Annotated in this window: 80 protein-coding genes and 3 pseudogenes (1 of these 83 only partly in view); 51 read left to right on the top strand and 32 right to left on the bottom strand. The window is 61.8% G+C overall.

Going from position 1 to position 97906, the window contains the following annotated elements:
- Window positions 1-130: 130 nt before the first annotated feature.
- From infA to trxB, 5 genes are all read right to left on the bottom strand, one after another.
- Window positions 131-349, bottom strand: coding sequence for a translation initiation factor IF-1 (gene infA, locus ACVOKO_RS01125; RefSeq protein ID WP_005409596.1), 219 nt, complete (start codon window positions 347-349; stop codon window positions 131-133).
- 98 nt (window positions 350-447) lie between these two features.
- A complete protein-coding gene (aat, locus tag ACVOKO_RS01120; RefSeq protein ID WP_346496440.1) occupies window positions 448-1182 on the bottom strand; it encodes a leucyl/phenylalanyl-tRNA--protein transferase in 735 nt (244 codons plus the stop codon).
- Window positions 1179-2312, bottom strand: coding sequence for a GNAT family N-acetyltransferase (locus ACVOKO_RS01115; RefSeq protein WP_346496438.1), 1134 nt, complete (start codon window positions 2310-2312; stop codon window positions 1179-1181). Before ACVOKO_RS01115 ends, aat begins: the two co-directional genes overlap by 4 nt.
- Window positions 2313-2344: 32 nt before the next feature.
- Window positions 2345-3196, bottom strand: coding sequence for a hypothetical protein (locus ACVOKO_RS01110; protein ID WP_346496436.1), 852 nt, complete (start codon window positions 3194-3196; stop codon window positions 2345-2347).
- A gap of 32 nt (window positions 3197-3228) precedes the next feature.
- Window positions 3229-4197 carry a thioredoxin-disulfide reductase gene (gene trxB / locus ACVOKO_RS01105; RefSeq protein ID WP_057626373.1) on the bottom strand — a complete coding sequence of 323 codons (969 nt, stop codon included), beginning with the start codon at window positions 4195-4197 and terminating at the stop codon, window positions 3229-3231.
- 288 nt (window positions 4198-4485) lie between these two features.
- Between trxB and ACVOKO_RS01100 the strand changes: the two genes are divergently transcribed.
- The 7 genes from ACVOKO_RS01100 (at window position 4486) to ACVOKO_RS01070 (ending at window position 12323) form a co-directional block, all read left to right on the top strand.
- Complete coding sequence (locus ACVOKO_RS01100; protein WP_346496434.1) at window positions 4486-6852, top strand: DNA translocase FtsK; 2367 nt, start codon at window positions 4486-4488, stop codon at window positions 6850-6852.
- 93 nt (window positions 6853-6945) lie between these two features.
- Entirely contained in the window at window positions 6946-7584 is a 639-nt protein-coding gene (gene lolA, locus ACVOKO_RS01095) for an outer membrane lipoprotein periplasmic chaperone LolA (RefSeq protein WP_346496432.1), read from the top strand.
- A 125-nt stretch (window positions 7585-7709) separates the two neighbouring features.
- Window positions 7710-9005 carry a replication-associated recombination protein A gene (locus ACVOKO_RS01090; protein ID WP_346496430.1) on the top strand — a complete coding sequence of 432 codons (1296 nt, stop codon included), beginning with the start codon at window positions 7710-7712 and terminating at the stop codon, window positions 9003-9005.
- Window positions 9006-9041: 36 nt separating this feature from the next.
- On the top strand, window positions 9042-9428 hold the full coding sequence (gene crcB, locus ACVOKO_RS01085; protein WP_346496428.1) for a fluoride efflux transporter CrcB: 387 nt from the start codon (window positions 9042-9044) through the stop codon (window positions 9426-9428).
- Between the two features lie 89 nt (window positions 9429-9517).
- The gene (locus ACVOKO_RS01080; RefSeq protein ID WP_346496426.1) at window positions 9518-10558 is read left to right on the top strand and encodes a glucokinase; all 1041 of its coding nucleotides are present in this window, start codon (window positions 9518-9520) and stop codon (window positions 10556-10558) included.
- Between the two features lie 23 nt (window positions 10559-10581).
- On the top strand, window positions 10582-11589 hold the full coding sequence (locus ACVOKO_RS01075; protein WP_346496424.1) for a glycosylasparaginase: 1008 nt from the start codon (window positions 10582-10584) through the stop codon (window positions 11587-11589).
- Window positions 11586-12323, top strand: a complete 738-nt coding sequence (locus ACVOKO_RS01070; RefSeq protein ID WP_346496422.1) for a copper homeostasis protein CutC — start codon at window positions 11586-11588, stop codon at window positions 12321-12323. The genes ACVOKO_RS01075 and ACVOKO_RS01070 overlap by 4 nt, the downstream gene beginning before the upstream one ends.
- 137 nt (window positions 12324-12460) lie before the next feature.
- Here the strand turns inward: ACVOKO_RS01070 and ACVOKO_RS01065 are convergent, their stop codons facing one another.
- Window positions 12461-14614, bottom strand: coding sequence for a TonB-dependent siderophore receptor (locus ACVOKO_RS01065; protein WP_346496420.1), 2154 nt, complete (start codon window positions 14612-14614; stop codon window positions 12461-12463).
- Window positions 14615-15424: 810 nt separating this feature from the next.
- On the bottom strand, window positions 15425-15796 hold the full coding sequence (locus ACVOKO_RS01060) for a DUF3693 domain-containing protein (protein WP_346496418.1): 372 nt from the start codon (window positions 15794-15796) through the stop codon (window positions 15425-15427).
- 135 nt (window positions 15797-15931) lie between these two features.
- Here ACVOKO_RS01060 and ACVOKO_RS01055 point away from each other — a divergent pair, with 135 nt between their 5' ends.
- From ACVOKO_RS01055 to ACVOKO_RS01020, 8 genes are all read left to right on the top strand, one after another.
- Window positions 15932-16069, top strand: coding sequence for a hypothetical protein (locus ACVOKO_RS01055; protein ID WP_346496416.1), 138 nt, complete (start codon window positions 15932-15934; stop codon window positions 16067-16069).
- Window positions 16070-16228: 159 nt separating this feature from the next.
- On the top strand, window positions 16229-16426 hold the full coding sequence (locus tag ACVOKO_RS01050) for a hypothetical protein (RefSeq protein ID WP_346496414.1): 198 nt from the start codon (window positions 16229-16231) through the stop codon (window positions 16424-16426).
- 178 nt (window positions 16427-16604) lie between these two features.
- The gene (locus ACVOKO_RS01045) at window positions 16605-17486 is read left to right on the top strand and encodes a rolling circle replication-associated protein (protein ID WP_346496462.1); all 882 of its coding nucleotides are present in this window, start codon (window positions 16605-16607) and stop codon (window positions 17484-17486) included.
- Entirely contained in the window at window positions 17483-17776 is a 294-nt protein-coding gene (locus ACVOKO_RS01040; RefSeq protein WP_346496412.1) for a single-stranded DNA-binding protein, read from the top strand. Before ACVOKO_RS01045 ends, ACVOKO_RS01040 begins: the two co-directional genes overlap by 4 nt.
- A gap of 370 nt (window positions 17777-18146) precedes the next feature.
- The gene (locus tag ACVOKO_RS01035; protein ID WP_346496410.1) at window positions 18147-18398 is read left to right on the top strand and encodes a hypothetical protein; all 252 of its coding nucleotides are present in this window, start codon (window positions 18147-18149) and stop codon (window positions 18396-18398) included.
- Between the two features lie 124 nt (window positions 18399-18522).
- On the top strand, window positions 18523-19902 hold the full coding sequence (locus ACVOKO_RS01030) for a hypothetical protein (protein ID WP_346496408.1): 1380 nt from the start codon (window positions 18523-18525) through the stop codon (window positions 19900-19902).
- On the top strand, window positions 19902-20231 hold the full coding sequence (locus ACVOKO_RS01025; protein ID WP_346496406.1) for a DUF2523 family protein: 330 nt from the start codon (window positions 19902-19904) through the stop codon (window positions 20229-20231). The genes ACVOKO_RS01030 and ACVOKO_RS01025 overlap by 1 nt, the downstream gene beginning before the upstream one ends.
- A gap of 1 nt (window position 20232) precedes the next feature.
- The gene (locus ACVOKO_RS01020; RefSeq protein WP_346496404.1) at window positions 20233-21597 is read left to right on the top strand and encodes a zonular occludens toxin domain-containing protein; all 1365 of its coding nucleotides are present in this window, start codon (window positions 20233-20235) and stop codon (window positions 21595-21597) included.
- Between the two features lie 117 nt (window positions 21598-21714).
- Here the strand turns inward: ACVOKO_RS01020 and ACVOKO_RS01015 are convergent, their stop codons facing one another.
- Window positions 21715-21966: a DUF3653 domain-containing protein gene (locus ACVOKO_RS01015; RefSeq protein WP_346496402.1), complete on the bottom strand. Its 252-nt coding sequence runs from the start codon at window positions 21964-21966 to the stop codon at window positions 21715-21717.
- 854 nt (window positions 21967-22820) lie between these two features.
- The gene (locus ACVOKO_RS01010; protein ID WP_062167490.1) at window positions 22821-23711 is read right to left on the bottom strand and encodes a DNA-binding protein; all 891 of its coding nucleotides are present in this window, start codon (window positions 23709-23711) and stop codon (window positions 22821-22823) included.
- A 104-nt stretch (window positions 23712-23815) separates the two neighbouring features.
- On the opposite strand from ACVOKO_RS01010, the gene ACVOKO_RS01005 reads away from it, so the two are divergent.
- A complete protein-coding gene (locus ACVOKO_RS01005) occupies window positions 23816-24895 on the top strand; it encodes a site-specific integrase (protein WP_346496399.1) in 1080 nt (359 codons plus the stop codon).
- A gap of 96 nt (window positions 24896-24991) precedes the next feature.
- Here ACVOKO_RS01005 and ACVOKO_RS01000 read toward each other — a convergent pair whose 3' ends face one another.
- From ACVOKO_RS01000 to ACVOKO_RS00990, 3 genes are all read right to left on the bottom strand, one after another.
- On the bottom strand, window positions 24992-26836 hold the full coding sequence (locus ACVOKO_RS01000) for a UvrD-helicase domain-containing protein (RefSeq protein WP_346496397.1): 1845 nt from the start codon (window positions 26834-26836) through the stop codon (window positions 24992-24994).
- Window positions 26833-29088 carry an AAA family ATPase gene (locus ACVOKO_RS00995; protein ID WP_346496395.1) on the bottom strand — a complete coding sequence of 752 codons (2256 nt, stop codon included), beginning with the start codon at window positions 29086-29088 and terminating at the stop codon, window positions 26833-26835. Before ACVOKO_RS00995 ends, ACVOKO_RS01000 begins: the two co-directional genes overlap by 4 nt.
- Window positions 29089-29271: 183 nt before the next feature.
- The gene (locus ACVOKO_RS00990; protein ID WP_346496393.1) at window positions 29272-32898 is read right to left on the bottom strand and encodes a class I SAM-dependent DNA methyltransferase; all 3627 of its coding nucleotides are present in this window, start codon (window positions 32896-32898) and stop codon (window positions 29272-29274) included.
- A gap of 152 nt (window positions 32899-33050) precedes the next feature.
- On the opposite strand from ACVOKO_RS00990, the gene ACVOKO_RS00985 reads away from it, so the two are divergent.
- The 6 genes from ACVOKO_RS00985 to ACVOKO_RS00960 all read left to right on the top strand — a co-directional run bounded on the left by ACVOKO_RS00985 (window position 33051) and on the right by ACVOKO_RS00960 (window position 37740).
- Window positions 33051-33389 carry a competence protein CoiA family protein gene (locus ACVOKO_RS00985; protein ID WP_481510353.1) on the top strand — a complete coding sequence of 113 codons (339 nt, stop codon included), beginning with the start codon at window positions 33051-33053 and terminating at the stop codon, window positions 33387-33389.
- A gap of 580 nt (window positions 33390-33969) precedes the next feature.
- On the top strand, window positions 33970-34749 hold the full coding sequence (locus tag ACVOKO_RS00980; protein ID WP_346496389.1) for a hypothetical protein: 780 nt from the start codon (window positions 33970-33972) through the stop codon (window positions 34747-34749).
- A 137-nt stretch (window positions 34750-34886) separates the two neighbouring features.
- Window positions 34887-35060 carry an HNH endonuclease gene (locus tag ACVOKO_RS00975; RefSeq protein WP_346496387.1) on the top strand — a complete coding sequence of 58 codons (174 nt, stop codon included), beginning with the start codon at window positions 34887-34889 and terminating at the stop codon, window positions 35058-35060.
- 87 nt (window positions 35061-35147) lie between these two features.
- Entirely contained in the window at window positions 35148-35357 is a 210-nt protein-coding gene (locus ACVOKO_RS00970) for a hypothetical protein (RefSeq protein WP_346496385.1), read from the top strand.
- 265 nt (window positions 35358-35622) lie between these two features.
- Complete coding sequence (locus ACVOKO_RS00965; protein WP_346496383.1) at window positions 35623-36468, top strand: DUF4238 domain-containing protein; 846 nt, start codon at window positions 35623-35625, stop codon at window positions 36466-36468.
- 627 nt (window positions 36469-37095) lie between these two features.
- Window positions 37096-37740 (top strand): DUF6988 family protein, encoded by a 645-nt coding sequence (locus tag ACVOKO_RS00960; protein ID WP_346496381.1) that lies wholly within the window; start codon window positions 37096-37098, stop codon window positions 37738-37740.
- Window positions 37741-38124: 384 nt separating this feature from the next.
- Here the strand turns inward: ACVOKO_RS00960 and ACVOKO_RS00955 are convergent, their stop codons facing one another.
- Complete coding sequence (locus ACVOKO_RS00955) at window positions 38125-38802, bottom strand: autotransporter outer membrane beta-barrel domain-containing protein (RefSeq protein ID WP_346496460.1); 678 nt, start codon at window positions 38800-38802, stop codon at window positions 38125-38127.
- Between ACVOKO_RS00955 and ACVOKO_RS00950 the strand changes: the two are divergent.
- A pseudogene (locus ACVOKO_RS00950) lies at window positions 38787-38976 on the top strand (integrase core domain-containing protein); the annotation flags it as partial. The gene ACVOKO_RS00955 and the pseudogene ACVOKO_RS00950 sit on opposite strands and share 16 nt — an antisense overlap.
- 73 nt (window positions 38977-39049) lie before the next feature.
- Here ACVOKO_RS00950 and ACVOKO_RS00945 read toward each other — a convergent pair.
- Both ACVOKO_RS00945 and ACVOKO_RS00940 read right to left on the bottom strand, forming a co-directional pair.
- The gene (locus ACVOKO_RS00945) at window positions 39050-40621 is read right to left on the bottom strand and encodes an arylsulfatase (RefSeq protein WP_346496379.1); all 1572 of its coding nucleotides are present in this window, start codon (window positions 40619-40621) and stop codon (window positions 39050-39052) included.
- A 103-nt stretch (window positions 40622-40724) separates the two neighbouring features.
- Entirely contained in the window at window positions 40725-40910 is a 186-nt protein-coding gene (locus ACVOKO_RS00940) for a hypothetical protein (protein WP_346496377.1), read from the bottom strand.
- Between the two features lie 655 nt (window positions 40911-41565).
- Between ACVOKO_RS00940 and ACVOKO_RS00935 the strand changes: the two genes are divergently transcribed.
- The 6 genes from ACVOKO_RS00935 (at window position 41566) to ACVOKO_RS00910 (ending at window position 46540) form a co-directional block, all read left to right on the top strand.
- Window positions 41566-43395, top strand: a complete 1830-nt coding sequence (locus ACVOKO_RS00935; RefSeq protein WP_346496376.1) for a DUF885 domain-containing protein — start codon at window positions 41566-41568, stop codon at window positions 43393-43395.
- Window positions 43396-43550: 155 nt separating this feature from the next.
- A complete protein-coding gene (locus ACVOKO_RS00930) occupies window positions 43551-44330 on the top strand; it encodes a DUF2092 domain-containing protein (protein ID WP_346496374.1) in 780 nt (259 codons plus the stop codon).
- A gap of 452 nt (window positions 44331-44782) precedes the next feature.
- On the top strand, window positions 44783-44920 hold the full coding sequence (locus tag ACVOKO_RS00925; RefSeq protein WP_346496372.1) for a hypothetical protein: 138 nt from the start codon (window positions 44783-44785) through the stop codon (window positions 44918-44920).
- Entirely contained in the window at window positions 44917-45735 is an 819-nt protein-coding gene (locus ACVOKO_RS00920) for a hypothetical protein (protein WP_346496370.1), read from the top strand. Before ACVOKO_RS00925 ends, ACVOKO_RS00920 begins: the two co-directional genes overlap by 4 nt.
- 11 nt (window positions 45736-45746) lie before the next feature.
- Window positions 45747-46343: a lipid-binding SYLF domain-containing protein gene (locus tag ACVOKO_RS00915; protein WP_346496368.1), complete on the top strand. Its 597-nt coding sequence runs from the start codon at window positions 45747-45749 to the stop codon at window positions 46341-46343.
- A gap of 20 nt (window positions 46344-46363) precedes the next feature.
- Window positions 46364-46540 (top strand): hypothetical protein, encoded by a 177-nt coding sequence (locus ACVOKO_RS00910; RefSeq protein WP_167390385.1) that lies wholly within the window; start codon window positions 46364-46366, stop codon window positions 46538-46540.
- Window positions 46541-46616: 76 nt separating this feature from the next.
- Here the strand turns inward: ACVOKO_RS00910 and ACVOKO_RS00905 are convergent, their stop codons facing one another.
- The 10 genes from ACVOKO_RS00905 to ACVOKO_RS00860 all read right to left on the bottom strand — a co-directional run bounded on the left by ACVOKO_RS00905 (window position 46617) and on the right by ACVOKO_RS00860 (window position 55497).
- The gene (locus ACVOKO_RS00905; RefSeq protein ID WP_346496366.1) at window positions 46617-48914 is read right to left on the bottom strand and encodes a patatin-like phospholipase family protein; all 2298 of its coding nucleotides are present in this window, start codon (window positions 48912-48914) and stop codon (window positions 46617-46619) included.
- Window positions 48905-50092, bottom strand: a complete 1188-nt coding sequence (locus ACVOKO_RS00900; RefSeq protein WP_346496364.1) for a BamA/TamA family outer membrane protein — start codon at window positions 50090-50092, stop codon at window positions 48905-48907. The genes ACVOKO_RS00905 and ACVOKO_RS00900 overlap by 10 nt, the downstream gene beginning before the upstream one ends.
- Before the next feature lie 134 nt (window positions 50093-50226).
- Complete coding sequence (locus ACVOKO_RS00895; protein ID WP_346496362.1) at window positions 50227-50775, bottom strand: DUF4136 domain-containing protein; 549 nt, start codon at window positions 50773-50775, stop codon at window positions 50227-50229.
- A gap of 52 nt (window positions 50776-50827) precedes the next feature.
- Complete coding sequence (locus ACVOKO_RS00890) at window positions 50828-51325, bottom strand: hypothetical protein (RefSeq protein WP_346496360.1); 498 nt, start codon at window positions 51323-51325, stop codon at window positions 50828-50830.
- A gap of 1 nt (window position 51326) precedes the next feature.
- Window positions 51327-52142, bottom strand: coding sequence for a DUF2092 domain-containing protein (locus tag ACVOKO_RS00885; protein ID WP_346496358.1), 816 nt, complete (start codon window positions 52140-52142; stop codon window positions 51327-51329).
- A gap of 53 nt (window positions 52143-52195) precedes the next feature.
- On the bottom strand, window positions 52196-53173 hold the full coding sequence (locus tag ACVOKO_RS00880; RefSeq protein ID WP_346496356.1) for a SphA family protein: 978 nt from the start codon (window positions 53171-53173) through the stop codon (window positions 52196-52198).
- 43 nt (window positions 53174-53216) lie between these two features.
- Window positions 53217-53591, bottom strand: coding sequence for a DUF1622 domain-containing protein (locus ACVOKO_RS00875; RefSeq protein ID WP_346496354.1), 375 nt, complete (start codon window positions 53589-53591; stop codon window positions 53217-53219).
- Between the two features lie 42 nt (window positions 53592-53633).
- Window positions 53634-54560 carry a formylglycine-generating enzyme family protein gene (locus ACVOKO_RS00870; RefSeq protein WP_346496352.1) on the bottom strand — a complete coding sequence of 309 codons (927 nt, stop codon included), beginning with the start codon at window positions 54558-54560 and terminating at the stop codon, window positions 53634-53636.
- A complete protein-coding gene (locus tag ACVOKO_RS00865; RefSeq protein ID WP_346496350.1) occupies window positions 54557-55096 on the bottom strand; it encodes a YidH family protein in 540 nt (179 codons plus the stop codon). Before ACVOKO_RS00865 ends, ACVOKO_RS00870 begins: the two co-directional genes overlap by 4 nt.
- The gene (locus tag ACVOKO_RS00860) at window positions 55093-55497 is read right to left on the bottom strand and encodes a hypothetical protein (protein ID WP_346496348.1); all 405 of its coding nucleotides are present in this window, start codon (window positions 55495-55497) and stop codon (window positions 55093-55095) included. The genes ACVOKO_RS00865 and ACVOKO_RS00860 overlap by 4 nt, the downstream gene beginning before the upstream one ends.
- 184 nt (window positions 55498-55681) lie before the next feature.
- Here ACVOKO_RS00860 and ACVOKO_RS00855 point away from each other — a divergent pair, with 184 nt between their 5' ends.
- On the top strand, window positions 55682-56854 hold the full coding sequence (locus ACVOKO_RS00855) for a hypothetical protein (protein WP_346496346.1): 1173 nt from the start codon (window positions 55682-55684) through the stop codon (window positions 56852-56854).
- 12 nt (window positions 56855-56866) lie between these two features.
- Here the strand turns inward: ACVOKO_RS00855 and ACVOKO_RS00850 are convergent, their stop codons facing one another.
- The 3 genes from ACVOKO_RS00850 to ACVOKO_RS00840 all read right to left on the bottom strand — a co-directional run bounded on the left by ACVOKO_RS00850 (window position 56867) and on the right by ACVOKO_RS00840 (window position 59233).
- Window positions 56867-57274, bottom strand: a complete 408-nt coding sequence (locus tag ACVOKO_RS00850; protein ID WP_346496344.1) for a response regulator — start codon at window positions 57272-57274, stop codon at window positions 56867-56869.
- Window positions 57275-57405: 131 nt separating this feature from the next.
- On the bottom strand, window positions 57406-58056 hold the full coding sequence (locus tag ACVOKO_RS00845) for a response regulator (protein WP_346477428.1): 651 nt from the start codon (window positions 58054-58056) through the stop codon (window positions 57406-57408).
- Between the two features lie 205 nt (window positions 58057-58261).
- Complete coding sequence (locus ACVOKO_RS00840; protein WP_346496342.1) at window positions 58262-59233, bottom strand: AraC family transcriptional regulator; 972 nt, start codon at window positions 59231-59233, stop codon at window positions 58262-58264.
- A gap of 403 nt (window positions 59234-59636) precedes the next feature.
- On the opposite strand from ACVOKO_RS00840, the gene ACVOKO_RS00835 reads away from it, so the two are divergent.
- The 9 genes and pseudogenes from ACVOKO_RS00835 (at window position 59637) to ACVOKO_RS00795 (ending at window position 68093) form a co-directional block, all read left to right on the top strand.
- The gene (locus ACVOKO_RS00835; RefSeq protein ID WP_346496340.1) at window positions 59637-61142 is read left to right on the top strand and encodes a sensor histidine kinase; all 1506 of its coding nucleotides are present in this window, start codon (window positions 59637-59639) and stop codon (window positions 61140-61142) included.
- A gap of 88 nt (window positions 61143-61230) precedes the next feature.
- A complete protein-coding gene (locus tag ACVOKO_RS00830; RefSeq protein WP_346496338.1) occupies window positions 61231-62118 on the top strand; it encodes an acid phosphatase in 888 nt (295 codons plus the stop codon).
- A gap of 68 nt (window positions 62119-62186) precedes the next feature.
- A pseudogene (locus ACVOKO_RS00825) lies at window positions 62187-62364 on the top strand (OsmC family protein); the annotation flags it as partial.
- A gap of 460 nt (window positions 62365-62824) precedes the next feature.
- Window positions 62825-64222, top strand: coding sequence for a DUF1254 domain-containing protein (locus tag ACVOKO_RS00820; protein ID WP_346496336.1), 1398 nt, complete (start codon window positions 62825-62827; stop codon window positions 64220-64222).
- 272 nt (window positions 64223-64494) lie between these two features.
- Window positions 64495-65772, top strand: coding sequence for a DUF1254 domain-containing protein (locus tag ACVOKO_RS00815; RefSeq protein ID WP_346496334.1), 1278 nt, complete (start codon window positions 64495-64497; stop codon window positions 65770-65772).
- Window positions 65773-65800: 28 nt separating this feature from the next.
- Window positions 65801-66001, top strand: a complete 201-nt coding sequence (locus tag ACVOKO_RS00810) for a hypothetical protein (RefSeq protein ID WP_346496332.1) — start codon at window positions 65801-65803, stop codon at window positions 65999-66001.
- Between the two features lie 66 nt (window positions 66002-66067).
- A pseudogene (locus ACVOKO_RS00805) lies at window positions 66068-66324 on the top strand (DUF1254 domain-containing protein); the annotation flags it as partial.
- A 15-nt stretch (window positions 66325-66339) separates the two neighbouring features.
- Complete coding sequence (locus ACVOKO_RS00800) at window positions 66340-67233, top strand: DUF1214 domain-containing protein (RefSeq protein ID WP_346496458.1); 894 nt, start codon at window positions 66340-66342, stop codon at window positions 67231-67233.
- A complete protein-coding gene (locus tag ACVOKO_RS00795; protein ID WP_346496330.1) occupies window positions 67230-68093 on the top strand; it encodes a hypothetical protein in 864 nt (287 codons plus the stop codon). Before ACVOKO_RS00800 ends, ACVOKO_RS00795 begins: the two co-directional genes overlap by 4 nt.
- A gap of 404 nt (window positions 68094-68497) precedes the next feature.
- Here the strand turns inward: ACVOKO_RS00795 and ACVOKO_RS00790 are convergent, their stop codons facing one another.
- The 3 genes from ACVOKO_RS00790 to ACVOKO_RS00780 all read right to left on the bottom strand — a co-directional run bounded on the left by ACVOKO_RS00790 (window position 68498) and on the right by ACVOKO_RS00780 (window position 75713).
- Entirely contained in the window at window positions 68498-68896 is a 399-nt protein-coding gene (locus tag ACVOKO_RS00790; RefSeq protein ID WP_346496328.1) for a hypothetical protein, read from the bottom strand.
- Window positions 68897-69223: 327 nt separating this feature from the next.
- A complete protein-coding gene (locus tag ACVOKO_RS00785; protein ID WP_346496326.1) occupies window positions 69224-70660 on the bottom strand; it encodes an IS1182 family transposase in 1437 nt (478 codons plus the stop codon).
- Window positions 70661-71069: 409 nt separating this feature from the next.
- Window positions 71070-75713 carry an autotransporter outer membrane beta-barrel domain-containing protein gene (locus ACVOKO_RS00780; protein ID WP_346496324.1) on the bottom strand — a complete coding sequence of 1548 codons (4644 nt, stop codon included), beginning with the start codon at window positions 75711-75713 and terminating at the stop codon, window positions 71070-71072.
- A 383-nt stretch (window positions 75714-76096) separates the two neighbouring features.
- Here ACVOKO_RS00780 and ACVOKO_RS00775 point away from each other — a divergent pair, with 383 nt between their 5' ends.
- The 12 genes from ACVOKO_RS00775 (at window position 76097) to ACVOKO_RS00720 (ending at window position 92882) form a co-directional block, all read left to right on the top strand.
- On the top strand, window positions 76097-76726 hold the full coding sequence (locus tag ACVOKO_RS00775; RefSeq protein ID WP_346496322.1) for a tyrosine-type recombinase/integrase: 630 nt from the start codon (window positions 76097-76099) through the stop codon (window positions 76724-76726).
- Window positions 76727-77317: 591 nt separating this feature from the next.
- A complete protein-coding gene (locus ACVOKO_RS00770; RefSeq protein ID WP_346496320.1) occupies window positions 77318-80797 on the top strand; it encodes an autotransporter outer membrane beta-barrel domain-containing protein in 3480 nt (1159 codons plus the stop codon).
- A 2111-nt stretch (window positions 80798-82908) separates the two neighbouring features.
- Entirely contained in the window at window positions 82909-84810 is a 1902-nt protein-coding gene (locus ACVOKO_RS00765; protein WP_346496318.1) for a hypothetical protein, read from the top strand.
- The gene (locus ACVOKO_RS00760; protein WP_346496316.1) at window positions 84807-85763 is read left to right on the top strand and encodes a hypothetical protein; all 957 of its coding nucleotides are present in this window, start codon (window positions 84807-84809) and stop codon (window positions 85761-85763) included. Before ACVOKO_RS00765 ends, ACVOKO_RS00760 begins: the two co-directional genes overlap by 4 nt.
- 1495 nt (window positions 85764-87258) lie before the next feature.
- Window positions 87259-87612 (top strand): hypothetical protein, encoded by a 354-nt coding sequence (locus ACVOKO_RS00755; protein WP_346496314.1) that lies wholly within the window; start codon window positions 87259-87261, stop codon window positions 87610-87612.
- 70 nt (window positions 87613-87682) lie between these two features.
- On the top strand, window positions 87683-88087 hold the full coding sequence (locus ACVOKO_RS00750) for a hypothetical protein (RefSeq protein WP_346496312.1): 405 nt from the start codon (window positions 87683-87685) through the stop codon (window positions 88085-88087).
- Between the two features lie 544 nt (window positions 88088-88631).
- Window positions 88632-88892, top strand: a complete 261-nt coding sequence (locus ACVOKO_RS00745) for a hypothetical protein (protein ID WP_346496310.1) — start codon at window positions 88632-88634, stop codon at window positions 88890-88892.
- 432 nt (window positions 88893-89324) lie between these two features.
- On the top strand, window positions 89325-89972 hold the full coding sequence (locus ACVOKO_RS00740; RefSeq protein WP_346496308.1) for a class I SAM-dependent methyltransferase: 648 nt from the start codon (window positions 89325-89327) through the stop codon (window positions 89970-89972).
- The gene (locus tag ACVOKO_RS00735) at window positions 89969-90325 is read left to right on the top strand and encodes a YkgJ family cysteine cluster protein (RefSeq protein WP_346496306.1); all 357 of its coding nucleotides are present in this window, start codon (window positions 89969-89971) and stop codon (window positions 90323-90325) included. The genes ACVOKO_RS00740 and ACVOKO_RS00735 overlap by 4 nt, the downstream gene beginning before the upstream one ends.
- Window positions 90303-90575 (top strand): hypothetical protein, encoded by a 273-nt coding sequence (locus ACVOKO_RS00730; RefSeq protein WP_346496304.1) that lies wholly within the window; start codon window positions 90303-90305, stop codon window positions 90573-90575. Before ACVOKO_RS00735 ends, ACVOKO_RS00730 begins: the two co-directional genes overlap by 23 nt.
- Before the next feature lie 382 nt (window positions 90576-90957).
- The gene (locus ACVOKO_RS00725; protein WP_346496302.1) at window positions 90958-91782 is read left to right on the top strand and encodes an AraC family transcriptional regulator; all 825 of its coding nucleotides are present in this window, start codon (window positions 90958-90960) and stop codon (window positions 91780-91782) included.
- Window positions 91783-91808: 26 nt separating this feature from the next.
- On the top strand, window positions 91809-92882 hold the full coding sequence (locus ACVOKO_RS00720) for an alpha/beta hydrolase family protein (RefSeq protein ID WP_430980683.1): 1074 nt from the start codon (window positions 91809-91811) through the stop codon (window positions 92880-92882).
- A 470-nt stretch (window positions 92883-93352) separates the two neighbouring features.
- Here ACVOKO_RS00720 and ACVOKO_RS00715 read toward each other — a convergent pair whose 3' ends face one another.
- Window positions 93353-97906 carry the 3' portion of a DUF6923 family protein gene (locus ACVOKO_RS00715; protein ID WP_346496300.1) on the bottom strand. The gene runs 687 nt beyond the window's last position, so only the last 4554 of its 5241 coding nucleotides appear in the window; its start codon lies off the right edge, out of view — the gene reads right to left on this strand; the stop codon is at window positions 93353-93355.

Raw genomic sequence — 97906 nt, 5'->3', positions numbered from 1 at the left:
GAGCCATGCTCGGCATTGGCTCTACCGGTAACGCCTCTGCCGAGCATGGCTCGGCACTACAGGTGAAGCTTCGGCCACGCGAAAAAGCCAGCGCGAGGGCTGGCTTTCGGGTAACGCGCTACTTACCGCATTATTTCATGCGGTAGGTGATACGGCCCTTGGTCAGGTCGTACGGCGTCATCTCAACCTTGACGCGGTCACCGGTCAGGATGCGGATGTAGTTCTTGCGCATGCGGCCGGAGATGTGGGCGATGATTTCATGCCCATTTTCCAAGCGAACGCGGAAAGTGGTGTTCGGCAACGTCTCGCTGACGGTGCCTTCGAACTCGATGGAGTCGTCTTTCGACATGTAGTCCTGTGCGGTTCTGCGGACGGCCAATAGGCCTAAGGGCGGGAATTTTACGCCTTTGCGGCGCAGGATGCAAAGTTTGCGTTAAGCACCGGTATTCAGGCGAGCGCGCAGGCCGCCAGCTCGCCAAATCTGCCTGTCCAGCAGCCGACTTCGCCCGGTCGGTGCACCAACTCACGCACGGCAGGAAGAAACTCGGCGCGCGGCAGGTGGTCGGCGCCCATCCGCAGCAGATGCGGGTTCTCAACCTGTGCGTCCAGCAACGGCCAGCCCCAGTCCGCCAAGGTGCGCGTCAGCGCAGCGAGCGCCACCTTGGAACCGCCGCTGCGGCCACTGAACATGCTTTCGCCGAAAAACATCTGACCAATGGCCACGCCGTAAATGCCGCCAACCAGTTCCTCGTCATCAAATACTTCCACCGAGTGCGCGTAACCCAGCTGGTGCAATTGCACGTAGGCGGCAAGCATGGCATCGGTTATCCAGGTGCCGTCCTGGCCGGGCCGTGGTGCCTGCGCGCAGGCCTGCATGACCTCGGCGAAGGCGGTATCGGCGCGGATCTTCCAATCGCTGTTGCGCAGGCTGCGGCGGAACCGCGAGGACAGGTGTACCTGATCGGTGCGGAACACCATGCGCGGGTCCGGCGACCACCACAACAGCGGCTGGCCTTCGGAGAACCAGGGGAAGATGCCGCCGGCATAGGCATTGAGCAGCCGTACCGGGCTCAGGTCGCCGCCGATGGCAAGCAGGCCATCCGGGTCCGTCAGTGCCAGCTCCGCAGGAGGGAAGGGCGCATCGCTGGCGGTATCCAGCAGGAACGGGCCTTTGTTGCTCATTGCGATGGATCTTCCTGTTTGAACGGCGAATGGCGCAGCAGATCGGCTTCGTAGCGGGCAAGATCTTCGCGCTCACGGCGACACCAGTCGCGTGCGGCCTCGCGGAACTGTGGATGCGCAAGCCAATGATGGCTTTGCACCCGGGTTGGCAGGAAGCCGCGCGCCAGTTTGTGCTCACCCTGTGCTCCGGGCTCGAAGCGCTGCAGCCCCTCGCGCAGGCAGTAATCAATGCCCTGGTAGTAACAGGTTTCGAAATGCAGGCCGGGCAGGGCAGTGCCACCCCAATAGCGCCCGTACAGCGTATGGGTGCCGCGCAGGCACAGCGCGCCGGCGATGGGTTCGCCGTCCTGCAGGGCAAGGAAAAGCACCAGCTGGCGCGGCATCTGTGCCGCCAGGTGGCGCAGGAAGGCCAGCGTCAATGCGGGTGCATTGCCATACTCGGCGAAAGTCTGCAGGTAGAAGCCGTGCATTGCCCGCAATTCGTCGGCACTGGCCTCGTCACCGTGACGCGTCACGAAAGTGATGCCGGCCTGCGCGACCTTGCCGCGTTCCTGGCGGATGTTCTTGCGCCGCTTGTGGTCCATTGCGGCAAGAAAATCGTCGAAGTTGTTCCAGCCGGGACGGCGCTGCCACTGGAACTGCACATCGTCGCGTTGCAGCCATTGCGGGCCGAACAGCGGGCTCTCGTCCGCCAGATGGAAGTTGATGTGCGCCGAGGACAGTGTATCGTCCTGCACATGCGCAACGATGGCCTGCAGCAGGGCCTGGCGGTCTGTGTCGCAGCGGGCCAGCAGGCGCGGCCCGGTAACCGGCGAGTAGGGCACGCCGCCCAGCCATTTGGGGAAGTATTCCAGCCCATGGCGCGCGTAGGCATTGGCCCAGGCGTGGTCGAACACGAACTCGCCGTGCGAGTTCTGCTTCAGGTAACCGGGTGCGGCAGCAACAAGCACGTCGTCACGCCACAGGCTGAGGTGCTGGGCCTGCCAGCCCCATTCCGGACGCAGACAGCCATGCTGCTCAAGCCCACTGAGGAAGGCATGGCTGATGAAGGGATTGCTGCCGTCGTGCAGGGCATCCCAGGCGGGTGCACCGACGTCTCGCAGATGGGAAAGGACTCGGAGTTGCGTCATCAATCGAGCCTAGCGTATCCGCCCGGCATCGTTCATTTAGGCGCAGGGCTGGAGGGCGCGTCGGTCCCCCACCTTATGGTGCGCACTTCCTCCTTGATTGCTGCCATATCGCAATTCCAGACGGGTTCCGGCAGTTGCTGCACGCGTGCATTTGCAAACGCCGCGACACGATGGACGCCGCGAGTTTGTCCCGCCGCCGCGGCCACGCTGTTGTTGCAAAAGCGGTACGTCACGGCTGGCTGAGGGACGCCTGCCAATTGCTGAGGCGAGCGCGTGTAATACGACTGGATCGCCGCATTGATGATGCTGTTGGCGGCAATATCCTGCATGGCAAAAAGCCCAATGCCGACGCTGTCCGGAGAGGTGGTATCGAGTGTCTTGCCCGGCAACTGCTGGAAATAAGTTGCTGCCGCACTACCTCCACCTTCCACTTCCTTCAAAAGCGTCAGTGTCATCAACTGCTCGGTGGCGGTGGATTTTCCAGCAATCGAATCTTCCTGCAGCCAGGTCAACGCCAGTTGGCGGCGTTCTGGAGCCATTCGTACGCCAGCAACGAGGCAGCTGGTGAGGGCAGGGGAAAGCGTCTCCCTGCTTTTGACGTCACCCCCAATGGCGGATGCCAGCATTTCGTCGAGTCCCTTACGCAGATTCTGGTCTGCCGACTGCAGGACAAGTTGCATCGTTGCCAGCGAACGCTTGCTGCCGCCGAGATAGGCAAAGGCAGGATCCTGCTTCACCAGCTCCGCAACCATGTCCTGGGACAGGCATAGGTTGCGAACCATGGGATTCATCTCTGAAGGAGCCAGCGACGGCGGAACTGATTCCGCCGCCGCGGCTGCATTTGCAGCCGCCATGGCAGCTGCGATCAAGACGACGCGATACATTCAACAATCCTTGTCAGTTCGCCATCAGGCGCTCAGGCGCCCTTTTCGTCCAGGAAGCGTTCGGCGTCCAGCGCAGCCATGCAGCCGAAGCCGGCCGAGGTGATGGCCTGGCGGTAGTGCTGGTCGGCCACGTCGCCGGCGGCGAATACGCCTTCGACCGAGGTCATGGTGGCGTTGCCGCCCAGGCCGGAGCGGATTTCCAGGTAACCGTTGTTCATGGCCAGCTGACCGGTGAACAGCTCGGTGTTGGGCTGGTGGCCGATGGCGACGAAGAAACCGTGCGCTTCGATATCGCGGGTGCTGCCGTCGAGGGTGGACTTCACGCGCACGCCGGTGACGCCAGCGTCATTGCCCAGCACTTCGTCCACCTGGTGATGCCAGACGGTTTCGATCTTGCCGGCGGCGACCTTGGCGAACAGCTTGTCCTGCATGATCTTTTCCGCCTTCAGCGTGTCGCGGCGGTGGACCAGGTAGACCTTGCGGGCGATGTTGGACAGGTACAGCGCCTCTTCGACCGCGGTATTGCCGCCGCCGACCACGACCACGTCCTGGTCCTTGTAGAAGAAGCCGTCACAGGTGGCGCAGGCCGACACGCCGCGGCCCTTGAAGGCTTCCTCGGACGGAATGCCCAGGTACTTGGCGGTGGCGCCGGTGGCGATGATCAGCGCATCGGCGGTGTACTGGGCACTGTCACCGGTCAGGGTGAACGGGCGCTTGGACAGGTCGGCGGTATGGATATGGTCGAACACCACTTCGGTGTCGAAGCGCTCGGCATGCGCCTGCATGCGCGCCATCAGGTCCGGACCCATCAGGCCGTGGGCATCGCCCGGCCAGTTGTCGACCTCGGTGGTGGTCATCAGCTGGCCGCCCTGCTGCAGGCCGGTCACCACCAGCGGCTTCAGGTTGGCGCGCGCGCCATAGACGGCAGAGGTCCAGCCGGCGGGGCCGGAGCCGAGGATCAACAGGCGGGTGTGCTTGGTCGGGAGGCTGGAAGTGCTCATGTATACTCGCGAAAGTCAGGATTGGTGGCCCGAACGCGACATTCCGCAACTGTCCGGGCAAGCCAATAGAGTGGCGGTCTGACCCCTGTGAATCAAGGCACGTGAATGGAAATGCGCGGCCCGTTGGATACACCTTTGCTGTTTCCTGCATTGCCGCCGCCAGATCTGGCGGCTTTTTGACGTTTTCTGTCTGTCAGCCGTACCGCAATGCGCTGCAAGCGGGTGAAACCCGGCGATCTGTCGTTTAATATCAATCACTAACCGTGCATTTTTAAGGTCTGGTCAAAGGTGGCGAAACAGGTCCCGGAACGCGACAAGAGCCCCAAGGCTGCCGCTGATGCGCGCAAGCAGGCGGCTGCAGCAGACAATCCGCGTCGACAGAAGTTATGGCGTGACCTTGCGTTGATCGCGATCGCGCCGGCCTTGCTGTACCTGCTGGCCAGTCTGTTCACCTATTCCCCCACCGATCCGGGCTGGTCACAGTCGGGCTCGGTGGTTGCGCCCGTGCACAACATGGGCGGCAAGGTTGGCGCGTGGATTGCCGATGTGCTGCGCCAGCTGTTCGGCTATGTGGCCTACCTGATCCCGTTGATGCTGGCGGCGGTGGCGTGGATCGCCATGTTCGGCCTGAAGAAGAATGATGAGCGTGCCCAGGACGATCTGGGCCCGGCGTTGCGCCTGGTCGGCATTGTCGGCTTCCTGATCGGTGCTACCGGTTTCCTCTACCTGCGCCTGCCGCCGGGTGACGTTGCCCGTGCGGGCGGCGGCCTGGGCGTGCTGGTGGGCAAATCGCTGCAGACCGGTTTCGGGCCGGTGGGCAGCAACCTGTTCCTGCTGGTGCTGCTGCTCACCTCGATCACCCTGGCCACCGGCCTGTCGTGGTTTACGGTGATGGAGAAGATCGGCAAGTGGGTGCTGGCACTGGGCCCGGTGCTCAACAAGAAGAAAGAGCAGGCCAACGAGTGGCAGCAGACCCGGGTGCTGCGCGAGGAGCGCGAGGAAGTGCGCAAGGTGGACGCCGAGGTACGCGCCAAGCGCGAGCCGGTGAAGATCGAGCCACGCCCGGCACCGGTGATAGAGAAGAGCGACCGCGCCAAGCGCGAGACCCAGATCCCGATGTTCCAGGGCGTCAATGGCGACGGCTCGGACATCCCGCCGCTGGCGCTGCTGGACGATCCCAAGCCGCAGCCCAAGGGCTATGACGAACAGACGCTGGAAACGCTGTCGCGGCAGATCGAGTTCAAGCTCAAGGATTTCCGCATCGATGCGCAGGTTGTCGGCGCGTATCCGGGCCCGGTGATCACCCGTTTCGAAATCGAGCCGGCGCCGGGCATCAAGGTCAGCCAGATCAGTTCGCTGGACAAGGACATCGCGCGCGGCCTGTCGGTCAAATCGGTGCGTGTGGTGGACGTGATTCCGGGCAAGTCGGTAATCGGCCTGGAAATCCCCAACGTCACCCGCGAAATGATTTTCCTGTCCGAGCTGCTGCGCTCCAAGGAATACGACAAGTCCACCAGCCCGCTGACGCTGGCGCTGGGCAAGGACATTGCCGGCCGCCCGACCGTGGCCGATCTGGCACGCATGCCGCACTTGCTGGTTGCCGGTACCACCGGTTCGGGCAAGTCCGTCGCGGTCAACGCGATGGTGCTGAGCCTGCTGTACAAGGCCAGCCCGAAAGACCTGCGCATGCTGATGATCGACCCGAAGATGCTGGAACTCAGTGTCTACCAGGGCATTCCGCATCTGCTGGCGCCGGTGGTCACCGACATGAAGGAGGCCGGCAACGGCCTGCGTTGGTGCGTGGCCGAAATGGAACGCCGCTACAAGCTGATGAGCGCGGTGGGCGTGCGCAACCTGGCCGGCTTCAACAAGAAGGTGAAGGACGCGATCGACGCCGGCCAGCCGCTGATGGACCCGTTGTTCAAGCCCAACCCGGAAATGGGCGAGGCGCCGCGTCCGCTGGAACCGCTGCCCTTCATCGTCATCTTCATCGACGAATTCGCCGACATGATGATGATCGTCGGCAAGAAGGTCGAAGAGTTGATTGCGCGCCTGGCGCAGAAGGCACGCGCGGCCGGCATCCATCTGATCCTGGCCACGCAGCGACCGTCGGTGGACGTGATCACCGGCCTGATCAAGGCCAATATCCCTACCCGTATCGCCTTCCAGGTGAGTTCCAAGATCGATTCGCGCACCATCCTTGACCAGTCCGGTGCCGAAGCGCTGCTCGGCAACGGCGACATGTTGTACCTGCCGCCGGGCACGGCCATGCCGGACCGTGTGCACGGCGCCTTTGTCTCCGATGAAGAAGTGCATCGCGTGGTTGAGCATCTGAAAGCCAGTGGCCCCACCGACTACATTTCCGGCGTACTGGACGAAGTGCAGACCATGGGCGACGGCATCGTGGTCGGCGCCAACGGCCTGCCGGAAAGCAGTGCCAGTGCTGGCGACGAATCCGATCCGCTGTACGACGAAGCGCTGCGCATCGTCACCGAAACCCGCCGTGCCTCCATCTCCGGTGTGCAGCGCCGCCTGAAGATCGGCTACAACCGCGCCGCCCGCCTGATCGAAGCAATGGAAGCGGCCGGTGTGGTCACCGCGCCGGAACACAATGGCGACCGCACCGTCCTGGCACCGCCGCCGCCAAAGCACTGAACGGAAGGGCGGCATTCAGCGAGTGATTGCCGCCCATTCAGTTTGAAAGAGGCAGACTCTGCCTCACCACCGACACAACTATTTCAAGCCGCCATGACTGCATTCCTGCGCCATACCGTTCTTGTTGCTGCCTTGGCTTGCGCCGGCCTTGCGGCGGACGCCCATGCCGGCGCCCGCGACGATCTGAAGGCCTTCACCAACGGCCTGCGCGGCCTCGATGGCCAGTTCGCGCAGCAGGTGGTGGATTCGCGCGGCCGGGTCAAGGAGTCGTCCAGTGGCCGCGTTGCGCTGTCGGCGCCGCGCCAGTTCCGTTGGGAATACACCCGCCCGCATCCGCAGCTGATCATCGCTGACGGCAGCAAGTTGTGGGTGTACGAGCCGGACCTGGAACAAGCCCGGGTCAGCCCGCAGGGCGACGAGGAGCAGAACAATCCGCTCACCGCGCTGATCAACCCGGCGCTGCTGGAACAGCAATACGACATCAGCGAAGAAGCCGCGCCGCGTGATGGCATGCAGTGGCTCTCGCTCACCCCCAAGCGTGATACCCAGGCCAGCTTTGATGTGGCGGCGCTGGGCTTTTCCGGCGGTGGCCTGTCGCGGATGGAACTGGTGGATGCCGTTGGCCAGCGCACCATCATCACCTTCAGCGGCTGGAAGAAGAACCCCAGCTTCGCTGCCGGCACCTTCCGTTTCGTGCCGGGCAAGGACGTCGACGTGGTCGGCGAACGCTGAACCCAAGCCCGGCTGCCGAGGCCGGGGCAGGGCGGCCACGCTGTTAGAATGCAGGCGTGGCCAGATCCCGAAATATCTTTCTCGATGAAGCTCCCGCCGACCTGCTGACAGCGGACAGGGACAGCATGCGTCCGCTCGCCGAGCGCATGCGCCCGCGTACGCTGGACGAAATGGTCGGCCAGAAGCGTCTGCTGGCACCCAACACGGCGCTGCGCCGCGCGGTTGAATCCGGGCGTGTGCATTCGATGATCCTGTGGGGCCCGCCCGGCTGTGGCAAGACCACGCTGGCCTTGCTGCTGGCGCAGTACGCCGATGCCGAGTTCAAGGCGATATCTGCGGTGCTGTCCGGCCTGCCGGACGTGCGCCAGGTGCTGGCCGAAGCCGCGCATCGCTTCGCCGACGGCCGCCGTACGGTGTTGTTCGTGGACGAAGTGCACCGTTTCAACAAGGCGCAGCAGGATGCCTTCCTGCCGCATATCGAGCGCGGCACGATCATCTTTGTCGGCGCCACCACCGAGAACCCCTCGTTCGAGCTGAACTCGGCACTGCTGTCGCGCTGCCGCGTGCACGTGCTGGAATCGGTCTCGCCCGAAGATGTGGTCGAAGCGCTGCAGCGTGCATTGGCCGACAAAGAGCGCGGCCTGGGCGAACAGGAAATTACTGTCTCGCCCGAGTCGCTGCTGGAAATCGCCCGCGCCGCCGATGGCGACGTGCGCCGCGCATTGACCCTGCTGGAAATCGCCGCCGAACTGGCAGCGGGCGAGGGCGGTGAAATCACCCCGGAAACACTGCTGCAGGTACTGGCCGACCGCACCCGTCGTTTCGACAAGAACGGTGAACAGTTCTACGACCAGATCTCGGCGCTGCACAAATCGGTGCGCAGCTCCAACCCGGACGGTGCCATCTACTGGCTGGCCCGCATGCTCGATGGCGGCTGCGATCCGTCCTATCTGCTGCGCCGGCTGACCATCATGGCGGTGGAAGACGTTGGCCTGGCCGACCCGCGTGCGCTGGAAATGGCGATCAATGTCTGGAACGCCTACGACCGCATCGGCGCCCCGGAAGGCGATATCGCGTTGTCCAACCTCGTTGTGTATCTGGCCAGCACCGCCAAGTCCAATGCGGCGTATATGTCCCTGCATGCGGCGCGTGCCGATATCGCCAAGTACGGCACCCAGCCGGTTCCAATGCATCTGCGCAATGCACCCACGCGCCTGATGAAAACGCTGGGTTACGGCCAAGGCTACCAGTACGACCACGATGTCGAAGGCGGTATCGCACTGGAGCAGACCGCGTTCCCCGATGACATGGGCGAACAGGTCTATTACAAGCCTGTGGATCGCGGCCTGGAAATCAAGCTCAAAGACAAGCTCGACCGCCTGCGCGCCGCCCGCGAACAGGCACGCGCGCAACGCAAATGACCGCCACGGCCCAATCTGCAACTGGAGCTTGAACCCATGTGGCTTTCCTTCCTGGCCATCGGCGTTGGCGCAGCTCTCGGTGCCTGGTTGCGGTACGGATTGAGCCTTTGGTTGAACCCGCTGCACAACAGCGTGCCGCTGGGCACACTCACCGCCAATCTGCTGGGCGGTTACGTGATTGGCCTGGCGCTGGCTTTTTTTGCCAGCCGGCCGGAGTTGTCACCGCAATGGCGGCTGTTTGTGGTCACCGGACTGCTGGGTGGCCTGACCACGTTTTCGACGTTCTCCGCTGAAGTGGTGTACCTGCTGCAGCGCCAACAGCTTGGCTGGGGCCTGCTGACCATTGGCCTGCACCTGGCCGGTTCGCTGTCGATGACCGCCTTTGGCTGGTGGACGTGGCGTGTGCTGCGACACCTGACTTGAAGCCGCTTTCAATGCCACGTTTGATCCCGCATCATGCGCCCACCACAAATCGAGCGTTCCCCGGATATGCAGCAGAAGCGGGCAAAAAAATGAGTACCCCGGCGTCGTCAGACGCAGTCCGCACCGATGCAGTCGCAGGTTCGCTCCCCACAAGCACCATCATCGGCGCCGATGTCGGCGGCACTTACGCTCGCCTGGGTTGGACCCGGCTCCTGCCCGATGGCAGTGTGAGCGTCAACGGTTTCCGCAAATACGCCTGTGCCGAGCATCCAAGCCTCGCCGCGATTCTGCGTGACTATGCCGATTGGCTGGCGCGCGAAACGGACGCGCCGCCGATTGCACACGCGGTGGTGGCAATTGCAGGCGTGATGGATGGCGACAACCTGCTCAATACCAATCTCGCCTGGCCGGTATCGCTGGCGGCAACCCAACGTGATTCGGGGCTGCAGTCGTTGGAGCTGATCAACGACTTCGTCGCCGTTGCCCAGGCCATGGCACATGCTGAGGCCGACTCGCTGCACCTGATCTGTGGCGAGCCCGGGCGGGAAGCTGCCGGACCGGCCGTAGTGCTGGGGCCGGGCACCGGTTTGGGTGTTGCGGTTTACCTGCCGGGCGGTAGCCCGTCCGTGCTGCCCAGCGAAGCCGGGCACGCGGCATTGGCCGGCTCCAACGCCTTGGAGCACGATGTATTGCGGTTGCTGTCGCAGCGTTACGAACACATCGACAACGAACGGGTTCTATCCGGCCCCGGTCTGATCACGCTGTACAGCGCATTGTGCGAGCTGCGCGGCAGCACGCCACAGTGGCAAACACCAGCCGAACTGGTGGATGCGGCGCGCAGCGGCAGCGACGTGCTTGCGACCCAAAGCGTGGATGTCTTCTGCGCCTGGCTGGGCAGCCTGGCCGGTGATCTGGCCCTAACCTTTGGCGCGCGTGCTGTGTATCTGACCGGCGGCATCACCGGCCATTTGAGCGGGCCGCTGCACGCAGGCGGCTTCCAGCAACGCTTCCTTGCCAAAGGCCGCCTGTCGGCAGCACTCAGACATGTTCCCGTCTGGCGCGTTGAGCATGGCGAGCTGGGAGTATTGGGTGCCCTGGCCTGGCACGTGGACAAGCGCACAACGCGCTGAGCGCAACCAAGGAGATTCCAGCGATGACGACCCGCCGACAGTTCCTGCAGACCTCCGCCTTGCTTGGCGCATTGGGTACGACGGCGCCCGGGTTGCTCGCATCACCCGCTGCACCCAACGGCGCGCGCGTGGCGTCTACCTGGGATTTCGGCGTGGGTGCCAACCAGGCGGCGTGGAAAGTACTGGCCGCAGGCGGCAGTGCACTGGATGCGGTGGAAGCCGGCGCACGCTGGGCCGAGAGCGAGCTGTGCAATTCCACGGTTGGCCATTGCGGCAATCCTGACCGCGACGGCGTGCTGAGCCTGGATGCCAGCATCATGTCGGGAGATGGCCGCTGCGGCTCGGTTGCGGCAATCGTCGACATCCTGCATCCCATCAGCGTCGCCCGCGCGGTGATGGAGAAAACGCCGCACGTCATGCTGGTAGGCGAGGGCGCGCAGCAGTTCGCGATACAGCAGGGCCATGAGCGGCAGAAACTGCTGACGCCGGCAGCTGAAAAAGCCTGGCGCGAGTGGCTGAAGACCGAGCACTACGCACCGCAGATCAATGCCGAACGCCGTGGTATTCCCGGCGACAAGGACAACCACGACACGCTGGGCATGATCGCCATCGATGGCAAGGGCGAAATGGCCGGTGCCTGCACCACCAGTGGCATGGCCTTCAAGATGCACGGCCGCGTCGGCGACAGCCCGATCATCGGTGCCGGCCTGTACGTGGACAACGAAGTAGGTGCCGCCACCGCATCCGGCATGGGCGAAGAGATGATGCGCAACGCGGCGTCATTCCTGGTGGTTGAACTGATGCGGCAAGGCCGCTCACCGGCTGAAGCCTGCCGCGAAGCCATCCAGCGCGTGGTTCGCAAGCGACCCGAGGCCAGCCGCACCCTGCAGGTCTGCTTCCTGGCAATGAACCGCAATGGCGAAGTTGGCGCCTATGCGCTGCATCGCGGCTTTGTGTACGCGGTATGCGACACCAGCAAACAGGATGCCTTGCTTGAATCAGCCTCCGTGTACACGAGCACGCAGGCATGAGTTCGCCGTATCTGCTGGAAATCGCCTGCAATTCGGCGATGTCCGCGCTGGCCGCGCAACAAGGTGGCGCCAACCGCATTGAGCTGTTCGAGAACCTTGAGCAGGGTGGAACCACGCCTTCGTCCGGCAGCATTGCGGTGGCGCGCGAGCACCTGCAGATTCCGCTCTACGTATTGATACGCCCACGTCCGGGCGACTTCCATTACGGGCCGGTGGAAACGGAGATCATGCTGCGCGACATTACCCATTGCCGGCAGTTGGGCTGCGACGGTGTGGTCATAGGAGCATTGACTGCAGATGGCGAGATCGACGTAGCGCTGTGCCGCGAACTGGTGCGTGTTGCCGGGCCACTGGACATTACCTTCCATCGCGCCTTCGACGCCGCACGCGACCTGCCTGCAGCGCTGGAGCAGATAGCCGACCTGGGCATCAAACGCATCCTCAGCTCCGGCGGCCACGCCAGCGCCGCCGAAGGCAGCGCAACGCTTGCCAACCTGGTCAAACAAGCCGGACCACGCCTGCAACTGATGGCCGGGGCAGGGTTGAACGCGCAGAACATCGCCGGCGTCGCCCTCCAGACAGGCTGCCTGCAACTGCATGCCTCGGCCAAGGCGCGGCAACGGTCCGCCATGCGTTACCAGAACCCTGCCTTGCAGGGACTGGACAACGATTGGAGTCAAACCGAAAGCGCCCAGGTCAGCGCATTGCGCCAAGCCTTGGATCAACTGCGCTGAGCTTGGCTTTCTTTATCTCTCGCCAATTAAAGTGACGAGACACTTTAGTCGGCGAGGACAGGCGCCATAGGCGGCAAACCGCCGCTGTAAGCGGACAATACCGGAAGCCCGGACAAACCCAGGCTTTGAGTCCTGGGCTACCAGTTGATGCGCAGACCCAACGATGCGTTCCGTGCCTCGCCGAGCATGTCCAGGTTCCAATATCTACGATTGAATACGTTGTTGAGATTGCCCGTGAGCGTGGCATCGCGGCCGGCGAGCGTGGTGCGGTACTGGAAGCCGAGGTCGGTGATTGTGCGCCCTGGTATCAGGATGCGGTTGGCATCTTCGTAATACTGCTCCCCGGAATACCGGACCGTGCCATGCAGGCTGAAGCCTGGCAGCGGGGCAGGGCGGTACTCGAAGTTGCCGACGTAGTTTCGCGGCGCGGAACCTGCCGGGCGATTGCCGCGCAGCGCGGTGTTCTCCGGCGAGAGATCCTCCAGGCTGGCATCCAACCACAAGCCACCCAAGCCGATATCCAGACTCTCCGTTACGCCATAGCTGGCAATCGCTTCAACACCGCGATACAGAGTGAGGCCGTCCTGCACCCGGTAGCGTTGGCCGTCACGCCATTGGTCGATCTGCGCACCACGTTCGACGCGGAATGCGGCCGTGGTGAAGCCCAACTTGCCGCTCTGGTACTTGGCGCCTATTTCGTATTGTTTGCTGATGGTCGCGTCCAGCACCTGGCCGGCATTGGCATAAGGTGGCGAACTGTCAACGCCTACGCGCCCCGCTGATTCCAGCGACTCCACGTAGCTGCCGTAGATCGATACCGCTTCCACCGGCTTGTAGATCAACGCAAGCGTTGGGGTAAGTGCCGAGGTTGCGTATCGTGAATCCACCGTCGGGTCGCCGTCCTTGTCGCGCTGTTCGTAGTCCACGTAGCGCGCACCAAGTACCGCCTGCCATTTTTCACCGAAGTGCACTGTGTCGCTGGCGAACACCGATTTCTGCCGCTCATCCGAACTCACCGCTGCGAAACTGAAGTCCGGAACGTGGTGCGAGATGAAGTCCTGGCGCCGGTACAGATTGCCCGAGAAATCATTGCTCCAGTACCAGTCGTTTCCCCACCGGTCCCAACTGCGTTGCATCGCAGCGCCGAACACCAGTTCATGTCGAACCGTGCCGGTTTGGACGCTGCCGTTGACCAGGACCTGGGCGACGCTGCTACGCAGATCGGCAGCAAAGTTGTAAACGCTGCCTTCGTAATCGCCCGCTTCATTGAGCAGGTTGCCGAACATCTTGTTCGAGTAGTGTTCGCGTCGGCTGCCACCGACAGTGAAGTCCACGTTCCAGTCCTCACTCACACGCCATTGCAGGCCAGTGGTGGCATTGCTGGTCTTCGCGCGGTAATAGGAATTGCGTACGCGAATGTTCTCGTAATCGTAGGTGGGGCGTGGCAGGCGATCGCCCGCATAGCTGTCCCAGTAGAAGTAGATCGGTTCATGCTTGAGCTTGTTGTCTTCGCGCAGCACTTCGGCATGCCAGACCAGCGCGTCGCCGATCGGCTGCTCCACGGCTATCGCCAACACCTCACGATCCAGCCCGGCGCCGTTGTAGGCTTCGCCACCGTCCTTGGCCAGATTGACGCGTACGCCGAACGAATCCGGCCCGTTGAAACGGGTACTGGCATCCACGCGCGCGGACCAGGCGCTGTCATTGCGCCAGCCCAGCGTGGTGACGAACATCGGGCTGGTGGTAGGCCGCTTGGTCCGGTAGCTGATGATGCCGCCAGGCGAACCGAAGCCGTACATGAAGCCACCAAGGCCCTTCAGCGCCTGCACCGATTCGACCGCTTCAAGCGGATACTCGCCACCCCATTCCATCATCATCGGCACGCCATCCACATAGTGGTTGGTTACGCCGATACCGCGTATCTGCGTACCCCACCAAGCGGTGGTGGCGGAAGGCTCCGCCGCATACACCGACGGATCATTGATGAAGACATCGCCCAACGTCGTTGCGGCGCGCTTTTCAATGTCTTCCTGTACCACCACGGTTACCGAGAACGGGGTATCCAAAAGCCGCTTGGTGCCCAGGGCGCCGGCACTGGCATCAAGGTTGAGATCCAACCCCAGCCGCTCGCCTTTGACCTGAACCGTATCGAGTTCGGTTGCCTGCTTGGCAGTCTGGCCGGAGGCGGCATTCTCTATGGACTGCGCCTGCACGTTCAGGCAGGCAGCGCTAAGACAGACGTACAGGGCAGAATGACGCGGAAAACGCACGCGTAGGAGACGAGGCAGCAAGAAGGTGGCCTTGGCGAGAAACGCAGAGAGGGGCAGGGCGGCGGCAGCCTGCCGGCAGAAGCACGGCTGCGATCCTATTGCGAACGCGTCTCAATAGCAATATTCGGTTTGGAGTGCGAGCCGTCTTCCGGCGAGATGCAGTGGAAACTGCGATTGGCAGGCGCTGTATTCGCTGGCCGCCGACGCTATTGCAGCGGTCGAGCGGCCCAGAAAGCAAAAGAGCTGGCCACGTTGAGGCGGTTCTTTGGGTTCGGCTGCAATCGGAGCCGTGTGCGACACATGCTCTAATAATTGTGACGAGTCACTATATTAGTGAGGTTCGCTCCGAGTCCGAAGACGCTACCGCGACGCCGTAGTCCGATACGGAGTTCAATGAGCGGCAACATACGGTACGAGCAACGTGTGACGAGGCGACTTTGATGCGCACAGCCGGAGATCTGATCAGCTACTGTCGTTGCCGACGATCTACATCAGCGCGGTGTAGTCCGTGGGATCTATTGGAAAGGCAGTCAAGTCCATGCTGGCTGCCGCCGCCAGAGCGCCATATCGGGCGGCCAACGAACTGCTGCGCTGTGGACTGGCGAGATCTGAGGAGAAGCCTGGTCCAGGCGTGCCAGATCTAGCGAGAATTTGGCTCCCAGCGGCATGGCTACTGCGCGCGATAACCCCAAACGGCTAGCCAACCAGGAATCCAAGATGGCCGTTGCCGAGCGAGGCCGGGCAAGAAGTAGGTGCACAGGATCATCAACGCAGATCCTTCGGCTTGGCATGAAGTTGGAGACTGCATAGCCAATAAGGCTGGCCTGTTATTTACATAATATACATACCGGGCGATTTTTCAGGCGTAAATACCTGATTTTGATTGGGTTTTTCAGCAGCCAATGCTGTCAGTGGTGCAACGAAAATCGCTGCTGCAGCAAGCCGGGTCAGCATCTTTGACCACAGTGCGCGTTCCACTGCGGTTTCTGCTCTTTCCGCGTGAAGCCGTGCAACCCACTCAGGACCGTCGAGTTTCGCCATAGCGCAAAGCTGCGCAATTCGCTCGTCGGGTACCGAATACCGTCCTACGCGCCACCCACTCACCAGTGCCCGCGTTACGCCAAGCTTTTTGCTCAAAGCGTTGTCCGACGGTATAGAGCAGGTTTCGCGAACTTTGTCAAGCAAATTATTTACGTCTTGCATGTTTAGTTTTCCTTGACATGGATGTATCGCAGAACTATACAACCTCCCGTGTTTAGTCGACCTAGACACACCGGCCCCGGTGCACCCCCACCGGGTGTCCGGTCTACCGGGTAGGGGAGGGAAGGGGAGTTCGCTATGCAACTCGACGGATTGAAGCTGCACCAGCTGTACGCTGTTCGCCGCCACTGGGCGCGTCTCGGCGATGCCGCCAAGGTCGCCCAGGTTGAAGCTGCCATTGATGAGCGGATCGCTCTCATCGGCGGTTCCAAATGAGTGCCGTGATCCTTCCGCTCTGCCTTTTCTGCGCCGTCGTGTTGTTCTCCGTCGGCACTGCTCGTTTGTTTGGCTGGGTGATCCGTCGCCGGGATGCGCGTGTTGATTCCGCGTACCGCGCTGCTTGCCTCGTTGCCGTTTCGAAGGCTGAGGTGACCCATGGGTGACTTCTGGGAAACCTTCGGCTGTGCTGGCGTCGCTGGCTTTGTTTGCGGAATTGTTATCGGTCTTGCCTGTGCGTACTTCATCGCTGACGGCACGACCAAGGAGTGGAATCAAAAGGTTGATATTGAGAACGCCTGCATAGCTGGCAATTCCAATGCGTGTCGGATCTACGAGGTCCGCTATGGCCGGTGACGCTGAACCCTATCGCTATTACGGCACCTTCTGCGGCATCTGCGGCAGTCCCAGAAAGATCCATCGCGGCGACATGTGCGAACCGTGCTTTACGCGGCTGCGATCAACCATTGATGCCAACGTGGCGGCACACAAGCCGCGCACGGCGCTTGATGAGTTCGACGCGTCTGTAGGCCACATGCGCGCCATGCAGCATCGCACTGAGCGCGCGTCGGAACAGGTCCACAAGTCCAAGCGCGGCGGCTCTGCGTCGCTTGCTGAGTACTACGCTGCCTCTCCGGTCGCATTGAGTCCACAGGGCCAGCGCGAAGCGCTGGCCCTTGGGCTTGTCCCTTATAAAACAAGTGGTCCAGACGCACCCAAGACCGGTCGCGTATCCATCGAAATAGACCCTCTGCTGGCTCGGGCGCAGCGGTTGAAAAAGTCTGTCATCACGTCCGCGAGACTCCACGATGAAGAATCGAAAGCAACGGGCTTCCGGGGCGCTTGGTACATGCTTACGCTCACCTACCGAGACGGAAGCAATAGCGGCCCTCGTGACATTAGCGACCTTCTGCGAGCGATGCGGCGCTACTTCAATGTCACTCGATCCCGCGCCAAACGGTTTGCGGGTCAAGTTTTCCGTTACCTCTGGGTGGGAGAACTCACCAAGCGCGGCATCCCCCATTACCACGTCCTGATCTGGATTCCCCAGGGCATGTACTTCGGCAAGGTCGATCAGCGTGGCTGGTGGCCGCATGGTTCAAGCCAGATCGAAAAGGCGCGCAACGCCGTTGGCTATCTCGCCAAGTACGCAAGCAAGTTCACCAGCATCGTGGCTGGTCATTTTCCCAAAGGCTTTCGCACGCATGGCTGCGGTGGCCTGAATCAAGAATCCAAGCGCGAGTTGCGCTTTTGGAGAGCACCCGTTTCTGCACGCGACATCCTCGGCGCTGCTGCCGACATTCGCAAAGCGCTTGGCGGGTGGTTCGACAAACTCACCGGTGAATTCTGGCCCTCACCGTGGCGAGTAACCATTTTTGGCGGCCGGACAATCGCGTGGAAGGTGATAGAGCTATGAAGATCCAAATTCTTTCGGACAAAGTGTTGACCAAGTCGATCCCCGCTCGCGGTGAGCGTGCAGCCATGCAGTTCAATGAGCAGGTTGCAGCGATTCTCGACAACGATGGCGGTTTTCCCAAGCCGTTCAAGATTTCTCTTGAAGCCGGTGAGCATCCGTATCGGCCCGGCATGTACACGTTTGATCCGGCCAGCTTCGTCACCGACGAATACGAGCGGTTGAAGATTGGTCGTGGCATCAAGCTGATTGCCATTGACGAAAAGGTTCCGCCGCCTGTTAAGGCGTCCTGAAAATGATGACCCTTCTTTACACCACGCATCCGGCTGTAGTGCTCGCCTTCGGCGTCCTTGTGGGCGTTCTCTGCGGCGGCATTGTTGATGGCCTGATTAGCCGAAAGAAGGGGGCATAACCGTGTCTGGGCCCACACTCTACATCGCCTGCAATGCAGAGGACTACGACGTTCAGACGGCGGAGTGTGCCCATCCGTACTACGCCCTTCCACCCAGTTTTGTTCCGTACATGTCGGCTGCCGATGGTCTTGCCATCGCGTGGAAGATCGCCGCGGTTTGGGTGTTGGGCGTGGGGTTTCGGTTGCTCGTTCGAACAGCCGACGCCGCAAAACCGTAAGTCCATCAACCACAACCCCAGAGGGGGACACCCATGAAGTATCGCAATGCAATGAAGAAGTTCGGCTCCACCTACGGCCCCAAGATCAAGGGGGCTTATGGCAAGGCAGCTACCGCCATTGGTAGCACCCTGTTCACTGGTCTGGCGTTCGCCCAGGACGGTCTGGGTGCCGAGGCCCTGACAGAGGTTTCGGGCATCCGTGCGGATGTTTCCGCGATCCTGAAGGTGCTTATCGGCATCGTGTTCCTGCTGGTCGCCTTCATGTACCTCAAACGCGCCAAGTAATCGAAAAGCGCGTGACAAGGGGCCGGGGTGGGCCCTTTTTCTTTTCTGCATGGGAGAGATAAATGGACGGGTATTTCGTCATCATCGCAATCCTCGGCGCCCTCTGGCTGGCGTTCGAAAAGGTATGAACTGGCTTGCGCGTATTTTTGTGACTGTCGCAGTGCGCCGCGTCGTAGTGCTGCTGGTCATCGCCGTGCTTGGTTGGTTGGGCATCAGCTCTGCGCGTGCTGTAGATCGCGGCGAAGCGTTTGCGCTATGTAACGCCGCTATTGCCAGGACCATGACTAGGTATGGCCCTGTGACTGCGAACAATTGGCCTCGCGTAGAAATCAATTGTCGTGAATCTGTTGGTCCTCCCGAACTTAAAAAGGGTGTATTCGCAGCCTCAGTTCTCGTTAACCCTAGTACGCCTGTCTGCATCTCATCCGAAGGCGCAGTACCTTCAACTTCTTGCCAGTTCGAGTACAGAGGTAGTTGCGAATCACGGGCGGTGCTGCAGAACGCCAGCTATCAGGGGCCGTCGTATTGTCAGCAAGGTTGTGCGTACGTACCCGATGATGTTGCCCCGTTGAATCCGAACAGCATTGATTTCAGCTTCTTCAACCAAGATCGCATCATCAAGCACGCTAAGCGGCTGCGCCCTACCGGCGCTATATGCGAGTCACTGCCCAACCCTCCCGATGCTCCGCAGCCTGACGTTTGCGTAACGCAGGGCACGTTGACGCAGTGCGTGACGCCAGAGGGTAAACACTGTGCGTCTGGTGCATCCGGCAAAAAGTATTGTTGGGACGCTGATGAGCATGGGACCAAAACAAGCGGCAACGAGGCGATGACGAAATCTCCCGTTGATAAGCCCGTCAACTTGCCACCTGTTCCGCCTAAGAACGGTGGCGAGTGGGAGAAGAAGGGCGAGGGCACTGTTTCGACCACGATCAATAACAACACCGACAATTCTAAGATCACCAATAACGTTTCCAACTACGGCGACAAGGGTAGCGGCGCTGCCGGTGGCGGCTCAGACGGCGAGGGCAATGGCGGTAGTGGTGATGGCTCTGGTAAGGGCGATGGCGAAGGGGAGGGCGGTAAGGGTGACTTCGGTAGCGTAGGCGGCGGAACTTGCGAAGGTGGGTTTACTTGTACCGGTGGTGACCCGGTCTTGTGTGCAATTGCGCAGCAGCAGTATCAGGCGCGCTGTGAGGCAGAGGGTCGTTTCGGTGATGGTGCTGGTGCCGGCGACTTTCCCGGTGGCGGTGAGGGAGATTCCGATCCGGATCCGGAGGATTACAACAAGACCGTCAAGGTAGGGCTTTCCATGATCGATACGGGCGGTCTAGGAATGCCGACGCAGTGTCCGACCTTTGAGGCCATCTCGACGTCATTCGGCGATTTTTCCGTTGACGCCGAGTCATGGTGTCAGATTCTGGGTGTAGCACGTTCGTGCCTTCTCTTCTTGGGTGCCTTTATGTCGTTAGGAATTCTCATGGGTTGGGGAGGGAAGGACTAATGTGGGAGACAGCTAAAACGCTTTTGGTCGGCTACGCCGGTCACGTCCTCACTCTTCTAAAAGCAGCCGCTGGTTTTATCGTCGCTCGCGTGTTGGCAGCTTTCGGCCTGACGTGGGTCACCTATGTGCAGGTGTTGCCAGAGGTCAAGGATTTTGTTCGCGGCTATACGTCGGCCTTGTCGTCTGAGGTGGCGCAGCTCATCGGCGCCATGGGTATTGATATTTTCGTCATCATGATTCTGAGCGCGTGTGTAGCCAAGTACGGGATGAGAGCGTTCCTTGTTGGCATTGAGCAGTTGCAAACCATGATCGGCAACGCAGGGGGCTGATATGTATTACCAATTCACCGGTCAGCCAGGACACGGTAAAACCGTTCTGGCAATCGAACGCGCATTGGAGATGAAGGCAAAGGCTGACAAGCTGCATGCGGAAGATCCGTCTAAGCATCCGGTGCGTGAGTTGTATGTTTGCAACGTGCGTGACTTCAACCACGGAGCAGCGCATGCGCTTCCGTTGTCGCCGGAAGAATTGAAAGGGTGGGCGGATCACCCGGACTACTTGCGGCGCATCGCGGAATTTAAGGATTCGCAGCAGTACTTGTCTGCCGGTGGCGCGAAGGAGAGAGAGGAAGCATTTCAGCTGTTTTTAGAGAGCGCTGAGATGCAGAGGCTGGCAAACGAATGCATCAACCCTCCTTTTGAGAACGCGATCATTCTGGTTGATGAGGCCTATGAAAGCGGCATGTTTCCGCGTCGGCCGGCCGGGCGGTTCTTGCCTCGGCATGTAGAGCGTGTGGCGAAGCACCGTCATTTCGGCATTGACTTCATCATGATCTGCCAGTCTCCAAAGAAGCAGATGGATGACTTCTTGCATGACCTGATCGAAGAGCACTACCACGTGCGCCGTCGCTTCGGCCTGCCGTTCGTGCACATGAAGCGCTGGGACCGGTTTGAGTCGAACCCTGATAAAGCCACGCCGCTCACCAATACTCGCCGTAAGTACCCGACCAAGGTTTTCAAGCTCTACACCTCGACCAAGTACGACACCAGCGAAAAGCGCGTGCCGTGGTATTACTGGGCTGCGGGCCTTCTTGTGGTGTGGACCCTCGGTTCTGCCTACTTCGCGAAAGAACGGATTGACGAACGCATGGCAGGCACACAATCGAGCAAGGCCGCAGCGAAGGACATAGGAGCCGACGGAGCGGCAGCGAAGGGGGCGACGACGGGCCGTAGCGAAGGCCGACGTGACAGGGGCACGCCGCAGCAGTACGTCGAGTCGTTCTCTCCGCGAGTTCCTGCACAACCTTGGTCCGCGCCCGCGTATGACGGTTTAGCTGTACCCGGTGAATCGCCGCGCCTTTTCTGTATGGTGGCTGGTCCCGGCATTGATGCCCAGGGCAACTCACGCGAGTTGAGTTGTGGCTGCAAGACGGAGCAGGGCACGCGTTATGAGATTGACTTTGATACATGCGCCACCATCGCTCGTCACGGCCAGTACGAGCCGTTTCTAGCTCGGAGCAAGGGCGAGGGTGCACAGCAGCGGGAAACGGCTCCTACGGGGCATCCACAGCGCTCTAGCAGTTCTGGAACGGGTGGATCTGTTGTCAGCTTCAAGCCGGGTGCTCGGGCTGACGTGTTCCCTATGAATCCCGCTCAGACCATCGGTGGCTACACGCCTCCGACAAGCACACTTTGAGCTGGCCATAAAAAAGTCGACTTTCAGAACCTTTGGCCTGCAAGGGTTTCCGGGCGGTCCCGATCGAGCTCGACCAGGTACTTGGGGTGTAGGGGCCAAGCCCCTACGGGAAACGCCTCACACGCGCCCGGAGCGCCTCAGCGCCGGTAGCAATGGGACAACCGGGCATGGTTCCGCTGATCGACGGATCACCCCCTTGGCGAGCTCCTTTTCTTGGTCCAGCAGTCGCCGGTACTCTTGGGCAAGCGCAGCGGTAAGGCCAAGCCATGCCAGATCCTCCGGCAGCAGCTCGCGACCCTCGGGCGTCACCAATCGGCCCGACTTAAACGAAAAACCGGCCCATGGGCCGGTTAGTTTGCGATTACGCATGTTGCAGACTCCGTGTCAAGAGCCATCGGGGCTGCAAGATGCGGGCCAGCCATGTCCGGACAATATTTAACATAATATACATTATGCGAAATGGTTTATAGGCGGATCAGCTGGGTCTGGCTTTGGATCTCATCTCATGTCAGTTTTTTTAGTTCGTGTCTGACGGGACAACTAGAGATGTACTTTTCCGCCAACTAAAGATGTACTTTTTGCTCGACCTGCTGTCTACCGCGGATAATTTCGTCGCGATTAGGTAGATGTTCTTACTCGCCGCGTCCGCCAAACGACAGGCCGGCAATGTGCAACGGGCCAGAGGCGCCCTTTCAAGGCCCCTCCATAGTGTAGCCCAGGGCCTTCTACGGGCCTTGATCGCGTGTTTTTCGTGTCAGGCAGCCGACGGCGGTGAGGTGTCGCTACTCGGCCTCGGAGCCCACAATATTTGGGCTTTGGTGCGGATCAATGAGATTCGAGGGCCAACGTTGGCCTTCATCTGGGTGACACAGAAAACACGCGCATCCGCTGGATTTCCAACTCAACTAGGGGTCTCGGACGTTTGGACCGAAGCATCCTCAACGCGACGCGGCGATCCCCTTCTGCAGATCCTTAGCCTCTCGCTCGCCCCGAGTTCTGTCGATTAGTGCATCTCCATGCCCCGGCGCAGGGGCGTTGGGCCCCTTGACGGCTGTCTACTGCGGACAATTTCGTCGCGCGCAGGTAGATCTTGCTGGTTTGGAAGCAGATAAGTCCGTCACCCTGTGACCGAACGTAGAAATTTGCGTATGTTGTCAAACGCAATACGCTAGACGGCTCAGCGTGATGCCGTAGGAATTCTAGTCAACAGACGTAGACATTGACTATTTTGCCTTCGCCTTCCTAGGGGCTGGCAGCTTACGTTTACCACGCAACGCCGCCTCGATAGCAGCAGGAATTTTGCTCAGTTGTTCCTCCAGGACCTCGGACTTCGCCCGTTGCCGGTCCGCTTCTTTAGAGGAAACCGCCGCTGCGTTCTGGGCAGCCTTCAAAGCACTGGCAAGTGATTGTTCGGTTGTAACGCGAAGCTTCTCTGCAGAAGCCAACTTGGTCTGTAGGTCTTTGATCTGCTGACGGGCTTGGTCGACTTCCCGTGCAGCACGATTTTCGACAGATCTGGCGTGTTCCATCAGGCTCTCGCGTTCAGATCTGGCCAGTTCTCGCTCGTCGTGCAACCGGGCCTCGAGGGTCTGCTTTGCCACATCCAGCTGCTCCAGCCGCTGATCCACAGAAGCACGTTGTTGTGTCGACTCTGTCAGCTGCGATTGAAGTTGATCGACGAGCTGCCGAAGCTCCGTCACTTGGGTCAGCGCCAGGCGTTCTGTTTGGGCTGAGGCTGTCGCCTGGGCATGTAGCGCGGAAGCTTCCTCGGCGAAGTTCTGCTGCTGCACCCGCAGCTCGTCATACTCGGCCGCAAGCGACTGTCTGGCGCCGGCAAGCTCTTCCAAAACCGATTCACGGGCATGCTGCAATGCCAACGCCCACCATTGACCGGCCAACTCGGCTAGGACCGCCGGCGCGTCCTTCAAATCTGGTCGCTTCGACTGCAGTCGAAGACCCAGATTTTTCCACCAAGTGTCCAGCCACCGCGTCACGGTGTTGGGTGATCCTGTGCCCAAGTGCGCGCGGATGCGTTCTACCGTCGGGCGTTCGCCATTGGCAACCAGCGCGTCGGCGGCGGTGTGAACATCGGATTCGGTGATGCCGCGGGCCATGCTGACGTCTCCTGTATCGGTGCCCTACTCTGTTGATTACGTACTTACGATAAGTGATGATTATCGTCAGTACGCGCCTATTCTCATAGCGTACATTACATACTATGAACCAAAATTCTACTACTTCAACCTTGCCGGCCACCGCCACTCATCTGGTCTTGCCAGAGCAACTGGCCCAGCAGGCCTCCGATGCTGTGCGTGAATTACTCGCCGAGGCAGCCGCAGCGAACACCACCCGCAGCTATGCCACTGCCCTGCGCTATTGGGCCGGATGGCATCAGGGGCGTTATGGCATCGAGCTGGCGCTGCCGGTCAGCGAGGCCGTGGTGATCCAGTTCCTAGTCGACCACATCCAGCGCAAGAACAAGACCGGCTTGGTCAGCGAACTGCCGCCGACGATTGACCAAGCGTTAGTGGCCGCCGGTCTCAAGGCCAAGGTCGGGGCGTTGAAGCTGTCGACGGTAGTTCAGCGCGTGGCCGTGCTGTCCACTGCCCACAAGCTCAAGCGCCTGACTAACCCATGTGAGCTGCCCAGTGTCAGGACGCTGTTGAGCCGCGCTCGACGAGCCTCAGTCAAACGCGGTGAGCGGCCAACCAAGAAAACCGCGATCACGCGGCCAGAGCTCGAGGCCATGCTGGTGACTTGTGATGACAGTTTGGAAGGACTGCGTGACCGTGCCCTACTCTGCTTTGGCTTTGCCAGTGGTGGACGCCGCCGTAGTGAGATCGCCGCTGCGGACCTGCGCGACCTGCGCAAGGTCGGTGACGACGGCTACATCTACCGGCTGGAATACTCGAAGACACAGCAGACCGGAGTGAAAGCGGATTCGACGCCGGACAAGCCGATTCTGGGGCGTAGTGCTGAAGCCTTGTCGGATTGGCTCGGGGCGGCAGGCATCACTGAAGGTGCGATCTTCAGGCGGATTTGGAAAAATCGCGTAGGTCCCGCCCTACTCCCTGGCTCGGTGGCCACTATCGTGAAGCGGCGGAGTGCGTTAGCGGGGTTGGTGGGGGACTTTGGGGCCCATAGTCTGAGGTCAGGCTTCGTCACCGAGGCGGGCAAACAAGGAGTGCCCTTGCCGGCGGTAATGGCAATGACTGAGCACCGGTCGGTGGCGAGCGTGATTGGGTATTTTCAGGCAGGCGCAGCGGAAGACAATCCAGCTGCGCGTCTACTGAAGTAGTGGAGAACCTTTCGAAGCAGAGGTGCTGCAAAGAGAGCGTTGCCGCCGTCCACTGTGTGAACATCAACCGGGCTTCACGCGCTCACATGCACCGTCTTAAGGCGCGCCAATCGATATCTCTTCCTGCTTGAACCAGCCATTTGCGAGGAGCTGATCTCGGACGCGTCCGGGGTTCTCAGCGTAGGCGACTAAAGCGAGCGAACGTTCTGCGCGACTGCAGGTGACGTAGAACAGTCGGCGAGTTGAAGCAGTTTGCCCGTCGTCAGCGGCGCCACCGAAAAGCTTTTCGTACTTGAACAGAAATCCGCGCGCTTCGTGATCGTCCATGACAACCATGACCCGGGGGAATTCCAGCCCCTTCACGCCTTGGTGCGTATCAAAGCGCGCTTTTCCACCCACGTACTTGGCATAGGCCCGTACTTGGGCAAATGGTATGGTCAAGAAGTCAGCGATGGCCTTGTCTCGTTCGGTGCGCTCCTGTTCGTCCTCAGCATCGGCCGCATGAGCGGCAGCACCGGCAAGTGCTACCTTGAGTGCATCAGGAATGACAAATAGGTCAGTCTTTTCCACATTGTGAAGAACTTCGCCAAACGTTACCGACGGGTTGCCGCCGAGCAGTTCCAAAAGCGCATCCACAGCCGCTTGTACCTTGGCTAACTGTTCAAATTGGTCCGGAGCATTCTTCAACGCGGATGGGCTAAGCATGGGCGATACAGCTCGCATGATCCGCGCGATGACAAACTTATCGTTCTTTGCGTCCCAAAGAGGCAAGACTAGGTTCGAGAAAAAGTTGACCGCGGGCAGTGACCCATCAAGCAGTGAGGTCCGAAATTGACTTATTGGATACAAGGCGGCCAATAGATCATCGAAGCCCATTCGAAGGGCTGCCATGCGATGCTCCAAGATAAGCACCTTTACCGAATCTTCATCGTGCCATTTCTTGTCAGCAGTTAGCCCTGCCATATATCTGCAAATCGCTGTCTCGGCCGCGGCCTTGTCGATCCCCTTTGATGGGAGCACGAACATCCGCACATGTCCCTCGGCAGCGCTGCTACACGGGATCTGCGTCTGTTGATCCGTGCCCTCGCGGACCTTATTGATGAGCTCGATTACCCGCCGCGGGCACCTGAAGTTTAATCGTTTGGTCGGTGTGGCCCAGTCGTACGGCAGACTTCCCCCCAAGCCCGGCTGACCATCGCTGTAGATACGCTGCATCATGTCACCAAAAAGACCCACCACGACTTCGTCCTTGTGCGCCGCCTGAAAGACGAACAATGCCTCAATGATGTGCCGGTTTGTATCCTGGCTCTCATCAACCAGTATGTAGGGATAGCCATCGCGAAGAATTTCCCTAAGCACGGGCTTTGACTTTAAAAAGTCGCCCGCAAGATGAAGCACTTCCGCATGATTCAGGGAATCCCTTCCTTGATTGTCACTATCCGGGCTGTAAACGAACGTCTTCGTGGTATCGAGCCTTGTCAATCGCCGTCTCTTCGAAGCAATGTCAGCGATTCGTTCTGCGGATGCCTTCGTACCCGCACGTCCTTTGTTCTCTTTGGCTTGAAGTTCCAGAATGTCCGCATTGAGTGATGCGCGAAGCCATTCCCGGATATCGTGATTGAATCCTGCAATCAATGTCCAGGCGAAACTGTGGATCGTAGAAACGGCAATGACCGGATCAAATTGCGTCCGGCGGATGATCTCGTCGCGCGCGGCCTTGGTGTAAGTGACGACCGCAACCTTTTGTCCGCGCGTTCTCAGGCGTGCGCCCGCTTTCTCTCGGAGGTAGTCGAGGGCGCCAACAAGTGAGCGTGTCTTGCCTGAGCCAGCTCCCGCGAAAAGAAAGAAGCTTCTCGGAGCCTTTGGATCGAGGTGCTGCTTGATCTCCTCGTCAACGTGAAGATCGAGCTCATCGTTCGATACTGCGGCCTCGCTGGTCATGCGCCGTTCGCCTTCGGAGCCAGATCGGCTTCCTTGCGCTTGAGCTGATCAGCCAGCCATAACAATCCATGCTCAATGTAGGCAGGTACACGAAGCTTCTCGATGTCATCACTGAATAACAGCTCAAGTGAAAACTCTGCCTTGTCCCCGTCTTTGATAGCCTTTGCAACACAGGTTGTCAGTTGATCGGCGTTTTGGGCCGCATCGGCGATGGCCTGGAACTTGCCGGCCAAGCCGTCGGCCTTGCGACCCTTGAAGAACTCAAAATTCTTATAGAGCAAAGCGTCTTCAAATGTGTTGGCATGGATCTCAACCTCAGTCGCCCCCACTTTCAGCTTCTCTGCCGTCTGATACGCGGACCGGACAGCGTAGCCATTGGGCTGTACGAAGGCTTTGTCCTTCTCTTGTAGCCTCATTAATGTATCAAGATCGGTCTGCTTGGGTGCCCAGGACCGCAGCGTTTCATTGCGTGCTTCCAGTCCCTTGCCAAGTTCCGGCGTCCTGGCCAGGTTGGTCACCGGATCCTTGGCGTCCAAGTCGGTGATGATCAAGGTAGTCAAGCCAAGAGTGTCCACCAGGCTCTTAAACCGATGTGCATGGCTGCCACCCACTTCAAGCCACGTGATGTAGCGCGTTCGCAAGTCTTCGAACACATCAGTTTGCTCTACGAAGTGGGGTACGAGAATGCGCTCAGCACTTCCTTCTATGAATATAGCGGCATCGGCAAAGAACAAATCACAGTGCGTTGCTTTGAGGTAGCGTGCTACGAATTTTTCCGTTTGATCGGGCTTGCCGAATACTGATGAGAGGTTGATGACGCAGGCGACTGGCGTTTTGCGATTCTTTGTAGGAGGCAGCCGTCTGAAGTAACGCAGCGCCGCAAAATCGCAGGCATGCGCGATGTGGCTGGAGTGGGTACTCACTACCAGTTGCGTACTTAAATCAGTTGAGTTCCCCAAAGCTGGGTCATTGCGTAACACCCCATAGGCGTGCCTGATGAATACCTGCTGTACCTGAGCGTGGAGATATGCCTCGGGCTCCTCAACCAACATTAGGTGCAGCGGCGGAATTGGTTTTACATCGTGGCCGGTTCCGGCTTTGCCTACGCGCATCCACGCATCGCGATAGCTCATCAGGTTGAAGACCATGGAGACCAAGTTCTGGTAGCCCAATCCATTCGAGTCTTCGGGCAAGCGGTGCACGTGTTCCCCAGCCGCGGCGGGTATCTCATACTGAATGGAGGACTCGTGGCTCAAGCCATCCTGTAGTTTGAGCTTGGTTGCAATCTTCAGCTTCGGGTCGGAGATGCCTGGGTATCCTAGCTTCTGGAGTTCGATCAACGCCTTGTCAAAAGCTACCGATAACCTTTCATCGAAGGCCTTGCGTGCCTTATCGAGTGCTTCCATTGCCTTGATGTCGGTCAGCTCCGGCGTGTCACGCCAGTCCAGGTGCCTGTCGTAGTAGGAACGGAGCTGGGTCGAGAGTCGGCCTGCATTTCGTGCATCGGAACCCACTTCTTCGCGCGACGTACGACCGCTGGTGGACCCAAAGCCTCGTTGGGCGCTGATCTCGTCGATCTGAATCAGGCCATCCAAGGGGTTTCCTTCAACGGGCTCTGCGTCATCGGCGAGAGCCTGCATGCGGGCAACGCCGTCACTGGGTTCTTCGACTCTCTCAGGGTCCAGCAAGTAGGCCTTCACTTTAAAGAAGGTCCGAAGGCGCCGCTCCAAGAAATCAATGAGATTGAGTGGCCAGAGCTCCAGTTGCGGAGGGGGCTCTTTCCCTTCCACGGCTTGGGCTGCCGCGACGGTGATGTCAGCGGCCCTCCTTCGAGCCGCGATGTATTCCTGCTGAAACTTGACCGCGTTTTCGGGTTCAAAGCGGAACCGCACACCAAGGGGGGCTGTTTTCCAATCTAGCGCTGGTAGCAGCTTTTGTACGTAGTGCATCTCACCTTTCTTGACTTGGAGCCACACGTCCAACTGGGGAAGGAAGTCCAAGATGCCGGGACGAGGCAGCTCTAGGTCCGCAGCTATGGCAGCCTCCCAAGCTTCCCCTTCCGCATTCAGGGCTTGCCAATGTGCTAACGACAAGTCATTGATGGAGAACCCGCGAGTATCGACCAGGAAGCGATGCAGCGCAGTCATCGCAGAGGTCTTGCCGCTGTTGTTGGCGCCAACGAGCACTGTTTTGTCGGGCGCGAAAGCGATGCGTGCAGCCAAGAGCTTCCGATAGTTCCCGATCTCAACCATGGTTATCAGAACGTCCTACTCCTTCAGGAATCTCACATATACAGGGCTTCCCGGTGACCTCGCTCGCCAATACGGGTGGCGGTAGAGGCCTGGCTTCGATATTCAACTAGAACAGGTGGCTCACGGTGACGCCGAGATATTCGCAGCACCGAGATAGGTGCCATGCCGTTTCTATTTTTCTGGTCAGGCTGCAAACCGCCCATCGCTCTCCTGGGCCCGCCCCAGCGCTACCAGCATTTCCAGTAGCTTCGGCAAACGTCTTTTCCAAGGGCCGCGCGCAGTGAACCTCGCAGCGATCTCATCAGTTGAGAGCGGTACCGCGCTGCCGGCGAGGACATCGGCGACGGCGCGGACTTGCTCGATGGCGTCTTTCGGCCACGGCTGGGGTTTGACGCCGGGCGGGAAGGTGATGGCGGCGGCTTCATCGTCGTCGGATCGGTCGCGCTGTTCGGTGTCAGCGGTAAGGCTGACCTGTTCTGGTTCGTGCTCGCGGGCGAGGTCGGGGCTCTGGAACTTGGGGCGGAGCCAGCGGATCTGGCCGCGCGCTTCGTCGGCGGCGCGTTGGGCGTTGAGGGCAACGAGGCGTTCGAGGACGGTTTCGTCGAAGGCGCGTTTGGCGTCGTCGCGGGTCTGGTCCTCACTGGGTGTGGCGTTGGCGTGGGCGGTGCGCAGCAGAGGCAGCAGGTCGCCCCAGCCGTAGGCGCTTAGGACGGCTTCGTCGAGTTCGTCGTGGAGTTGGCGCAGGATGGAGACGAGGCCTTGTTCGTGGATGGTGCGTTCTCTGGTGGTCAGGACGTCGCCGCTGCGCAGTTTTTCGAGGACGTTGTACATGCCGGTCAGGGTCAGGCCGGAATGCTGCTCCTGCTGGCGCTTGCGGTGGGCGTCGAGTTGTTCGGCGAGGTGACGGATGCGGTCTGAGGGGTATTCGCCGTAGGTCTGCGATTTCCCTGCTCGGCCGTTTTCGTTGACGAGGGCGACGCCGATCGGGCCGCCGAGCTTGTCGGCGACGTGGAGGTTGGGGAAGGGGTAGGTCTCAAAGCAACGCGACTTGTTGTAGCGCGGGTCATTGCCGACTCCGAGGCGACCACCCGTTGCGAGCGACCACACAACATGCACTTGGCTTGCCAGCACCCCAAGAGTCTCGCCGCGTTGATCCGCAACAGTTACCAGCGAACTGTCCGGCGTCATGTCGACCGAAAGAAAGCTGAAGAACCGATGTTTGGATGTTTCCAGGGTGGCGATGAAGCGAGAAAGCCCCTTTGTTGCCGTCCGGAACTGTTGACGCGGATGTCCGATCACCCACCATTTTTGGCGGAAGATTGCGTTTCGATTGAGGTCGCGTTCCGGCTTCGCGCGTTCCAATAAATATTGGTATGCAGCAGGAAACCGATCTCGCACGTCTTCCATTTCCAGACCGTAGAAGTCGATGACATAAAGGTTGCGTGGAACTTGCGAGAGGTCGCGGCCATTGATGTACGGACGGATGTGTTCATCAAGTCCAACAACCGTTCCGAGTCCAAGCTCAATAGCCCTGCCGTGGTCAATCTGGAACGCGGAACCAATCGTCTTCATGCCTACCGAACACAGGGCGGTGTTGGCCATCAGCGGCAGCGCCTGTGTCACGTCGACGCCTACCGTGAGGTCGGCATTGATCCGCCCGCGCTGGCGAGCGAGAGACACGACAAGGTCATCGCTGCCGTCCACTGCCTCGTTTCGCTCGTCCGTGACAGTGACGAGGCGGCCATTCCTGCGCCCGCCCTCACCCACCGTCATTGCGATTCGGACAGCAGCGCCGTCGGCGCTATCCACCCACGGGTGGTCCGGAATCGCAAAAACGAGCGAAAGCGGCGGCTCCCCATCGAGATGCGGTTCAACAGCGCGACGGACATACGCTTGCCGCAGGCTGTTGGTCGTAATAAAGCCAAATTTCCGGATGGCACCGCTACGTGCGAGCAATGCGGCGTAGTGCCACCAGCGCATAACGAAGTCAGTGGACTGTGGCACCTCGGGCCACGCCTCTTGAAGTGCATCGACGTAACCATCGCCGAGTACGTCCCGCATTCGTTTCGAGCCAATAAATGGCGGATTCCCCACCACGAAATCCGCCTCTGGCCACGTCGCCTTCCTTGGGCTGACGTAACGCTCCACCGGCTTGCGGGCGGTATCATCGGGCACCTTCTCGCCGGTCACCGGGGAGACCTTCATCGTCTCGCCATCCCAGCGCGTCACCGGGGTGCCGTGCACGTCCAGCACTAACTCCACGCTGTCATACGCCAGCACGGCGTCGCGGCTCTCGATGTTGCGGAAGTCGCGGATCACCGGTTGCGGGGGATGCACGTCGCCGCGGGTGCGGAAGTGCCATTGCAGGTAGCCGATCCACAGCACGACCTCGGCGATGGCGGCGGCGCGGGGGTTGAGTTCGATGCCGAGCAGGTTGTGAGGGTCGACGGTCTCGCCGGCGGCGGCGTCTGCGCGTTCGCCGTCCAGGGCGAGGCCGGTCTGGCGGTAGCCGAGTTCGTCCAGGGCCAGCAGCACTTCGCCTTCCAGTCGCTTGAGGTGTTCCAGGGTGACGTACAAAAAGTTGCCGCTGCCGCAGGCGGGGTCGAGCACGCGCACGGTGCACAGGCGGTGGTGGAAGCGCCGCAGTTCCTTCACCGCGTCGTCGGGTTTGTCCTCGGCGGCAAGGGTCATCGCGGCGGCCTGGGCTTCGCCCCACTCCTTGCGCAGCGGTTCGATCACGGTCGGCAGCACGAGCCGCTCGACGTAGGCGCGCGGGGTGTAGTGGGCGCCGAGTTTGTGGCGCTCGCCGGGGCTGAGGGCCCGCTCCAGCAGGGTGCCGAAGATGGCCGGTTCGACGTGCTTCCAGTCAGCGCGAGCGGCCTCGATCAGCAGGATGAGTTGGGCGGTGTCCAGCGGCAGGGTGTCGGGCTGCTTGAACAGCTTGCCGTTGAAGCGCAGCACGTTGACGGCGATCACCGCGGAGAAGCCGCCGCTGTCCATGTCGCGCCAGAGCTGGGCGAGCATGCGCATGGCGATGTCGGGTTGCTCGGCATGGCGCGTCAGCAGTTCGCGGAAGCTGTCGTGCGGCAGCAGCTTCACGTCCTCGGCAAACATGGTGAACAGGCAGCGCATCAGGAACTGGGCGACGGCTTCGGCATCGTGCCCGGTCTGCTCCAGGCTGCGGGCGAGCTTGGCCAGGCGGGTGGCGATCTCGCGGGTGACGCGGGCGGATTCGCGGCTGGGGTCGAGGCCGAGCGGGTCGAGCCAGATACGGCGCAGGCGGTCGCGGATCTCGGGCTTGCGCAGGTCGGCCAGCGCGATGCGGTGGCTGCGCGGATCCGGGAACGGAGTGTAGGTGGCGCCGGAGCGGCTGAACTCGGAGTACAGCTCAATGCGGTGGCCGACATCCACCACCACCACGAACGGCGGGCGACCTTCGGCGGCGGGCAAGGCACGGGCATAGGCCTCGGCCTGGCTGCGGGCGCGCAGCATGGCGTCGTCGAAGCCCTTGGTGTGCGCGCCCTGCTTGAGCTTCTTGGACTCGAGGACGAAGGCGCCGCGGCGATACAGGTCGATGCGCCCGGCGCTGCTGCTGCCGTCGCCGTGGGCGAAGGTGATCGGGCGCTCGAACATGTAGTCCTGCTCGGGCGTGGGGTGCGGGGTATCGACGCCGAGCAGTTGGCTCAGCTCGATCAGAAAGGACTGGGAAGTGGACAGCTCGGAGGCTGCAACCCCCTGCCAGCGGGTGATGAAAGCGTCGGCGCCGTCCTGGATCTCGGCGTCTGCTTGCGTGTTCACTGCGTCCGACATGTAGGCCCCTCTGCCCTCCGCATCCTGCGGTCACTACATGATACGACACCGGGCCCCTGCGCTGGACGCGCACCGCTAGGTTCGCGGTGCGGCCAGTGCCTTGGCCTACCTCAGTGCAATAGACCGGCCAGCTCCGTAGCACCGGTCCAACCATGCAAGCGACGCCCCTCCTCCCCTTTAGAATCAGCCGAGGGAGAGGGAGATCCGATGGCTGGGCAAACCAAGCGCGATGCGAGTACGGCGGGATTGCAAGTACCCTTCGGGGAGCGCGACGCGATCCTTACCCGCCTTCAGCCGTGAGTGGTGGGCTGGCCTGCGGCTGCCACTGCCCAGGGTGCGGCCGGCAGCTGATGGCCAAGAAGGGCGAAACCCAGCGTTGGCACTTCGCCCACTACCAGGGCGGGGGCGATGAGCACTGCTACGAAACGGCCGTGCACAAGATGGCCAAGCAAGTTCTGCTCGCTGCGCGCCAGATCGAGCTACCCACCTAGAAGCGCACTACCGCCTTGTCCGACCTGGACCACCATCTGCACCAGGAAACCTTGGAGCGCCCGGCACGCCCGTGGGAATACACCCAAGCCAGGGAGGAAGAGTGGATGGTTGATACCCGCATGGGTATCGAGCCGCGTTACGTGCTGCAGAAGATGTGGTCGGCGCCGCAGTCGGGAATGACCAAAAAATGGATGGGGAGGACTACGACCTCTGCCAGGCCAACATCACCACCTGGATTCAGCGGGGTTGTTCTAACCGAGACTACGGCCACTTGTGAGTGGCGGCCTCTTGCTCCGGCCTCTGACACGTCGTAATAAACCTCATGCCGGTAGCAAAGCCGTCGGTGTTGTGCCCGCACAGCCAATAGACTCCGGGTCAATCAAAACCGTACTCTAAATCTGGCCACTACTCAGATCGGGGGGCATCGCTCGCCGTCGCGCTTCTACACCAGCTTCTTCTGGGCTTAGAGCTGTTTGACTTCGGCGTTGATCGACTGCAACGTTGTAAGGACTACGAGCACCCTTGATTAGCACCTCGAGTATTTATATCACTCTCGCTTCGACTCACCTAGTGGAGCCAATGATCAACCTGCTGGAAGAACTGCGCTGGACTGAGATGGATTACGCGGTCCATGCGACCAATCAAATGGTGGCGCTGGAGATGTATCGAGACGAGTTGGTCCGACCATCGCTGCAGGCGCTGGACGAACGCCTGAATCAACTCGAGCGGAGCGAGGCCATAGAAGATCAGTTCGCTCACGACGACTTTGCCGCTCTTCACCACGCCACAATCGAAGGCTACCTACTGACCACTCAGTCAATGTTTGAGCGCGGGCTTCGCGGGATGCTCGTCAAGGTTGCCGAAAGAACGTCCCCAAGCCTTGTCGACAAGGTCAAGAAAGCGCCTTGGGACGCAGGGCAGAGCAAGAGCATTCAAGCGCATTTCCAAGCGCTTATGGCTGCGCCCCTGGACCTGTTCGGCTGTGACGACGACCTACTCATCCTTCAAAAGCTGGGCAACGCCCTGCGTCACGGTGATGGCCGCTCGGCAGAGGAATTGCATGGCCTTTGCCCGTCTCTTTGGTGGAACTGGCTACCTCCTGGAGCGACGCTCCAAGTTGGAGAGCACGAAATTCTTATCCCAGCCGACGCCCCGCGCCACCCGAGCTTCGATCGAATCACGTTACCAAGCGAGCTGCTCGAACAAATGATGCAGGCTGTGCTGTGGTTCTGGCAGGACATCGAGTTCGTGCGGTGCAACTCGTTTAAGAACAAGCATCCCACTGCCGTCCGAATGCTCGCCGAGATGCGAGCCGCTCGTCCTTTACGGAAGGAGCAACGCTATTGGTCACGTTTCTGACAGGGGTTTGACTTCAAGCCAGTTCCGGCGCGATACCTCCCTTGCCGCGAGGGCAAACACCCCCGGCGTAACTCCAACGCTTGAGAACCGACGCTTTCCACGCCCAAAAAGGCCGAGGCTGCTATTGCAGCCTGCCAATGTGGAATACCTCGCCCGATGAACTGAAGCCGTTCGGCCTTCGTGCCAGAACGACCACGCCGCTCCGTTGCACCGCCGAGCATTTGGTGTCGCAGCAAGATGGCGGCAAGAATGTGGCCGGCAACATCGCGGCGGCCTGCTGGCTCTGCAACACGCGCCGGCACAAACGGTAGGCCGCGCGTGCAGCTCGACGCAGAGTGCGTCGCACCTAGTACCAGTGGCGCCAAGGACTGGCCGCATGTGCCGCGCGCGAGTTGCCGGTGAGTTCTGTTGTTGTCCTCGTCGAAGACCCGTACGCCACGCTGTTCGACGCGGCGCATGCGTATGCGACCGAGACCTCCGCCGAGGTCGATCTCGAGGTCCGCTTGAAAGCGCTCCTACCGACCTTGCCGTCCTATGAGCCCCGCGACCCGTTCGCCGCCGCGATAGCGGGCGGGGCCATCCAGCCTCCGAGCCATTCCTGCCGCTAACCTGTCCGGTAGCGGACGTGATGACCGAAGTGCTCATCCGCGCCGGCATCTTTGCCCACTAACCGTGCAAACCTATTCGCACGACGCAACATGCTAAGTTCATCCATGGGTCTCTCAGGACACGAACGAGAGGATGTTGGCTCGGCGTCTTGGTTCGAGCCAAGAGATTATTTTTGCTGGTACCGCTTAAGTTGCTAATGAGCTAGGTGCAACCGTACTGCTCTACCTTGTCCGCAACGTTCTCGACGCAAGGTGATTCGAACCTATGGGCGACCACTATCTTCCGCAACACTACCTCAAAGGCTTCGCCGTCAATGATCGGCTGTGGGTCCACGATCTTGAAATGCGGAAAAGCCGGCCAGGTCAGCCTAAGTCAGAGGCTAACGTCAATGGGCTGTGGCCTAGTGAGCTGGAACGACATCTCGCCGAACAGATTGAGGGGCCAGCGCAAGACATTATCGATCGAATCCGGCATCGCCAGCCGGTGGCCTACTCTGAAAAGAAAGTGCTTGCGACCTACCTCTTGACGATGTGGAAACGTGTGCCCGCGGGCAAGGAGCGGGTAGCAAAGAATATACCCATAGTCGCAAAAGGCACCAGAGCCAGATTGCATGCGCGATTCGACCTTGCTGCTACATTCACTCCTGAACTTCGTGCAGAAGCAGAGGCAGCCAAGCAGCTAACCGACGAGATATTGGATCGCTACATAGCGCATCCACCTGATCACTTCTGGCATCACTCTGTTCGGGAGGAGAGTACGCCCAGGATGATGGGAGCGCTGCTGGATATGACTTGGACGTTCCTTGTCAGCGATAGCGATCTCTTTCTGACTTGCGACGATCCACTATTCTTCTTTACTCGTACAGGTATATCCGGTCCCGCTGCGGAGTTGAGCATCCCCTTGTCCAGCACCATCACCCTTCTGGCTCATAGGCAGGGGGAACAACGTAAGCAATTTCGAGAGGTGAGAGCGAGCACTGTAGTCCAGCTCAATCGCCGCACCGCTTGCAACGCCCGTCGCTTCATGTACTCAGAGTCGGCCACACCTTGGGCCCTAAAGCTGGGAAGGCATAAGCCGGATCCGGTTCGCATCAGAATACGTGTGGCATAGCAGAGTGTTAAATTGACCGAGCAATGGCCTTGATTGGATTAGCCTGAGATACTGGCTTACGGCCGATATTAGACATGCTTGCTACCCTCGATAAGTCTTCCTAATCCCTGCCCGCTCGTGTCTGCTTCGGGCCAAAGTCCCCACCCTATTCCTAGCCCCGCAGGCGAAAGTAGTTGGGGCGGCAGCTGCAGGAGCCGTCTCGATAGCTGGTAGTAATGCCATAGGCGAAGGATCTGTGGTCGCATTTGCGACTGAAATGGCCATGCTGGACTTGCTACATCGGCGAAACATTCACAGGCTTCGCATTGGCATCGTCGCTCCAAATGAGATGACGACCGCAACAGGCTCCGCTCACAGAATTATGCCGACGCTAAATACTCGTATCGAATTCAACAGGGCACCGATATGAGCAACCGAACAACGAGCGTCACCCTATTCCAGTGCACCAACTGCTTCAACCGAAACAACTTCACCGTCAAAGCTCGCTGGGCTCGCTTCTCCATCGCCTTGGCTGTCATCGCCAGCCTGAGATTGACTCTGGGTGCTGGCGCCCTCGCCATTACCTTCTGTGAGTCGGTTTGACCCCATGGCTTCCAGCCCGGCATCATGCAGCCAACCGGGGGATCCATGGACTTCGACAACCTGTTTGAGCAATCCAATGCCTTGACCCACGACATGGTCAAGGTGATCGATAGGCCGCTCTTCGATGACAGCCAGCGCATCCATGTAAGTGACCTTCTGTGTTCCCTGTCCATGGAGCATGGCGACAGTGCCCGTGCACTCCTGCATACCGGCTTGTTGCCCTCCGCCTTAGTGATCCACCGGGCTCAATTTGAGGCCGTGGTGCGGGCCATCTGGACGCTCTATGCCGCCACCGATGGTCAACTGGCTAAGCTGGTCACGGAACTGACGCTGGACACTGAACGGGCGGCCAAGAACCTGCCCAACGTCTCCGTGATGGTTGAGGAACTGGGCAAGAAAGCTCCGCCCAACGCGGTGACGCCGCTGAGGGAATTCATGGCTTACAACTGGAAGGCCCTGAACTCGTACACCCATGCGGGCATCCATCCCTTGCGCCGACACCAGGACGGCTATCCGATGCAGCTAGTCGTGGACGCACTAATGAACGTCAATGGGATGTTCGTCCTAGCAGCCATGCAGGCCTCTATTCTCACGGGCGTGCCGAACCTGCAGCGCAAGGTATTGGACGCTGCTGCACACTATCCCATGGTGCTGCGCTCCGCTGACTCTACCCCCGATAAATCTCCCTAATCCTAAATTTGGTAGTAGCTCCCCTACCCTACCCGTTGGGTCAAGGGGCGCAGAGGACACGCTGGCGGCGCTGGTGAGCTGGGTGGCCGCTGGCGTCCATACCGAGGAAGGCCCGGCCGCTAAGTGAAAGCTCGCGACCGGCGGAAAAGCTGCCGGCGTAGTAAACGTACCCTATCGATAATCCCCAGCCCGTTTCAGCCACCACGACACCGGCGTAATCCGTAACTTGAAGGCCGGTAATTGATCGCCCCAACCCACCCTCAACCGCTACGGCAAGAAAAGTACTGGCGAATGGAGTGGCACAGACCGAATGATGAGGCAGGAATTACCGCCGCGACTCCGCGGCCCGCCGGCAGCGGGACCTCAGCGCTGCAGAGCGACGTATTACCAGCGGTACTTCATGCCGACCAGCCCTGCAAATTCGTTGAAGTCACCGTTGCCGGCGCGATAGCCGAAGTGCATCCAGCCTGTCCAACCCGAACCGAGCTCGGCCTGTGCCCCAACCTTGAGTTCATAAATGTCGGTGGAGCGCTCAAGCCGTTCGACGTGCTGATTGAAGGCTACCGCCTCGTGCCCCTCGCTGTGCCACCAGTTGGCCTCGATGAAAGGCTGCACGCGATTGAAGTATGTCTCTTGAGGCCTAGCATACGCTCGTGCACCCAGGCGGGTGACCCAGCTTCCAGCATCCTTGGATTGAACGACGGTGCCATTGGCCTCTTTGTGCCCGTCGTCGGCGTAGTCGTTGTGGATGACCTGCGCCTGGGGCTCAACGAAGTAAGTGTGGTTAGCAGCACTGCCCGCCTCGAAGGCGTGGCCTACCCCGATGGAGGCAGCCCATGCGGTGCTGTCGTAACGCTCCAGTGGCAGCGCCTCACCCTGCACGCGGTTGCGGAAGTCGCCGTACTGGATCCAACCATCGAGATAGAGCCCGGTCGGGGCTGCCGCACTCTGGTACCAAGTGGCGTACAGGCCAAAGATGGAGCCCTTGTGACCTTGCCTTCGGCCCGATAGCCGGTGAGAAGGCTCCTGGCGTCCGTGTCGGCCTGCAGAACACGCTGGCAGAGCGGGTAAAATGGGATATTAAAAGGCGAATTCCTGCTGCATCGGCCTCGGGACCTGGCGCAGGCACGCCAGATGGTGGCCGAGCCGGTAGAGATCTATAACGCCGAGCGGCCACACCTGTCCTTTAAAATGCAGACGCCCGATGCAGTGCATCGAGCGTCTTTGGCCGCCTGACGGCCACTCCATCCGCCACAGGTGTCAACCTATGGCAGGACGGGTCACGCTGGCGCGGACGCACACCCTGCCGCTATTTGCCGGTCACCGCGTCCTGCAGCTTCTCCACCGCCTGGTCGGCCGTGAACGTGTTCGGCTTTTGGATCTTCGGGAAGTCCACGAATGTCTCGTTGAACTTGGTCAGCAGCGCAATCGCACCGTAGATGATGTAGACGTGGTTGATGTACCAATCCCAGTAGGTATTGGAGGTCACGTCCGCGAACTCGTACGGATCGGTCCGCAGGTTGTAGATCTTGGGAATCCGCATGGGGGTGAACGGTTCGCCCCAGATCTGCATCGTGCCTTTGCAGCGCTGCTCGATGAAGGTCACCTTCCAGTTGTCATAGCGGATCCCAAGCATGTCGCCATCGTCGGAGATGTAGACGAACAGCTTGCGCGGCGATTTCTCTTCCTTGCCGGTGAGGTACGGCAGCAGGCTGACGCCGTCGATGTGGTTCTTGTACGTGCGCCCGATCGCCTTGACGCCCTTCTTGAGGTCGTCGACCACGCCCTTGTTGCCGGCCAGTTCCAGGAAAGTGGGCAGCCAGTCATGGTGCTGGACGATCTCGTTGGAGACCGAGCCGGCCTTGATCTTGCCCGGGTAGCGCACCACGAGCGGAATCCGGAACGCGCCTTCCCAGTTGGTGTCCTTCTCGCTACGGAACGGCGTCATGCCGCCATCCGGCCACGAATTGCGGTGCGGCCCGTTGTCGGTGGAGTACACCACCAGGGTGTCTTCGGCGATGCCCAGTTCGTCGAGGTAATCGAGCAACGAGCCCACATTCTTGTCGTGGTCGATCATCGTGTCGTGATACGGCGACTGCCAGCGCCCGGCCTGCCCCAGGCTTTCCTTCTTGGTATGCGTGATCAGGTGCATGTGGGTGAAGTTGACCCAGACGAAGAACGGCGTGTCGTCGTCGTTCGCCTTCTTGATGAAGCCCTTGGCGCGGTCGGCGAAGTCGTCATCGCATGTCAGCATGCGCTTGCGGTCCAGCGGGCCGGTATCCTCGATCTTCTGCTTGCCTACCTTGCCCCAGCGCTTCTGGTCGGTGCTGTCATCCTTATCGGTGGCGAAACTGTGGATCACCCCGCGCGGCTTGATGGTCTCGATGAAATCCCCGAACTCGTCCTTCGGGAAGTAGTCGTACATCTCCGGCTCTTCTTCGGCATTGAGGTGGTACAGATTGCCGTAGAACTCATCGAACCCATGGTTGGTGGGCAGCATGTGGTTGAGGTCGCCGAGGTGGTTCTTGCCGAACTGCCCGGTCGTATAGCCCTCGTTCTTCAGCAGCGCGGCGATGGTCACGATCTTCTCGTTCATGCCGACCGGCGCGCCCGGAATGCCGACCTTCGACAGGCCGGTCCGCAGGACGCTCTGGCCGGTGATGAAGGACGAACGCCCTGCCGTACAGGACTGTTCGCCGTAGGAGTCGGTGAACAGCATGCCCTCGTTGGCCAGGCGGTCGATGTTCGGCGTCCGGTATCCCATCAAGCCGCGCGAGTAGCAGCTGAGGTTGGAGATGCCGATGTCGTCTCCCCAGATGACGAGGATGTTGGGCTTCTTTGCGGATGAACCGGGCTTCTTCTTTGCGGATGAGCTGGCCATGCACTTCTCCGACGACGGTGGTGCTCAATAGTCCGCGTCGGTCATCGTCGCGGCCAGCGTGTTTCTACTTAGACGGCGTCAGTAAGTCTTCGCCTCCTCCTGCTCATCCCTCCCAGCTGATGCCTTTTGGCGCACTGGAGAAACCGGCGGCCCGCAGCGCGTCCATCAGGCCGTCGCGTCGGGCTGGCGCATCGTCGATCAGCTCCACGGTGAACGAGCTGCGCCGGCCCCGCCGCAGTGCGCTGGCCAGCGCCTGCGCCGCGGCAGCCGTGGTGCCTGTCAGGGACACATCGTCCGCGTCAAAGAACGTCAGCAGCTGACGCCCCCCTGGGCCAGGTACATCAGCGGCCGTCCACCGCCGATCACCACCACGGCACCGGCGCGGCGCACCGGCCGCACGCGCGAGCCGTGCACCGGCCAGGCGACGACGTCGAGGCACGGTGGCGCGAGGATTCATGGTGTTTTCCGCAGAGGTCGGGCATCACGCCCGAAAGAGACGATGGAGCGGCGCAGGCGGCACGTCAGCGGCGACATCGCCGTGGCAGATACGAAGCTGGCAAGACAGGTTCCCCGGATGACCCTGCGGCACATCTTGCAAACTTGTTGCAGAGCGTCAATCGACCCGGACGCGTGCAATGACCGCGCGTTGCATCCTCCTGTCCAGAGCGCGGCTCAAGTGACTGATTTCATTCAACGCATGCCGCCGGACACGCGTGAATGCCCTTACTTTCGAGCATATCCACATAGCCAACCGTGTTCGGCCGTCTGCCATGACAACGCCCCGGAGACTGCCGCCTGCGCAGCCGTGACGATCCGCAGGTGCGGCCACCCCTGCGCTGGCGTAGCCTGCGCGCAGCCCGCCCGTAAACGGAGATCGCCCTGTGATTCCGACCACGCCCGCCCGCCGTTTCCCCGCCGTGCTCGCCCTCGCGATCGCAGCCGCCTTGACGCTTCCCTCGAACCGGGCGCAGGCGCAGGCACCGCCCCCCGCCAGCGCCCCGGCCGCCACCTCGTTCAACGCCCTGCTCGATGCGCAGACGATGGCCGCGATCAACGCCGATCCGGAACTGCGCACGATGCTCGGCATCAGTGGCGATGCCGCCGGTGATCTGTCCGGCCAGCTGACCGACGTCTCGCTGGCCCGGCGCGAGATCAACCGCCGCTTTCTTGTCGACAACCTGGCGCAGATCCGTGCCTGGAAAGGTGCACCGCTGGATCCGCAGCAACGGCTCAGCGACGGCCTGGCGCGCTGGTTCTACCAGACCCAGATCGATCTGATGGCCGTGCCATGGGCCGCGGCCTGGTTGCCGGTCGGCGGCAGCACCTACGCGATCGACCAGTTGTTCAGTCTGCCGGTCAACCTGCCGCAGTTCATGGACAACCAGCATGCGGTGACCGACGACACCAGCGCCCGCCGCTACATTGAACGGCTCCAGGCGATGGGCACCAAGCTGGACCAGGTCCGCGCCAACGTCGACATGCAGGCCCAACAGGGCGTGGTGCCGCCGGCGGTTGCGCTGGAAGGGGCGGCCAACCAGTACCGTGCCCTGCTGAAACCGGCGCCGCAGGACAGCCTGTGGGTGCAGTCGTTGCAGCGCAAGCTGGACAAGGTCCCGTCCATCCCGGCGGCCCGGCGCGCTGAACTGATCGCGCACGCCACCGCTGCGGTGCGAGACGCGGTGAACCCGGGGTATCAACGCCTGCTCGACAACGTGCAGGCCACGCTGGCGACCCATCCCGGCAACAACGGTGTGTGGGCACTGCCCGAGGGCAAGGCCTACTACGATGCCGCGCTGCGCTGGTATACCAGCACCGACCTGGATGCCGATGCGATCCACCAGACCGGCCTGCGCGAAGTGGCGCGGCTGGACACGGCGATGGATGACCGCCTGAAGCAGCTGGGCCTGCGCGAGGGCAGCGTGGCCGCCCGCATCGAACAGCTACGCAAGGACCCGCGCTACCTGTATGAGGACAGCGACGCTGGCCGCAGGCAGCTGATCGGCGACATCGAACAGCGCCTGCGTGATCTTGATCCGATCCTGCCGACCTACTTCGGCCATCTGCCGACGCAGGAGCTGCAGGTTCAACCGGTACCCGCGCACATGCAGGCCACTTCGCCCGGCGGCTACTACTACCCACCGGCGATGGACGGCTCGCGGCCGGGCACCTTCTTCATCAACCTGGGCGATATCACCTCCAATACGCGCTGGAGCATTCCCACCCTCACCTATCACGAGGGCTCACCGGGGCATCATTTCCAGATCTCGATCGGCCAGACCCTGGCCGCGCTGCCGATGCTCCGCCGCAGTCTCAATCCCAGCGCCTTCAGCGAAGGCTGGGCACTGTATGCCGAACAGCTGATGGCCGAGACCGGCGTGTACCGCGACGACCCCGCCGGTGATCTAGGCCGCCTGCAGGCCGAGATGTTCCGCTCGGTGCGGCTGGTGGTCGACACCGGCCTGCATCGCAAACGATGGACCCCCGAGCAGGCCATCGCCTACATGCAGGACAAGACCGGCATGACCCCGGCGGATGTGCGCATCGAGGTCTACCGCTACCTGGTGCAGCCCGGTCAGGCCGCCTCCTACAAGATGGGCCAACTGCGGCTGCTGGAACTGCGCGAGCAGGCACGACGGGAGCTGGGCGACCGCTTCGACATCCGTGCGTTCCACGACCTGATCCTGGGCAACGGCGCCATGCCGATGACGGTGGTCAGCCAGGCCGTGGACGCCTGGATCGCCGCCGGCGGACCGGCCTCCACCCGGACACCATGACGCCCCTGCACAGGTGCCGGCCGCTGGCCGGTGCCTGCGTATAAATACCTAGCGTCTTACCGTGTAACTCCGGTTGTCCGCCGCGTGGGCGGTGCGCAGAGTGTCAGCAGGGTCGGCCCGTCGCGCGCCCCACTGACGACACTCTGGAGACTGTCATGCCGCGCACCTCATCGAGCCTGCTGTTGGCGCTGGTCCTGGCCGGCCCCCTGCTGCTTCCTCCTCCGCTGGCGGCGCAGCCCGCGGCGGCCAGCGTTGATGCCCAGGCCGTACAGGCACTCACCCGCATGGGCGCAGCCCTGCGCGCGCTGCCGCACTTCACACTCAACGCCACCACCAGCACCGAGTACGTGCTCGACGATGGGCAGAAGATCGCCCTGCCGGGCACCGTCGCGTATCGCGTGCTGGGACCGGACCACTTCTTCGTGGAGATACAGAGCGAGGACCAGCACCGCCAGCTGTTCTACGACGGCAAGGCGCTGACGATCTACTCGCCGCGGCTGAAGTACTACGCCAGGTTGGATGGTCTGAACAAAAGCAGCCAGGCGCTGTTGACCGAATCGGCAACGACGTATGGCATCGAGTTGCCGCTGGCGGATTTGTTCCTCTGGGGCACGCCGGCATTTTCGACCGATCAGCTGCAGTCCGCGCTGCGCGTCGGCAGCGCGCGGATCGGCGGCGAAGCGACACAGCACTACGCGTTCCGGCAACCGGGCGTGGATTGGCAGGTCTGGATTTCCGATGCCACCCACCTGCCCCGACAGCTGGCGATCACCAGCCACAGCGACCCGGCGTTGCCCGCCTACCAGGCCACGTTGAACTGGGATACACGGCGCGCGGTGACCGCCAGGGAGTTGGCGTTCGATCCCAAGGGCGCGACCAAGATCGTGTTCGTGCCGGTCGCGCTGGCCGCACAGACCACTGACGGGGAGAACTGAGCATGGACCGTTCCGCTTGCCTGCGTGCTGCATTGTCCCCGGCCCTGTTCACCGTGCTGCTGGGCGCTTCGCTGCTGCCCGCCGATGCCGGTGCACGGCCCGGGCTGCGCGGCTTCGCCCATCCCTCGATCGCCCATGCCGGCGGCTTCGGCGGCGGCGGTCTGCCTCACGGCGGCGGGTTCGCGCCACAGCCACCGGGGCCTGGCCCCGCCCCGCATCCCGGCCCGCATCCTGGCCCAGGTCCCGGTCCCCACCCTGCTCCGGGGCCGGGACCTGGGCCTGGACCCCATCCGCCTGGGCCTGGGCCTGGTCCTGGACCAGGTCCTGGTCCAGGTCCCGGGCCGCATCCGCCGGGGCCCCCGCCGCCCCCGCCGCCCTACTGGGACCACCCGTTCTGGGACGCCGCCGCCTTCACCGCCGGCGTCGCGGTCACCTCTGCGGTGATCGGCTCGGTGGTGTACTCGCTGCCGGTGGACTGCACCACGGTCGTCGTCAACGGCATCGGCTACCAGCAGTGCGACAACGCCTGGTACCAGCCGCGCTATGCGGGGACCACCGTGCAGTACATCGTCGTGGATGCGCCGCGATGAACGGCACGCGCGGACGGGCCCGTTGGCTGCTGCTCGCCAGCGCCTGCACTGCGCCGCTGGCCGCGCAGGAGGCGCCGGCGGGATCGGCGTCCTCCGACGATATCGCGCGCAAGCTCGCCGATCCCGGTGCGGCGCTGATCTCGGTGCCGTTCCAATACAACTACCAGGGCGCGGTCGGCCCCGGAGATGCGTTCCACAACCAGCAGCTGAAGATCCAGCCGGTGATTCCGTTCGTCGGCGAGAACGGCAAGTTCATCCTGCGCCCGATCCTGCCGCTGAGCTGGAATCAGTTCCCGCAGGACAAGCACGGCACCGGGGATCTGTTCGTGCAGGGGTATTACATCCCCAAGACCGCGGCTGAAGCGCATGGCACCGAATTCGGTTACGGCTTCGCCGCGCTGCTGGACACCGCTTCGCACGACAGTCTCGGCACGGGCAAGTACTCGCTCGGCCCGGCCTTCATCCTGGTCCACAAGACCAAGGCGTGGACCGTCGGCGCACTGGCCAACCACGTCTGGTCGGTCGGCGGCGATGGCGACCGTGAGGATGTCAGCAGCACCAGCGTGCAGCCGTTCGTGACCCGCAACCTGCCCGATGGCTGGTCACTCAGCTTCACCTCGGAAACCAACTACAACTGGAAGGCGGCCAGCGGCGATGCCTGGACGGTGCCCTTGGGCGCCACCGTCTCCAAAGTGCTCAGGCTCGGGCATACCCCGATCAGCATCGGTGTCGGCGGCTTCTACAACGTGGACCGGCCGCACTACGCCAGTCGCTGGACCGGGCGGTTGATCGTGACCCTGGTCTTTCCCGAATGAGGCAGCTTCCCATGAACCGTTCGCTCCTTGTTGGCTCGGCACTGATCCTGCTGGGCGTGGCCCCCCTCGGCTGCAGCACCTCCAGCCCCGCGCGCAGCGACGCGCCGCCCTCCACCGAAAAGATCGAGGCACAGAACCAGGCGCGGACCGCCACGGCCGCGGTGCTCTCGCGGTTGTATGCCGCGCAGCCGGGTGCACGCCAGGCCGTGGAGCACTCTGCGGGTTACGCGGTCTTCCGCAGCTTCGGGGTCAAGGTATTGATTGCCGGCGGCGGCGGTGGGCATGGCGTGGCGATCGACAACCGCAGTGGACGCGAGACCTTCATGCGCATGGTGGAGATCCAGGCGGGGCTGGGTTTTGGCGCCAAGACCTTCGACCTGGTCTGGGTGTTCAAGACGCCCGAGGCATACCAGCACTTCATCACCCGCGGCATCGAGATCGGCGGCCAGGCCACGCTGGCGGCGAAGGTGGACAAGGCCGGCGGCGGACTCACCGGCGCAGTGCAGGTCTCCGACAACGTCTGGGTGTACCAGATGACCGAAAGCGGCCTGGCGGCGGAACTGACAGTCAAAGGCACCCGCTACTACCCCGACAAGACGTTGAACTGAGCCACGCCCAAGGAGGTCCCATGCACGGTCACCCGCTGGTCTGGATCGTCAGCCTGTTCGTGCTGCCCCTGGTGGCGGCGCTGGTGCTGAGCCTGTTCGTCCGCCATCGCGGCATCAGCGCGAATGCGGTGCTGGCGTGGTTCGTGATCGTGTGCTGGTGCGGCGCGCTCGGAGTGATTCTGTCGCAGGTGTGGTGACCCGCGCTGCCGGCCAGCGGCCGGCACTACCTGTCCGTTGCTTGTTCGCCTTGGTAGTGCCGGCCGCTGGCCGGCATCACAGCGATTGTCCCAGCTCGATGAAGAGCACGTTCTCGCCGCCTTCGCGGAATCCCATGCCGAAGATCAACGGGCCGACCCACGAGTCGAAGCCGAGGAACAGGCTGCCGTTCCAGATGCCGTCGCTCAACGACATGTCGCTGCGCCGCTGCCAGGCATTGCCATATTCGACCGTGCCACCGACCTGCGCCGAGCGCCCCAGCAGCGTGCCGAGCTCGTAGGTATACCCGGCAAAGCCCAGTGCATAGTCCTGGCCGGTCAGCTGGTTCTGCTGGAATCCGGCGAGCCGCCAGCGCCCGCCCAGCCGGTAGAGGTTCTGCACCGGCGCGGTGCCGGAGGAGGTGGCGTGGTAGCGCAGCCCCAGCTGCAGGGCATGCTTGCCGGACGATCGGGCGGCCACGGCATCCAGATCGATCTGGCCGAACCGCGCGTCCGCGCCCAAGCCGGGGCTGGACTGGTAGGTGCCGGCGGTGACCAGATAGCCGTTGCGGGGGAAGTAGACGCTGTCGATGTCGTCCAGCGTGGCCTGGGCGATCCACGCCCCCTCTTCGAAGTTCACGCGGGGGATGGTCGGGTCGCCGACTTCCACTTCGGCGTTGCCGGTGTAGCGCTCCACCCCCACGGACAACGCGAGCACGTTGGACACATTGCGGAACAGCGCCACCGTGGCGCCGGTCCGGCGCACGCGATAGCGCGCGATCTTGTCGCCGGCATCGTCGTAGAGATTGAAGCTGCGGGTCTGGAAACCACCACCGGCCTGGAAGGCGTATCGATTGTGCAGGTCGAAGGGGTGGTAGTACTGGCCGGTCAGGCCGGGTTCGCTGCCGATCTGCAGCGCGATGCGCGCTTCGGCGCCGTAAGGCGACAGCGGCGAGAACAGCAGGCCGGCGCGCAGGTTGCTTTCGTGATTCCCTTCGAGGTCGTTGCTCAGGCTCAACCCGGCCTCCAGGTACACCGGTCCGTTGGGCTTGGGATAAGCCGACACCACGACACCGGTCCTGCCGTCGCGCGCCTGGATCTCGTAGTTGATGCTGGCCAGCGTTCCCATGCCATAGGCGCGCAGTACGCCGGCCTGCATCGCCTCCACATCCAGCGGTTGGCCGATGTGGACCGGGAGATAGGACAGCAGCAGCGCGTCGGCATACCCGGTGTGGTTGTCGACCTCGACGAAGTCGATCATGGCCGGCACCGAGGACTGAGCCCGCCCGGCCCGCTGCGCGGCCAGCCGGGTGTAGGTCTGCGGCGTCTGCGCGAACGTCTGCAGCGCCGGCGCAGCCTGGTCGGCGGCGAGCTGGCCGATCCGCAACGCCTCGGGCGCCTTGTCGAAATCACCGGTGGCGACCTTGCCGGTCAGGTCCGGCGAGATCAGCAGATCCTGCGTGCCCAGACTGTCCAGCTGCGCCTGCGCACTGCGCGTGGTCAGGAACCCGCTGAGCTGGCTGATCACATCCACCAGGCTGGCGTTGCGGTCCAGCGCGCTCAACGGCGTGCCCACGTCCACCGCGATCACCCGGTCGGCGCCCATCGCCCGCACCACGTCGATCGGCACCTGGTTGGAGAGGCCACCGTCGAGCAGGACCTGGTCATGGATCACCACCGGACGGAAGATGCCCGGCAATGACATGCTGGCCCGCATCGCCATCGGCAGGCTGCCCTCGGACAGCACCACCGGTTTGCCGGTATTGATGTCGGTGGCGACCGCCCGGAACGGAATCGGCAAGTCGTCGAAACGGCCATTGACCCGGCCGCCCCCGGTCGCGCGCTCGAACAGGGCGATCAGCTTCTCGCCTTCGGAGACACCCCCGGCCAGCGCGACCGCCTTGCCCTCGCCGCCCAGCCCGATGCCGATCGGGGCCAGCTGGGCATAGTCGTCGGCCTTGCGTCGCAGCGAGCGCTCGCGGCGCGGCAAGGTATCGGTGAACAGGCTCAGCCATTCGGTGCTCAGCACCAGCTGCTCGATCTGATCGGGCGTCGCGCCGGACGCGTACAAGGCACCGACCAGCGCGCCAGCACTGGTACCGGCGATGCAGTCCACCGGAATGTGCAGCGCCTCGAGTTGTTTGAGGATGCGGACATGCGCGATGCCCCGTGCGCCGCCACCGCCCAGCGCCAGCCCGATCCGGGGCCGGGTGTCACCCGGGCCGCGCACGCCACAATGACCGCCCCGGGCGGCCGGGGCGTCGACCGCAACGGGTTCGGCCGCGTGCAGCGGCGACAGCGCGCCACCGCCGCACAGCCACGCGCAGGCGACGGCTGCCATCCATGGCAGGCGCTGCCCGGGGCGGGTCAGCGCCACGCGCTGCCCACCTGGATGTAGAACGTGTCGTCCTCCGGCCCCCAGGCATAGTCGAGGCCGACATGCATGCCCAGCTGCCGGGCGATCAGATAGCGCACGCCCGCGCCTTTGGAGACCTGGCTGGCACCGTCGCCGAAACTGTTGTGCCGTCCCCAGGTGCGACCCGCGCCGACGAAGCCGATCAGGGCCCAGCGCTGGGTCATGTTCCAGCGCAGCTCGCTCTCCAGCACCGCGGCCCGCGTGTCCTGGTAGCGCGCCGAACCAATGCCGCGCAGGTCGATGTAAGGCAACCGATAGAACGGAATATCGCCGTTCGCCCAGCGCGCATCCGCGCGCCCGCCGAGGACGAAGTGCCTGCCCAGCGGCCAGTAGCCGTAGGCATGCCCGCGATAGCTCTGGAAGCTGGCGTCGCTGCCGATCCCGGGGAGATAGAAATTGCCTTCGACCATGCCCAGCCACCCGCTGGAGGGCGTGAACGGGTTGTCGCGCGAATCGTATTCCAACGACAGCCCCAGGCCCGAGCTGCGCTTGGACAGCTCATGGGGCTGGAAGCGATCGCGGTCCGAGGCAACGTCGAAGCCGATGTCCAGGTCCATGTAGACCCAGGCCAGGCCGAGGTACAGGTCGCGCTCGCCCAGACGCCGGAACCCCTGCTGGAAGGACATCAGGCCGTCCATGTTGTACTCGATCTTCTGCGTGGGCAGCAGCGTCCCGGGCGTGTAGAAGCCCAGGTTGAACGAGGCCTTGGCCATGCCACCGCGATAGCGCCAGCGGTCCTCGTCGAAGTGCAGCGAGGCGCCGACACCGTAGGCTTCACTGCCATTGGAGGTGCGCATGGCCCCACCGCCGTAGATGTCCGGCGTGACCATATTCGGGGAACCGTCCTCGCCCGTCGCCCCCGAGGACGTCGGGCGGTGGAAGAACGCCAGCGCAACGCCACCGCCGTTGCCTACGGCCGGATCGGTGACGATGATCGGCACCGGCAGGAATCCGCGGTGCTCGAGCAGCCAGCGCGACATGTCGAAGCGGCCGTCCTCGGCGTCACGGAACAGCGACGCCCGCGGCGCCGCGGCGGCCGCGGGCGCGGACGATGGGGCGGCGGACTGCTGGGCGAGCGCGGCGCAGGGCGTGAGCACGCTGAACAGCGACAGCAGGCGTACGGCATGGCCGATCGACACAGGGCACCTCGGGGGATGGGTAACCGGCCGTGCAGTCGGCGTGCGCGGCGAAGTGCGAGGGTCCGTGCCGGTGGGAGGGGAACAGCCCGGCACGGGCCTACGCGGTTGAACGCGTCGCGGACCGTCCGCAGCGATCAGCGTGCGGCGGTCGTGCCCGGCGGGAACGCAGCAAACAGCTTGTCGAGCCCGGCTTCCACCGCCGCGTTGACCTTGTCCGGCGAGGTCGGCACGGTGCCGCTGGCGGCGCCGCGCCAGACCGCCTGCTTGGTCTTGGCGTCGAACATGTCCACGACCAGGGTGCCGACGTCATAGGTGTGCACCGTGGTCGTGGCATTGCCCATGGCCATGCCGCCTCCCCAGCCACCGCCCCGCCAGCCCCAGCCACCCATGCCCGTACCGGAGTAGAACGTGTCCAGGGTCTGCTTCTGGCCGGTGACGATATGCGCGGCCAGGGCGATATCGCCGTTGGGCGCTTCGCGCAGCCCCTTGGCCTGCAGCCGCGCGTTGATGCCATCGATGATGCGTTGCTGCACCAGCGGTGAGCCCGCCTGGGGTTTCATTGCCCAGGTGTAGGTCTTGTACGAGGCGAAGCTGGCCGACGGATCGAAGTCGGTCTTGACGGTCGGGGTGGATGCACAGGCGACCAGAGAAGTCGCCAGGACGGCGATGGCAAAGGCTTTCATGACGCGAGTCTCCAAAGGCGGGATGGGAAGGACGACGGGGAAAACTACCGCGTCATCGCGGCGGATTGATCACCACGTACTGCACGGTGGTGCCCACATAGCGCGGCTCGTACCAGACGTTGCCGCACTGCTGGTAAGCCATGCCGTTGATCACCGTGGTAACGCAGCTGGGGGGCACGGAATTGACGATCGAGCCGATCACCGCCGAGGTCACGGCCACGCCGGCGGTCACCGCCGCTGCGGTGGCGAAGGGATGATCGTCCCAGTGGTTCCAGTGGTCGTCGTGGTAGTCCACGTCCACGTTGACGTTGCGGCTGACGTTACGGTTCACGTTGCGGTTGCCGTCGATGTTGCCCCCGCGGTTCACATTGCCTCCCTGCGGGCGCTGCACCGCTCGGTTGACGCTGGTATGGGCACTCGCCCGCGCACCGCCGCCGTGGAAGCCGGCGCGCTGTGCGCTGGCCGGCGCTGACACCGCCAGCAGGACCACCAGGAGCAGGCCTGCGGCCAGGGAGGACGCGACGAAGAAGCGGTTGATCACGATACGCATCTCAGTTCTCCTGACCGTCATCGCTGAGGACCACCGCCACCGGCACCAGCTTGATCCGCGTGGCATCGGCCGGCGGCGTGAAGTGGAAGGCCGTGGCCGGTACCGCAGTGCGGATATCCCAGCGCAACTGCGCGCGGTACTGCGGCAACGCCGGGTCATCCAGCGAGGTGATCACCAGCTTCTTCGGCAACGACGTGGCTTTGCTCACCCACAACTGCCAATCGACGCCGTCCTGCTTGAACGCGTACTGCTCGGTCTGCTCACCGTCGACCGTGCCACCGCCGATGTGCAATGCGCTGCGGATGGCGGTCTTGGGCGCCTTGTCGGTCCCCCACAGGAACATGTCGGCGAGCGGCATGTCGATGCCATAACGGCTGGCGGCATCTTCGACCAGCTCGCCCAGCGTGCTGCTCAGGCCATCCACCTGCGCGTAGTACTTCAGCCGCGGCGAATACAGCGACAGCGCCTTGCCATCGTAGAACAGCTGGCGCAGCTGGCGATCGCTGCGCAGTTCCAGGAACAGCTGGTTCGGCGCGCGCACCTTGTAGGTCACCACGCCGTCGAGCTCCACCTTCTGGCCGTCGTCCAGCACGATCTCGGTGCTGGCATCGGAGGTCAGCGAGAACTGTTTGAGCGCGCGCAGGGCAGCGCCCATCCGATCCAGCGCGGCCAACGCCTCCGGATCGCGCTCGGGGGCGTCGGGCGATGCAGCGGGCGGCGGCGCCGGCGCGGCGACGCGGGTCGCGCCGTGTGCGGCAGGCACCATCGCGGCCAGCAGCAGGCACGACCAGGCAACCGCGGGAATGACAGAGGTCATGATCGTTGCTCCATGAAACGGGATACGGGCAGCCGCAGCGAGGCGGCCGGGGATCAGAAACCGCCGCTGATCGAGAGGCTCCACGGGTCGCCTTCGAAACGGTTCTTCACGCTGAATTCGCCGACATAGCGGAACGACACATCCAGGTGCTCGCCGCCGGACCACTTCCTGCCGTAGGTCAGCACCGGGCCCACGCCGAACGAGCGGCCCTTGAAGCCATCCAGGCGGTCCGCGGTGTTGCCCTTGTCGTCCTGCAGCTGCTGGATCCAGCCGCCGGCCGCGCCGAAGCCCCAGCCACTGGCGGTCCGCTTGACCAGCAGCACGTCGGCCCGCGCGACCACGCCGTTCTTGTAATCGGTATCGTCGTTGCGGGTGTACCAGTCGGTGGCGCCCAGTACGCTGAACTCCAGCGTGCCTTTCTGGAACAGGTGCGTGTAGCCCACGCTGGGCGAGAACGTCCAGATGTTCATGCCCGGATTGGCCAGCCGGTTCGGGTCGTACTTGGCCGTGGGCGCGTACACATACACGCCGAAAGACAGATGCTGCACTTCGCTGATGTGGAACCCGGCAATCACCGGCGCGAAATACACGTCGAACAGGTTGGAGGCGTGGTCTCTGGCTTGGAAGCGGTTGCCCAGCGGCCCGGCCAGGCTCGCGGTGACTTCGGCATCGATGTACGGCACGGTCAGCATCGAGGCGAAATTCCAGCGGCCGGCCTGGGTCGGCCACACGTACACGCCGGTGGCGGCGGTCAGGTTGACATCGGCCTCCAGGCCCAGCGATATCTGCCCGGCGATCGGCGCGGGCCGGTCGCCGCTGATCTTGCCGTTGTACCGGATGTAGCTCAGCGACCACTGCATGCCCGGCTCGGGGGGAATCACGCCGGCGTAGGAAGTGATCTGCATGCCGGTGATCGAACGCCCCAGCGCGCCCTCGGTGGCCAGGGCCGGCGACGCCCACAGCGCACTCAACGAAGCCAATGCGAGGGCCAACAGCGCGCGGCGCGGCAGGTGGGAAAAGGTCGTGGTCATGCGATGGGCCTCCAGCACGGATGCAGGTTCATGGACGTGGGCCTCACAGCGGCGGCGCCGGCCGGGTGGCGTGCTGGCGTTCGCGGACATCGGCGATGTCGCGCTCCAGGAAGTAGTTCAGGAACGTGCGGATCACCGCGATCGCGGCCAGCTGGCCGATGGCATCCCAGCTGGTGTAGATCGAGGATTCGATGATGTCCGCCGAGAGCTGCATCGTCAGCCCGGCTACCAGCCAGCGCCCGTAGCCCAGCCACAGATCGCGGCGTTCGACGTTGGTGAGATGGCCGCGCAGCGTCAGCCGCAAGGCCTGCACGAACACCACCACGGTCGCCAGTGCGATCAGCACCAGCGCCATCGCATCGATGATCACCACCACCGGCTCGGTGACGGCGACCAGCCACGCCTTGAGAGGAAGCATCGTCGGGGCTCCGGTAGGCATCGCAGTGCGCGGCGGTCGGCTTCATCGGCGGTCCACGCAGCGGAAGCCGAGATGGCAGGTCGAGGTATCGATCGGCTGGGCCATCCGCGCCGCGGGCCGATAGCGCCTGCAGTAGTTGGGGGCGCACAGGTGCGAGCCGCCCTTCATCACCCGGCGCGGGATCGCGCTGCGGTCGCGCGGATCATGGCTGCGCTCGCGGAGACCGCCGCGCGGGTTGACGATCGCGCAGCACGGCTTGCTCTGCAGCTGGTCGTGCTGCTGGTACCAGTCGCTGGTCCACTCCCATACATTGCCGATCATGTCGTACAGCCCATACCCGTTGGGCGGATAGCTGCCGACCGGCGAGGTCCAGCGATGGCCGTCCTCGTCCAGGCTCTGCCAGGGAAACTCGCCCTGCCAGGTATTGGCCTGGTGACGGCCGCCGGGGACCAGGGTGTCCCCCCACGCGAACTCACCGCTGTCCTGGCCGCCGCGCGCGGCGAACTCCCATTCGGCTTCGGTCGGCAGGTCCTTGTCCATCCAGCGGGCATAGGCCAGGGCATCGGCGAAGGCCACGTGGACCACGGGATGATCCTCCAGACCCTGCAGGCTCGACGCCGGACCGCGCGGATGCCGCCAGTCGGCACCGGGAACGTAGTGCCACCAGTTGTGTGTATTGCCCAGATCGACGGGATGCGCGGGCTGCACGAACACCACCGACGCGGGTTGCAGCAGCGCCGGATCCGCGCCCGGATAGTCGCGCGGGTCTGCTGCCTGCTCGGCAGCGGTGACGTGGCCGGTATCGCGGATGAAGCGTGCGAACTCCCGGTTGGTCACCGGATAGCGATCGATCCGGAACGGGCCGACCCGCGCCTTGTGGGCCGGCCGCTCTTCGGGATAGTGCGCGTTGGAGCCCATGCTGAAGAGCCCACCGTCCAGCGCGATCATGGTCTCGGCGACGACGCTCATGCGAAGGGCGCCACGTTGAAGGTCATGCTGACGATCGCCAGCAGCCCGAGCAGCCACAACAGGCCGGCGGTGATCAGCGTCAGCGAGATCGGGTAGTGGCTCTCGCCGTGGATCAGGCCTTCGCGGATCATCTCCGCCCGCTCGGCGCGCAGGCCCTGCATGTAGCGGACGTGATAGATGATGCCAAGCGTCAGCAGGACCATCCCCAGCCCGACCAGGGCGATGCCGAAGTTGCGCGGCGCATGCGGACGCAGCCCTACCCCGGGCACCTCCAGCATGTGGCCGAAGAACTGATAGATGGTGAAGCCGAACCCGATCAGCGACAGCGCGGTGCGGATGATCGACATCAAGGTGCGGTCCGCACTCATCCGGGTCCGCTGGAAGGACATGCCGGTGCGCCGTGAGGAGAGCTCCATCGAGGTGGCGTCGGCACCGCCGAGCAGGTTTTTGGCCTGTTCGATGGTGAGCGCGCGCGCGGCGAGATGCTGGCTGGGGTCCTGGGCGCTCATCGGGTCGTCGTCTCGTGAGTGTGTCATTTGCGGCGCAGCACGTAGCTGGCGATGCGGGTGATCGGGCCGCGCAGGATCAGGTACGGCAGGAAGCCCAGTACGACCGCGATGACGAAGGCCTCCACCGGATATTTGAATCCACCGAACATGCGGAACTGGTAGATGACATCCATGCCGACGCCCAGCAGCAGGATGCGCGCCGTGGCGGTGATGCCTTCGCGCCAGACCACGATCCGGTCGCCGGCGTGGCTATGCGTCAGCAGCCAGGCATAGGGCGTCCTGCCGACCTTGGCATCCTTGATGCCGTCGATCAGCGCGGTGATCAGCGCCATGGTGGGCTGCAGGAAGAAGCGGAAGGTCATCGGACCGTCCGCGCGTTCGATCATGTCCGTCCAGAACCGCGTGAGAATGTCGATCACCGAGAGCATGGCTGGGTCCTTGCGACAGGGCTCCAGCTTGGGGTTTGCCCGAGAGCCGCACAATCGAGTTGTTACTGCAACATCCCCAGTATTTTTACTGCGTCCAACAGGTGGAACAGCAGCGCTATGCTCGCTGCCTGCGGCCCTGCGATGCATGGCCGCCCTCCCCTTCGCTGCCGCAGGCGCGCCGCCGATGCGATCAAGTCAGCACCGCTACTCCCTGATGCACGGCGGGCTCATCCATCGCCTGCTGCAGGCCACCGGCGTGCTGCACAGTCGGGCCAGCGTGGCACTGTGGCTGGCCGGGATCCTGCTCGTGGTGTCCTTCGGCCCCCTGCTGGTACTGGCGGCGCGCGACGGCAGCCTGTGGCCGCAGCCGCCGCGCATGCACCTGCTGGGCGACTACGCCACCCTGGCCCGCGTACTGCTGGCATTGCCGTTGCTGGTGATCGCGGCACCGCGCTCGGATGCGCTGCTGCGCAATGCCTTCCGCCAGCTCACCCATGCCAGCCTGGTTCCGCCCCAACGCCAGGGCCGCATGGACGCGCTGCTGGGCAGGGTCCGCCGCTGGCGTGACGGGTGGTTCCCCGAAACCCTCTGCGTCGTCATCGCCTGGGCGCCGCTGTTGTTCGGCGGCGACCACGCAAGCCTGTTGCCGGGCGTGGCGGATTGGCGCCTGGACCACGGCGTGCTGACCGCGGCGGGCCGCTGGTACGAGTGGGTCGCCGTGCCGCTGTTCCGCCTGGTGGCATTGCTGTGGCTGTGGCGTTTCCTGCTGTGGACCTGCGTGCTGTGGCGCCTGCCCCGCAGCGGCCTGGTCCTGCATGCCGAACATCCCGATGGCGCCGGGGGCCTGGCCTTTCTCGGGGTCGCCCAGGAACGCTTCGCCGTGCTGGCGCTGGCCGGTGGCCTGCTGCTGGCCGGCGCGTGCGTCAACCATGTGCAGTATCTCGGCGACAGCCTCTACACCCTGCGCCACCTGCTGGTCGGCTATGTGGTCGCGGCGACGCTGCTGCTGGTCGCGCCCCTGCTCCTGCTGATGCCGATCCTGATGCGGGCCAAGCGCCATGCGCTGTACCGCTTCGATGCACTGGGCAACCGCGCTGCCGATCTGTTCGACGCGCGCTGGCAATCCGCCCAGCAGCAGACGCCCGCGGCGGACTCCCTGCTCGATCACGGTGATGCTTCCGCGCTGGCCGACTTCAGTGGGGTGTACAAAGGCCTGGCCGGCATGTCGGTACTGCCGTTGAACCGCTGGAACCTGCTGTGGATCGCGCTCCACGCGGTGCTGCCCCTGCTGCCGCTGGTGCTGCTGGCGATGTCGGTGGACGAGCTGGCCCGCAAGCTGCTGGACATCCTGGTCTAGCCCGCCCGCGGATCAGCCCCGGTACGTGCCGTGCAGGGACCGCGAGACGAACGACTCCCCCTTCACCGCGGCGAGCACGGCCTGCAGGAGGTCATCGCCCGCATCGGATTTGAGCACATAGCTGCACGCATCCAGCGCCATCGCCTGCGACACCATCTGCGGCTCGGCATGCACCGTGATGAACACCACGCCCAGTACGGGGCGTTGCAGGCGCAACCGACGCGCGGCCTCCAGCCCGTTCAATTCCGGCATGCCGATGTCGGTGACCACCACGTCGGGCAGCATCGCCTGCGCCGCCTGCACCAGCGAGGCACCGTCCTGGACCAGTCCGATCACCTGGAACTGCTGGGCCAACAGGCCGCGCAGCTGGCGGCCCATCGCACATCCATCTTCTGCCAGCAGCACACGGACAGCATTCATCGCACTCGCCCGTTCGATGCCTGCCACGATGGTGTGGCCGGACACGGTTCGGTAACAAGGGAAAAACAACCGGTGGCGGGCAAGTAAATCTACTTGCCCGCTCTGCACGCATGCCGCCTGGTGCCTGCCGCCTAGTGACGGATCAGACCTTCCAGTTCGGCCTTGCGCACCAGCTCCAGCGTGCCGTGCACGCCCAGCTCCTGCATGATCGCGTACTTGTGCGATTCAACCGTACGCACCGATACCCCGAGCTCGTAGGCGATCTGCTTGGAGCGCAGGCCGCGCGCCACGTATTCCAGGATGCGCAGCTGCTTTTCGGTCAGTACGTACTGGCAGCGACCCGAGGACACGATCGCATTGGCTGCCAGGGTCGGGGTCACATACGTCTGGCCGTCCATCACCCCATTGATCGCGCGGACCAGTTCATCGCCGGCCGCGCTTTTGAGGATGTAGCCCCGCGCTCCGGCCCGGATGGCCTCGGCCGCCATGCTGGATTCGTCGTGCATCGTAAGGAACACGAACGGCGTCATGCAGCCCTCGCTGCGGACCTGGCGCATCACGTCGATGCCGCTGATCCCGGGCATGCTGATATCCGAGACCACCACATCCGGTGACTCACGATGCAGCGAGTCCAGCAGTTCCTCGCCGGAGGCCACCAGCACGATCGATTCGAAACAGTCCATCAGCAATCTTTCGATACCCTGCGCCACCAGCATGTGGTCATCGGCGACGACCACTTTGCGGAACGGTACGGACATCGACTGCGCGCACGAAACGCCCATTTGCATTATCTCCATTGGCTTCAATCATCCCCTGATTGACCTGCAGGTGCGGCCGTCATCGCCCACAGCAGCGGGCGTGATGGCATCCCTTTCTGTCGTCCCGGTGCATCTGCAGCCAGCCGAACATGCGAGCCCCGCCGTGATGGGATCGTGATGCGATGCGTGCCACCACTGCGCTCGACCCGCAGCGTGTTCAGGCCGGCATTCAGCGTCTCAGCGTGTCTCGTGGACATTCCCCGAAGACATTCCGGTAGGTCACCGAGAAGCGTCCGAGGTGCCCGAAGCCCAGCCGCAGGGCGATGTCGGTCACGCTGTCGTGCGTGTCCGCCTGCAGCAATGCCGTGCGCGCGCGGTTCAAGCGGGCCAGCTGGTGCCAGTGGCAGGGCCCATGTCCGTAGGCATCACGAAACAGACGTTCGAGCTGGCGTTCGCCCACGCCCAGCGCGAGCGACAGGGCGGCACTGTCGAAGGGCCGGTCCAGATGGGCTTTCAGATAGTCTTCGGCCCGCCGCACGACGGCATCGCGGTGACGTTCGATCCAGCTGCCATCGGCACGTCGCTGCGGTCCGGCATCGGCGGCACTGACGGCGTCCACGAAGGCGCCCAGCAGCAGCGCCGACTGCGCCGCCAGCTGCTCCGGCGTGATCAGGCCCTCCCAGCGGGCGGCAGTGTCCAGTGCGGAGAACACGCCGTAACGCAGTGCCTGCGCGTGCGCGGGGGCGGCCGGTCGGCTGCACCATCCACGGCGTGGGAGGCGCAGTTCGCGGCCTACCCGCGCCACGGCCTCGCGCTGCAGGACCTCGCGCGGAATCAGCAGCACGGCCCACTGCCAGCCCCCGGGCTGCGGCCGCACATTGAGCTCGCTGTCTTCGGCGAACACCATCACCTGGCCCGCCGGAACCCAGCGTCCGTTGGCCCACATCGGCTGCTGGCAGGACACCGCCATCGCCAGTGCGATCATTCCTTCGCCGAAACTGCCGCTGGCGAAAATCGGCAGCGTATAGGCGCCGCTGTCCAGGCTGAACTCCGGAAAGACCAGCCGCTGCAGGCACGCGCGGAAATGTCCGGCGGCGAGCAGGCGCTGTTCGAACCGGGTGTCGCGCACTACCCCCAGCAACGCATCGGCGTCGAAACCATCGACGACGAAGCGGCTGTACGGGGCCATCGGTTCGTCCATGCCAGTTCCTCGAACAGGTCGGAAATCGGATAGCGCGACGGGGGACAAGCTGTTTACATCGGTGCGATTTTGGGGCGGAAACGACATCGCTACAAGCGGTGACACGCTGCCCCGCAAGCGTGAAACGCATCACATTGAGATCTGTCCGGGGGAGGCGTTGCACGCCTCGGGGACAGGCCTCGATTCGAAGCTTCCTCACGCACCCACCGAGGTCCACGTGCGCGTCAACGCGACTGTTACGCACATCGCTCCGGTAAACGGCCCCCGCGCGCCATCGCCGGATGACCCGGTCAATCCAGCGACCTCCACACGCCCATCACCTGCGCTTCGCGTCGCATTTACGCTCGTCCTGCCCCTGTTGATCGGATGCCTGTTAGGCCAGCTGTTGCCGACGCTGGCGCAGATGCCGGGGTTTCGCCTGCACGTGTTGTGGATTCCAGGGCCGCTGTTGATGGGCTGGTTGCTGTTCACGCCGCGTCCGCAATGGCGGACCTGCCTGCTGGCGGCCGCGGCCGGTGCCGTGCTGGCGTCCGCGCTGGTGCCGTTCGTCGCCCTGAATGGCCTGATGGCCGGTGCCGGTGAAATCGTCCTCGTGGCCGCCGCGGCCTGGCTGCTGCTGCGCTGGCGCGGCACGGGTCCGCCGCTGGAGGGATATCGCGATATCGCGTTGTTCGTCGTGCTCGGGGGCATCGCGCTTCCCGTGTGCGTGGCGTGGTGGCAGATGCTCGTCTTTCCCGATGCGCCCCGCGGGCTGGCACCGGGCGTGCTGCTCACACGGCTGCTCTGCAGCAGCGTCAGCTACCTGCTAATCGTGCCGGTGGTGGTCAACATCGCGCGGGTGCTGCAGTCACCGGAACGTCGCGCCGGCTGGCGTTGGCGTACCGTCGCCATCGCCATGCTTCTGTTGGGGGCGCTCGGCGTGATCTGGGGCATGGACTGGGCCGATGGGGTGATGACGCCGCTGCTGGTGCTGGCCCCCATCCCGCTGCTGATCTGGGCGTTGATCGTGTTCGGGGTCAGCGGCGCGTCGGTTTGCATGCTGTTGGTGGCGGTGCTGGCGATGCAGTTGAGCATGGCCGGTGTAGGACCGTTTGCCTTCTGGACACCCGAGCGCAACCTGATCACCGCCCAGGTGTGGACCCTGGGCACCAGCTGCGCCCTGCTGTTCCTTGGCGCGCTGTCCGAACAGAAGCTGTCCAATCACCTGAAACTGCAGCAGGCCTATCGTCGGCTGGGTGAGGTGACCGGGCGGATGCTGGTGGTGCAGGAAGAAGAGCGCACACGCATCGCGCGCGACCTGCATGACGACGTCAACCAGTCGCTGGCGGCGATCTCGATCTGCCTGAGTAGCCTGCGCAACCAGATTCCCGACGCCGAACGCCACAGCGTGGTCGAACTCCAGGAGCAGTTGCTGACTGTGTCCAATGACATCCGGTCCATCTCCCACGAACTGCATCCGAGCATCCTGCGTTTCACCGGCCTGGCCAGTGCGCTCGATGCGTTCTGCATCAAGCGCAATGCACGTGGCGCGCTGCGCGTGCGATGCCGGATCGAAAGCCCGCCCCGGCTCGGTGACGACCGCGAGCTGAGCCTGTTCCGGATCGTGCAGGAAGCGGTGAACAACGTGGACAAACACGCACATGCCAGTACCGCCCACGTCCTGGTGACGGTGCGCGGCGAGCAGCTGCTGCTGCGGGTCGACGACGATGGCATCGGCATGCCGGTAGCGGGCAGCATGCCGGCGGCGCCGGGCCTGGGCATGATCAGCATGGAAGAGCGCGCGCGGCTGCTGGGTGGCAGCCTGCAGATCGGTTCCAGCCCGCTGGGCGGCACCCGTGTCGAAGTGCGCTTTCCGTTGGGTGATGCCGCGACCAAGCTGTCGCCGCTGCGCGTGGTCCCGCCCCCGTAAAGATACTGAGGCCGGACGCGTAGAAAGGCGGTTGTACGGGCCGCATCGGCCGGACACAGTAAACCGACACTTGCCCGTGGAACGCCCCATGCACTGGAATACCCTGCCCTCCGGCTGCCGGCATGGCGCGGCCCTGCTCGCGCTTACCTGCGCGTTCACGGCGTGCACGTCGTCTCCGCCCCTGTCGACCGCGGCACCGCCGACCGCTGTACCCGCCGCCGTGCCTGCCCCCGCCCCGGTGCCGGAGCTGCGCCCCGGCGTTCCGGCCGGCTACCTCGGGCGCGCACTGCCGGACAGCCTGGCCCTGCTGCCGATGCCCCCGGCCAAGGGCTCGGCGGCATTCGCCAACGACCAGGCCATCCACCGCGTGGCGCAGCAGCTGCGAGGCACGCCCCGATACGCGCTGGCGGCCACGGATTCGGACCTGCACTTCCCGCAGGTGGCCAACTCGTTCTCCTGCGCGCTAGGGGTGCCGATCAGCCAGCAGACATCGCCGGCGCTGTACCTGCTGCTGCAGCGCACGCTGGTCGATGCCGGGCTCGCCACCTATGCCGCCAAGGACCATTACAAGCGCACGCGCCCCTTCGTGTTCTACAAGGAAGGCACCTGTGCGCCCGCCGATGAGGCCTCCCTGAGGACCGACGGCTCCTATCCGTCCGGGCATACCGCCATCAGCTGGAGCTGGGCCCTGCTGCTGACCGAGCTGAGCCCGGACCGCGCTGACGCCCTGCTCGCACGTGGCCGGGCGTTCGGTGAAAACCGCCTGATCTGCAACGCGCACTGGCAGAGCGACGTGCTCGAAGGGCGTGCGGTGGCTGCCGGCGCGGTGGCCGCCCTGCATGCCAACGCTGATTTCAACCGCGACATGGCGCTCGCGCGGGCGGAGATCCAGTCGCTGCGCAGCAACAGTGTGCAGCCCAGCAACTGCGAGGCGGAGAAAGCAGCGCTGGCCATCCCGATTCCCGGGGTCCTCTAGCGCACGACCGTGCGTGACCCGCCGACCCGTGCCAACCTGCGCCGATCTCCACCCCGAAGGCGCAGCAGATGGCACAGGTCCAGATCGTTTCCGATGGCGTCAATTACCGCCACCACATCCGCAGCGGCGAGCACGCGCTGGTGGCCGACGAACCAGTGAGTCTGGGTGGCCAAGGCGGCAGGCATGGCTCCCTTCGATCTCTACCTGGCTTCGCTTGCCGCCTGCACGGCCATCACCCTGCGCATGTAGAGCATCGGCAGGGGAACATTACGAACTTGGCCAAAAGCGGCCTAGGTAGTTGAAACACATGGAGAATGTTGCGGGACGCAGTGCTACATTAGAAGCGGCTTCCTGCCATCTCGAGATGCGTACGGCTTGAGACGACTGTGCTTTCGTTCGACCGAGACCTGACCTTCTGCACGGCTTAGCCGGGCTGACGCAAGTGCCCACCTAGATCAGGAGGGCTTGTGATGTCATAAGGCGATCTACGTAAAATTACTGAGCGGAGCACGGTGGAAATCCTCTTGCCACCGTACCTGGGGCAAACCAGAGTGTGCCTGGATCTTTAATGTCGGCGCGCAAGCTGAGTCGTTTCAGTCCACTGGTTCGAGTCGAGTGTTCGACCTGAGCTGGAGCGTCTCCCAGTACATCCAGCCAAAGTCGAGCCCATGCCATGCGCTTAGTGCCCTGCGTCGTGTTCTCCCTGATGATCTCGGTCCTGGTGCTTCCGGCGTGCCAGCGTCAGCAAGGCCATCCCGATTCTGCAGAAGCAGCGCCGGCGGCGGCCCAACCCGCCCCGACCGCCAGCCAAGAAGAGTCAGAGGCGCGCGCCATCTCCAAGGATGCCTACATCTATGCCTTTGCGATGCTTGAAAACTACAACACGCTCTACAAGCAGGTTGCCGATCCCAAGGCCCCAGAGTATGTCGGCGGCTTCGGAAAATTCCGGCACTACTCCCAGCTGTACACGCCGGACAACCACGACGTCGTGACACCCAACAACGACACGCCATATTCATGGGCGTGGCTGGACCTTCGTGCGGAACCGTGGGTAGTCACCGTGCCCGAGGTGGCCGAAGGACGCTACTACGTTCAGCAGTGGGTGGATCTTTTCACCTACAACTTTGCCTATATCGGTTCGCGCGCCACCGGCAACGAAGCGGGCAGCTACCTCATCGCCGGCCCCGGCTGGCGAGGCGACAAGCCGGACGGCATCAAGGCCGTGTTTCCCTCCGAGACGGCACTGGTGCTGACGCTCACCCGCACCGCGCTGAACGGCCCCAACGACATCGCCAACGTCAAAAAGGTGCAGGCGGGGATGACGCTGCAGCCACTGAGCAGTTACCTGAAGACCCAAGCGCCCCCGGCCGCACCGCAGATCGAGTTCCCTGCGTATGACGCCGGCAAGGTGCATTCACGCGATTTTATCGGCTATCTCAATTTCCTGCTGCAGTTCACTCAGCCGACGAATCCGGAAGAGGTCGATCTGATGCAGCGTTTCGAGAAGATCGGTATCGGCCCTGGGCGCCCGTTCGACGCTACGACCCTTAGCCCGGCGCGCCTGGCCGCGATTGATGCCGGCATCGCCGATGCCAAAGCGGCCATGGCCGAGAAGGCCAAGGCGACGCTCTCCTCCAATGGCCTGTTCGGCTCGCGCGCGTTCCTGAAGAACGACTACCTCACCCGCGCCATCGCCGCCGAGAAAGGTCTGTACGGAAACTCGATCGAGGAAGCCTGGTACGGCGGCTATGTAGGCAACGGCAACAAGCCCTCGACGATCCACTTCAGCAAGGACACCCTGCCGCCGGCGAAGTTCTTCTGGTCGGTCACGTTGTACACACTGCCGGACCGATTCCTGTACGCCAATGACCTGAAACGCTACTCCATTGGTGATCGCACCCCGGAACTCAAGTACGACCCTGACGGCGGACTGACCCTGTATGTCAGCCACGTCTCCCCGGGCAAGGATAAGCAGAGCAACTGGCTGCCGGCGCCGGCCGGGCCCTACAGCGCAGTGGGGCGTGTTTACGGCCCAAGCCCCGCCGCCATCGAAGGCAAGTGGAACCTGCCTCCCCTGCAGCCGGTTCAGACACTCACGCCTTGATTCGCGCAGGACTATGTCGGCGAACCAGACCACCGAGGAGATACCGCATGCACGATCATCGAATTCCGTCCGCTCCAGGGATCGGGATGCTCCTTGCCCTGGCCGGCTGCATCACACTCAGCGCCTGTAGCGAGCGGGCATCGTCCGGTAAGGAGAAGGACGCGGCCGCCACCGCAAGCCAACCGACTCCGCCCGCGCAAGCGCCGGTAGATGCTTCAGCGTTGGACGAAGCCCGGACGACCGCAAGGGACGCTTATGTCTACGGTGTCCCGATGGTGGACACCTACAAGACCGTCTATGCGTTCAACGTCGACACCGCCAACCCGCAGTACAAGGGGCCGTTCAATTCCATCCTGAACATCGCCCGGGTGTTCACCCCGGACGACACCGCTTTCGTCACGCCGAATTCGGATACGCCCTATTCCTTCGCCATGCTGGATCTGCGGGCGGAGCCGGTCGTCATTGCCGTGCCGAAGATGGAGAAAGATCGCTACTTCGTTTTCCAGTTGATGGATCTCTACACCTTCAATTTCGACTACATCGGCAGTCGCACCACCGGCAATGACGGCGGCAGCTTCCTGATTGCAGGGCCGGGCTGGAAGGGCGAGGCCCCCAATGGCATCAGCAAGGTGATCCGGTCTGAGACCGACCTGGTCAGCGTGGTTGGACGCACACAACTGTTCAACGCCGCCGACCTCGAGAACGTGAAGAAGATCCAGGCCGGTTACAAGGTGCAGCCGTTGTCAGCGTTCGCGGGTACGCCGGCGCCGCCGCCCGCGCCAGCCATCGCATGGATCAAACCAACACCGCCCGCGCAGGACCGTACGTCGCTGGAGTTCTTCAATCAGCTGGCGTTTCTGCTGCAGTTCGCGCAGCCGCCGCACCCGAGTGAGGCTGCCCTGCGCGAACGCTTTGCCACGCTGGGTATCGAGCCGGGCAAGCCGTTCGATGCCAACCAACTATCGCCGCCGATGCAGGCCGCGCTCAAGGAGGGCATGGCCGAAGGGCAGAAGCAGATCGATAACAAGCGCGCGTCGCTGGGCGGCAAGACCGATGCCCTGTTCGGCAGCCGGGACTTCCTGAAGAACGACTATGTCGCCCGTGCCACCGGTACGCAGGTCGGTATCGGTGCGAACTCCCGCGAAGAGGCGATGTATCCCATCCTGGACAAGGATGCCAATGGCCAGCCGTTGGACGGCAGCAAAGGAGCGTACACGCTGCACTTTGCAAAGGATCAACTGCCGCCCGTCGACGCCTTCTGGTCGGTCACCATGTACGGACTGCCGCAGCAGTTGCTGGTCAAGAATCCGATCGACCGCTATCTGATCAACTCGCCGATGCTGCCCGAATTGAAGAAGGACCCCGACGGTGGGCTGACGATCTACGTCCAGGCGGAATCGCCCGGTAAAGAGAAGCAGGCCAACTGGTTGCCGGCACCCAACGGGCCATTCGTCATGTTCATGCGCTACTACCGCCCCAAGCCTGCATTGCTGGAGAACCGCTGGACCACCCCCGACGTGGTCAAGACGCCTGACGTCGCCGGCAATTAACTGCACAATCTTCTGCACGGAGACGCGCATGGCACAGCACTATCCCACAGCGTTGCCAGACTGCCATGGTTGGCTGGGGACGGAGACCATCAACACCCGCTACGGGGAGTTCCAGTTCCGCAGTCGCTATCCCGAGGCTGACAGCGCGCAGCGGTTGTGCGACTGGCAGCTGCTGAACCGCGCCGTCGAGGTGTACACGACGCATGTGCCCGCAGTCTCGATGTTCTAGTTCCGCAAGGGCCTGGCCGACTGGGGTATCAGCCAGGCGAACGAGGTGGTCATCTGGGAGTCCCTGATGGACTCCAAAACGCTGTTGCTGACGGCCAAAACCGATACCGTTTACATGATCGGATTCCTCGACCTTCGCCGCGACGGCCCCACGGTGATCCAGGCGCCGCCGGCATGCTTGGCCTTCTCGATGACATGTGGATGCGCTACGTGACCGATATCGGCATGGCCGGCCCGGATAAGGGCCAGGGCGGAAAGTATCTGATTCTTCCTCCCGGCCATGACGGTCCGGTTCCCGAAGGCTATTTTGTCTCACAGTCTGCGACGCACGGGGTATGGATGCTGCTGCGGGCTATCGACTCTGAGCCCGCCGATGCGACGGCCCGCTTGAAGCAACTGCGAATTAACCCGCTGGATATGCAGAACCACCCGCCTGCGATGCGATTCGTTGATGGCTCGGGCAAGCAGATCGATACCATAGCGCCCGACGACTACCGGTACTTCGAGCAATTGGGGCTTGTCGTGCAGGCCGATTCAGCAGGGGCGTTGACCTCGCTGGAGCACTTCTACCTGGCCGAGCTGGGCATGGGATCCGGCGTCATTTTCGCCCCGGATCAGAAGATGGCGGCGTTGCTCGCCGAGGCGGCAGCCATCGGCCAGGCCTTGGTCCGGATGAGCTCTTTCGCCTCCACCGATCCGGCCGCTGCTGTATACCCGGATCGTCATTGGCGGTGGGCCTTCCTGGGCGGCAGCCATACGTTCGATGCCCAGGGGTACGCCAATCCGGATCGCCGCTCTGCTTTCGCGTATGCCGCCACGGGTAACACACCCGCCATGACGTCGCAGGTTGGCGGCGCCGGTTGCCAGTACTACTTGGACGCCCTTCGACGGCTCTGGGGCCTACCTGGACGGTGGCCAACACTACAGCCTCCACCTGCCCCCGACATTCCCGTGAAAGACTTCTGGTCCGTTACGGTCTATGTCGCTGGCAGCCGCTCAATGCTCCGCAACGGCACGCGCTTCCCCAGCGTCAGCCAGTACACCGATCCCCACTTCAATGCCGGTGGCTCGATCGACATCCACTTCGGCCCCGACGCGCCGCAAGGCCGGGAGCAGAACTGGATCCGCACCGTGCCAGGAAAGGGCTGGTTCCCGATCCTTCGGTTCTATGGCCCGTTGCAGCCCTTCTTCACCAAGACGTGGAGGCCCGACGACATTCAGTGCACGCAATGAAGTTCAAGCGCTCTGGTGCCTTCACCCAATCAGGAGACGCCCCCATGACGGTTGCAGCAAAACTGTTGGTCCTGGGCTGTGTGCTCTTCGCCACCGACGCTGCCGCGCAGAGCGCCGGCACGGACGCCGCAGCGTCCAGCGAAGATATCGCGCGCAAGCTGGCGGATCCCGGCGCGGCATTGATCTCAGTGCCGTTCCAGTACAATTACCAGGGCTCGGTCGGTCCGGGCGGCGACTTTCACACCCAGCAATTGAAGATTCAGCCAGTGATCCCCTTCGTGGGTGAGAACGGCAAGCTCATCCTGCGGCCCATCCTGCCGCTGAGCTGGAACCAGTTCCCCGAGGACAAACACGGCACCGGCGATCTGTTCGTGCAGGGCTACTACATCCCCAAGACCGCCGCCGAGGCGCGCGGTACCGAGATTGGGTTCGGTGCCGCCGTATTGCTCGATACCGCTTCGCACGACAGTCTCGGCACCGGAAAGTACTCGCTGGGTCCAGCGTTCATCCTGGTGAACAAGACCAAATCGTGGACCGTGGGCGCGCTGGCCAATCATGTTTGGTCGATCGGCGGCGATAGCGATCGGGAGGATGTCAGCAGCACCAGCGTGCAGCCCTTCGTCACCCGCAACCTGCCTGACGGCTGGTCACTGAGCTTCACCTCGGAGACTAACTACAACTGGAAGGCGGCTAGGCGCGATGCCTGGACTGTTCCGATAGGCGCCACTGTCTCCAAAGTGCTGCGCTTCGGGCACACCCCGGTGAGCCTGGGCCTGGGCGGGTTCTACAACGTGGACCGGCCGCAGTTCGCCAGCCGATGGACAGGGCGCTTCTCGGTCACGCTTGTTTTCCCAGAGTAGCCAGCATCAATCCCGCGACCTCTGCCACGGTCCCGTCAACTGGAACGATCAATCGCGATGACCAAGTGGCCTGTGCGACACGCGCACAGACGCTGCACCTAGGCCGGCACTGGCTAACCCGGCTGCGCTCGCGCATAGGACGAATCAGTGCCTTAGATGTGATGACAATGCGCGCTGCACCAGGTCAACGCCGACGCACCCGCCCACTCGTTGCAGAAGTTGGATCAAACAGGTCCAACATCCATTCCCTGAGCGGCCTCCAACGTGGTGCTCGGACGAGGGTAGGTGTTGACCTTCGATGACCGCTTACCGCTGGAAGCGGACATCAGGGGGCAGAATTATTTTGCGCTCAAGCTCGGAGTCAGGTCACGACGCCGAGAGTACTGATGAAGAGAATCTACAAGTCACAATGTCTTGCTATGTTCAACATCTCGATCGTAATTCAGGCCGAGCGCATATGTCTTGGCCAAGTCCCACTTGATGTCGGTCTCGAGCACCCTGAACGAAGGACCGAAGTACTCCCAAAACACCCACTTCCCCTTTGGTTCCCAGTACTCAGTGATCAAACTGGTGATGCTTTTATCGTCTCGAAGCCGATTGTGCAGCTCATGTATCAGCCGAAACGGCGCCTTGTGGAAAACACTCATCTCGACTCGATAGACCTTGATGTCACACTGAGCTAATCCGGGTTGGCTCATCAAGAATCGCGCTGCAGCTTCGGCGCTATCAGCGGCAAAGACGCAAGTTGAACGCGTGGGAAGTCCAGATGGTCGCATCCGTTCGAGTTCTGCAACGACGTTCAAGTAATAGCAAGTTGGCGAACTTGCAGTGATTACGTTACCGACGGCCAAATCGCTGGTAGTTGCGTGAAAGAGAGTCGCGTCGCTGTTTGACATTAGGGTCAACTAGTATTTTGTTGGCTAAATGCTAGTTCAGTCTCGTGGGCATCGTAAGCCGGATGACGTATGGATCTGCTTTTGGTAAAAGGTGGGCGCCGGCACTGCGGTCAGATTCCCGCTTATAACCGAAGACCGCTCTCGGCCGAGGCTGTGTAAAAACGCCTGACCACCGAGCGCGGGCGAGTTGCCCATGCATACGCCATGTCCATGCGGACGATGGCATCGCAATTTTCAAGCCGCGATTGCCTTCAACATGCCAGGCATGCCGATGATCTTGATCATCCGCTTCATGTTGTAGGCCAGCACGGCCAAGCTGATCTCGGTTCTGACCTTCGGCAACGTCTTGGTTAGTAGCGGCGTAGTGCCCAACCACGCCTTGAGGGTGCCGAAGACATGCTCGACCGTCTGACGCCGCGCAACGGCGACCTGTGGTCTGGCGTCGAGCCGCAATTGCATCGCCTCAAGCACGTGTTCGTGCTCCCAGCGGCTGATCCGCCTGTGGCGCGCTGTGCTGCACTGTTCGCGCATCGGGCAGGCAGGACAGGCGGATGACCAATACTTGCGCAGCGTCAGGCCGTTTTCTTCGCTGGTGAAGCGATGCGTGGCCTGCTCGCCGGCCGGGCAACGATAGGCATCCAGCGCCGGCTCGTAAACGAAGTCCCGCTTGTCGAAGCGCCCTTCGGCTTTGCTGTTCGAGGTCAGCGGCTTGAGCACGAGCGGGATAATGCTGTTTTGCTCGCAGGCCAGGATCTGTGGGGCGTTGTAGTAACCACGATCGGCCAATGCGGTCAGGTGGTCGCTGCCCAACGCGGCTTTGGCCTTGAGCGCCATGGGAGCAAGCTGCGTCCGATCATGTCCGATGTTGGTGACCTCGTGGGCCACGATCAGGTGATGCTCGGCGTCGACCGCGGCCTGCAGGTTGTAGCCCACCGTGCCGGTGGCGCGCCCCGTCGAGGTCATCGACCTAGCATCGGGATCGGTCAGCGAGATCTGGTGATCGGGCGCTTCCTGCAACTGCTGTTCAATACGATCCAGCGCTGCCATCTGTTCGCGCACCTTGGCCAGCTTGCCACGCAGCTGCGGGACGCGCGCCTCGGTCAGCAGTGCCGGATCGCGATCGGCCCGATCCAATTCGGCGAGATAGCGGGCCACGCTCTCGTCGAGCTGGCTGCGCCGTGCCCTGATCTTGCCGACTGTGAAGTTACGATCGCGGCTGTTGACCGCCTTGAACTTGCTGCCATCGATCGCGACCACGGCATGCGAGAACACCTTCATCCTCCGGCACAACGCAGTGAAGCGACTGCACACCGCCACGATGGCGGCGCCGTTGTCCTTGCGGAAGTCGGCGATCGTCTTGAAATCGGGCGCCAGACGCCCCGTCAGCCAAATTGCCTCTAGGTTGCGCTGCGCCTCACGCTCCAAGCGGCGGCTGGACTGCACTCGGTTGAGGTAGCCATAGATATAGATCTTGAGCAGCGCAGCCGGGTGATAAGCGGGTCGGCCACCGGCGGCACGGCTGGCGGCATCGAAGCCCAGTGACCCGAGATCCAGCGCATCCACGAAGGCGTCGACGAGGCGAACGGGATTGTCCTGGTGGACGTAATCCTCGAGCCGATCAGGCAGGAGAAGCGCCTGGGTCCGATCCACGCCATCGACGAATCGCTTCATGATCAGCACCAATCGAAGAGTGTCTTGATCTTGCCAGCGATGCCTGGGTTTTCACACAGCCTCGGCCAGTAGCGGACGCTTCCAAGACTTGCACTATGCCGGTTCCGACGTCGGGTTGATGAGATCCAGACGTGCCGACTCGAATGAACGAATCTCACCAACTAGCTCTGAGTGAAAGACGTCCACCATCAGATCGTCGGCTACGGATATGAACTCTGAATCGACGAGCCTCGTGCGGCTTTGCCGTGCTACAAGGTGCACCTCAAGCCGTGCACTCCAGTGCGGCGGAGCGTGCCGGTCTGCGTAGACCACTCCGTGACGGATCGTGAGGAGAATCTACGCGCGGGGAATTGATGGAAAAAAGGGCATGAGCGGCATATTACTAACGCATGGGGATATATATGCAGCCCTACCAGTTCAAGCGCATCCCGAGCTTTCCGTTCCACGCCGTCTCGTCACCGTCCAGGCTCCAGTTGTAGTCGATGTCGGCGTACAGATAGCCCGTGTCGCTGACCTGCCACGTGCCGCCCAGGCCAACCTCACCCCAGCTGCCCCCCAGATCCACCGCGAACGGCACGTAGCCGCTGTTGGTCGCGAAGCGGGCGCTGGGTGCGCCACGGAACTCGTGCCAGAGGTTCGCACGCAGCCATGCGTTGCTGGTGCGCACCATGCCGGCGCGGTTCTCACGCTGGCCGTTGCGGTTCAAGCGCGCGCCGAACCGGCCTACCAGTGAATCGCCGTCCTCGAAGCTCACTTGCAGGGTGTCCTCGCGCAGGTCGTCGACGTCGATCTGCTGCCAGATCACCTGGGCCTGCGGCTCCAGCCGCCAGCGCCCGTCTTCAATGGTCAGGCCGTCGCCGTCATTGAGCACGAAGGGCCATCCGCCCTCGAGCGACAGCGCCATTCCGGTCGCGTCCAGTAAGCTCTCGGTGCTGCGCGGCGACTTCACCCGCATGTCGTACCAGGTGTACTGACCCACGGCATCGAGGTACGCGCCTTCGGCACTGAACGCGGTCCAGTACAACCCGACCGAGCCCGCCTTGAACCGGTCATTGCCGGCGTGGATGCGGTAGTCCAGGTAGTTGTGGCGGACGTTGCCCTCGCCCTTGCCATATGCCAGATAGAACCCCGCATGGCGGCGGCTGAGGTCGCCGGCATCGATGTGGCGGTACAGGTCGGCACCGATCTGCAGGGCGTCGAAGCGGTAGTCGAAATCCGGGCCGCGGTCGCCGTAGATGCCGCGCCGGCCACCGTCGTGCTCACCATCGTGGCCAACGTACCGCAGCCAGGCGCCGTTGAATCCGCTGCGTCGCGTATCGAGATCGTCGCGCTGGCGCAGCAGTTGCTCGTCGCCGACCCGCTCGTGAAGGGTATCGATCAGCGTGCGCCCATACACCTGCGCCATGGCCGGCGCAGCGGCGATCAGGGAGACTTCCTGCCGGTAGGCGGGAGGCAGCCGGGGTTCCGGGTCCGGGTCCGGGTCCGGCGCGGGCGGCGCCGGCGGCTCGGGCGGCAGATTGGGCGGGCATGGCGGGATGGGCGCGCCCGGTGCGGCGCAGTCGATGGCAGTGCGCAGGAACCAGCTGTTCTCCACGTCCGCGCCTCCGTCGGCCGCAGCGCCACCACGGTACAGGAAGTATTCGTAGGGTCCGGCAACCACCGGCGCTGCCAGGCGGAAATTGTCCGGCGCGCTTGTCGCGGCAAGCGCCTGCACCACGCGGATGCCGTCCGCCCGCGTCAGATCGCCCAGGCCACCGCTGGCGTGTATCTCCAGCTGCCCCGGCCCACTGCTGGCGCCGCCGGACACCACCAACTGATCGGAAGGCGAATCATCGGCAGCCAGCCAGGTGTTGAGCACCAGCGTCCCATCGCCGCCATAACCGGACACGGTGAGCGTTTTGTATCCGGAGGCCACGCTCGGGTCGCCCGCGGGCGGCGCGAACAGGATCCGGCTGCGCGTGTTCTGCACCGTGGTGAGGTTGGAGCTGCCGCTCATGTTCCACAGCGAGTCCTGCAGGAGGAGATTGGCTGCCGCGCCCGGATCGGTCAGCGCTGCGCCATTGAGCGCGCTCCGGGTGGCCGTGATGTCGGCAACGGTCGGCGTCTGCGCGGCCGGCAGCGCGAACACGGCCGAGGCCGTGGCCGTTGGCAGCGGCGTGGACGGGTCATCCGGCGGCAGGTCCGGTGGCAGGTCGGGCACCACGGCGTCGAGCAGCTCGAAGTTTTCGATATTGCCCACATGCAGCCACAGCCCGTCGCCGGTGGCCGTGACCGTATCCAGCGCGATGTCGGCCGCGCCAATGGCCGCCACGGCCGGCCCTGCGTCACTGCTCAGCCCGGTGCCGGTCACTGCCGCCGACGCGGCTGCCGGATCGCCGCGCACGAACAGCGCGACGGCACCCGGGCCGTGGGTGGCGATGGTCGAGCCATCGACCTCCACGCGCCCGCCATTCCAGGCAATGGCCCCGTGGGCGAGCTCACCGGTGGTATCCACGCGGCTGCCGCCGGCGAGGGTCAAGCGGCTGTTGCCCGCCCACGAGATCAGTCCATGGGCCTGGATGCCGGTGGTACCGACCGTGCTGGCAGTGGCGTTGAGCAGGCTGTCGGCATACCCGGCCAGGCCGTATCCATGCCAGCCGCTGGTGTTGATGGTGACGCCCGTGGCGTCGATGCGCCCTGCCCCGGCCGCGCGTGCGCCGATCGAATCGGTGCCGCGCGTAGAGACCGTGACGTTGGCGATCGTGGCGCGCCCGTCCACGCCCTGGATGTTGAAGCCCTCGCTGAAGTCGCCCAGCGTGGTGATCGTGTTGCGGGCGCCGGTGGGCGCGCCGCTGAGCGGATCGACATTCATCCAGACCCGGCCCCCGGCTGCACCCGCGTAAACGCCGTGGCCGCTGATCCCCGAGGCGACGAAGCTGGCCGGGTCACTGACCGGGTTGCCGGCCGCATCCACCGGCCGGCCGAAGGTGGCCAGGCCGGGATCGGTGCCGAGCAGCACGCCGGTGTAAATGGTGTCGCCGCCGGAGATCAGCGTGCCGGGTGTACCGCCGCCTGCGTTGAGGGTCATGCCTGGGCGGCCGGAATTGATGATGGTGACGCCCGCGCTGTCGATGGTGCCGCCGGTCGCATTGAGGCCGCTGCTGCCGGGACCGCCGGCGCCGATGTACAGATCGCGCGCGGTCACCCGCGTGGCCGCGCCGTCGGAACGGATCCCGCCGCCGCTTCCCGACGTAAGCAGTGTGGAATCTTCCACCGACAACTGCGCGCCGGCCTGCGCGTAGATCGCATTGGAATTGATGTCCAGCGTGCGCACGGTCAGCCGGGACAGCGTGGCCTGCGGGCCGGGGCTGCCGGTCGTGCCCTGCACCAGCACCCCGTTCGAACTGAAACCGCGGGTGGTGATGACCGCGTTGGACGCCTGCAGGCGCGAGGTGGCCGTCGCCGACTGCGCCACGACAATGCCGGAACTGTTGTTGCCGAACGTGTCGATCCACGTGGTGGTGCCAAGTGGCGTGCCGTCGGCGGCGACATCCACCTGCAGGCTGCCACCGGTGGCCGAGACCTGTGCGCCGTTGGCGCCGGTGTTACTCACCGCCACGTAGGCGGCCGGGTCCGTGGTGGGGTTGCCGCCGGCATCCAGCGGCAATCCGTAGTCGGCACTGGCAGGGTCGCTGCCGAGCACCACGCCGGTAACGATGCGGTTGCCCTGGCTGAGCAGGGTGCCGCCGGTGGCGACCTGCAACCCCACGGCGGCATTGCCGCCACTGATGCCGGACGTATAGACGGTACTGTTGGAAAGCGTGACGCTGCCGCCCGCCAGGGCATAGGCGCCAATGGGCGCGTTTCGCTGCAGGGTGGAGATGCGCAGGCCGTCCGCCACCACGCTGCTGCCGGCGCCATCGGCCCGCAGGCCGTTGCCGGATTGCCCGCCTGCGATCACGATGCCGCCGCCGGTGCCACTGAGGGTGACGTCACCCCCGCCACTGGCGAATACCGCATACGCGTTCTGGCCGGCCACGCGGATGTCCGCGTTCTGTACCTCGACCTGGGCGGTTCCGCTGGCCGAAAGACCGTGCGCGGTGGTTCCGGAGGTAGTGACGTTGACGCCGTCCAGGACCCCGTTCGCGTCGATGAAGCCCAGGCCCCACGCGCCGGTTCCGGTGGTATCGATGGACAGTTGCGACGCCTGCAGGAACGCGCCCGATGCGAAGCGGGTGCCGACGTTGTTGTTGCCACGACTGACGATGTTGACGTTATTGATGTCGAACCGGGCACCGCCTGATGCGTTGAGACCGTGGCTGCCGTTGCTGGTCCCTGCCCCGGTTCCCATCACGTAAATGGCGGCGTCGTTCAACTGGACCGTCCCACCGGAGGCGCTGATTCCGTGTGCGGCAGTAGCCGCTTTGCCCACATAGGCGTCCGGAATGGTCACGAGGTTGCCACTGGCATCGACCGGCAAGCCATAGGTGGCCGGATTGCCGGCCTGGGTGCCGAGCACGATGCCCGTTGCGATCAGATCGCCGCGGCCGGTGAAGCTACCGCCGACCACCTGCACGCTTTCGCTGTTGGCCTGTGATGTGTAGAAACGCGTTCCAGTGGAGGTGAGCACGCTGCCGGCTTCGGCGCGGGCGGCCGGGCCACCCGCGCCCAGCCGGCTGACGGTGGCGCCAGTGGCAAGGAAGTTGATGGCGCCGCCGCTGCTGGCGCAGGCAGTCGCTGTACTGGCCGTGCTGGTGATCAGGGCGACCGCGCCGGTGGCGTTGATCACGCCGCTGTTGACGGCGAAGAAGGCCGGCGCACCGGCTGTCGTGGGGGCGTAGGTGCCACTGGGCACCGCGACGGTGGTGCCATTGGCACGCACCTGTCCGGCAGGAACCGTGCCGGATACGGTGCTGCAGATGGCGGCGTTGACATCCTGCGCGCGCACGGTCGTAGGCGCCAGTGCGACCACGCCAAGCAGCAGCACGCAGGGAATGACCACCGCTCGCGGGCAACCGCCCACCATTCGGAGCACAGGCGCGCTGTGGACCGCACCACGACGGCGAAATTCCATCGACTGCATCCTTGAGCCTCTCGATGGCCTGATCCGCAATGAACGCGTCCGGTTCGTGAATACCGGGGACCCCGAAGGGCGGTGTTGCACGTGATTGAGGCAGGTCGACGGACGGAGTCTGCGCGTTGCGCCCGATCAGCGCCTCTGCGGTTCTACGCAGGTTTTTCCAGTAAAACTACGGTGGCATCAGGGTGAATCTGGCTTGGCACCAGGGTTCTGTCATCCTTCACTTCACACTTACGCTCAATGCAGCTGATGCGCGATGAGTCCCGGCCACCAAGACAAGGAATTGCCGGGCACAGATGGGTTCGTGAACCGTCGCTAATCTCGCCAGCAAGCGTCGCGAGGCGCGCCGTGGTCGGAAGGATTGCTTCCCAACCCCAATGAGATTTCCCAGTTCACTTCCCTGTCCACTCGATTTCCGATATTCGTTTCCGGCGAAGGATCGACGGAAGCGCAGATCATTTCATGCAGGCACGGTTGACGCTCCTAACTTGGAAAATCCTTTTCCATCTCAATTCACACCGTGGAACAAGGGAAAGTTGGTCGGTCAAAAGGCACCGCTCAGACTCAGCGACATATGGTCGATTAGGGTGCGCCTACAGCTTGCCGGGCGTGCTCGTGATCTGGCGCTATTCAACCTAGCGATCGACTCAAAGCTAAGAGGGTGCGATCTGGTCAGCCTACGACTGCGAGACGTATCTCATGGCTCAGCCATTGCCAGGAGGGCTACCGTACTGCAGCGCAAGACAGGTAGGCCAGTTCAGTTTGAGCTGACGGAGTTGACAAGGTCCGCAATCGCCGAATGGTCCCGTCAAGCTCAGCTACGACCAGCATCCTACTTGTTCTTTGGACAGGGTGATGGCCACCTTTCCACCCGCCAGTATGCGCGCATCGTCGCGTCATGGGTCACAGCCGTTGGACTCGACCGTCACAGCTACGGAACTCACAGCATGCGTCGGACCAAGGCATCACTGATATACCGCCGGACCAAGAACCTGCGCGCAGTTTAGATCCTGCTTGGCCACACTAAACTTGAGAGCACAGTGAGGTACTTGGGCATCGAGGTGGAGGACGCTTTAGAGATGGCGGAGCAGACCGAGGCCTGAGAGGAAGAAGCTTAAAGGACCCGCGGCCTCCACAAGGCACATCTGGAGGCCGCTTTCGGCCAATACCGGACGTCCCGTGCCGCCGGCCATTGTCTGAGCGGTTCAGGCAGTGCGTCCTGCTCAGCGGCGCAGTAGTTTTACTGGCGGCTGCTCGCAAGTATTGCGGTTGAGTAGCGAAAGGTGCGTCGCCAGACTCGCATTACTGGTGACAGCCTGCACGCAGTTGGAATACTGCCAGTGGCGGTCTGTCGCTGCTCTTCATTGGAGAGGCTGCATGGCTATTCGCAATGACAGCCCCAAAGCTTGGTCTCCCAAATAGGGACGTTGCACCTCGCCCACTCCTCACACCTCGCCCACTCCCTTGCCAGCGACTTTTCCGACCGAGCAAACGATCGCGCCACCGTTTGATACCTGCGACGCAAGACGGAGAGAGGGTTCGGCAGCCACTGTCGGCCATTGCCCCCGGCCAGATGCCAGCGATCGGAGAGAGCAATAATGAAAAATAGCGGTGCATCCTCCTCGATCTCCAACATTGTTGGAGTTGGTATCGGTTTCGGCTGCGCCTCACGACGTAGCTTGTTGCGGCGGTCGGACACTACTGCAGCACTCATCGCGCTATCCATATTCTTCAATTCGGATATGGCTCAAGCGCAGGTTTCAACCTGCGCAGGGCAGACAGGCGGCTGCAGAATCGACCAGGTCCTGTTCGGCAATTCTCCAGCTACAGCGCCAATTGGCAACGACTCCGCTGGAGGGCTGACTATTGGCTACTCCAGCAACGGAGCCTTGGACATCCAGGGAGGCGCTACAGTCGTTAGTGGTTTCTCCTTTAACGGAATTGGAAACACAATTGGAGACTTGGCGACCGCGGAAGGCGCAGTGACCGTAAGCGGCCTCAACTCCGCGTGGAACTCATCAGGCAATGCCCTCATCGTCGGCAATGCTGGAACGGGCACACTCAATATTCAGGGCGGTGCCCAAGTCGTAAGCACGGCTGGCGGGCTCGTTGGCAATAGCGCCACGGGTTCAGGCACAGTGACAATTGATGGGCCGGGCTCACTCTGGCGGACCAACACTGCCAGCATCACGGTAGGCAGTGCAGGAAGGGGCACGCTCGCGGTCCTGAACGGCGCAAGTGTCTCCACCAGCTTCCTGGACGTTGGTGGCAACGCGGACGGGTCGGGCGCGGTCACTGTGAATGGCTCTGGCTCGGTAGTGCAGACAACCGGCATGCGCGTAGGAACCGCCGGTTCGGGCACGCTTGCGATTGAGAACGGCGGGACGGTCAACAACAATGGGAACGTGTTCATTGGCAATGGCGCGTACGGCTCTGGCGTGGTCACACTGATTGGTGCTCAAACCAACTGGAACAACAGCGGCGGCGTCTATGTCGGCCTGTTCGGTACAGGTGCGCTCAACGTTGCTGACGGTGCAACTGCCAGCGCCAGCTCCATCAACGTGGCTGCACGCACCGGAAGTCGGGGCACTGTCAACATTGGTGCACAGGCCGGCGCAGCCGCCGCCGCGCCAGGGACTTTGGCTGCCACCTCCGTCGAGTTTGGCCCTGGCATCGGCCTACTTGTGTACAACCACACCGCAGCCGACCATACGTTTGTCCCCGCCATCAACGGCCCTGGCGCGGTAAGCGTTCTTTCCGGGACGACCATCTTCGCCAACGACAAGGCTTACACCGGCGGTACCACTATCTCCGTTGGCACCTTGCAGCTGGGTAACGGCGGTGCTGGTGGATCGGTCGTCGGCAACATTACCGATAACGGGACGCTTGCGTTCAACCGCGGTGACGTCTACACGTTTGACGGCGTGATTTCAGGCACCGGTGTGGTGAACCACTTGGGGGCCGGTACCACCATCCTGACTGCCGATAACACCTACACGGGCGGGACCACAATCGCGTCGGGCACATTGCAGCTTGGCAATGGCGGTGCGGCTGGCTCCATCGTGGGCGACGTCACCGATAGCGGTACGCTGGCATTCAACCGGAGCGACACTCATACATTCACCGGCGCCATCTCCGGCACGGGAAAAGTCAATCAAGCCGGGACCGGAACCACGGTTCTGACCGCTGGAAGTACATACAGCGGGGGCACCACGATCTCGGCCGGCACGTTGCAGCTCGGCAATGGCGGCACATCGGGCGCGCTTGTGGGCGATATCACCAACAATGGGCTGCTTGTCTTCAACCGGTCCAACGTGAGCACATTCGCGGGCGCGATATCGGGTACCGGTGGGGTCGACCAGATCGGCAACGGCACTACCCTGCTGAGCAGCACGGCCAACTCCTACAGTGGGGATACCCGCGTCAATGCGGGGGTACTACAGGCCGGTGGGGCAGGTACCTTCAGCCCCAACACGGATGTGACCGTCGCAGCTGCCGCGATGCTTAATCTCAACGGTTTTTCACAGACCGTCGCTGGCGTCGCCAATGCCGGGCGGATCATCTTCGGTGCAGACGCACTGCCCGGCATCACGCTGACCACGCGAGATTACTCCGGCGTCGGCGGCACACTGGAGATAAACACGCTTCTGGGCGGTGACGGGTCATCGTCCGACCGGCTGGTGATAGACGGTGGCGCCGCGTCCGGTAGCTCGATCCTCGTGGCGCGTAATGCAGGTGGGCTGGGCGACGTCACCGTCGGCAACGGCATTCTCGTGGTGGATGCGGTCAATGGCGGCTTAACCAGCGGCACCGCGTTCGCGCTCACGACACCGGTAGTGGCCGGGCCATACGAGTATGGACTGCGTCGGGGCAGCGCTGACGGCAGCTCGGCCGAAAACTGGTACCTACGCTCCACCTTGGACTGCGGGGCCGCGGGCGCGTCGTCGCCCCCCTGCCCGTCACCGCCGCCTCCTCCGCCGCCGCCGGTGCCACCACCGGTGCCACCACCGGATCCGCCGCTGCCACCGCCCGCCCCCCCCGTGCCGCCGGCATATCGGCAAGAAGTGTCCTTGGCTGCTGCCCTTCCCTCCATGGCGGCCATCTACGCGCGCGCAGTTGTTGACACGCTGCATGAGCGGGTGGGCGATGAGCACTTGCTGAGCCAGCGCGGAGCCTCCTCACCCGATGCTGGCATTGGCGGCGCGTGGGTCAGGGCGCTGCACCACGACGGCGAACGCGACGGAGGCAACCAGGGCATCTATGGAAGCAGAGGGCCTGGGTTCGACTACGCGTTTGATGTGCTGCAAGTGGGCGTAGACATCTACCGTTCCATCAGCGAGGACGGCAGCCATCAGCATGCCGGTGGTTACCTGGCCTACGGCAAGGCGCGCGGGAGGGTGCGGCACAATCTGCTCGACTACCATTTCCATGCCGGTACTGACGAGTTTGACGCGCACACCGTCGGCGCGTACTGGACAGCATTCTCGCCCCGTGGCGCTTATGTGGACTCGGTGGCGCAGTACACCTGGTATGACATGCGAGCCAAATCCACCCGGCTACCGGACATATTCACCAACGGGACCGGCGTGTTGGCGTCCGTGGAAGTGGGCTGGCCCTGGTTGCTGGGCGCGGAACGAATCGGCGACATGTCGAAGCCAGGTTGGCGCATGGAGCCGCAAGCCCAGGTCATCTGGCAGAAGACCGCGCTGGACGACCTTGTCGACTCGACAGCGCGGGTACGATACAGGGATGACGACGCTAGCGTTGGCAGATTGGGAATACGGCTGAACCGGCTCGGCCAGCGAGCGGCAGACTCAGGTGATCGAACGACAAGTTGGTGGATCCGCGCCAATGCCTGGCACCAGTTCAGCGGCTCGCCAACCACTGAATTTTCCAGTGCACGCGGCTACGTACCTTTCACCGCCGACCTCGGCGACAGTTGGGGTGAAGTTGGCGTCGGCGGCACTTGGCAGGTGAGTGCCCTCGGCTATCTCTTCGCGGATGCTGACTACACGTGGAGCTTCGATGGCGAAGAATCATCATGGAACGGAAAGCTGGGCATGCGTTGGCAGTGGTAGGGCATGGCACGCACAGATGCGGTAATCGCTTGAATAACCCCTGTGCAAGGCCGATTACGCTCTCTGTTATCGGCCAGAACCGGACCTCTACCCTACCCCTGATAACGCCCCCTAATCATGCGCAGGGAATCGTCTTCATACCGTTCCCCACTGATCAAGCTGCTGTTGTTCTGCCGATAGAGCAGTCGATCCATTGCCCGTTCTGTCCGGAAAAGTAGCCTGCGTATGGCTTGTTCTGACCATAGGTCATCACGCCTTCTACGTAATCAAATGACGCCGCGCGCGCCTATCGTGACCCCAGAAACGCAGCTAGGTCTGCATCATGTTCAACCAAAATTCTCTGACTGCCTCTCCCCCGGAGCAGTATAGATCTGCGTCTATGTGCGCTTTGGTGATGGTTCGTACGACATCCTAGATGCTCCCCACCATCCTCCTCAGGTGAGAAGACAGTGCGATGAGGGCCACGGTTGATTCTAGTACGCGGGTGAAAGGGCTGAAGTTTTCAAATAAACTTTTTGCACGCATTCGTTGTGGTAGGCGAGTCAACATAGACCGTACGAGCTAGTGCCGTTAGATAGTCTTGCAAGCAATGTCATTGCGGCACGGCGCTATGTAGTGAGCATGTGGCGAATGCTCGCCATGCTTAACTCCTATATTGATTGAGTCATGACATTCGAATCATGTGATTTCAAATCACATGATGTGATGTCATTTTACTCTCGAAGAATCGACTTGAAATAAAAAATGAGGTGCGGTAACAGTAGGAGCTGGAATCATTGTCGACAATGCAAAGCATTTGGGCTCATCCGGATCAGGGTCATTCTGGGTACGAGCAATAAGGAACGGTGCCACCTTCCTCCAGGCACTCTATAGACGCTGGACCAGACCCAACATAAGAAAAGAAAGCGCCCGGCGGCAACCGGGCGCGGGGTGATGCGGACTGCTACTTCTGGCCAGAATCTACCCCCTTTTCGCCCACAGGTACACCCCTTCCTTTTCGGAAGTACGGGTGCGGGAAAGAATTGCTTGGAGTAGTGCAATGAGCCCTGTTCAGTCAAAGGTCGAAATCCGGTATCTCGTTTATTCCCGATCCGAAGCCCGCTCATCTTTCCTGCCTGGCTTGAACGTCCACCGGGTGGAAGTCATTCACGACGAAACATCGCATCCTCCGACTAGTGGCCCCCTTCGATACGAAGGCTTTGCGGTGTATGACGTCGCCAAGTGCAGGCTGGTTCGGCTACTCGTGTTCCTGGAGCCGGAACATATGATTGTTGAGTGGTCACTTCCCCCCCCGGCTTCCATAGATGACATCCCAGTCTTCTCAACCAAAAGCTCTCTCATAGGAACGCGGCCCGGGCTATCTGGCAAATCTGCGCTACCTGAGGGCAAGTCATGATCAGACCGCCAATACCCGCAATAGAGGTTCCCTTGAACACGGCTGGTCCGACCACCCCCTTCACCTCTCGCGAGCTGACAAACCAAGAAGCTCGAAAGTTGGACGTTTATTACTACCTATCCCCGAAGAACAAGAAGCGAATTGTTTCTCTGGTTGAACCTTGCAGGCTAGCCATCGGCCTGGAGTACGAGTTCGATTCTGACGTTATTAGCTACGTCGAAAGGCCGAGAACACTCTCGGTGGAGAATCGCGAAATTGAGCTTTGCTTTTGGATAAGTCGAAGAGGTGGATCAGAGAGTTTCGTAGTATTTCGCCGCCAAACCAAGCCCAGTATTCAAGCTGTGCGTGCAGAAGAACGCTTCTGCGATAAGCTTCTAGACGCTGCCCGCAATGTCGGAGTGGAACTCTACGTACGGAAACCTCAGTCGTTGATCCAGGCCAAGGTGGCCAACGCCACACGCTTGGAACTATTGCCTTATGTCCAAGCAGCAGGTGTCCTCAATGGTCTTGAGGTTCTCATCGACGCAGTTCTAGCTCACATGCGAGCATATCCCATCAGTTCTTTCCATGCTATAGAAAGAAGCTTGTGCGGCCCTTTTGACTGGCGTGATGCTCGAAGCGCGACCTGCCTACTGATCCATCGTGGCATCCTCAGCATTAAACTTCAACGAGCGCCTAAGAATCTCTTCTAGCTTGTCTTTGACAGAGGCCGTCAATGAATGAGCTCAGCCTTTACGAGATTGGGCAATGGGATCAGTTTACGCCCACCAGACTGACACTTGATCAACAAAAGGTATTTTTGGCGCGAAAAGATGCAATGCGTGCCGTGGCAGCAGGATCATCAGTGACATCCGCTGCCAAACGTTACGTGGTTAACGTCAAAACCCTCACTAAAACAATTGGGAATGCCAGATCACTAGCGTCGGATGGCCGGCCCTGGGGTTGGCGTGCATGCATACCGTATCGAGTGAGAATAAGCAGCAGTTCAATCGCAGATGAGTTTCCGAAGCTCGCTGGCCCTGGCGCCTTCAATGCATTTCTAAAAAAAGCGCCAGAGTTTGTAAAACTACTGACCGATTATACAGGACCCCTATCCGGGCGAAACTCTCCTAGTTCACGTTTCAACGATTTCTTTGCAACTCTACGCAAGTGGATTAAAAAGAACGTCCCTAAGGATCGCTATCCAGCGAACAACGATAATTTTGCTCGTCGCAGCATTATGGAATTCATTCGTAAGCAGAGGGAGGGGCAGCCATACGTCGATGAGAATTTTGAAATTGAGGACGCCAACGCCGCCGGGCAATTGTCAGAAGTCTTCGCCTTGCAGTTGGGAGATTGGGTGCAATACGACGGACACTCCCTGGACTGCCCATTTTATGTCGCGGGTGAAGACGGTGATGGCCACCCCTATCTACAAAAAATCATCCGGACTTGGTTGCTAGTTGGCTATTTTGCGCTGCTACGCTTGTGTTCAAGTTGGAAGCTATCTTTTGGATTGAACTACAACGGAACCGATTTCAATGAGGCCTGCACCAAGAGTTTAAGGCATTGGATGCCGCGCGACCTCGTTGTACCAACGATGTCGTACGTTCCCGGTAGCGGCATAGGAACCGCGCCGGCCATCGGCATAGTGGCGCTGCCCGCGATCACCAGTGTGGATAACGCGATGGCTCACCGGCTAGAAGTCAATCGGCAAAGAATGGCTAGTGAAATGCTTGGTGTTGTAAATCTAGGGAGAGCTCACGTCCCTGAGGCTCGTGGACATTTAGAGGCATGGAACAAGAAAATTGAAGAAGCAGCGATTCGGCATCTTCCAGGCGCATATCGCCCTGCCGGCAAGAATAGCGATAAGGCAGTACGGACAAACAAGGACGACCCTAAAAATTTTCCGATCGAAACAACAGCGCTCGAAGATCTAATGGATGTGACTATTAGTGGCTCCAATGTAACTGGACTGCAGGCCTTCCAAGGCCGCTCACCTCTACAAGTCCTGCAGACTTTTGTCGGGACGGGGGGCTGGGTATTCGCCACACGAGATAATGAAGCGCGCGCCGGTGCTATGTCCACCCTCCAGTGCTCTGCCAGAATATCAGGTTCAAAGGGAAAAAGGAGACAGCCATACGCGCGCTACTCAAACGCGCGTTATCGCTCGGTCTCATTAAAAAACAGATGGGACCTTGTTGGAAAGAAGTTCTCAGCCACAATTGATATTTTGGACGGTAGATTTCTCAATTTATACAACGATGATGGTGAGTTATTTGTTGTACTCCGAGCCCTTCGACCGTGGGGGCAGACTTCGCACAGTCTTGCATTGCGCAAAATAATCCACGGAAATTCTTACAAAGGAAAGTTCGAAATTGAGGGCGCCCCTTGTGCGATAAGCGCGTACAAGCAGTATTTGCAAGAGCAATTTGCTGCGCATAAGAACGCTGCAACTTTAACCGCGCAGCATGGAGCAGCGCTCGACGCTGCACTTGATTCTTCGCATGCCTTGAGGGCGGAAGTAGAAGATGCCAAGCCCGACTCCCAATCTATACGCCCATCTAAGGGTATATCGGAAATCTACGTGCCGCTTACCGGGCGCGTGAGTCTTGAAAAAGAAGGTGGTTCAAAATGACCACATTCTTCGACAAAAGGGGCCGTCCCATTGTGCCTACGGCGGGGATGGAGGATCAGCTCACACAAATATCATCAGCTATCGAGGCGGACTATCATGGTTGTGGGTTCCATTCGCTCACGCGATTCGGCAAGAGCACCCTTGCCGAATTTATCTGCGCCTTCCATGCTTGGATTCGTACAAAATATCTAGCTAAACAGCTCGATGTTCGGACAATCGGAGGCGGTGAATCCGCAATATTCGATTGGTTTCTCAATCAAATTGGTATCCGAAGCGTCGCAAGACAAGGGGCTGACGCGAAGCTCGAGAGAATAGCGAATACAATCCATTTGCAACTACAAGCAGCCGACTCCAATCTCTTTCTTGCGATATTTGATGACGCCAACTTGCTTGATGCCGATGCATATCAGCACATCGTGACAATCGACAAAGCACTCTACAGTCGAGGCATACGCCTTTTCGCAGTTTTCCTCTTCCAAGACAATCACACTTCGGGAAGAACTGAGAAAATAAATAGACTGATCGTGCCACCTCAGGTTAGAAGCCGCTATCTCACGCGATACCACCGCATGCATGGGATCCGTGGCCCGGAAGATCTTTACATATTCCTACAGAGATTCGAGGACCAAGTGTATATGGAGTCCGGAGCAGACGTCTCGCTACCCAGGCACCTTTGCCCTAGCTTGTATGAGAACGGATTTCGCCTGTGCAACTCAAGTGAGCAGATTTGGGAACAGGGGCGTATCCTCAAGGTAGCAGCCGGCCGATTGCTCCATGATGAGTGGCCCATGAAGGCAACCAGTCTGATTGCGTACTTTCTTGCTACTCGTGTTATTTGCTCGATAGGTTTTACCGAGCTCACGAACGATCACATCACCCAAGCGATCCGCTTCTCCGATCTTGCAGCATATAACGGAGAATCGGGCGAAGTGATATTCAGCGATGATCAATAACGCGAGCGCGTTAGCGCCAGTTGCTCATCGCAACATCGACGAAATATTCGGCATATCTCCCTTTGGATTTGTCGTCCAGAGCCTTCGAATAAACTGTCTACTTCCTTCAGATGCATTTGCCACTATGGGACTGCGATTAACATATGGAGAAGACTGGAGTAAGCGCCTTTGTCGCTCACAGAAACTTAAAGAATCCATTCTGAAGGCCGCACCATCCGCATATCCACTTTTCCCGCTATGGGACCTGGGGCAATGGCAAGCATTTGGTGATGGCCTCACATACTCGCGGGCCTCCCTAACAGCTTGCCCAGAGTGTCTAAAAACGGGTTATCACTCTATGTTGTTCCAAATGCCGTGGACGAATCGCTGCCCTTGGCACGATCTGCCGCTGATTTCCCAATGTCCTGTCTGTGCCAGCCCTCTATGTAAGAGCATTAGTCGCGACTTATCAGCTCTTGTTTGCGCTTGCGGCTCGGACCTCGTTGATGCCATGCAATTAGTTCATGAACCAAAGACTCTGATAGAGGCTAGAATCAAAAGCCTAAAGCGATACTTGAGATGGGCGCAGGAAAGCCGTGATAGACGCGACCTATTCGGATTGGAACAGGATTCTGATCTCTGGGAAGACACAATCCCGCTGGTTTTCAAGAACAAGCTTGCTTGGTCCAGGCACGGCACACCGAAAGATTCGAACTTGAGTAGGGTTTCGATCGTCAGGCATGAGCCAGACCTGCCTTGCGAGTCAGAACAAAACAACTTGCTACGAATCGCAAATGACACTGGGAGGTCGCGGGATCTTTTTCTAGAACTGCCGGTTTCTTTTGAGCTTCCTATGAGGCATGTTTCCAGCTGCGTCGCCACCAAATTTTCGCCGAATAGTTTCTCTGAAAGAGAACGCATCTGCCTAGGTATCGATGGAGCATCCGAGTACGAGGAATGGCAGCCACGTGCCTCTGTCATTCTGCTGACAGCGTACTACGTTCAGGAAAAGCTCTTCTTTGATGGACGTATTCTTTCAAGGCCTGTGCAGACCATACTTCAACAAATATGCCTGTCAATTGCTCATCACGTGCGCGATAAGCGGCGTACTGACGGATATGTCAGAGCATACGAGCGAGTCCTGTACCGAGGCTACGCTACTGCGGCTCATCATGCTCTAGCCAAAATAGAGGAGCCCGTTATCAGACCCAAAGCGGTGGCATGGAAGCCCGTAGTGATGGTACGCAGACGAAAGAAGGTCAGTCGGTTGGTGTTGCTTTGGCTTGGAGATCCACCTGCCAAATGAATCAGATGTTCCTTATTCGATGATAATTTCTGCAATGGTTGTGATTCTGGTAGAAAAGTCTGCTTCTGTTGCCAGTAGAGCCATACTGTCTGCGAGTGCTCTGGCAGAATTGAGATTGCTAAGCGGCGTTGAAGTTAACGATTTCAAGTACTTGTCCGCCATCCGATCCTATGCGATGAACACCTCCTAAGGATCAGGGGAAATTGAGGCATGAGTGACAGCTACAACATTGACCGCAGGCCGCCATGCTGGCTGCCCGGCGAACAATGCCCGAATGCGTGTGCATCTGCCCATCACCGGCACGTCATCGAAAACCACGTCGAGCTTCACGGCCCTTGGGCTGGATGGCGACTGGCTGGCCGTGACCCGGTGGCACCGTCGGTCGAAAGAATCCCAGAGCGCCGGCTGCGTGGCCTGCTCTGGCGCGCCGATGCCTTTGATTTACGTGACGCGACACGTAAAAGTAACGCTGCGCGAAAAGCCCGTCCGCAGTCGATGGTCAAGGTGGTTGTCGTAGACCTGGGCGAATGGCGGGAATGCCACTTCGGAACCCGCGCTGGATAAGGGCGCATTCGTAGGGGCCTTGCCCCTACACCCCAGCTACAATCGCAGCGGACGCGACAAGGGGTAAATCATGGAACGAAAAGAGCCGACTTTCAGCAAACCCGACATGGACGAAATTCGATTCCGTGAGCCAGCTCGGCAGCGGAAAAGCGATTCCGGCAACGGCCTCATTTGGAAAATCGCAATCGGAGTTTTTGTAGGCATGTCGATCTGCCTAATAGCCACGTGCTCGCTAGTTGGCATAGGTGCCGCAGTTGTCGCAGAACAAGAAGATCAAGCGCGTAAGGCTGCAATAGATGAGTTCCTGCGCACAGCAAATGATCCGGACCCGTTCGGTTTCGAAGCGCGCGCAGCAGAAGAACGCCGTATTGAAATGGAGCGGCGAGCACTTCGTCCAGGACAGCGCTGCATGCAAGGAAAGCGATTGGAGCGCACCGAAGGCGGCTGGAAAGACGTCCCGAACGAACCATGTTGATTCAAAGCGTGCTTGTCGGCGCCGTGTAGCCACCGATGGTTTGGGCCGGATTCCGCGGGAACTGATCCGCCCGCTGTCCTGGCGTGTGCTGCAAAACCGACCCAGAGCCGCCGAGAGCAACAGGCCGTGCATCGATAGCCCCTGCCTGCACCCCTGCCCCGTATGGCACCGCTTGAGCCGCAGCCGCAGACTGTGGAGCCTTAAGCGTCCATTTCTACGCGTCGGCCAGCTGACGTTTCTCTCGTCACGATCACAATCGCGGCATCGGCATCGGCATCGGCATCGGCATCGGCATCGGAGTTTGATCGCATCAACACTTGACTCTGAACGGAACGTCCACTGTGAAACGGGGAGGCCGCTCAAGTACGAAAAGCTGGGAACCAACGCGGAGACCACGCCAACGGCCACTTTGATTACCAGGTAGCCTCATTCCGGTCGCCTATGGGCAACCTCACTGCCTGGCGCTACCCAACTTCGCCATACACGAACGTTAGAATGGGCCTATGGTGGTTGCTCAAACGCGCACTTCGCGCACGGATCAGCTATGAACCATGACGATGCACGGGCCGACTTAGATGATTTCGCGGCCGATATGATGGCGTCTACCCATTCTTGGAACTATTCCAAACGGCTGGACACCTTGCGCTCTCTGGAAATCCTCTCAAAGAAGGCACTGCGCTCGATAGTAGGGCTACCCAATGAAGCTGGGTGCCGAAATGGCATTGAAGCAGTGCTGGATAGGATCAAAAGCATGCTGGCAGCCACTGAGCAGCTCGAGTTGCTGAGAAGCAACTATCGGCATTGAGCTATCAATCTGGTTCGAAGGCAGAATTCACTGCATTCATGGGCTGCTGAAGCGTATTCAGCAGCCAAAGCTCTTTTTCGCCAAAAAAAGTGGGACATAGGCGTATCTCTCAACTTGCTTCATCTCGCTTGAGGCAGCCGCGGCCTTTGCGTACCCGAACTACCCACATCATTCATGCCGCAGCTGGGTGATCGCTACGAAGAACAATGAGCCATCTCCCGCACACGGGTGCTGATTCGGCTTGCCACACGTGGGGCCAAAGCGGATCAGTCCTGAGACGTGCTAGCATCAAATCACAGGCCTAGCCTGCTTCGCGCTCGTTGCAGCTGTTTCGACAGTTGCGCATATCGCTCCTTCTCATGCGTTACCTGCCCAGATCCATGGGTGGTCGCTCGACGGGAGTGCGCAATGCCCGGCTTTAAGACACGCAACGTGAAAGTCACCATCGGTGGCGACTCCTACTTGCTACGCATCCTCAGCGATAAGCAGCAGGTCAGCGACTTGGAGGGGCACAGGAAGCGTCTTCATATTTCCTCGGCGCAATGGGGCTTGTTCGGTCAGCTGTGGCCATCGGGTCAATTACTTGCCCAGGCCATGTGCCGCTTCGAAATTTCGGGCAAGCGAGTACTTCAGCTTTCTTGTGGAATTGGGCTCGCTAGCATTGTGCTGATGCGGCACGGCGTCGAGGTAATTGCCTGCGACGAGCATCCATTGGCCGAACCTTTTCTAGCTCACAACGCTGCCCTGAACGGATTGCCACCCGTACAATTCCATCAACTTCGTCACGGGCGGGACCCAAGCGCGCTGGGCGCCTTTGACTTGATCATAGCCAGTGACGTTCTACATGATCGATCACAAGCCGAGTTCATAGCGGATGTCGTGCTACACCATGCCAAACCTAGAGCCGAGGTCGTGATAACAGATCCGGGCTTGAGTAGCAGCGAAGAATTCAGCCGGATGTTGGTCAAGCAAAGCTTCGTCCTCAAATCGACAAGATGTCGAATGCATGACTCCGACCCGGACCCATATCGTGGTCAGCTATTGCACTACTCGCGCAACATGATGATTGCTACGACATGAACCATGCTGAGCGCGAAGGCAACGCTAAGATCGCCTGCACTACTTGTGATTCACTGTGCTGCAGACTCACAGTGATTTTGAGTAAAGAAGATTCAGTGCCTGCCCATCTAACAACCCATCAGGTCGGAGGTTTGCATGTCATGGCCAAGGACCAAGATGGGTGGTGCGCAGCACTAGATGGGAAAAAGATGAAGTGTCGCATTTATGCCAGCAGACCTATCGTCTGCAGATCCTTTGCCATGGGCGGCCCCTACTGCCGCGCCGAACGCGACGAACATGCCAAGCAGAGTGCTCGCCTCATCGCAATGAAGCTCATAGGAGAAACAAGTCATGACGGCAACAAAGCGCACTAAAGGCCAATACCCAGCTACAAAATCGGATTCGGTCTACGCCCCGAAGGTCCATACCAATGATCTAAGTCACGACCGCATCGCCAAAGATGTTGCAGAATTTCAAACATCGGGAGGAAAAGTTGAAGTGCTCGGCAACACACCATTCCGGTGGAAGCCTCCTGTTAATAAGGCTACGACTAATGGCCGTATGCCCCACCGCGCAACAACAGATGGTGCAGCTGCTCCCAAGCGAACAGAACCTAAACCGTGACACAAGGTGGTTCCTCTGTGTCTACTCCTACCTAGTTCGTTTATAAGCCTGCGTACCCTGGCGACACAGCGCCAGCTCAGTCCGTGGCCTAACGGACAGCAGCAGCGGCTGGAATCACTGACGACTGCTTCCGCCCAGAAGCGGACATGCGCCCTACCTCCGATAAACGTCCCTTATCACTTGCGCAGACGCCCCTTGCATTGATTGAGCCACACTACCTGGCATCCAGCCGTCGCCGCCGACAGCCAAAGGAAGGCGCAGCGCCTCGCTGACCTCGATTCGCGCTGCTCACCCACACCGCGCACCAACAGCAAGATTCCGCAAACGCCCTGCCCCGCGCTGCGTTACGCTCCCACCAAGTCACTGGTACGGAACAGGCGTCATGGGAGCGGCACGCAAGGCCTTGTGGTACATCGAAAGCCACTTTGCCGAGAACCCCTCGTTGGCCCAGATCGCCGAGGCGGTCGAACTCTCGCCGTTCCACCTCTCCCGCTTGTTCCAGGTCAGTACCGGGACCTCGATGGCGCGCTACCTTCGTGTGCGTCGACTGACCCAGGCGGCACGGACTCTGGCTGCAGGCAGCGAGCCCATCCTGAATGTCGCTCTGGCCGCAGGCTATGCCTCGCATGCAGCCTTTACCCACGCCTTCACCGAGCAGTTCAAGCTACCTCCGGAACAGGTTCGCCGGAAGGGTCTGCACAGCCTCGCGCTGTTGGAGGCCATCAAGCTCGACGCCCCATCCCTTCGCTGCGAGGTGGAGCCGGTACGTCGCCGGCAGGGCCCGCTGCGTGTGGCGGGCATCCGCGTCCGCCACACCGCCGCTACGGTGGCGTCCATTCCCTCGCAATGGCAGCAGTTGGCGCTGACCCGGGAGCTTGGCAAGGACATCGCCTTCGGGGTCTGCTGCAACCGCGATGGCGAGGGTGCCTTCGACTACATCGCCGGTATGGAGATCGGTTCCACCGCCGCTGTGCCTTCGGCGTGGCATGCCGTTTCCATTCCGGCCGGGGACTATTTGATGGCGTGGCATGCGGGCCACATCTCGACCATCCGCTCCACCTGGTACTGGCTATTGAACGACTACCTGCCCCGCTCCGGCCTCAGCCTCGCTGACGCCCCCGACTTCGAACGCTATGACGCCCGCTTCGACGACCGCACCGGAAACGGCGGCGTGGAAATCTGGCTGCCGCTGTCCGACCTGAGTTGATCCAAGGAGACCCATCCGTGCGAGTAGTGCCCTACACATTCATCCTGCTGACCTGTCTGTTCGCGCCGTTGGCGTGCGCGGCTGCGCCCTACCCCGCTGTTGGCGAAACCCGTGGCGTGGCGCACGCGCCCAGCGCAGCAATCCGCGATGCCGGGCACAGCGACCACGTGCGGTATACCGTGTGGTATCCGGCGCAGCCAGGTGTACAACAGCAGCCGCTGGCGATCGGGCCGCCGGGTGCGCCGCTGTTCGTGGCGGGATCTTCTGCCGTCGATGCCCCCGTTGCGCCGGGCCTCTGGCCAATACTGTTGCTGTCACACGGCAACGGCGGTAGCGCCCGAATGATGGGCTGGTTCGGCACAGCCCTGGCGCACTCGGGGTATGTAGTGGTCGCGGTGGACCACCCCGGCAATAACGGTGTGGACGCGATGACCGAGGCCGGAAGCATTCTGGTGTGGAACCGGGCCGATGACCTCGCTGTGGCATTGGCTGCGGTGCAGACCAACCCTGTGCTGGCTCCGCATGTCGATGCGGGCCGGCTGGGGCTGGTGGGGTATTCGGCCGGCGGCTTCACGGCGTTGGTGGCTGCCGGCGCGCGGCCGGACATGTCCCGGTTGGCCGCTTTCTGCAAGGCATCGCCGAAGGATGGGGTATGCATGCCGCAGGCCGAGAATCCGGAAATTACCCTTGAGCGACGGATGGCGGCGGCCGCTACGCCGGAGCTGGCACCTTGGGTAGCCAGGTCGGCGGAGGATCGCCGCATTCCCAACGTTCGCGCTGTGTTCCTGATGGCACCGGCAATTGTTCAGGCGTTCGAACCGGGTGAGCTCGCACAGTTGGAGGTTCCGCTGTCGGTGGTTGTGGGTGAGGCCGATACCATTGCCGCACCGGCCAGCAACAGCAAGGTTATTGCCGAGGCGAATGACGACGCGCGACTTCAGGTACTCCCCTTGGTAGGTCACTACGACTTCCTTGCGGACTGCACGGAGCTGGGCCGTGAGCGGGTAGGAAAGCTGTGCGAGGTGAAGACCGATAAGCCGGCTACGCATCAGGCAGCGATCCAGCAGGCCAGGTCGCTGTTTGATTCCGCGCTTCGGTAGCTACACGTTTGGAGCTGCGTTTGGACCATTGCCCGCATTGGGTGTGCCCGCCGGGTTAAATGTTCCTAATCCCCTACTCGACCTTAGCCAAAAGTGGAGGTTGGCAACGCCAGTCCCTTCTGCCACTTATGGCAACCCAAACCGTCACTCCGGGTATGCGGTCAGGGGCTCGGCGAACCATTGATTTTGGGGCGGTTCGCCGGAACTTATCATCCCGACAGACATCATCAATTCCTGGTTCGCTGTGCAACACGTCGCGACATGGCATTGGCCGCCGCCTTGATGGTCTCGCCTTACGCGGCGTGCGCCTCGCCCAGGCTGTGCCATTCAAAAGTACGAAAAACCTACTTCGCCTCGCAGCATCACCTGTGCAAACCGAGCAGAAACTGCTGGGTCGTTGCATACGTCCGACCCAGCAATTCAGCACTTAACGCGCAGGCGAGCACCATGCGTTCGCTCACCTTTCCCGCTCAGTTTCCATCACTACGCATTCCACCCTTTCCATAGCGCGACATTTCAATCGTTTGGTTCGCTGAGTCAGTGGCCTGCTGTGGAGCGGTTAGCGGCTTGCTCTCGAAGCGCAGCCCCGGCTGGCCCGTCTCGGTCTCGATGCTGCGCACCTCGCCGCTCGCACGCCGCGCCTTCACCTGCTCCAATACACGGTTGCTGCACGAGCCTTCAATGAAATCGGCACGCTGCATCTCGCCAGCTTTGATGTCAATGAAAAGGCTATTGGCGTCGCCAGCATTTCGGCTACTGCTGGTCATCAGTCGGCTACCCATCGGCAAGGTCCGGGCATCGACTTTCAGCATATGCGTTTGCGGTGTCAGTCCGAAGAAGCTGTACTTCCCTTCCACATCGCTCACCAGGAACGTGCCATTGTCGAAGTACAGGCGCACCCCCGGGATACCCAGCTCTTCCTTGTCCTGTACCGAGTTGAGGTTGCAGTCCACGAAAACTTTACCTATCACCCCGCCCATTTCCGAGAAGACGCCGCCCCGCACCTCTACCTTCCACGTTGCCTCGTTCGAGCACTGTCCCGCGCCGCGGTCGCCATAGGCTGGGCACGTCACCAGAGCACGATTGATGCCGCTGCCTTCCTGCGACCCCACGCCCAGACGCACGCGATAACTGATTGTGATCTCCTGTGCCGGCTCGATTCGACCCAACGTCATCCGTAGTACCGGGCCCGGCGCACCCGTGAGTTCCACCAACGTGCCGGTGCGTACGCGCACTGTTCCGTCGATCAGACGAAAGCCCCGCGGCAGACTGTCCACTACTACTGGTTGGTCAACGGCATAGTTTCCATTGGCCTTCACGCGCAACGTGTAGGTCACCATGTCACCCAGCTCTGCCTCACGCACAGATCCGACCTTTTCGATTACAAGATCGCCCACGACCCGAGGCTGCGGCGTGTCACCGCACGCGTCATCCTTGGCCGTACGTTTGCCGTCATACTGCACCACTGCCTCGTTGAACAGGCCATGGCCGGCACCCGCACCGGCGTCGCATGTGGCATTGCTGCTACCGCCCTGCTGCATACCGATGCTGACGCGCAGCTTCACCGTGTAGATCTCACTACTGTTGGCTGCAATCGTCTCGCTTTGCGTCACCAGCGTGTCGCCGACGCCGTTGAAACCGGCATTGATGGTGCTGAACAAGGGGTCCGGTCCCTCATGCGTCACGAGCGCCACCGATTCGACCTTCACGCTCTGGTCGAAGCCGAAGGTATCGCGCAGTTCGTATACGCCGGGCGCATTGCCCGTATTCTCCACCTTGATCGCGTAGACAAGATCGAATTGGTCCAGGGCGCCCGCCACCACGGTCGGTTGGCCGACCATCGACTTGGTCACGGTCAGCTCAGGGTGCAAGGTCTTCGAAGGGACACAGTGCTGCGGGTCGGTCACGGGATTGCAACCCAGTGGCGGCGATACGCACCGGTTCGTATCCGTCGCCGGATCGCACGCCGGTGGCGGTGTACATGCAGCATCATTGGCGGCACATACATTGTCGGTGACCACGTTGTACAGCGTTGTCAGGCCGAGCGGGACCACATCGGCAACCTTCAACCTGACCATCACCATCGCGTTGCCATTGGCTGGGACGTTTGCCACGGTCAGCGTGCAGGTACGGCGACCGCTATCGCCCGGGTTGCAGCCCACCACGCTGGCGCCGGTCGCAGACTGGAACGTCGTGTAGGCGGGGATGGATTCGTAGAACTGGTGATTGTTCGCCGCTGCGGCACCGGAGTTTGTGACAGTGATGGTGTAGGTCAGCTCGTCACCCGCCTTCACCTGTGCATCGGCGGCCACATTCACACCGTCAATCTGTGTCAGCGACTTGGCAACCATTACGTTCGCCATCGGGTTATCGGTCGTGCAGTCCGCCGCCACCGGGCAGCTCGCACCACTCGGCATCACCGTGTTGACGACCTTTACCGTCGCATCGTTGGCCACTGTCGCCCGGTACTGGAACGTGTACTGGCCAATCGCGGTGCCGGTCGCCAGGGTGCAGCTCAGGCCGCTGGCCGTTGCCGTGCAGCCGGCTGGCAGCGGACCGGTCAGCGTCAGTCCAGCGCCCAGCGTGTCGCCTAACACCACCGGGGTCACCGTCTGCGCGTCGGTCACGTTGACCGTCAGCGTGTAAGCAATCACGTCACCGCGCTTCACAGCCGCGCCGGTGCCAACATCCGATGTCTTCTTCACTGTCACCGCGGGAATCGGGTTCTCGGTGGTGCAGTCCTCCGCCACCGGGCAGCTTGCACCACTCGGCGTCACCGTGTTGACGACCTTTATCGTCGCATCGTTCGCCACTGTCGCCCGGTACTGGAACGTGTACTGGCCGATCGCGGTGCCGGTCGCCAGGGTGCAGCTCAGGCCGTTGGCCGTTGCCGTGCAGCCAGCAGGCAGCGGGCCGGTAAGCGTCAGTCCAGCGCCCAGCGTGTCGCTCAACACCACCGGGGTCACCGTCTGCGCGTCGGTCACGTTGACCGCAAGCGTGTAAGCAATCACGTCACCGCGCCTTACCGCTGTGCCGGTGCCAATATCCGATGTCTTCTTCACTGTCACCGCTGGAATCGGGTTCTCGGTGGTGCAATCCGGATCGCCGGTTGCGCAACCGCCGCCCACCACCGCGTTTCTCACAGACGTCACCCCCGCGTTTACCTTCGCTTGGTACTTGAACTCGTAGGTACCAACGCCGGCGCCGCTTGCCAGCGTGCACGTCAGGCCCGCGCTGGTATCGCAGGTGCCGTTGGGCGGGACAACGATGGAACCGGGCTCCAGCGTCAGTCCGGTCATCGTGTCCACCAGTTCCGCAGCCACCGGTGTTCTGGCGCTGGAATCGCCTGCCACGGTCACCGTCAATGTATAGGTGATGGTGTCGCCCACGCTCACCGATGCACCGTTGGCTGGGATCGATGTCTTCGCCGTCGTCAGGATTGCTACAGGGGTCTTGTTGCAGTGCATGGGGTCTGCCGCCGCATCGCAGTTCGGCGGCGGGAGTCTGCATTGGTTCGCGTCAGTAGCAGGGTCGCAGGCAGGCGGCGGTGCACACGTTGCATCACCAGCCGCACATGCACTGTCGGTTACCAGGTTGTAGAGCGCAGTCAGACCGTTGGGAAGTTCATCGGCCACTTTCACTGTCAGCGTCACCGTTGCCGAGCTCTTGGCGGGGACACTGGGCACGCTCAGCGTGCAACTTCTGCGGCCAGCATCGTTTGGTGCACACTGACTTACCGCCGCTCCAGTTGCCGACTGGAACAGCGTATAAGCCGGGATCGACTCGTAGAACGCGTGGTTGGTCGCCGCTGCGGTGCCGGCGTTGTTGACTGTGATCGTGTAAGTCAGGGTGTCGCCCGCGCTGGTCGTCGCTCCGGGCGCCACCGCAGCACCATTGATCTGTGTCAGCGACTTCGATACGGAGATGCTCGGAAGATCCTTGCACTCCCTTGCGGTGCTGCCATTGTCCAGCGTTACCGTGTTGGCGATGGCGGTGCTACCCGTCGCCGGACAGATTGCATCGACCAAGCCGCCCGACAGCGTATATCGAACGGTGTAGGTGTAGATATCGGTCGCGCCGGCGCCGATGGGTTCATTGGTAACAATCGCTCCGCCGGATGCCGTCAGCGTGCCCAACGTTCCGGTATTGGTGGTGTCCGTACCGCCGCTGCGCACGGGACCATTCACAACAACCACGCTGGTTACTGCACCAGACACTGTTACGGTATCGGTCGCGGTGAACGTTCCAGCTATCGTACCGCTGTTGGTCGCGGTCACTGTGTAAACGACATCATAGGTACCGTTGCCGTTGTCCGTTGGCTGGGCACCTGTCTTTGCCACCGTAATCAGTGACGTTGGGGTGTTCACGAAGTCGCACTCGATCAGCCCGCCGGCCTTCGCGTCGGCGCCGGGGATGGAATACACGTCGTTATCGAACGTTCCCACAACGACACCATCGCTTGTGCAGACTGCGCTGGCCAAGGACCAACCCTTCGGCATGGTGCCCTCGGTGATGGTGATCGGCTCGCCGATGGCTACCGCCTTGAAAAGTTGCGTACCCGGGGTTTTTGAATCCGCATCCAGCATCACCGGCACGCCTGCCGTGACCGTGCTGACCGAAGCGCCAACGGTAGTGGTTCCCGTCAGGTCGAAGGTGAACGGCCCACCTACCCCGCCAATGGTGGTCTTGCTGACCTTGATGGCAGGAGGTCCGACCGGGGCCAGATTTGGGCATGCTGCACCATCGACGTTATTGGTCTTTGCAGCATTCGATGTAAGTACGTCATAGGCCAACGTACCCGAGCCATCAACATTGAAAACGCGATAGATGATGCCGCTGTTGTCGTAAGCGTACATCGTGCCCGCACCATCGAAGAAGACGGCGCCGACGTTGCTCGTTCCAACCGGCAGGGAGATACCGGTAAGCACCGTCACCTGGCCCGTCACCGGATTGATCCGCCAGGGGTGGCCCGTGCCGCCGTTGACGGCATATAGCATTCCGTCGGTTGGACTGAATGCAAAGTC

The sequence above is a fragment of the Stenotrophomonas sp. STEN240 genome, from assembly GCF_056756175.1.
The sequence above is the reverse complement of the archived record's forward strand: the minus strand, read 5'-3'. Positions and strand labels throughout refer to the sequence as shown.

Bases quoted from the DNA above. Each gene is read 5' to 3' on its own strand.
- infA (WP_005409596.1), bottom strand. From the start codon at position 349: ATGTCGAAAGACGACTCCATCGAGTTCGAAGGCACCGTCAGCGAGACG.
- aat (WP_346496440.1), bottom strand. From the start codon at position 1,182: ATGAGCAACAAAGGCCCGTTCCTGCTGGATACCGCCAGCGATGCGCCC.
- ACVOKO_RS01115 (WP_346496438.1), bottom strand. From the start codon at position 2,312: ATGACGCAACTCCGAGTCCTTTCCCATCTGCGAGACGTCGGTGCACCC.
- ACVOKO_RS01110 (WP_346496436.1), bottom strand. From the start codon at position 3,196: ATGTATCGCGTCGTCTTGATCGCAGCTGCCATGGCGGCTGCAAATGCA.
- trxB (WP_057626373.1), bottom strand. From the start codon at position 4,197: ATGAGCACTTCCAGCCTCCCGACCAAGCACACCCGCCTGTTGATCCTC.
- lolA (WP_346496432.1), top strand. From the start codon at position 6,946: ATGACTGCATTCCTGCGCCATACCGTTCTTGTTGCTGCCTTGGCTTGC.
- ACVOKO_RS01090 (WP_346496430.1), top strand. From the start codon at position 7,710: ATGCGTCCGCTCGCCGAGCGCATGCGCCCGCGTACGCTGGACGAAATG.
- crcB (WP_346496428.1), top strand. From the start codon at position 9,042: ATGTGGCTTTCCTTCCTGGCCATCGGCGTTGGCGCAGCTCTCGGTGCC.
- ACVOKO_RS01080 (WP_346496426.1), top strand. From the start codon at position 9,518: ATGAGTACCCCGGCGTCGTCAGACGCAGTCCGCACCGATGCAGTCGCA.
- ACVOKO_RS01075 (WP_346496424.1), top strand. From the start codon at position 10,582: ATGACGACCCGCCGACAGTTCCTGCAGACCTCCGCCTTGCTTGGCGCA.
- ACVOKO_RS01070 (WP_346496422.1), top strand. From the start codon at position 11,586: ATGAGTTCGCCGTATCTGCTGGAAATCGCCTGCAATTCGGCGATGTCC.
- ACVOKO_RS01060 (WP_346496418.1), bottom strand. From the start codon at position 15,796: ATGCAAGACGTAAATAATTTGCTTGACAAAGTTCGCGAAACCTGCTCT.
- ACVOKO_RS01055 (WP_346496416.1), top strand. From the start codon at position 15,932: ATGCAACTCGACGGATTGAAGCTGCACCAGCTGTACGCTGTTCGCCGC.
- ACVOKO_RS01050 (WP_346496414.1), top strand. From the start codon at position 16,229: ATGGGTGACTTCTGGGAAACCTTCGGCTGTGCTGGCGTCGCTGGCTTT.
- ACVOKO_RS01045 (WP_346496462.1), top strand. From the start codon at position 16,605: ATGCGCGCCATGCAGCATCGCACTGAGCGCGCGTCGGAACAGGTCCAC.
- ACVOKO_RS01040 (WP_346496412.1), top strand. From the start codon at position 17,483: ATGAAGATCCAAATTCTTTCGGACAAAGTGTTGACCAAGTCGATCCCC.
- ACVOKO_RS01035 (WP_346496410.1), top strand. From the start codon at position 18,147: ATGAAGTATCGCAATGCAATGAAGAAGTTCGGCTCCACCTACGGCCCC.
- ACVOKO_RS01030 (WP_346496408.1), top strand. From the start codon at position 18,523: ATGAACTGGCTTGCGCGTATTTTTGTGACTGTCGCAGTGCGCCGCGTC.
- ACVOKO_RS01025 (WP_346496406.1), top strand. From the start codon at position 19,902: ATGTGGGAGACAGCTAAAACGCTTTTGGTCGGCTACGCCGGTCACGTC.
- ACVOKO_RS01020 (WP_346496404.1), top strand. From the start codon at position 20,233: ATGTATTACCAATTCACCGGTCAGCCAGGACACGGTAAAACCGTTCTG.
- ACVOKO_RS01015 (WP_346496402.1), bottom strand. From the start codon at position 21,966: ATGCGTAATCGCAAACTAACCGGCCCATGGGCCGGTTTTTCGTTTAAG.
- ACVOKO_RS01010 (WP_062167490.1), bottom strand. From the start codon at position 23,711: ATGGCCCGCGGCATCACCGAATCCGATGTTCACACCGCCGCCGACGCG.
- ACVOKO_RS01005 (WP_346496399.1), top strand. From the start codon at position 23,816: ATGAACCAAAATTCTACTACTTCAACCTTGCCGGCCACCGCCACTCAT.
- ACVOKO_RS01000 (WP_346496397.1), bottom strand. From the start codon at position 26,836: ATGACCAGCGAGGCCGCAGTATCGAACGATGAGCTCGATCTTCACGTT.
- ACVOKO_RS00995 (WP_346496395.1), bottom strand. From the start codon at position 29,088: ATGGTTGAGATCGGGAACTATCGGAAGCTCTTGGCTGCACGCATCGCT.
- ACVOKO_RS00990 (WP_346496393.1), bottom strand. From the start codon at position 32,898: ATGTCGGACGCAGTGAACACGCAAGCAGACGCCGAGATCCAGGACGGC.
- ACVOKO_RS00985 (WP_481510353.1), top strand. From the start codon at position 33,051: ATGCAAGCGACGCCCCTCCTCCCCTTTAGAATCAGCCGAGGGAGAGGG.
- ACVOKO_RS00980 (WP_346496389.1), top strand. From the start codon at position 33,970: ATGATCAACCTGCTGGAAGAACTGCGCTGGACTGAGATGGATTACGCG.
- ACVOKO_RS00975 (WP_346496387.1), top strand. From the start codon at position 34,887: ATGTGGAATACCTCGCCCGATGAACTGAAGCCGTTCGGCCTTCGTGCC.
- ACVOKO_RS00965 (WP_346496383.1), top strand. From the start codon at position 35,623: ATGGGCGACCACTATCTTCCGCAACACTACCTCAAAGGCTTCGCCGTC.
- ACVOKO_RS00960 (WP_346496381.1), top strand. From the start codon at position 37,096: ATGGACTTCGACAACCTGTTTGAGCAATCCAATGCCTTGACCCACGAC.
- ACVOKO_RS00945 (WP_346496379.1), bottom strand. From the start codon at position 40,621: ATGGCCAGCTCATCCGCAAAGAAGAAGCCCGGTTCATCCGCAAAGAAG.
- ACVOKO_RS00930 (WP_346496374.1), top strand. From the start codon at position 43,551: ATGCCGCGCACCTCATCGAGCCTGCTGTTGGCGCTGGTCCTGGCCGGC.
- ACVOKO_RS00920 (WP_346496370.1), top strand. From the start codon at position 44,917: ATGAACGGCACGCGCGGACGGGCCCGTTGGCTGCTGCTCGCCAGCGCC.
- ACVOKO_RS00915 (WP_346496368.1), top strand. From the start codon at position 45,747: ATGAACCGTTCGCTCCTTGTTGGCTCGGCACTGATCCTGCTGGGCGTG.
- ACVOKO_RS00910 (WP_167390385.1), top strand. From the start codon at position 46,364: ATGCACGGTCACCCGCTGGTCTGGATCGTCAGCCTGTTCGTGCTGCCC.
- ACVOKO_RS00895 (WP_346496362.1), bottom strand. From the start codon at position 50,775: ATGAAAGCCTTTGCCATCGCCGTCCTGGCGACTTCTCTGGTCGCCTGT.
- ACVOKO_RS00890 (WP_346496360.1), bottom strand. From the start codon at position 51,325: ATGCGTATCGTGATCAACCGCTTCTTCGTCGCGTCCTCCCTGGCCGCA.
- ACVOKO_RS00885 (WP_346496358.1), bottom strand. From the start codon at position 52,142: ATGACCTCTGTCATTCCCGCGGTTGCCTGGTCGTGCCTGCTGCTGGCC.
- ACVOKO_RS00880 (WP_346496356.1), bottom strand. From the start codon at position 53,173: ATGACCACGACCTTTTCCCACCTGCCGCGCCGCGCGCTGTTGGCCCTC.
- ACVOKO_RS00875 (WP_346496354.1), bottom strand. From the start codon at position 53,591: ATGCTTCCTCTCAAGGCGTGGCTGGTCGCCGTCACCGAGCCGGTGGTG.
- ACVOKO_RS00870 (WP_346496352.1), bottom strand. From the start codon at position 54,560: ATGAGCGTCGTCGCCGAGACCATGATCGCGCTGGACGGTGGGCTCTTC.
- ACVOKO_RS00865 (WP_346496350.1), bottom strand. From the start codon at position 55,096: ATGACACACTCACGAGACGACGACCCGATGAGCGCCCAGGACCCCAGC.
- ACVOKO_RS00860 (WP_346496348.1), bottom strand. From the start codon at position 55,497: ATGCTCTCGGTGATCGACATTCTCACGCGGTTCTGGACGGACATGATC.
- ACVOKO_RS00855 (WP_346496346.1), top strand. From the start codon at position 55,682: ATGCGATCAAGTCAGCACCGCTACTCCCTGATGCACGGCGGGCTCATC.
- ACVOKO_RS00850 (WP_346496344.1), bottom strand. From the start codon at position 57,274: ATGAATGCTGTCCGTGTGCTGCTGGCAGAAGATGGATGTGCGATGGGC.
- ACVOKO_RS00845 (WP_346477428.1), bottom strand. From the start codon at position 58,056: ATGGGCGTTTCGTGCGCGCAGTCGATGTCCGTACCGTTCCGCAAAGTG.
- ACVOKO_RS00840 (WP_346496342.1), bottom strand. From the start codon at position 59,233: ATGGACGAACCGATGGCCCCGTACAGCCGCTTCGTCGTCGATGGTTTC.
- ACVOKO_RS00835 (WP_346496340.1), top strand. From the start codon at position 59,637: ATGCCGGGGTTTCGCCTGCACGTGTTGTGGATTCCAGGGCCGCTGTTG.
- ACVOKO_RS00830 (WP_346496338.1), top strand. From the start codon at position 61,231: ATGCACTGGAATACCCTGCCCTCCGGCTGCCGGCATGGCGCGGCCCTG.
- ACVOKO_RS00820 (WP_346496336.1), top strand. From the start codon at position 62,825: ATGATCTCGGTCCTGGTGCTTCCGGCGTGCCAGCGTCAGCAAGGCCAT.
- ACVOKO_RS00815 (WP_346496334.1), top strand. From the start codon at position 64,495: ATGGTGGACACCTACAAGACCGTCTATGCGTTCAACGTCGACACCGCC.
- ACVOKO_RS00810 (WP_346496332.1), top strand. From the start codon at position 65,801: ATGGCACAGCACTATCCCACAGCGTTGCCAGACTGCCATGGTTGGCTG.
- ACVOKO_RS00800 (WP_346496458.1), top strand. From the start codon at position 66,340: ATGCTGCTGCGGGCTATCGACTCTGAGCCCGCCGATGCGACGGCCCGC.
- ACVOKO_RS00795 (WP_346496330.1), top strand. From the start codon at position 67,230: ATGAAGTTCAAGCGCTCTGGTGCCTTCACCCAATCAGGAGACGCCCCC.
- ACVOKO_RS00785 (WP_346496326.1), bottom strand. From the start codon at position 70,660: ATGAAGCGATTCGTCGATGGCGTGGATCGGACCCAGGCGCTTCTCCTG.
- ACVOKO_RS00780 (WP_346496324.1), bottom strand. From the start codon at position 75,713: ATGGAATTTCGCCGTCGTGGTGCGGTCCACAGCGCGCCTGTGCTCCGA.
- ACVOKO_RS00775 (WP_346496322.1), top strand. From the start codon at position 76,097: ATGAGATTTCCCAGTTCACTTCCCTGTCCACTCGATTTCCGATATTCG.
- ACVOKO_RS00770 (WP_346496320.1), top strand. From the start codon at position 77,318: ATGAAAAATAGCGGTGCATCCTCCTCGATCTCCAACATTGTTGGAGTT.
- ACVOKO_RS00765 (WP_346496318.1), top strand. From the start codon at position 82,909: ATGAATGAGCTCAGCCTTTACGAGATTGGGCAATGGGATCAGTTTACG.
- ACVOKO_RS00760 (WP_346496316.1), top strand. From the start codon at position 84,807: ATGACCACATTCTTCGACAAAAGGGGCCGTCCCATTGTGCCTACGGCG.
- ACVOKO_RS00755 (WP_346496314.1), top strand. From the start codon at position 87,259: ATGAGTGACAGCTACAACATTGACCGCAGGCCGCCATGCTGGCTGCCC.
- ACVOKO_RS00750 (WP_346496312.1), top strand. From the start codon at position 87,683: ATGGAACGAAAAGAGCCGACTTTCAGCAAACCCGACATGGACGAAATT.
- ACVOKO_RS00745 (WP_346496310.1), top strand. From the start codon at position 88,632: ATGAACCATGACGATGCACGGGCCGACTTAGATGATTTCGCGGCCGAT.
- ACVOKO_RS00735 (WP_346496306.1), top strand. From the start codon at position 89,969: ATGAACCATGCTGAGCGCGAAGGCAACGCTAAGATCGCCTGCACTACT.
- ACVOKO_RS00730 (WP_346496304.1), top strand. From the start codon at position 90,303: ATGACGGCAACAAAGCGCACTAAAGGCCAATACCCAGCTACAAAATCG.
- ACVOKO_RS00725 (WP_346496302.1), top strand. From the start codon at position 90,958: ATGGGAGCGGCACGCAAGGCCTTGTGGTACATCGAAAGCCACTTTGCC.